Here is a 113,988-nt window from a genome sequence, read left to right as displayed (position 1 = left end):
GATGATTTAGTGCTTCCTGAGGAGTCACATTCTCTATTTCTGAGGCTTTCTTCCCCCTGAAAGGTCCACCAGAGGCAGTAAGCCAAATTTTTTTTATGTAAGCCCTATTGCATCCGTTGATACACTGAAAAACAGCACTGTGTTCACTATCAACAGGAATTATCTGAGCTTTGCTGAGGTTTGCCTGTTTTTTTATTAAATCTCCAGCCATTACAAGGCTTTCTTTATTTGCAAGTGCAATAACTTTACCAGCCTTTACTGCTTCAAAAGTAGGCAAAAGTCCTTCAGCACCAACGATGGCTGAAAGAACGATATCTGCTTCTTCAAGCCTTGCAATTTCGCATACTCCTTCAACTCCGCAGAGTATGTTTAGTGAGTTTGTTTCTCTCTTTAACTTTTCATAGGCTTTTTTATCATAAACTGCAACATACTCTGGTTTAAACTCTTCAATCTGCTCTTTAAGAAGATTGATGCTACTTTTGACAGCCAGTCCCAGAACTTTAAATTTTTCAGGGAATTGCTTTATTACCTGAAGAGCATTCTTTCCTATGGAACCGGTACTACCAAGTATTACAACTTTTTTCAATGAATCCTCCTACAAAAAATTCATAAGAAAATAAAGTAAAACTCCTGCAAAAAGCATACTATCTATTTTATCAAGAACTCCGCCGTGCTCTGGAAATAGAAAGCTTGAATCTTTTACTTGAGCATCTCTTTTAAACATTGATTCAACTAAGTCACCAAATATACTGATAAAGCCAATTAAAAAGCCATTTAATAAGAGTGTAACAGGACTCTTTGATAATAACAGATACCCAACAAAAAAAGAAGCAACCACTCCACCTATTAAAGAACCATAAGCACCAGCCCATGTTTTTTTAGGGCTTACTTCTGGGTAAAGTTTTCTTTTACCAAATCCCTTTCCAATATAATATGCAAAAGAGTCTGCTACCCATACAATAGCATAAAGATATATGACCCACTGCCAGCCCTGGATTCTTAAAAACCAATGAAAGGCAAGTAAAGCAGGAATATAAAGAAGTCCGACAACAATAGGGGAAATTTCATTTAGTGCATACTGAGGATTCTTTTTTATGAATAAACGTATAGTGGTCAATGCCATAAAAGTTAAAGCATAGTAGTACAATGCAAATTGGTGGTAAAAACAGTTGAGTAAAAAGAGAATAACAGAGCATAAAATTCCAGAAAATATCCAGAAATTATTTGTTTTATACATCCTTAAAAACTCCCACATTGAAACAGCACACACTAATGTAAGCAGTCCTAAAAAGAAATAAGGCGGTAGTTTTACAATAATAAGGATTAAAAGAGGCAAAGCAATAAGTGCAACAAGAACTCTTTTTTTATGACCTTGTAAACTCACTGACTTTTCCGAATCTCCTCTGTCTTTTTTGAAAGTCGAGAATTGCTTCTGTAAACTCATCTTCTGTGAAATCTGGCCACAGGGTCTGGGTAAAATAAAACTCAGAGTAGGCAGACTGCCAGATTAGAAAGTTACTGAGTCTTTGTTCTCCAGAGGTTCTTATTATAAGGTCAGGCTCTGGAGTTTCAGCGGTATCAAGCATTGATGCAAATAAACTTTCATTAACTTCATCGGGTTTTATTTTGTTTTCAATTATTTTTTTTACTGCTCTCAAGATTTCATCTCTTCCGCCATAACTGATAGCAAACTGTGCAATAAGGTTGTTGCAGTCTTTTGTTTTTTGTTCTGTTTCTTCAATTATTTTAAGTATATGGGATGGAATCATCTGACGATTTCCTATCATTTTAAATCTGACTCCCTGAGAGACAAACAAAGAAGTTTCTTTTTTTAGATGATTTTGTAATAACTCCATAATTATATCAACTTCTTTCTTTGGTCTCTGCCAGTTTTCTATTGAAAAGGCATAAAATGTAAGAACATCAATGTCTAATTTAAGTGCAGCATTGATAATTTCTCTTACCTTATCCACTCCTCTTTTATGTCCTTCATAACGGGGTAGTCCTCTTATCTGAGCCCACCGTCCATTTCCATCCATTATTATTCCAACGTGTTTTAAGAATCTGCCCATTTTTTAATATTTTAATGACAGTATGTGCAAAATTGTCTCAAAAGGACTTTCTCCTTGAAGGATTCTCTTTGGATTAAAGCCAAAAGGAGGTTTTACAAGAACAATTAATTTATCTGACGAAACAGCATAGTCAAGAATTTCTCCAGACATCTCCTCTGTAATAGCAATATCCTCAATCCCGATTCCTGTCCACTGAAGAAGATGCAATCTTGAACTTCTATATCCCAATGTTGACAGATTTACAAGTCCCAAAAGAGGTTTCTTTTCTATGATTATTATTCCATTACTTAGTGGTTTTATTCTACTTTGAACTGTCCATTTGCCGAGACTTAACATGGCAATTCCAGTTTGTTTTTCATACTGTACTCCGTATCCAAGCGGTTCCTGTGATCGCCAAAGAGAGACACCTTTAGAGTTATATACTGAAATGGAACCGTCATCTTCCCATTTAAACATGACATCGCCAAAAAGATAAAAATCATAAATATTTGCTTTAACTGGAAGTTTGAAGATATCCAGAGTTTTGTAATCTGTTTTTTCAGGTTTTACGTAAAAGATTTCTCCATCAAAACCAGCAGAAAGAGAATAGCTCTGACCTATTAATTTTCCATCATAAATTCTTAAGAATACACTATTAAGTCTTGCCGCTTCATTAAATCCGTCACCAACCCACTTGATTATTGAGGAAATTACTCTCTCATCTTTTTTCAAAGTTATCACTATTTCATCCTTGCCATCTCTGTCAATATCACCTGTGTCAAACCAGATTACATCACCACCGACTGGAATTGAATAACTGCTCTTAAGTTTTAAATCAACATCTATATTGTAAAGGCTTATTTCACTATCTGAGGCAATTAAAATTTGATTTGGACTCATGCCATCAAAATTACCAACAGCAACCCTGTTAATACTTCTTGAAAGTCTAAAGGAAAGAAGAGTATGTCCTTCGGGTACTATTAGTGAAGCATATTTCCTTCTTAGCTCATTTAAAGCTAAGGCTTGTAACTCAATTTCTGATTGAGAAAAAAGTTTTTTATCCTTGAACCAGTAAAGTTCTTGAGAAATCTTAAGATTTCCATTTTGCTTTGATTGTTTGAGTAATAGTAACACATCAGCATTAGTTGGCTGTTTTAAGAGCTTTTCTACTTCAGTTATATTTACAGGAGCATCGATAAGTTCAAATCTATCTGTATTTTTCAACTCTCGGTAATATCCTTCACCGACTGCCCATTCAGTGTTTCCCTGAGCATATAAAATTTTAATTTTTGATTTTGGTATCTTAAACAGAAGAGAGTCTTTAAATAAAACATCACCTTCTAAAAGTGTAGCTATAGAGGAATTTTCTTCAACGCTTACAACTTCAGCAGTACCAACTATTTTTTCTGACTTACCTATAATCTGTCTTGTTACAGGATGAATTAAGGGAACAGTTTCTTCAAATATTATCAATCTTTGCCCCTTTTTTATTCCCTCTCTGGAACCTTTGTCAAGAATAAGTTTATTGTTTTCAAGCTTTAAAACCTTGCCTGAGACAGTAGGAAAGTATGATAAAAGAGTTTCTTTTAAATTTTGGAAATAGCTAACTTCTCCATAACATGGTTGTAAGTAAAACAAAAACAGACTAAAAAAAAGTATTAACCCATTTTTTACAAAATGCATTCTAAAGTTTATACTAAATTGTTTTTACATGTCAAAATTTTTTAAAAATCGCAACCTGAGGGTTTTTTATGGTATATTTAAGACAAGGATGAAAAAACTTTTATTAGTCGTTGCGAGTTTGATTGCTGTGATAACTTTAGTTTCAGTTCTTGATTATTTGGACAGAGAGTCTCCTGTTAAAGTAAAGGTTTCAATGGAAGGTTCTTTTTTCAAGGATGCTCAGTTTATTCAGAAAAAAGATGGACAGCTGAAGTTACAACTATTTTCACAACAGGCATTCATGAGTGAAGATGGTAAATTAATGGAGTTACAGGGGCTTACAATGTTTTTCCCTGAAAAAAATTTTACTGTGAAAGCCAGAAAAGGATTTTACTGGACTGAATCCGGTGATCTTATTTTAAGTGAAGGTATTGAAGGAATTTCAAAGGATTATAAAATCTATGGCTCTGAGGCATATTGGATTGCGAAAGATAAGACTCTATATTCTGATAATCCACTCAAAATAGAGGGAAGTAGATTTATCATAGAAGGTAACTCTGGTAAAGCTAGTGAGAATTTGATAGAATTAAAGAAAGGGGTGAAGGCAATTGTATATTCTAAGAAGTAGTATTATATTTCTAACATTTTTCCTGCTTCTTATCAATTCAGTTTTTGCGGAAGAAAAAAAGGAGATGGCCGAACCTATAGTGATAACTTCAAAAACCCTCATAAATGATAGTAAAACAAAAACAGCTACTTTTGAGGGAAATGTGGTTGCTAAAAGAGGAGAGGTTACTCTTTATGCCAACAAAATGATCGTTTATTATGAAGATGAACAAAAGGGTGGGAATATTAAAATGATAGAGGCAATCGGAGATGTAAGGCTTGTAAAGGCAGACAGAGTAATTACCTCACATAAGGCAACATATCTTCCTGAGCCAGAAGAAAGGGTGATTTTCACAGGGGAGCCAAGGGCAACAGAAGGTAAAAATCTTGTAACAGGAGAAAAAATAACATATTTTGTGAAAGATGATAGATCACTGGTCGAAAAAAGCAAAGTTTATTTAAAAGAGAAAAAAGCAGGGAAATGAGTATACTGAGGATAGATAATCTTAAAAAGAGTTTTGGTAAAAAAGAAGCTGTTAAAGGTATTAATTTTAGAGTAGAAAGTGGAGAAGTTGTGGGTTTATTGGGACCCAATGGAGCAGGTAAAACAACAACTTTTTATATGATAATAGGCATCATAAGACCAGATAGTGGTAGTATTTTTCTTGACGAACAAGATATTTCATCAATGGCAGTTTATGAAAGGGCAAGACTTGGATTGGGATACCTGCCTCAGGAACCTTCTATCTTTAGAAAGTTAACAGTCAGGGATAATCTTAAAGCTGTTCTTGAAATTAAGTATGAAAATGATAGAGATGCATTAGAGAAAATTGATGAAGAGGTTGATTCAATTCTTAAAGAGTTTAATTTAACAGAGTTTGCCGATAGAGAAGGATATAAGCTTTCTGGTGGAGAGAGAAGAAGAGCTGAAATTGCAAGAGCAATTGCTCTAAAGCCGATTTTTATGCTTTTTGACGAGCCTTTTGCAGGGATTGACCCTTTGGCTGTGGTTGAATTGAAAAAGACCATAAAAAATCTGAAGGACAAAGGGATAGGGGTAATAATAACAGATCATAATGTTAGAGAGACTCTCTCAATAACTGATAGGGCATTTATAATACATAGTGGAAAGTTGCTTGCCGAGGGCTCACCAGAGACTCTCATTAATGATCCGTTAGTAAGAGAAGCCTATTTAGGAGAGGAGTTTAGACTATAATGGCACTGGAACAAAGAGCTGAACTTAGACTTACTCAAAAACTGGCACTTACACCACAGCTGCAACTTCAACTTAAACTTTTACAGTTGCCACAGCTTGAACTTGCTGAATTTATTGAGCTTCAGTTGATGGAAAATCCTATGCTTGAACTTGATGATGAAAGTGAATCTGACCGTGAGACAGAGCTTTCATCAGAAGATATGGTAGAAGAACCCGTAGTAGTTGATAAATTAGAAAAAATAATAGTAGATGATTATTTTGCTGAAAGAGCTGATGATGGTAGAGATCTCGGCTATTTTAACCCCGGAGTGGAAGAGAAACCTTCCTTTGAACTTTTTTATTCAACATCTTCTGATCTGTGTGACCATCTTTTATGGCAATTAAGATTAAGCAGAGCTTCAGATAAAATAAGAGCAGTGGCAGAGGTAATTATTGGTAACATTGATGAAGACGGATACCTAAGAGCAACAGAGGAAGAAATTGCAAAAATTTCAGATGTAGATATGGAAACTGTAAAAAAAGCAATTGAACTTGTTCAAAGTTTTGATCCTGCAGGAGTTGGAGCAAGAGATATTAAAGAATGCCTTTTTTTACAAATTAGAGAGCTTGATCTGGAAAATACCTTGGTTCAGTCTATTATTGAAGAACACCTTGAAGATATAAGAAAGAAAAAATATGAAAATATAGCAAAGAAATTCAATGTTTCTGTTGACGAGGTTATCAAAGCTGTAAAAATAATAGAAAAACTTGAACCAAGACCAGGTAGAAACTTTTCTAAAACACAGGTAACTATTCCTGTCCCTGATGTTTATGTAAACAAAATTGAAGGTGAGTATCAGATTGTATTGAATGACGAAGGAATTCCAAAACTCAGATTAAGTAAACTTTATAAAGAACTTTTTACAGAAAAGGATTTATCTGCCGATGAGAGAAAATATTTGAAAGAAAAGTTTAAAAATGCTGTAGAACTTTTAAAAAGTATAGAGCAAAGAAATAAGACGATTTACAGGGTAACTGAGAGTTTAATTAAGTTTCAGAGAGATTTTTTTGATAAAGGTATAAGTTATTTAAAACCTCTCAATCTGAGAGATGTGGCAGTTGATCTTGGACTTCATGAAAGCACAATAAGCCGAGTAACCTCAAATAAGTATCTTGCCTGCGATCATGGTGTTTTTAGTTTCAGATTTTTCTTCAGCAATGCTTTGCCATCAAATGAGGGAAATGTCTCTACCACCTTTGTTAAGGATTTAATTCAAAAAATTATAAGCGAGGAAAATCCAGAAAGTCCCTTATCTGACAAGGAAATTTCAGAAATGCTGAAAAGACAGGGTATAGATATTGCACGAAGAACTGTTGCAAAATATAGAGAGGAACTTAAAATACCACCAAAATCTTTAAGAAAATTAAAAATTATCAAGGAGGACGAGGGATGAAGATAACAATCAGAGGAAAAAACATCGATGTTACAGAAGCATTGAGACAGTATATTGAAAAGAGAGTAAGTAAATTTGAAAGATTTTTAAATGATCCTGCAGAGGCAATAGTGACAATAAGCACTGAAAAATTTACTCACAAAATAGATGTTTTGCTAAAGGTCAATGGACATCTGATTCAGGCTGAAGGCAAAACACAGGATCTCTATTCAGCAGTTGATCAGGTTGTAGAAAAGCTTGAAAAACAGGTTTTGAAATATAAAGAAAAAATTCAAAACAAAAATAAAAGAGACACTATTAAGTATCCATCAGCATCTCCTGAAGAGATAGAAAGTCCGAAGAGAATAGTAAAATATAAAAAATTTGATTTAAGGCCCATGTCTCCAGAAGAAGCGGTTGATCAGATGGAACTGTTAGATAAAGATTTTTTTATTTTCCTAAATTCAATGACCGGAGATGTTAATGTGGTATACAGAAGAAAAGATGGTAATTTTGGCTTGATTGAACCTGCAAGATAAGTTGAGCTCTGATAAATTTATAGTAATAGTTACTGGACTTTCTGGTGCAGGTAAAACTGTAACTCTAAGAACTCTTGAGGATATAGGCTTTTTTTGTGTAGATAATCTTCCACCTCCAGTTATACTTGAATTTTTGAAACTGTTAGAGGAATACACAAATGTAAAAAATATTGCAATTGGAATTGATATCAGAGTTCAGCAATTTCTTGAAGAAGCAACAAAAGTAATTGAAAAAATAAAAAATACATACAAAGCGGAAATTTTGTTCCTTGAAGCTGATGAGGATACAATTCTTTTACGATACAAAGAAACAAGACGACCTCATCCGCTTTCAACTTATTCCAGTAATTTAATTGAGGCAATCAAGAGAGAAAGAACTCTGCTTTATTGTTTAAGAAGTCTTTCTGATAGAATCATAGATACATCAAGTTTCAATCCTCATCAGTTAAGAGCTTTAGTTCGCTCAATTTATGCATCTGAAGAAATATTACCTTCAGTAACTATCATTTCCTTTGGTTATAAAAAAGGTATTCCAACCAATGCTGATCTTGTCTTTGATGCAAGATTTCTACCAAATCCTTATTTTATACCTTCATTGATGGATCTTAATGGAACAGATCAATCAGTAAAAAATTTTGTATTATCACAGAAAGAAACCGTTGAATTTTTGAGTCATGTTAAAAATTTTTTAACTTTTGCAGTTTCCGGTTATAAAAAGGAAGGCAGAGCTTATATAACAATAGCAATTGGATGTACAGGAGGCAAACACAGGTCAGTGGTTTTAGCAGAAGAAATAGCACAGCATCTAAAAAGCCTTTCTTTTAATCCTGTGGTGATTCACAGGGATTTATAAGTAAATTTTAATAAAACCATAAAAATTTAAAATTAACAATTTCTTGACAAAATAAAGTTTCTATGGTATTCTTTTTTGCAGTTGTTTTTTAATAGCCAAAAAAATCTAATAAAAGAAGGTGGGGTATGTTAGAGTTCAACAATTGGTTTTTTGTTCTAATGATTCAATTTTTTATCTTAATGTTTATTCTTAACGCTATTCTGTTTAAACCTATGATGGAGCTGTTCAGGCAGAGAGAGCAGACAATCAAGGGAGCTCTGGAAGAAGCCCAGATAATGAATGAGAAAAAGGAAAAGGCAATTGCTCAGATGAATGCAGAGTTAGCACAAGCAAAGGCTCAGGCAAAGCAGATTATTAATTCACTAAGAGAGGAAGGGCTTGCCTATCAGAGAGAGGTTGTTTCCAGTGCCGAGAAAGAGGCTGTTCAGATGATTGAAAAAGCACGGGCAGAGATTAAAGCAGAAACAGAAAAAATAAGAGCAGCTCTGAGACAGGAAGTTGAGAGAATCTCAGAAGAGATTGTTAGTAAACTGGTCAAAGTTTAAATGGATGGAGGGAATATGAAAGCCATAACACTTTTAGTATGCATAATGATAATGAGTATTGCATCCTCAGTTTTTGCTGCAGAAGCAGAACATGTAGGTGGTGATTTTAAAGATTGGGCATTTAAGATAATAAATTTTGCCATCTTGGTTTTTATAATTGTAAAATTTTTAGGTAAACCTATAAAAAACTATTTTGCTCAGAGAAAAGAGTTAATTGAAAAAAGCATTCGTGAGTCCCAGGAAGCAAAAGAACTTGCTCAGAAAGCACTTCAAGAAGTAGAGGAAAAGCTTAAGTTAAAAGATCAGGAAGTTCAGGAGATTTTGAATACAGCTAAGAAAATTGGTGAGCAAGAAAAAATGCAGATTATTCAGGAAAGTGAAAAGATGAAGGAGAAAATTCTGGAGCAAGCAAAGACAAATATAGAGTTTGAGGTAAAAATGGCTAAGGATGCTTTAAGGCTTGAAGCTGCAGAGCTTGCAATTCAACTGAGCGAGCAAAAACTAAAAGAGAAGATAACACCTGAAGAGCAGGAAAAGCTTCTTCAGGAATCAATAAAAATAATTGAGGGGCGGAAAAATTGAGAAAGGTAAGAGGAGCTAAAGCAAAAAAATATGCAAAACAATTTTTAAGCCTGGTAAGTCTTGACCAGGTTCCAGAAATTGTAGCCAAATTAGAAACAATGGCAACGGTTATGCAGAAAGAAAAGCAGTTTAGAAACATGCTTACTTCTCCTTCTTTTAGTGATGAGGAAAGAGCAGGAGTAATTAGCTATCTCTGTGAAAAGCTCTCACTGCCAGAAGAAGCGAAAAAGTTTCTTACCTTCCTCAGCTTTGAAGGAGTTCTTGTAGGATTAGGAGAAATTGTCAGGTACATTAATTTACTTTATTTAGAAGCAAAGAAAAAGGTTAAAGGAGTTGTAACATCTGCAGTAGAACTTCCTGACAGTATTAAAGAAAAGATCGTTGAGGTTTTAAAGTCAATCACTGGAAAAGATGTTGAATTGCAGTATGAGGTTGATCCTTCTTTAATAGGTGGAATTAGTGTTAAGATAGGTAGCACAATGTATGATTTGAGCATAAAAGGCCAGTTAGGTCTTTTAAGAGATAAGCTTATAAAGGGGTGAAAAACTATGGAACTTAAGATGGAAGAAATTAGCGAGTACCTTAAAAAGCAGATTTCTGACTTTGAGAAGAAAGCTGATGTAAGTGAAGTTGGAATTGTTACTTATGTTGGTGACGGTGTTGCAAGAATTTATGGATTGGACAACTGCATGGCTGCTGAGATGCTCGAGTTTCCAAATGGTGTTGTTGGAATGGCTCTCAATCTTGAAGAGGACAACGTAGGTGCAATTCTGTTTGGCGATGACAGGCTAATAAAAGAAGGTGACATTGTTAAGAGAACCGGAAGAGTTATGGAAACTCCAGTTGGAGAAGAGCTAATTGGAAGAGTTGTTAATGCAGTTGGAATGCCAATTGATGGTAAAGGGCCAATTAATGCAAAAAACTTTAGAAAAGTTGATGTCATAGCCCCTGGAATTATTAAAAGACAACCTGTTAAGGAACCTCTTCAGACAGGTATTAAAGCAATAGATGCAATGATTCCAATTGGAAGAGGACAGAGAGAGCTTGTTATTGGTGACCGTCAGACAGGTAAAACAGCAATATTGCTTGATACAATAATTAATCAAAAGGGACAAAATTGTATATGTATATATGTAGCATGTGGACAGAGACGTCAAAGCGTTGTTCAGGTTGTTGAAACCTTGAAAAAATACGGTGCGATGGAGCACACAATTGTTGTTGCGGCTACTGCTTCAGAACCTGCTGCTATGCAGTACATAGCTCCATATGTTGGATGTGCAATGGGTGAATACTTTAGAGATAAAGGAATGCATGCACTTGTATGTTATGATGACCTTACAAAACAGGCATATGCATACAGACAGATTTCATTGATTCTCAGAAGACCACCTGGAAGAGAGGCTTATCCAGGTGACGTATTTTATCTCCATTCAAGACTTCTTGAGAGAGCAGCTAAACTTTCAGATGCAGAAGGTGGAGGTTCACTTACAGCGCTTCCTGTTATTGAAACACAGGCAGGTGACGTTTCAGGATATATTCCAACAAACGTTATTTCCATTACAGATGGTCAGATATATCTTGAACCAGAGCTTTTCTATGCAGGTGTGCGTCCTGCTATTAACGTTGGTCTATCAGTTAGCCGTGTCGGTGGTGCAGCTCAGATCAAGGCAATGAAACAGGTTGCAGGTATGTTAAGACTTGACCTTGCTCAGTACAGAGAGCTTGCAGCATTTGCTCAGTTTGCTTCAGATCTTGATAAGGCAACAAGAGCATTACTGGAAAGAGGTCAGAGAATGGTTGAGCTACTGAAGCAGGATCAGTATGTTCCAATGCCTGTTGAAGATCAGATAATGCTTATATTTGCTGGAACTCAGGGCCATCTTGATGATTTACCTGTTTCTGCTATTAAAGCTTTTGAGCAGGGCTTTTTAAGCTTTATCAGAAGTCAGAAAGAAGATCTGAGAAAAGAAATTAGAGAAAAGAAAGAGCTTGATGATACATTGAAACAGAAGATTACAGATGCGATTTTAGAATTTAAAAAGACTTTTCAGCCTTAATGAGTAAAAACTAACGGTAGGAGCAGGTAAATGCCATCACTAAGGGATATTAGGAAAAAAATAAAAGCAATACAAGGAACAAAAAAGATTACCTCTGCCATGAAGATGGTGGCAGCAGCCAAACTCCGCAAAGTTCAGGATAGTATGCTCAGATACAGACCCTATGCTTCAAAAATGCAACAGGTTCTGGCAGATTTGGCTGGTGCAGTTGAAACAAGAGGTGATCTTCCTCCATTACTCATAAGAAGACCAATAAAAACAGTAGAAGTGCTGGTTATTACTTCTGATAAAGGACTTTGTGGAGCTTTTAATACAAATATTTTAAGGGTTGCTGCAAAAGAGATAGACAGGATAAAAAAAGAAGGATTAAATGTTTCAATATCAGTAGTTGGCAGAAAAGCAAGAGACTACTTTAAACGTAGAGATATTCCAGTTAAAAATGTGTGGACAGGTATCTCTGGAAAACTTCAGTACACTCATGCTCAAATGATTGCTCAGGAGCTGATTAACTCCTATGTTAGCGAAGCGGTTGATGAAGTTTTAGTTATATATAATGAGTTTAAATCAGTGATATCTCAACGAGTTGTGATTAATAGAATTCTACCAATCGGTAGAATATCATCTGAATCTTCAGAACAGCCAACATTTATCCCATTTACCTATGAGCCAAGAGCTCCTGAGTTGTTTGCCATGCTTCTTCCTATTTACATAGAAATTCAGATTTATAGAGCTCTATTAGAATCTCAGGCAGCTGAGGAAGCAGCAAGAATGACAGCTATGGATAATGCAACAAAGAACTGTGATGAACTCATCAAGAAAACTACTCTCATAGCAAACAAGGTAAGACAAGCATCAATCACAAAAGAACTTATGGATATTGTTGGTGGCGTTGAAGCTTTAAAACAAAGTGAAGGATAAAATTTTAAAAAAGAATAAAAGGAGGTTTAAAAATTATGAACGTAGGTAAAGTAGTACAGGTAATTGGAACAGTTGTTGACTGCGAGTTTGAAGAAAAGTTGCCAGAAGTTTTGAATGCATTAAGAATAGATGAGCCTGGTGATCCTCAGAAAGGTATTCCAGAGATTCATCTAACCCTTGAAGTTGCTATGCACCTTGGGGAAAAAAGAGTTAGAACAATTGCCATGGGTTCAACAGATGGACTTGTCAGAGGAATGAAGGTTGTAGATACAGGTGCTCCAATTATGGTACCTGTTGGCAAGCCTGTTCTTGGAAGAATTATAAATGTTATTGGTGAGCCTGTTGATGAAATGGGTCCTATTCAGGCTCAAGAAAAATATCCAATTCATATCCCAGCTCCAGAGTTTACAGCCCAGTCACCAACAACTCAGCAGTTTGAGACAGGTGTTAAAGTTTTTGACCTGCTTGTCCCATTCGTCAGAGGCGGTAAAATGGGAATGTTCGGTGGTGCAGGAGTTGGTAAGACAGTTATCATTATGGAAATGATTCATAACATAGCTATGAAACACGGTGGTGTTTCAGTTTTTGCAGGTGTCGGTGAAAGAACCCGTGAAGGAAATGACCTTTATCTTGAAATGAAACATTCTGGAGTTTTACCGCAGGTTGCTCTTGTTTATGGTCAGATGAATGAGCCTCCTGGAGTTAGAGCAAGAATTGCTTTAACAGCACTTACAGTTGCTGAATACTTCAGAGATCAGGGTCAGGATGTTCTTATATTTATAGATAATATTTTCAGATACACACTTGCAGGTTCAGAGGTTTCCGCACTTCTTGGAAGAATGCCATCAGCAGTTGGATATCAGCCAACACTTTCAACAGAGATGGGTGCACTTCAGGAAAGAATTACCACAACAGCAAAGGGTTCAATTACTTCCATGCAGGCAATTTACGTTCCTGCAGACGACTTAACAGACCCAGCAGTTGCAGCAGTCTTTGCTCACCTAGATGGAACAGTTGTTCTTTCCCGTCAGATTGCAGAGCTTGGAATTTATCCAGCTGTTGACCCACTTGACTCAACAAGCCGAATTCTTGATCCAAGAATAATTGGTGAAGAACATTATCAGGTTGCAAGAGGTGTTCAGTCAGTATTGCAGAGATATAAAGAATTGCAGGATATTATCGCAATTCTCGGTATAGAAGAACTTTCAGAAGATGACAAACTTATAGTTGCAAGAGCAAGAAAACTTCAGAGATTCCTTAGTCAGCCATTCCATGTTGCAGAAACATTCACAGGAACACCTGGAAAATATGTAAAGCTTGAAGACACGATTAAAGGCTTCAAGGCAATTCTTGAAGGTAAATATGATGATCTGCCAGAGCAGGCATTCTACATGGTTGGTCCAATAGAAGAGGTGGAGGAAAAGGCTAAGAAGTTGGGGTATACAAGACAGATATAAAATAAAGAGGAGTGAAGGATGGCAGATAAGCTGAAGTTAGAAGTTATAACTCCCTATGGGGAAGTAATAAACGAAGAAGTTGATGAGGTCTACACAACCGGTGCAGAAGGAGATTTTGGAGTATTTCCAGGACATTGTGCGTTTATGACAGCAATAAGAATTGGTTCTCTCTCATACAAAAAAGATGGACAGATGCATTATCTCTTTGTGAACAAGGGATACTGTGAAGTTCTCAATGATAGGGTTCTTGTACTGGTTGGAAGTGCCGAAAGAATTGAAGAGATTGATGTAGAAAGAGCAAAAGCAGCTATGGCTCGTGCTGAGGAGAGAATTCGCAGAGCTCAGGCTGGTGAAACAGACATTGATCTGGCAAGAGCTCAAGCAGCTCTTGAGAGAGCAACTATAAGAATTCAGCTCGCCACAAAACTCATACCAAGATAAAATCTTTAGGTAAAAGGGATTTTCTCAATCCCTTTTACCTAAATTTATAAAATTTTCAAAATTTACGTTTTAACTGTTCCTAATTATTAATTTGTGGAGTGGAATTCTATTTAAAAATTTCCAATTTTTTTGATAAAAAGAGATGATATTGCTTAATTTTTATAATGATTGAGAAAAAAATAGATTTTTACATAAAATCAAACGATTAACATTTACAAATAATAGTGTATAAAAATACGATAAGATAATTTTTATAATCTCATTAACACTTTGAGGCTTTAAGAGAAAGTATTTAGAAGCGGGAGGAAACCCTCCCGCTATTATTGTTTATCCGTGAGATGCCGGGAAGAAAGTATAGCTGACCCAAACGAGAATGAACAGTAAAGCTATACCAAGCCCTATGCTCCATACAATGAGCTTTTTTTCAATAGGAAGTAAAGGTTCATATTCAGCTTCCATTTTTTTAAGCTCTTCAGTAAGTTTTGGCTCTTCTGCCATTTTAACACCTCCCTTAACCAGTTATTACCGGAGGTTTTACTCCGTGGAAGAATATATAGGATATTAACAATCCGATCCAGAGAATGAATCCAAATAGACAGATGAGATAAACCACAGCAAGTCTTCCAATTCCCTCTTCCCAGAGCTTTCTGAAATCAGACATTACTCCGATCGTAAAGAATGTGATTAAGAAGAATAGCACTCTTAAAGCATTTGTTCCAGCTGTAGCAGTGCTTGTCTGAGATATTATTTTCTTTGAATCTTTTATGCTTGCCTCAAGGTCTTTGATCTGTTTCTTTTTCTCATCAATCTTTGCTACAAGCTGAGTTTTCTGAGTTTCATCTGTAACTGTTGCAAGCTGTTTTTCGATTGATGTTATTTCCTTATTAATCTTCTTAATTTGTGCATCTACGGGCTCAATTTTAGGAGCATGTGGAGCAGAAATAAGAAGAATTACTATGAATGTAATAGCATATGCCATTACGAACTTTGGAAATCTTCTCCATATCTCTACAGCTGAAACTCTTTCACCAGGTTTACATTCAATCTTTGCACACCAGATATAGGCAAGAATGAATGCCCAGATACTGATGAATATGTCAATAAATAGCTTTGTTGTAGATGCTGCCATTAGCATCCATCCGGGTTCATACTTAATACCAGCAGCAGTTTCAGCCTTAGCTCTTATAAGTGCATCAACAACTGCACCGGATGCAAAGGCTGCACCGTCTGTTTTAACTGCCAAACCCATCCATGCACCAGCAACCATTGGCTCTTTCCACAGGAAAGCTTGAGCAAAGAATGGAAGAATAATCAGCTCAACAACAGCAAATATAACTACAAGGGAGCTAACCATTATTGGGACAACAGGTCTTGCCTTTATTGCTCCACCAGTTGCAATGGCAGCAGAAACACCGCATATGGAGATTCCAGATGCCAGAGGAGCTGCCCATTCTTTGCTGAATTTAAACCACTTTCTTGCGATAAAGTAAACAAGTGCCCAGTAAATAAGATATGCTTCAATTATAGCGCAGAGTCCTCTGAAAAGAACTGCTGAAGCAAGTCCAAACGCTTGAGCTGATTTCAGACCAAGTAATGCACCCATCAAACCAATGGCTGTTTTAATATAAAACTCAGGTTTTAATGCCTCACCTATAAATTTTGCGAACCCTCTGAAGAAGTTACCAACTATCAAGCCAAGTAATAGGGCAAAAATAAAACCACCTTCACCTGTGAGTTTCAATGACCATGGAATATTGAATTTTTTGGGATCTGTTGCAGCAAAGTAGGCATAGTGACCAATAAACCAGCAGAGATAACTTAACCAGAAGATGAAGAAGAATCCTATGTTAAATTTGACTACGTTTGCCCGCATGAGTGCTGCACCTATTGAGAATACAACAGCCATAAAGATATAGGTAAGCACCAGTGAAGTAAAACCTGAAAGACCTTTCTTTTCGTAAGTATCACCAACTTTATATTTCGTTGGATCAGATACAGTTACAGTTTCCTCTTTGCCATCGGCTTTCTTGATAGTGAGCTTGTTTCCATCAATCTTTGTAATCTCACCTTTAACAGATTGATACATCTTTCCTGTTGGCGCTATTGCTTTGCTTGAATCTGTCCATTCCTTTGTTGAGACAACCCAGCCAAGCGGGTCCGTACCTGTGTAAGCAAGTAGTGAAATTAAGAAGATAACAATTGCCAGCCAGAACGCCAGCCAGTCCTCACTAACACCCTTTTTTTGTTCTACCATACTTCAACCTCCTTTCTTGAAATTTTTTAGAGTTAATAGAAGAAATTATTTTATCACCTCCTTTTTTGAAAGGATTTACTAATTAAATTGCAATATGCGTGCCAAATAAAAAAACAAGAAAAATCTGAAGTTTTTTTAAAATATTGTTACCTTTTGGTAACATTTTAGTATAATTTTTGTTACTTTATGGTAACTAATTTGTAGAGAAAAAAATTGAGTTTTAATTTATAATAGGTTTATGAACAAAACCGGGATTGCAAATCTACCTCTTCATAGTGGAAGAGCTCCCTATTGGTTATTTAAGAGAATGGTTGCTCTATCAAGAGCAATAATCGAGCTAATGATAATAGAGTTTGGAAGAGAAGAGTTTTTAAGAAGGCTTTCTGATCCTTACTGGTTCCAATCTCTTGGCTGTGTGCTCGGTTTTGATTGGCATAGCAGTGGAGTTACTACAACTGTTACAGGAGCTCTAAAAGAGGCCTTAAAGGGAATGGAAAATGAGTTCGGATTATTTATTGCAGGAGGTAAGGCACAAAGAGCTATACAAACTCCGCAGGAGATAATCAATTATGCTGAAAGTGGAGGATTTGATTCAGAACCACTTGTCTATGCAAGTAGACTTACCGCAAAAGTTGATAATGTGGCAGTTCAGGACGGTTTTAATCTTTATCATCATACAATATTTTTTACTTCTGATGGACATTGGTGTGTTATTCAGCAAGGAATGAATGAAAGTCTTTCAATTGCAAGAAGATATCACTGGCTTAGTTTTACACTAAAAAGTTTTGTAGAAGAACCTCACGAGGCAGTATGCTGTGATGTAAAAACTGAAACTTTGAATTTTACAGCAAAAGAATCTTCAGATTTAAGAAGAGCTTCGGTAATTGTCTCAAAGGAAAAACCTGAAAAAATAATAAAAGAAATACAAAAAATAAGTGAACTAAAACTGCCAAAAAGACATTTAATAACCCTAAATGATATAAATCCACAACATCTCTATAAAATTTTTCTAAAAACCTATGAAAAACAACCTGAAAATTTTGAATCTCTTCTTGAGATTAAAGGACTGGGACCAAAGGCATTGAGAGCAATTGCATTAACTTCAGAAATTATATATGGAACTCCAATTGTTTTTAAAGATCCAGCGAAGTTTAGTTTTGCCCATGGTGGTAAAGACAGAACTCCTTATCCTGTTGATAGAAGAATTTATGACAAAACTATTGAGGTTATGAAAAAAGCTATTTCATATGCAAAAATTGGAAGAATGGAAAAAATCTCGGCATTGAGAAGGATTTCAAAAATTATTGAATCTCCATATTGATAATTTTATATTCAAGTTGATATACTGCATACATGCTTTTTTAAAAAGGCAAAATATAAAAGAAAGGAAGACAAAAAAATGTTTAAGAAGAGTTTAATTGCGCTTTGGGTTTCTTTATTTTTAATTTCATGCAGTTCAAATACCTCTAAAACTTCAGGACCGAATTTAAAAGAGGGAAAATGGGAGATAACTATTACCATGGAAGCAAAAGGTCAGATGCCTTTTAAAATGCCACCACAAACTTTTACTCAATGTATAACAAAAGAAAAAGTTATTCCTGTGAGTGCTGAGAATGAGACTAACCAGAACTGTAAATTTATAAGAAATACCATAACAGGTGATACTGTCTCCTGGACAATGGAATGTAAAACTCCTGATGGTTCAGTAATTAATGAAGGAACAATTACCTATAAAGGAGACAATTTTGAGGGATTTTCCAAGGTAAAACACTCTTCAACAGAGTTTACTCAAAAAATGATTGGAAAGTGGGTTGGAGAGTGTAAATAAATTTTATACAAGTATAACAAGATTGTCTCTGTGAATTACTTCATCTGAGTATTTATATCCAAGAATCTTCTCAATTTCAGAAGATTTTTTACCTTTTATCATTTTTATTTCACAGGATGAGTAATTAACAAGCCCTTTTGCAATTTTTTCGCCCTTTTCGTCAATGCAGTATACTGCATCTCCTGTATCAAAATCTCCTTCAACCTTTTTAATTCCTGATGGTAGAAGACTTTTTCCATCATTAAGCAAAGCTTTTACTGCACCTTCGTCTATATAGAGATTACCCTTGGCTCTTGTTGCATAGGCTATCCAGCCTTTTCGAGAGGTTACTCTTTGAGATACAGGTTCAAAGTATGTGCCAACCTGTTTGCCTTCAATTACTGCTTTAATATTTCCATATTTTCTTCCACTAACAATATGAACAGGAATACCAAATGATGTTGCCTTTTTTGCAGCAATCACTTTTGAATACATACCTCCAGTTCCATATCCTGTGCTTGTTGGTTTTGCTATTTCAATGAGGTCTTTTGAGACTTCTTTTACATGTTTTATCAATTTAGCATTTGGGTCTTTTTTAGGATCAGAAGTATATAGACCTGGAACGTCTGATAGAATTATCAGGTGATTTGCCTCAATAAGTCCTGATACAAGAGCTGCAAGCTGGTCATTATCACCAAATTTTATTTCATCGGTTGCTACTGTATCATTTTCGTTAATAATTGGAATTACACCCATCTCAAGAAGTGTGAGAATTGTATTTTTAGCGTTTACATATCTAACTCTATCACTGAGATCATCTCTGGTAAGAAGAATTTGAGCTATGTGTTTTTTAAACTTTAAAAAATACTTCTCATACATCCACATTAATAGAGGCTGGCCAACTGCAGCAGTTGCCTGTTTTTTGCGTATTTCTTTTGGTTTTGTTTTAAGTCCAAGTTTTTTCAATCCTGATGCAATTGCTCCAGAGGATACAACTACAATTTCCACCTTTTTATTGTGCAGTTCAGAGATCTCACGGGCGAGAGAGTGTATTCTTTTTTGATTAATTCGTCCTGTTTTGTCAGTTAAAAGATTACTTCCTACTTTTACAACAATCCTCATTTTTTCAACCTTTCAGCAAGATATTTAAGAAGTTTATAAATACCTTCTTTTTTTACAGCACTTATTGGGAAAAAATCAATTCCTTTTTTTTCACAGTAATTTTTAAGCTTATTTAGTCTTTCTCCTCTATGGGCAATATCAATTTTTGTTCCAACTACTGCAAAAGGCTTTTGTGTGAGAGACTGGTTGTAAAGTTCAAGTTCTCTCTGAATTTTCTCAAAATCTTCCACAGGATCAGATTCTAAAAAATCTGATACATCAACAAGATGTAAGAGCATATAAGTTCTCTCTACATGTCTTAAAAATTGATGTCCCAGTCCTGCGCCCTTATGAGCTCCTTCTATTAAACCTGGAATATCGGCTATGACAAAACTCTTGTATTCACCGTATTTTACAACTCCAAGAACTGGAGCAAGTGTAGTAAAAGGATAGTCAGCAATTTTTGGACGGGCAGAGCTTATTACAGAAATTAATGTTGATTTTCCCGCATTTGGAAGGCCGATAAGTCCTACATCCGCTAAAAGCTTAAGTTCAAGAATTATCCATCTTTCTTCACCTTTTTGCCCTGGCTGAGCATATCTTGGAGCCTGATTTGTCGGAGTTGCAAAATGAGCATTACCAAGTCCTCCTTTACCACCTTTTGCTACAACCACTTGTTTACCTTCTTCGTCAAGATCAGCAATTATTTCTTCTGTATCAGCATCTTTAATAACTGTTCCAACAGGGACTTTTATTACTAAATCTTCTCCATCTTTACCTTTCATATTACTTCCTTTACCGTGTTGTCCCCGCTGTGCCTTATATGTTTTTTGATATTTATGATCAATGAGAGTGTGGAGTTCACTGGAAGCTCTAATTATTACATCTCCTCCTTTGCCACCATCTCCACCATCTGGTCCTCCTCTTGGAACATACTTTTCTCTCCGGAAGCTGACACAGCCTCTTCCACCATCACCAGCTTTTACATAGATTTTAACATAATCAACGAATTGCATAAGATTGAAAAGGGTGGCATCAGCCACCCGAGGTTTTACTGGACAGGTTCTGTTACTGGATAAACGCTTACTTTAAGTCTTTGTTTGTCTTTTCTTTCAAATTTCACAATTCCATCAATTAATGCAAAGAGAGTATAGTCAGAGCCAACACCTACATTAGCTCCGGGATGAAACTTTGTTCCTCTTTGCCGAACAAGAATATTTCCGGCTTTTACAAACTGTCCACCAAATCTTTTTACGCCAAGCCTTTTAGCATGGCTATCTCTTCCATTTCTTGAACTTCCAACCCCTTTTTTATGTGCCATTTTATCCTCCTATGATTTCTTTTATCTTTACTTTAGTATACCACTGTCTATGACCTTTTAGTCTATGAATAGCCTTTTTTGAAGGTGGTCTATAAACAAGTACCTTTTTATCCTTCCCAGTTTCAACTACTTCACCTTTAATCTTTAATCCTTCCACATAAGGTGAACCTATCTTAAGACCCTCATTACCTTGAAAAAGTAACACTTTGTCAAACACTACTTCATTTCCTTGCTCAACATTAAGCTTTGCAATTTTTAATACATCTCCCACTTTAACCTTAAACTGTTTTCCACCTGTTTCTATAACAGCATACATGAAAAACACCTCCTTATGGAATTACTTTATTCAATGGATATTCAACAAATCCAGAAGCACCTGCTTCTTTGAGCTTTGGTAAAAGTTCTCTAACTCTCTTTTCATTTATTATAACTTCTACTGCATACCAGTTTTCATCATAAAGTTGAGATATTGTAGGAGAGTGTAAAGAGTTAAGAAGACTTAGCACTTTTTTGAGAGATTCTTTTGGCACATTCATCTTAAGTCCAACTTTTTCTTCAGCTAACAGAGCTCCTTGAAGAAGCATTGCTATATCCTGCATTTTTCTCTTTTTCCATGCATTTTTCCATGCATTTTTATTGGCAATAAAGCGAGTTGTTGACTCAAGAATTGTTTCAATAACGCGTAATTTATTTGCTTTTAATGAAGTTCCTGTTTCAGTTAAATCAACTATTGCATCGGCAAGATAAGGAGGTTTAACTTCTGTTGCACCCCAAGAAAAATAAACTTCAGCTTTGATTCCTTTTGATTTTAAATATCTCTTTGTATATCCAACAAGCTCTGTAGCAATTCTTTTGTTTTGCAGATCTTCTATTGTTTTAATTGGAGAATCTTCGGGAACTGCTATAACCCAGCGAACCGGTCTGAATCCCTCTTTTGCATACCTGAGTTCAGCCACCTCTACTACATCTACATCTTGCTCAAGAATCCAGTCATATCCAGTAAGTCCACAGTCAAGATATCCCTTTTCAACATAAACAGGTATTTCCTGAGCCCTTAAAAGCATGGCAGAGATCTCTTCATCATCAATTACTGGATAGTAGGATCTATGGGATACATGTATGTTATATCCTGCTTTCTTGAAAAGTTTTAAAGTTGTCTCCTGAAGACTTCCCTTAGGCAATCCGATTTTTAAGATTTTATCTTCCATATTTCTTAAGACCTCCGAATTAAACTTAGAAATTTTAGTTTAAAATTTTTAAGAATATTCAGTCAACTTTTTAAAAAATTGACATACATATAAAAAATTTTTTATACTTTTGCATGAAGAATTTGAAACTTTCTGAGATGGCAAAAGTTTTTCATGCCCTATCTGATGAAACAAGGTTGAAGATTATCAAAATCCTTGAAAAAGGAGAGCTTTGTGTATGCGAGATAGTTGCTGCACTTGATATGATTCAACCTAAGGTTTCTTTTCATCTTGGAGTATTGAAGGAATCTGGATTAGTAAAAATAAAAAGAAAAGGCAAATGGATTCTTTACAGCCTTGATGATTCAGATTTATTTAAAAGATTTTTAATCTTTTCTGTGCTTGAAAAAATTTCAGATGATGAAATCAAAAAAGAGTTAGAGAATTTAGAAAATTTTAAAACTAATCAGGACCCCCGCTATTGTAAAACTTAACTAAAAATTAGGGAGGATAAAGTTGAAGGAAAGAACTAAATTTGGATTAATTTTGCTCATGTTTCTCATCTTTTATTTTCTACCTATTGAAAATCAAAGATTTATAAATGCGATTTTCGAATCCCTTGCCCTTGCAAAGTGGTATGCTCAGGAACATGTTCTTTTATGTCTCATTCCAGCCTTTTTCATTGCAGGAGCAATTGCGGTTTTCGTAAACAAAGCTGCTGTGATGAAATACTTCGGTGCAAAGACAAATAAGTTAATTTCCTACGGAGTAGCTTCAGTATCCGGTTCAATTCTCGCTGTATGCTCATGCACAATTTTACCCCTATTTATGAGCATCTATCAAAGAGGCGCAGGTCTTGGTCCTGCGATTGCTTTTCTTTATTCAGGTCCTGCCATAAATGTGCTTGCTATAATTCTGACTGCAAGAATTCTTGGCTGGGACATAGGAGTTGCAAGAGCAGTTGGTGCAGTTCTTTTCAGTATAATTATTGGTTTACTCATGCATCTAATTTTTATTAAGGAAGAAAAAAATAGGCAGGCAGATGAGGAGTTTGAAGTTGCAGGAATTCAGTCTAAACCTCTATATCAGACAGCACTGCATCTATTTTTTATGATAGGGTTTTTAATTTTTGCAAATTGGGGAAAGCCTCAGGAAGGTTCAGTTGCTTTCTGGTGGACAGTATATAACATCAAGTGGATACTTGCAATAATATTTTTTACATTAGTAATTTTATCCAGTCTTAAATGGTTCAGTAAGGATGAACTTACTCAATGGGTTTATCAGACATGGTATTATGCTTATTTAATTATTCCTCTTCTTTTTGTTGGTGTTCTTGTAGCTGGATTCTTTTTCGGAAGAGTTGGGCATGAAGGTATTGTTCCTTCAAAGTGGGTTTATTCTTTGGTAGGTGGAAATTCTTTTCAGGCTAATTTTATTGCAAGTGTTGTAGGTGCCTTTATGTATTTCGCAACTCTTACCGAGGTTCCAATAATTCAGGGATTACTTGGTGCAGGAATGGGGAAAGGACCTGCACTTGCACTTTTGCTTGCTGGACCAGCCTTGAGCCTTCCGAGTATGCTTATAATTATGAGAACAATTGGTTTTAAGAAAACAGCCGTTTATGTAAGCCTTGTTATAATAATGGCAACTCTATCAGGTATGATTTTCGGTTCTATTGTTGATTGAGTTTAGCATAGATTAAATATTCTATATTCCCCTTCTGTCCAGGAATTGGAGACTCTATTAGTCCGGCTACTTCTAAATTCACTGATTTAAAAAATTCCTGAATCTCCTCTACTATTTTCAATCTCTTTTGCGGATCTCTTATTACTCCTCCTTTTGGCACTTCACCTTTTCCTGCTTCAAATTGAGGCTTTATTAATGCAACTATTTCTCCTTGAGGTCTAAGAAACTCAATTACTTTTGGAATTACAAGTTTGAGAGAAATAAAAGATACATCAACTGTTGCTATATCAACTTTTTCAGGAATTTTTTCTTCTGACATGTATCTTATATTTGTTCTCTCAATTGGAATTACTCTCGGGTCTGTTCTCAGTTTCCATGCAAGCTGTCCATATCCAACATCTATTGCATAAACACGCTTTGCACCATGCTGCAAAAGACAGTCACTAAAACCTCCTGTGCTTGCACCAACATCCATTGCTACTTTGTCTTTGACATCAATAGAGAAAGCTTTCAGCGCTGCTTCAAGCTTTAATCCACCTCTGCTTACATAGGGAAGAGTCTCACCGCAGAGTTCTATTTTTACATTTTCATCAACCTGTGTTCCGGGTTTTTCAATTTTTTTGCCATTTACAAGAACCTTTCCTTCAATTATAAGAGCACGGGCTTTCTCTCTGCTTTCTGTGATTCCTTTTTTAAAAAGTAGCTGGTCTAAACGAAACTTCACGATGAGCGTTTTATTATGTATTTTGCAATTTCTCTTAAAGGCTCTGCTTTTTGATCAAAGTTTTCAATGGCTCTCAGAGCAATATCAATCAGTTCCTTTGCCTTTTTCTTTGATGCTTCAATACCAAATACTTTTGGATAGGTCATCTTGCCTTTTTTCTCATCTGAACCCTTTGGTTTACCAAGTTTTTCTGTTGTGCCTTCTATATCAAGGATGTCATCAACTATCTGAAAGGCAAGGCCTATGCTTAGCCCGTACTTTTCAATCTTTTTTATTTGTTCACTGTCAGCATTGGCAAGTATTGCTCCAGATTTAACCGATGCAGAGATTAATTTTGCCGTTTTATTCAAATGAATGAATTCAACTATTTCTCTGTCAGGCTCTTTCCCTTCTGATATTAAATCCAGTGCCTGTCCTCCTACCATTCCGTAAACACCTGTTGAACTACTTAATTCTTGGATCACTTTTATAAGATTTGATGGATCAACGTTTGCATATGAAGTATTGGAAAGAATTCTGAAAGCTTCTGTTAATAAACCGTCACCGGCAAGTATGGCAATACCCTCTCCAAATACTTTATGATTTGTTGGTTTACCACGTCTTAGGTCATCATTGTCCATTGCTGGAAGGTCATCATGGATAAGAGAGTAGGTGTGAATAAATTCTATTGCAGAGGCATAGGGAGTTATATCCTGAAGCCCTCCACATGCTTCATAGGAGGCAATACAGAGAATTGGTCTCAGTCTTTTCCCACCAGCAGTAAGTGAATAAAGAACAGATTCATGAAGTATGGAAGGTATTATTGATGGATTAAAATATGATTTTATAAATTCGTCAACTTTTGCTTTTTTTTCAGAAATGTATTCTTTTAGGTCAAACATCTCATTCCCACTCAATTGTCCCCGGAGGCTTTGATGTTATGTCATAAACAACTCTGTTAACTCCTTTTACTTCGTTAATGATTCTATTTGAAAGCCTCTCAAGCAGTTCATATGGAAGCCTTACCCAGTCTGCTGTCATTCCATCAATACTGTGGACTACCCTAATGGCAATTACATGCTCATAAGTTCTTTCATCTCCCATAACTCCCACTGTTTTTATAGGAAGAAGCACCGCGAAAGATTGCCACACTTTGTTATACCATCCAGATTTTTTTATCTCCTCAAGTACAATTTTATCTGCCTCTCTTAGTATTTCAAGTCTCTCACGGGTAACTTCTCCAATGCATCTTATTGCAAGTCCAGGTCCTGGGAAAGGATGCCTTTGTAATATTTCATCGGGAATTCCAAGTTCCCGTCCAAGCTGTCTTACTTCATCCTTGAAGAGTTCTCTTAAAGGTTCAATCAACTTGAGTCTCATTCTCTTAAGAAGACCACCCACATTATGATGGCTCTTTATAGTTGCAGAAGGACCTTTAAATGAGACACTTTCAATAACATCAGGATAAAGAGTACCCTGTGCTAAAAATTTCACTCCTTCAATTTTTCTAGCTTCCTCTTCAAATATTTTTATGAACTCTCTACCGATTATCTTTCTTTTCTGTTCCGGATCACGAACTTTTCTGAGTTTTCTAAGGAACCTTTCCGATGCATCAACCACTTTAAGATTTATATGAAAATTATTCCGTAACATTTGTTCTACTTTTTCACGTTCTCCGGCTCTTAAAAGTCCGTTATCAACAAAAATGCAGGTTAAAGCATCTCCTATGGCTTTATGAATCAAAACTGCTGTAACAGTTGAGTCAACTCCTCCACTGATAGCACAGACAACTTTTTTGGAACCAACTTTTTTTCTTATTTCCTCTATCTGTTTTTCAATAAAAGAATGCATATTCCATGAGGGACTGCATTTACAAACTTTAAATACAAAATTACTGAGTATTTTTTCCCCTTCCTCAGTATGTACAACCTCAGGATGAAACTGTAATGCGTAAATTTTCTTTTCTTTATGAGCCATTGCTGCATAAGGAGAGTTTTCAGTGTAGGCAAGCCTTACAAAACCTTGAGGCATCTCTGTGATTTTGTCAGCATGGCTCATCCAAACAACTGTTTCCTGAGAAACCCCATTGAAAATGTCGGATAAATCTTCGATTTTTAAAATAGCTTTACCATATTCTCTTTTTTCAGCACGGGATACCTTGCCACCGAGCAGATGGGTAATAAGTTGCATGCCATAGCAGATTCCAAGAATTGGTATGCCAAGATTAAATATTTCTTTATCAATAGAGGGAGCACCTTCTTCATAAACACTTGAAGGTCCGCCTGAGAGAACTATGCCAGAAGGTTTTCTCTTTTTTATCTCAGAAAATGGCACATTGCATGGAATTATTTCGGAGTAAACATTAAGCTCCCTTATTCTTCTTGCAATAAGCTGAGTATACTGAGAACCAAAATCTATAATCAAAATCTCTTCTTTATGCATATTAATCCTCAACCCAGTAATTTGGAGCTTCTCTTGTAATTGTTACATCATGAACATGGCTTTCTCTTAATCCAGCAAGAGTAATCTTTATAAATCTTGCTTTAGTTCTTAATTCCTCAAGATTTCTACAGCCACAGTATCCCATTCCTGATTTAAGACCACCGACGAGTTGATGAATACTTTTAGCGAGAGGTCCTCTATAGGGAACTCTTCCTTCAACACCCTCCGGAACAAGTTTTTCAGGAGCAACCATTTCCTGTGCGTATCGGTCACGGGAGCCTTCCTGCATGGCACCAATTGAGCCCATGCCTCTGTATGTTTTATAACTTCTTCCCTGATAAAGTATTATCTCACCAGGAGCTTCGTCTGTTCCAGCAAAAAGGCTTCCTATCATCACACAATGAGCACCTGCTGCAAGTGCTTTTGTTATATCTCCTGAGTACTTAATTCCTCCATCAGCAATCAAAGGAATATTATACTTTGAAGTTACTGAATAACAGTTCATGATTGCTGTAATCTGCGGCACTCCTGCTCCAGCAACAATTCTGGTTGTGCATATTGATCCAGGTCCTATGCCAACTTTTACTGCATCAGCACCTGCCTGAATTAACTCTTCTGCAGCCTCAGCAGTTGCTATGTTTCCTGCAACTACATCTATGTCAAATCTTCTTTTAAGTTCTTTCAATGTTTCAATAACAGCCTTGCTATGTCCATGGGCTGTATCAATAACAATTGCATCTACACCAGCTTTTATAAGCAATTCTGCCCTATAGATCGCAGGTTCTCCAACTCCAACAGCTGCTGCAACGCGGAGTCTTCCAAGATGGTCCTTACATGCATTTGGATACTTTCTTCTTTTTTCAATATCTTTTATCGTTATCAATCCTTTAAGATTAAAATTGTCATCTACAATTGGTAGCTTTTCAATTCTGTATTTATGAAGAATTTCCTGAGCTTCTTCAAGAGTGATTCCAACAGGAGCTGTAATAAGTTTCTCTTTTGTCATTACTTCTTCAACTTTTTTAGTAAAATCTCTCTCAAATTTAAGGTCTCTGTTTGTGATTATACCTACAAGCTTTCCGTTAACTGTAACTGGAACACCTGAGATTTTATATCTTTCCATTAAAGCTAATGCTTCTGATATAGGAGCATCCGGTCCAATTGTAATCGGATCAACAATCATCCCACTTTCTGATTTTTTTACTTTATCTACTTCCATTGCCTGCTTTTCAGGAGGCATATTTCTGTGAATTACTCCAATTCCTCCTTCCCTTGCAATAGCTATTGCAAGATTTGCATCAGTAACAGTGTCCATTGCTGCACTTACAATGGGAATGTTTAGTTTTATATTAGGTGTAAAATAGGTTGTAACATCTACTTGGGAAGGAATAACATCTGAATAAGCAGGAACAAGCAATACATCATCAAAGGTTAAACCTAAAGGGATTTCATTTTCTCTCATTTGACCACTCCTTTTTTGTTATAATTATTTATTAAAAATGCGCCTGTAGCTCAGGGGAAAGAGCGTGGGGCTCCGGACCCCAAGGTCAGAGGTTCAAATCCTCTCAGGCGCATTATACTTTTGTCAATATGTGTCCAAGTTTTTCTTTTTTTGTTTTTAAATAACATCTATTATTTTCATTAGGTTTGATTTCAATTGGAACTCTCTCAATTACTTTAAGTCCATAACCTTCCAATCCTACGATTTTACGTGGGTTGTTCGTCATAAGTCTCATTTTTCTTACACCGAGGTCAACTAAAATCTGGGCTCCTATTCCATAATCTCTAAGGTCTGGTTTAAAGCCTAACTTTATATTAGCTTCCACTGTATCATAGCCCTTTTCCTGAAGTTCATAGGCTTTTAGTTTATTAAGAAGTCCTATGCCTCTTCCTTCCTGTCTCATATAAAGCAGAACTCCTTTACCTGCCTCTTCTATCATCTGAAGAGCTCTATGGAGTTGTGAGCCACAGTCACATCTTTTTGAAAGAAAAACATCGCCGGTTAAACACTCTGAATGGACCCTCACAAGAACTTCATCGTTTGATTTGATCTCTCCTTTTACAAGGGCAAGATGAACTTTGTCATCAATTAATGTAGTATATGCTATTGCCTTAAACTCACCATAGTCTGTTGGAAGTTGAACTATAGCAGCTCTTCGTACCAGGGTTTCATTTCTCATACGATATCTAATGAGGTCTTTAATTGTTGTAATTTTTAAACCATGTTTTTTAGCAAATTCCATTAACTGTGGTACTCTTGCCATTGTTCCATCTTCGTTCATTATCTCACATATGACACCTGCTGGATATAATCCTGCAAGCCGGGCAAGATCAACAGCTCCTTCAGTGTGTCCTGCTCTTTTTAAAACTCCACCTTTTTGAGCTTTTAATGGAAATACATGCCCTGGTTTTACGAGATCTTCAGGTTTTGTTTTTGGATTAATAGCTGTCAAAATTGTATGAGCCCTGTCATATGCTGAAATTCCTGTAGTTACGCCTTTTCTTGCTTCAATTGACACAGTAAATGCTGTTTGATGGGGTGTTTCATTAATATCAACCATCATGGGAAGCTTGAGCTCTTCAACTCTTTCAGGTGTTAAAGCCAAACATATAAGTCCTCTTGCATATTTTGCCATGAAGTTTATTGCCTCAGGTGTAACTTTCTCAGCAGCAATGAAAAGGTCTCCCTCATTTTCTCTATCCTCATCATCAACAAGGATAATCATCTTTCCCTGAGCTACATCTTCAAGAACTTCCTCTATTGTATTAAACTTAAATGTTTCTTTTGTCATGAGTTTCATCCCTCCTTTTAAAGATTAATTTTTAATATATCAAAATTTGAAAAGTTTTTGCGACTTTTAAGCAAAAATTCAACAGTAGAAGACCTTTTGCCCTTTATCAGATTATGTTATAATTTTTATCATGGAAAAAACATATTTTAGTATTGAAGGGGATATTGTAAAGGCTTTTATACCTAAAAAGAATATAGAAGATTCCAAATTTTTTGAATTTTCCCGTGATGAACTTATGGATTTTATTAAAGAAAATTCAATAAAAGAGCTTTATATTTCAGCTTTTTTCCCTGATTTATATACATTTAGATTTTCACTACCTTTTCAGATTCCAAATAAGAAAAAAATTCTTGAAAGGTTGATATTTAACGAGATTCAAAAAAGATATCCCTCTTTGCAACAATTTTCATTTATCTATGAAACTCAAATGGCAGAAAAGAGAAACTGGATAAGATGTTATGTTGTCCCTGACTTTTCATATAGTTTTATTGAGGAAATTTTGAAAGAAAAGATTAATATAAAAGCTCTTTATCCAATGCATATTCCATTGATTTCTCTTGTAGATGCTAACTCAGAGCTCAAAGAAAAAAATAAATTAGTATGTTTTCTTTCTGGAAAGTCAAGATTTTTATTCATTTTTGAAAAATCTGAGATGCTTCTTGCAAGGGAGTTTGAAGGAAGTGATGATATAACAGAGGAAGATGTATTAAATATAAATATGACTGTCAACTACGCAGTGCAAAATCTTAGAGTAAATCTACAGGAGATTGTTTTTGTAGGAGCAGAGGATAGAGAGATATCAGGACTTATAGTCCCATACAGATTTTTGTCAGTATTGCCGCAAAAAGAAAAATATGCTGTTTTACTGAGCATGTTGACTTTTGATGAAAAATTAAAAAATTCAAATATGCTACCTCGGGAATACAAAAAATTTAAACAAATAACCAAATATTTAAACTATGCAGGGTTTACTCTAATAATAGCTGGTGTAATGTTATTAGGTTACAATATAAACTCCCTGTATAAATTAAAATCTCAGTATGAGACATTGACTGCTCAAAGACAGTATATCTTGAAACATGAGCAGGAGTTTGTCAATTTTCAGAGAACTATCCAGAAATTTGAAACAGATTTAAAACCTTTTGTTGAATTACAAAATAGAAGAAATTCAATGACTGATACAAGACAAATTATTACAAATATTGCTCAAGCTAAACCAGATTTAATTCAGCTTGATTCATTGGAGATATCTAACTCTGAAAAGTTACAGATAAGAATAAAAGGAAAAAGTAGTGGAAAAAGTTTTTCTGAAAGACAGATTTCTTATTTAAAATTTAAATCATCTTTGACAGAAAAAGGATTTAAGATTACTAATGAAAACTGGGATATTTCAAAGGGAGATCTAAGCATAGATGCAGTTTATGAGCATTAAAGAATTTTATAATAGGGAAATTGGAAGGAAAGTATTTTTTGTTGCTATTGTCTTTGCTTTTGTAGTTTTTCTCCTTTCTGCTATGATCTATCTCAATAAAGCAGAAAAATCCATTAAAAAGGATTATGTTACATTAAATAATTTAGAGCAGAAGATAAATCAGAGCATAAAATTGAAAAAAACAATAGAGAGTATAACCTTACCTGAAGGTAAGAATTCTGAGATTTTTTTAGCACAATTTATTGACGATTTAAAATTAAAATTCCCTGAAGTTAATGTAGAAGTATCAAAAATGAAAAAGGAGGACAGGCAGCTTACTCTTGATATGACACTTAAATCTGAAACATCTTGGAGCAGATTTTCTGAGTTGATAAACTTTCTTGAGGGGACAAATTACCCATTTATCTTTCTCAAATCAATAATGCTTTCTAAAAAGGATAAGGCAATAGCTATTGAGCTTAAGAGCGAATTAAGGTTAATTTATCGAGAAAATGACAAAGGAATTTAAAATATCTATTGTCATAGTTATATTTTCCCTTTTATTTTTGGTTATTTCTCTGAAAATCAATCCACCATCTTTTATTACTCCATTTGAGAAAACTCTTTCAAATTATAGTGTTCCAGAGATAAACATCAAAGAGAGATTCCAAATTGCCTCTTATAGATTAAACGATCCTTTTGAGACATCTATAGTGTTAGAGACTGAAAAAAAGTCTAAAGAATCAACTCCTCCATTTACTTCTCTCCCAGTACTGTCATTCATATATGAAGGTAAAAATAAGTATGCTGTCATAGGAGACTCAATTGTGAGAGAAGGTGATTTTATAAATGGATACCAAATTAAGGTTATACTTAAAAATAAAGTTTTAATTAAAGACAAAAAGGGAGAGACAAAATGGTTAAACTTGGAAAATTATTAGTTTTCCTTTTTTTATTTCTCTATGCTTGCAGTAGTATGGAGATGAAAGGAGATATAAAAATTCCCCAGATTGATTTTCCTAAAAAAGAGGAGGTAGTAACAAAGGAATCTCCAGCAGATTTTAGAATAGCTACAGAAGATATAACTCCTCTTAAGTTGAAAAGAGTCTCTGTAAATGCAAGACAGACACCACTCAGGGATATTTTACTTGTTTTATGTAGAGATGCTGGATTAAACCTCATTATTGAAAAAGATGTTGACCCAAATGTTCCTGTAACACTGGTTTTGAGTAATGTAACACTGAAGGATGCTCTTGACGCAGTTTTTTCCTCAACTGATTACTTTTATAAAATTGAAAGAAACATGCTTATTGTAAAAGATACGGATACAAAAATATTTCATCTTAGTGCAATACCAATTCAGCAGAATTACGCAACAGATGTTGGTGGAGATATTCTTGGAGGAGTAACAGGTCAGCTAACAGGAGGGACAACTTCAGGAACAACATCTACCACTTCAGGTACGACCATTCTTAAAGGAAATGTCTCAAAATCTGAAAAAGCAGATGATGCGGCATACAAATTCTGGGATTCAATAGAAAAAGCACTTTCTACACTTCTTAGCATTTCTCCATCTCAAACAGTAACAACTGCAGGACAACCCGGTCAGGCAGCTGTAAAGAGTTCTCGTGAGAGTTATTTGATCAACAGAATGACCGGAACAATTATGGTTACGGCAACAAAGAAAAATATGCAGAAAGTAGAGGAATATCTTCAAACAGTAAAGAAGGTTATGTCAAGACAGGTTCTTATAGAGGCCAAAGTTATAGAAGTAGCACTTTCAAAATCTTTAAAATACGGAATCGACTGGTCCTTTTTAAGAGAGTGGAGTCATGGAACACATAACTGGAGCATAGGTGGTGCAACTTCAGGTTTTACGAGAGTTATACCATCTGATTCCCCCTATTCTGAATTGAAATTTTCTCTAACAACCACAGCTATTAAAGATTTTTCATTCATAATAAAAGCTCTTGGACAGTTCGGAGATGTAAGAACTTTATCAAATCCCCGTGTAAGTATAATGAATGGACAGACTTCTCTTTTTACAGTTGGAAGAAATTACTCCTTTATTTCAAAAGTTGAAAGCAATGTAACCACCTCTGGAACAGGTTCCCCCATAATAACTTATACAGTAGATACAGGCAATCTTCTTTCAGGGTTAATAATTGGAATAGTTCCTTATATTGATGATAAGGGAGAAATTTCTCTCACAATTACCCCAATAGTTTCAAATCTGATAGAGATGAGAGAGGTAAGTTTTGGTTCTCAAGAGGCAACAACAAAAATTCAGCTTCCAAGTGTTGATTTGAGAGAACTTAGCACAACAGTCAAAGTCAAGGATGGAGATGTTGTAGTAATTGGTGGAATGATTAAAAAGGAAGAGAGTTTATCGGAAAATAAAATGCCACTTTTAGGAGATATTCCTCTGTTGGGTGAGCTTTTTAAAAGTAAAGATAAAGAAGACAAAAATACAGAGCTTGTGATACTTCTTCAGCCAAGGATTATAACACAATGAGACTTGGAGACCTTTTATTAGAAAAAAAATTGCTTACTGAACAGGAACTTAGTATAGCTCTTAGTGTGCAAAAAATCACTGGTCAGGTTCTTGGAAAGTGTTTGATATCACTTGGATTTATTACATCTTCAGAGCTTGCAGAGATTCTTGCAATTCAGCATGGACTTGAATATATAGATATAAGGCAATATCCTATTGACACTGAACTCCTTAAGCTCTTTCCCAAAAATGTCACAGAGTCAGCAAAATTTCTTCCAATTGAACAAACCGATGCAGTTTTAAAGATAGTAGTTACTGATCCAAGCAATATCGTTGCTCTTGATAAAGTAAAAGCAATAACAGGAAAGAGAGCAAAGCCCTATCTTACAGATGAAGAAGGTTTTATGGACACCCTTGAGAAAGCTTACTACTTTTTAGAAAATCCAACAGAAAAAATTATAGAAGATTCAATAAATGTAACTTTAACAACAGGAGTAACTCCTCCCGATAGTTTTCCACGGATTGTTGATGCTATTTTAGCGGAAGGAATAAGAAGAGGAGCAACAGATATCCATATAAACATTAATGCTGGCGTTGTAACTATCTTATACAGGGTTGATGGAATTTTGACTGAAGGATATTTTCTTCCAAGACAACTTCATACTGGAATAGTATCGAGAATAAAGATTTTAGCAAGGCTTGACATAGCAGAGCAGAGACTTCCGCAAGATGGCTCATTTATCTTTCCTTTTGTAGGTAAAAGATATGAAGTGAGAGTCTCAACAATTCCAACAATAGATGGAGAAAGTGTTGTCCTTAGATTACTATTTGGCGGTTCAGATGAGTTTTTCAGTCTCAATAAACTTGGCTTTAGTGAGACTCTTGCTATGAAGTTAAGGGAAATTATAAGAAAACCAAATGGAATTATTCTTGTTGTTGGACCAACAGGAAGTGGTAAGAGCACAACACTCTATGCTTTGTTAAGAGAAACGAACAGACTTCAAAGAAGTGTTATCACAATTGAAGACCCTGTGGAGTATAGAATAAGTTTTGCAAAGCAGAGTGAAGTTAATGAAAAAATTGGCTATGACTTTGCTCTTGCAGGAAGAAGCTTTATGAGACATGACCCTGATATAATTTTGCTTGGTGAGATTCGTGATGAAGAAACTGCAAAGATTGCAATAAGAGCATCAGTCACAGGACATCTGGTTCTAAGCACACTTCATACTTCTGATGCAGTAAGTGCTGTTCCGAGACTTTTTGATCTTGGTGCCGATAGATTTCTTCTCAGCTCTTCTTTGCTTGCTGTGCTGAGTCAGAGACTTATAAGGAAGATATGTCCATTCTGTAAAACTTCAAGAGATTTAACAGAAAGGGAGAGGGAAATTTTTAAAAATGCCAATATGGAAGTTGAAACAGTTTATTATGGTGCTGGATGTAAAGTATGTAAAAAAACTGGATATTTAGGTAGAGTGGCAATAGGAGAACTCATGATAGTAAGTGATAAAATGAGGGATATGATTTATGAAGGAGTTTCATTTAATGCTCTTAAAGGGGCAGCAAAAGACAGTGGCATGATCCCGCTCAAAATTGATGGTTTAAAAAAGGTTGCAGAGGGAGTTTCAACTATTGAAGAAGTTGAAAGAGTCGCAGGATGAATATCTTTTTATACAAAGCAGTAACTGAAGAAGGTAAAGTTTTCAGAGGTTTTATTAAAGCAAACAGTTACACAGATGCTATAAATATTCTTACTATGAAAAATATTTATGTGCTCTCTGTTTCAGAAATTCCAAAGATTTTTTTACCATTTATAACTCTTCTATCTGGCAGGGTAAAAAATGTTCAGCTAATTGAGTTTGCAAAAAATCTTTCTCTAATGCTTAAAGCTGGAGTACCTCTTACTGTAGCTCTTGCTGATATTGCTGAAAATATAACAAAAGAGAAATTTAAAAGAGTAGTATTAGATTTGAAAGATTTGATTGAAAAAGGAATGTCTTTCAATGAAGCAATATCAATGCACAAAGATATTTTTCCTCCGGTAGTTCAGTATCTCATAAAAATCGGTGAAGAAACAGGTCGGCTTGACGGTAGCCTTAGTGAGATAGCAGATTACTTTCAAAGAATTGAAGATTTAAGAACAGCTATAAAGAGAGCACTTATATATCCAATATTTGCAACAGTTGTCTCTTTTGGTGCTGTATGTTTCTGGCTTGTATATGTTTTACCAAAGATTGTAAATGCAATGGAGGGAATGGGAGTTAAAATTCCATTTATTACGCAGATTCTTGTACAGGCAGGAAATTTGCTGTCCAGGTTTTTTTATCTTTTACCTCTTTTTCCTTTAGTTATCTTTATTTCAATGCCTATGATAAAAAAAAATTTAAGGGTCAAATTGATGATTGACTTTTTGTCTTTTAAGTTGCCGATTATAAAACAAATAGTCTATAACAGAGCCGTTGCATTGTTTGCAGAACAGTTACGCATTCTTACAGTAGCTGGTGTTCCAATAGACAGTGCATTGGATATGACAGCAGAGGTTGTTAATAATGAAATAATGAAAAAGGCAATAAAAAATGCCAAAGAAAAAATTATTACAGGAGAAAGGATGTCTCATTCTTTAAAAGAACAGAATATTTTTCCTCCAATGGTAATAAGACTCATAGATATTGGTGAAACTTCAGGAAATCTTGATGAGCAACTTGAATTTTTGAACAACTACTACACATCAAAACTTCATGAATACTCTGTAAGACTTGGTAAAATTATTGAACCTGTAATGATTTTATTTATTGGTTTGTTTTTTGCAATAATTTTCATTAGTCTTTTAAGTCCACTTTATGATTTAATTTCCAAGCTCGGGAGATAGTAATGGAATATTTTGAGTTTTATAAATTTAAGGAAGACCCTTTTGGTATAACACCTGATCCCGATTTCTTTTATCCATCAAAAAGTCATATGGAAGCCCTTGAATCTATAAGATATCTTATTCAAAAGGGTGAAGGTTTTATGCTAATTACAGGAAATCCAGGGACAGGGAAAACAACATTGATAAGAAAAGTTTTAACAAACTTTAAAAATGAAAATATAATTCCTATTGTAATATACAACTCCTCTCTTACTCCTGATGAACTACTTAGGGGAATAATTTATAAATTAAGCACTCAGGACAGCAGCATTGATATAAATAGATTTCATAACAAATTATCAACAGTAGAATTCCTTACAGATTATCTTAAAAATAGAAAGCTTTCAGGCTATAAAAATCTTTTGATAATTGATGAAGCACAGGATATGCCTGAGGAAACCCTCACAGAGATAAAACATCTTTCAAATATTGAAACAGAAAAGGAAAAGCTTCTTCAGATTATTCTCTTTGCTCAGCCCTATTTTGAGAATATTCTCTCACAACCAAAGTATTCTCAGATAAATCAGAGAATTAGTATTAAAGTTAGACTCTATCCTTTGACAAAGGAGGAGGTTGGTGAGTATATAAATTTCAGGCTTCATAGGGCAGTAGAAACTCCAGTTTATTTCAAAAAATCAGCAATAAGGCGTATATATAAAGCATCAAAAGGAATTCCAAGAATTATAAATCTTATATGTTCAAGGGCTTTGATGGTTGGGTATCTCAAGAATTCATATAAAATAAAAAAATCATATGTTAAAATAGCCTTGAAACATCTTCGGCTGTAAAAATGGAGAAATTTTCTTTCAGTAATAAAATAGAGCTTTTGTGGGATAATATCGAAGAGTTAAGAAAACTTGTAGAAGAACTTGAGTATTATTTCAAAAACTTTCCTGAAATTTTTAAAGAAACAATGTCTCTGGCTACTGAGGTCAAGAATCTTATTTTAAAAATTGATCCTTTTATTGATATTTATGCTAAGAAAGTTTGTTCTCAATGTATTAATATTTGCTGTTTGAACAAAAACAGCCGGTATGAATATGATGATCTAATTTATATTTTGGCATTGAGAGAAAAATTCCCTATCCCTGAAAGAAATCTTAAGGAAAAAGAGCCTTGCTATCTTCTTACAGAAAAAGGATGTAAAATACCTCGCTATCTTAGACCTCTTAGATGTAACTGGTATTTTTGTAAAGAACTCTTGCAGGAGATGGAAAACTCTCCTGCCCGTGCTTTCAGAGAATTTTCAAACACCTTTAATAAAATGCTCTATTTAAGACAGCAGATGCTGAACTCCTTCTTTAGTTCACTTCCCTATACTGAGCGTAATGTATGAAACTCTTCCATTTCTGTAAAACCAGACAATAGCTTCAGTTTGAGCTTTTTTTGCTATTTTTAGAAAATCCTTAACATTGTTTATTTTCTCATTGTTAATCTCTATTATCACATCTCCTTTTTGTAGAAGTCCTTCAGCAGGACTACCCGGCTCTAAAGATGTTATGACCACACCTTTGATTTTCTTAGGAATATTGAGTTGATTTCTCAGTTTATCTGTCAGTTCATCAACATAAATACCTGCCAGAACAGATTCTGCCTGAGAAAGTTGTTGTGTTGCTGGAAGTTCACCGATAGTGACAGTAACTGTATAATATTTTCCGTTTCTTATTATTTCAAGAGTTACGGTTTTACCTGGAGAAGTGTTTACTACCATATTTCTAAGATGGGCAGAATCCTCCACTTCTTTACCGTCAAAACTGATTATGATGTCCTTTCTCATAAGTCCTGCTTTTTCTGCCGGAGAGCCTTCCACAACATCTGTAACAACAGCACCTTTTAATTCTTTAAGTTTAGCCATCTTTGCCATTTCAGTATCCAGATCCTGAACTGTTACACCAAGCCATCCACGAATTACTTTTTTGTGCTTGATAAGGCTATCCATAACTGTTTTTGCCATATTGCTTGGAATGGCAAATCCGATTCCCTGATATCCTCCTGTTGTACTGAATATGGCAGTATTTATACCAACGAGCTCGCCTCTAACATTAACAAGAGGTCCACCTGAGTTTCCGGGATTGATTGCAGCATCTGTTTGAATAAAGTCTTCATAATCTGATATTCCAACATTTGCTCTACCTGTGGCACTTACAATTCCGCTTGTTACAGTAAGATTTAGTCCATAGGGATTTCCAATTGCGATTACTGTTTCGCCAACTTTGAGCTTATCCGAGTCTCCCCATTTTATAGCACGCAATCCATCTGCTTTTATTTTTATTACTGCAATATCAGTTTTTGCGTCATAGCCAATTACTGTTCCATCAAAAACTCTCTTATCATAAAGTTTTACCTTAATTTCGTCAGCTCCTTTAATAACATGATAGTTCGTAAGAATGTACCCTGAAGGATCAACAATTACTCCTGAACCAAGTGCGGTTTGAGTGTATTCTCTTGGTCTTTCAAATATATCGCCAAATTCTTCACCAAAGAATCTTCTGAAAAAAGGATCATCAAAGGGAAAAGGCATTCCAGGTCTTTTAATTTTCTTAGTGGTATAAATATTCACTACTGAGGGTCTTACAGCCTGAATAACCTCTGCCATTGCACTGCTAATTTTTGATAAAAGTTCCTGAGATTCCTTAGAAATCTGATAATCCTCTGTAAAGCCTTTGCTTTGCAGATCAAACTTTGAGGCAATTACAAGTCCAATGGTTATACCTATCAGGAGAAAAAGTACGGCAGGAACAAGAATTTTTTTATTTTTAATCATTTTTCCCTTCCTCCTTTCATTTTTTTATTTTTTCCCAATCACTAAGGAATTTTTCAATGCCAATATCTGTTAAAGGATGCTTAATAAGCTGTTTTATTACAGAATAAGGAATTGTTGCTATATCTGCACCTATTCTTGCTGCTTCAAGAACATGAATGGGATTGCGAATACTTGCTACTATAACTTCGGTTTCAAAGGCGTAGTTTTCAAAAATTATCTGTATGTCTCTTATAAGTTCCATACCAAAATGACTTATGTCATCAAGTCTCCCAACAAATGGGCTTACATAGGTAGCACCAGCCTTTGCTGCCAAAAGAGCCTGCATTGGTGAAAAAACAAGGGTTACATTGGTCTTTATCCCTTCCTGAGAAAGCTTTTTAACTGCTTTAAGTCCATCCTCTGTCATTGGAATTTTAATTACAATGTTTGGATGAATTTTACTTAGTTCATATGCTTCTTTCACCATGTCTTCAAATTTAAGAGAAACTGCCTCAGCACTGACAGGTCCATCTACAATCTCACATATTTCTTTAAGAAGAGATATTGGCTCACGCTTTTCTTTTGCAATAAGTGAAGGATTTGTTGTAACTCCATCGATAACTCCAGTTTCCCATGCTTTTTTGATCTCTTCAACATTTGCGGTGTCAATAAAAAATTTCATCTATCTGCCTCCTTCATAGCTTTAATTATAAAATTTTCTCCTTCTTTTTCTATTAAAATGCCATAAAGTGGAGCAATTTCCATGAGGGATCTGCCAAAAAGCAGAGGCAAAACACTATCCTCAATCTCCAGTTTTTCTTTTATCCATTCCCTTAATGCATTATCATATACAATCATCTCAACAATCTTTTCAAAGTTTTCTTCTTTGCCAGAGGCAAATTCTTCTACGAAGTCATTAAATTTGTTGAGAGAGCATTTTTCTTCATGTTTATCTATAGCTTCTTTAATAATATCAATGCTTCCAAAAAGATCATATCTTGTCAGTCTTCTTGCTTCAAGCCCTGTAATTGTTATGTTTTGGCTCCAGCATTCAAATTCTCTGCATACAGTAGGTCTCATCTCATAAATTGTGCATCCAACCTCAGGATCATAAAAAAGGCAGGTAGAACTTCCAAAGATAGGGCGAATTTTTATTAATTCCATTGATGAGTAATATGTATCACCATCAATAAAAGAACGAATTTTTTCATCTTCTCTTATTGTATATATATCTTTTTCAGAGATAACACCTCTTCTGAGAAGTTCCATATCATCTTTAAGAATTACAGGTGTGTCTCGTCTACAACACTCTCCACACCTTTCACACTCTGTTCTTGGTGAGAATTTCATTCTCTTGGGTTTTCCATCAGAATCATACCCCTGCACTACAGATTCTTTTTTGGGTTTATAAACTGTTCCATCTGGTAAGATTATTTCAAAAGGCTCTTCCATTCTTTGCTCCTTTTAAAATTTTTTCTATAGCTTCTGCATAGTGAACTATTTTTTTATTTTTCATAGCTAACTTAAATTGAATTATACAGTTTGGACAAGAGCTTATTATCATATCTGCTTTCTCATATTCTAAAACTTTTTTTCTTAGAATATCCATAGATTGTTTTTCAAATAAAAAAGAGAAAAGACCACCAAATCCGCAACAACCTGTTTTTTTCTGAGCATTGTAACCAAATTTTTGAAGTAAACTTAATATATCGTCCGAATCTTTAACATAGTTAGAGGTGTGGCAGGAGATGTGAAAAAAAGCATTACCTTTGTATTGCCCGCTAATCTCTCTATCTTTTTCTCTAAATAAATCTGCAAGTTTTAATACTTTTAGTTTTTCTCCTATTAGCTCTTTATATACATCCCCAATAAAGTGAGCACAGGTGGGGCAGGGAGTTAGTATTCCGTCTATATTAAAGGATTTATATACTTCAAGATTTTTTATGGCAAGATTTTTTGCCTCTTTTTCAAAACCTGCACTCAAAAGAGGAGCTCCACAGCAGTGTTGTTTCGGTACAATTACTTCATAGTTTAACCAGTTTAATATGTAGATTAGAGCTTCAGTAATTGAAGGAATTAGATATTTTGATGTGCATCCTAAAAAAATGGCAATTCTTCCCGCAGGTTTTACTTTACTATGGACTTGAAGAGAATTAGATTGAGGTTTAATTTCCAGTGAGGAAATTCTATTGAAATATGGCAAATTTATGATACTCATAAATTTATCAAAGCGATTTAAAATAGACAAAATTGAGAAAAAAATATGGGGATAAAGTGAAAAATATTTAAAAAGATATTGTAATAACGTTTTTTTTGATTCTGTCCTTGCTCTGTATAAGATGCTGGTTATATTTATATTCAATGGACAAGAGGTTTCGCATGATCCACAGAGAAGGCAGCTAAAAAATCTTTTTTTTAAAGATTCATCATAGAGTATTTCTTTTTCCTGCAAAGCTTTCGCCAGTCTCAGTCTTCCTCTTGGACTAAAGGACTCTTTTAAAAAAGCCTGATAACCTGGACAGGTTTCCTTACATTTTCCACATTTATTGCACTCTGTAAGAAATTCCATTTTAGGATAGATTTTTATGAATTGAGTAGTTTTCCTGATGTAACATTGTGTCTTTTTTTATCGTAATTCTTATTTTTTTAGAGTTTTCAATTTCCTCTATCGAGTCTCTCTCTTCGTCACTTAGTAGATCAGCTACAGATGGATTTGTAACTACTGTTAGCTCTGTTCCCTGAGGGACTGTCATAAATTTTAGTTTTCTCAGGATTTCATAGGCTACAGTTCTTATACTTTTTACTCTTCCTTTGCCTTCACAGTAGGGGCAACTGTCACATAGAGTATGTTCAAGGCTTTCTCTTGTTCTTTTTCTCGTCATCTGAACTATCCCGAGTTCAGTAATGTTGTATATTGTTGTTTTTGCTCGATCTTTTTTCATTGCTTCAGTCATTGCGTTGATTACTTTCTGTTTATTTTCATCCTTTTCCATATCAATAAAATCTATTAGAATGATACCACCAAGATTTCTAAGCCTTATCTGATAGGCAATTTCTTTGACTGCTTCAAGGTTTGTTCTCAAGATTGTGTCTTCAAGATTTTCTTTGCCGACAAATTTACCTGTATTTACATCTATTACTGTCATTGCCTCTGTCTGATCAATCACAATGTATCCTCCAGATTTAAGCCATACTTTACGGTGAAGTGCCCTCTCAAGGTCAACTTCTATTCCAAAGGCATCAAATATTGGTTCTTCACCTTCGTATAGTTCAATTTTATCGGCAATTCTTGGAAAATAAACCTGAGCAAACTCTTTCAATCTCTGCCATTCAATGTAGTTGTCAATAATCATTCGGTCTACATTTTGACTCATAAAATCTCTGAGGCTTCTTAGCACCAGGTCAAACTCACTATGAATAAGAAAGGGTGCATGAGCTTTTTCTTTCTTCTTCTGAATATTATCCCAGAGAAGAAGTAGAAAATCTATATCCCTTTGAATCTCCTCTTCGGTGGCATCCTCACTTACAGTTCTCATAATTAATCCAAATCCTGCGGGCTTAATTTTTGCAGCAAGCTCTTTTAGATGTTTTCTTTTTGTCTCATCTTCAATCTTTCTTGACACTCCAATGTGTTCCATCCCTGGCATAAGTACAACATATCTGCCGGGTAGGGTAATTCTTGATGTAACCCTTGCTCCTTTTGTTCCTATGGGGTCTTTTGCAACCTGAACGAGGATTTCCTGTCCTTCCTGAACAAGTTCTTCTATTGATACATCTTTATAGTCAATCTTCGGAATAATCTCAGTTTCTTCTTCTCCCTCAAGAAAAGGATAGAGCTCTTTAATTCCACCTTTTATGTCGTCTACATAGAGAAATGCAGCTTTATCAAGTCCTATATCCACAAAACAAGCCTGCATGCCTTTAAGCACCTTTACAACTTTGCCTTTGTAAATGTTTCCAACATAACTTGAATCACCTTTTCTTTCGATATAAAACTCAACAACCTGACCACCCTCAAGAAGAGCAACCCTGCATTCCTGTTTTGTTATGTTTATTAAAAGTTCATTGCTCAAGGCTCTAACCATCCTCCCTTAAAGCCATACATGGCTATTCTTTTTATGTTTAAATCTTTGAGAGCTTTTCCAAAAATAGCCTCTACTATCTCAGAGATTCTTGCTTTGTCAGTAGAATCTTTTACTATTATACATACTTGCTTGCCATTTATCTTAATCTCCTCTAAAAAATCTTTGAGTAAAAGCAGTTTTTCCTGCCTTTTTAATGTGAGACTTTCTATCTTATTTTGGTCAAGCTGAAAATCATAGTTGAGCTGTACAATGTATTTGTATCTCTGAATAAATGAAGAAAGAGAAGGACTTTCTGGTGGGACTGTCTTTGCCTCAACTATTTTTAAGCCTTCAGGTAAAACTCTATTTAATCTTTCAACGTATTCTTCCCTGAATTCATCATAAATTTTCAGGTCAAAATACTCTCTTTCGCTTTCAACTCCCACAGGCAGAGAAGGTCCAAAAGAAATCTCAGGCTTTGGATGAAATCCCTTTGATATGACAAAGGGAACATCAGCTATTCTTAATGCTCTTGTAAGAAGGTTTCCCAATTCAAGCTGAGAAAGATACTTCATCAATCCTGTTTTTCTATGACAAAATCTTACTGTGGTGATAGAAATCTCTTTATTATTCGGTTTTTTTGCCCCTACTGATAGATGTAAAACCTTATCCTTATTAGAATCATTGCTACATTTCAATCCGCATCCTTCACATCTAATGGTGCATTCCTTTGAGGATTCAAGATTAACTGCTTTTTCAAGCTCTCTCTTAAGAAACTCTTTTTTAACGCCCGTATCAATGAAGTCCCAAGGGAGCGGTTTTTCATAAGAAAACTCTCTTTTAGCATAGTGAAATAGATCAACTCCTGTTTCATCCATTGCTTTGAGCCATCTACTAAAATCAAATAAATCTGACCATGCACTTAGCCTCTCTCCGTTAATCCATGCTCTGTATAAAACATCTCCAATTTTTTCATCACCCCTTGAAAGAGCAGCTTCAAGAACACTCATTCGGGGATTGTGTCCTTTGTAGTGGATTTTACTTTTATTAAAGGATTGTCTTATAAAATCAAGTTTTTTAGCCATTTCATCAAAATTAATCTGTCCAAGCCATTGAAATGGAGTATGAGGTTTTGGCACAAAGGGAGACACAGTGACATTTATCTCAACAAATCTGTTTGTGTGTCTCTTTGCAATTTTTATTATTTTCCTTGAAAAGTTAACAATTTCTTCTATATCCTGTTCTGTCTCAGTTGGAAGTCCTATCATGAAGTAAAGCTTTATATTCTGCCAGCCTTCCTCAAAAAGAAAGGTGCATGCTTTCTCAATATCTTCATCGGAAATATTTTTATTAATTACACAGCGAAGCCTCTGAGTGGCAGCTTCAGGTGCAATTGTAAATCCTGTTTTTCTTGCAGACTTAATTGCCTGAAGCAAATCCTTTGTTACTTTATCCGCTCTTATTGAAGGAAGGGAGACAGCAACTGCCTTTTCTGAAAAGCGTTGATTTAGAGCGCTAACAAGCTCAGTTAAATAGGGGTAATGTCCTATGCTGAATGAAAGAAGGGAAAGTTCTTCGTATCCTGTATTCTTTATTAGATTTTCTGCAATTTCAAAAACTCTACCGGGACTTCTGAATCTTAGAGGTCTATATATAAACCCTGCCTGACAGAACCTACATCCCGAAGGACATCCACGGGATACTTCAATTGAGACTCTATCATGAACAACTTTTGCATAGGGCACAACTGGTGCATATGGAAAAGGTGCATTTTCTAAGTCATTTATAAATCTCCTTTTAACAGTTCTTTTCCCACTATAGGGAACATAAAATCCCTCTATTTCTGATATTGCCTTCAGTAAAGACTCTTTAGAAGAATTTGACTCTTTCCACTCATCAAACACTTTTATAAATTCCAGAATTGCTTCCTCTGCCTCTCCAATCAGGAAAGCATCTATGAAATCATTGAGAGGCAAAGGATTAACAGTACAGGGACCACCGGCAATAACGAGAGGATATTTACCCTCAATTCTATCCTGCCACCTTAAAGGAATTCTGCCAAGTTCAAGCATGTTTAAAACAGCAGTGTATGAAAGTTCATACTGAAGCGAAAATCCTACAATATCAAAATCTCTGAGAGGTGTTTTTGTTTCAAGGGAACTGAGTGCAATATCATTTTTTTGCATATATTCCTGCATGTCAATCCATGGTGAAAATACTCTTTCAGCATACACATTCGGAAGACTGTTTAAAAGGGAATAAAGAATTTTTAAGCCAAGATGTGACATGCCTATTTCATAAATATCAGGAAAACAGAGGGCAAATCTGATGAGTTTCTCCCTGTCTTTGTAAATTGCATTAATTTCGTGGTTTATGTATCTTGTGGGTTTTTCAAAATAAAGAAGGTTCATTAATTTATTATGACACTTTTCATTTCTTTTTCGGGAAGAGGTTTTGAAAAGAGAAATCCCTGAACCATATCACATTTTAAAGATTTTAAAATTTCAAGCTGTTCTCTGGTTTCAACACCTTCAGCAAGGGTGAGTTTGTCAAGCCTTTTTGCGAGCTCAATTATTGTCTGAACAATTGCAAGAGCCTTTTTGTCATAGACCATCTGTTTTGTAAAAGCCATATCTATCTTTATGATGTCAATTGGTAAATCTTTCAGATAAACAAAAGAGGAATATCCTGTACCAAAGTCATCCATTGCAATTTTCGGTGGATTTTTAATCTTTTTTATCATTGAGATAAGAACCATCGCATCTTCAGGATTTTCAATAAACACTCTCTCTGTAATCTCTATGGTAATTTTATCTCTTATTTCTTCAGGAATCTGAGCTAATTTCTTAACAAATTCTGGATTATTAAAAGTCTTACCTGAGATATTTACAGATATGTTTAAGTTGCACTTTTTTATCTTTTGCACGATTTCATTAATTGCCCAGTCTTCAAACATTCTCAGGTATGAACTGTTTTCAATGTAATCAATAAAAACTTTTGGATAATAAACTTCACCACTTTTATCAACTATTCTAACAAGAGCTTCATAGCCGGCAAGTTTTAAACTGTCAGTGTAAAAGTATGGTTGATAATAAAAAACAAACAGATTTTCATCAAAGGCTTTTTTAACTAAACTTATTACATCCCATTGTTTTTCCACATCTTTTTCAATTGCTGGATCAAAGAATTTTATTGCTCCTTCTCCTTCAGCTTTTGCTTTTGTAAGGGCTATGTCAGCCTTTTCATATAGAGTTTTAAATGTTTCCCCATCCTTTGGGAATAGTGATATGGCAGCATTGATATTTATAGAAATTGATTTATCATCAAGCTGAAACTCTGTATTATTAAGTTCCACAAGCCTGGAATAAACATTTGATATCTCAGGAGCCATATCTACACTCAGGTATATTCCGAAAGTATCTGCTCCAATTCTTGCGATTGTATATGTTTCTTTAAAAAGTTCCTTTAATCTTTGAGCAAAAAGCCTGAGTACAAGGTCACCTCCTGAAAAACCTAAAATTTTGTTTATATAGGTCATGTTAACAATATCAATAAGTATGAATACTCCCAAGCCTCCCTTAGTATGAGTTTCCCTTAATTTTAAAGTTACCTCTACAGAGAATCCATTGAGATTCAAAAGCTCTGTTAATGCATCATAGTTTTGCAATTTATTGATTCTCTCAGAGAGCATTATGTTTTCCGTAACATCTTTTGCAACAGCGACAAATCTTAAAACATTTCCCGGGAGCTTCAATGGAATAATTTTCAGGTCAGCATGGAAAATTTCGCCATTCTTTTTTCTGTTGGGAGTTATCGCATTGAATATTTTTCCAGAAAGAATTGTATCCCACATTTGCTTGTAAAATTCTGGAGGATTGAGTCCTGATTTAAATATTCTCGGATTTTTACCAATAAGTTCATCTCTTGTGTATCCGCTTATTTTCTCTACTGCTTCATTTACATAGAGGATATGACCATTTTCATCTGTAACAAGCACCCAAGTATCGGAGTGTTTAAGTGCTTCAGAAATAATCATATCGTGTTTTATCCTATCTACTCTCTCAAGAGCAAAAGAGAGGTCATTCTGAATCTCTTCGAGTATGTTTACTATGTTTTTGTTAAAAAATTTAGGGAATTGAGAGTATATTTTAAGTAGAGAAACGACTTTGCCGTATTTTTTTAAAGGTATGGTGCAGGAAGACATAAAATTTCTATTTATGAGTTCTACTGCACAGGGCTCTTTTTTAAGATATTCTCTTGAGTCTTCATTTATCTGAATTTCACCTGTTTTGAATGCTATTTGAGAAAGCCCATATCCTTCTTCAATTTTTATGTCAAGAATATCAAAAAATCCCTGTTCCTCACCATAGTGATAAAGGGGTACAATTTTACCTTTTTCAGGAATTCCAATCCACACAAACTTAAAACCTAAATTTTCAACAAGAGACCTGCATATTCCTTCGTAAATCTCCTCTTCAGTGATGGATTGAGTGATAATTTTATTGACATCTCTGAGAATTTTTAAAATTTCTTCATTCTGTTTTCTCTCAGTAATATCGTGAAATAGAATTAAACCTGAGTATCTGCCCTGATAAAGTATTGTATTCGTGAGACACTGAACCCATGAAATACTACCATCTTTCTTTATGAACTTTAATTCATAAACTGATGAAAATTTTTCTCCTCTAAGCCTTCTATGATGGTTCTCTATAATTTTGCTCTTTTCTTCGCCGTAAACTAAGTCAAAGCTACTCATGTTGTATAGTTCTTCTTTTTCATATCCAAGAAATCTTAAAGCATAATCGTTTGCATAGACAATCCTTTCCTGATAAATTATTATTCCAAGATTGGGTGAATTTAAAAGAGCTTCTATTATGTTGCTATTAGCCCATTCTTCAAGCATTTTTTCAAGTTGTGCAAACATCAGCTTTAAATTTTCCACTTCTTTTTGAGTTACTCTCTCAATTTCTGGCAGGGAAAGAATATCTTCTTTGAAATTACTGATAGAAGGATGAATTAAGATATAGTGGGGTAGATTAAAACAAAAGTTTTCATCAAATTTTATATTGTATTCATCTTTCAACCTTCTTAGCATTTTTGTGTAGATAAAACCTACATCTGCCTCTTTTTTTTGCAAAAGTTCAATGATTTCCTCATAGCTATTTGCAAATACTAATTGAAACTTTCTAAATTCTTTTTTATGGAAAAGAATAGGTAGGAAAAAATACTTTCTTTTGATAACTGCAAGCTTGATTATGTCCTTATCGGATGAATAATCTTTCCTGCTGATACTGCAGAGTTGGTTATTTTCATCTTTTAGCTTTCCGATGATTTCATAGCCTTTTTGCATGAGATAAATTGCTGTGTCAGGATTAGCATAATATATATGAAAATTTTCTTTCCTCAGGGATTCTTCCTCTTTCATAAAATCGCTAAATGTAATTAAATCAATTTTCCTATTAAGAGTTTTACTGAGATTTTCAGATATTTTTCCCCATAAATAAAGTTCCTCTTCATTAATGCAGTGAGGACAAATGGCAAGTTTTAAAATATTATTTTGCATGTCTCAGAATTTTGTCATCTTTGAGATTTCGTCATTGACTTTTACTACAGTTGAGAAAACTTTGTATGTTTCATTGAGCATTGATGCCGTATTGGTAATTCTCTTTGAAACATCAGTTAATACCTGACTTTGTTCTTCTATTGCTGTTGAAAGAGTATTTACTGCATCTCCAACAGTATCTGACATTGCTTTAGTTTTTTCAAAGGACATTCTTATTGTTTTCATATCTTGCTCAATTCCTGAAAATAGCTCCTTTATTTTTTCAACCTCTTTAACAGCAACTATCACCCTTTCGCTCAAATTACCAAGTATTTTGCTGATATCCTTTGTTAAAGCCTCTGTTTTCTGAGATAGTTTCCTTATCTCATCTGCCACAACTGCAAATCCTCTTCCCGCTTCTCCAACTCTTGCTGCTTCAATTGATGCATTAAGAGCAAGAAGATTTGTCTGATCCGCCACATCAGAGATAGCGGTAACGATGTTACCAATGTTCTGGGTAGCCTGTCCGAGGTCTTTTATGTTTGAGACAACCTCTATTATTTTTTCATTATGTGATTCAATATCTTTTACTCTTTTTTCAAGTTCATTATCCATCATTTCATTCTGTTTAACCATCTGCTGAACTTCCTCGTTTATGGAGGCAACACTTCTTGACATATCCCTTATGGTGGTGTCAATCTCTTCCATAGCTGTTGCAATGGATGAAACTTCATCTCTTATCCTTGAAAAGTTAGAGTCAATCAATCCCATCGTATTTGAAATCGTTGAACCGACAATATTTGATTTTATAATACCAGATGATAGAGTCTTGATAAGGGCAAGATTTGTATCAATATCTTTTTTTGTGAGATTTGTCCTTTTTTTTCTTCTGAAAAACATAGTTTCCCCCAATTTGTTTTTATTTGAGTTTATCTGTAGAACTCATCTGCAATGTCAACACCGCATTTCAAATTTTCAAGCCAGTTAAAGAATCTATGAATGTGTTCTTTTTTATAGATTATTGCTCCATGCTGGGGAGCTATTCTTTCAATCTCAAGCCTTCTTACTTTTTCAATGTATTTTCTAACTACACTGTTTGAGGCAAGATATCTTCTATGAAATCCTTCCATAAGTTTCAAGTGACTATCAAAATCCTCCACATAGGCATATCTCTGTCCCTTTGGAAATATGGCAGCGCCGAGATCGCCTGTAAATAAGGTTTTTGAACGGGGATCATAAACATGGAAATTGGCAACAGAGTGGAGAAAATGGGCAGGAATTATCTCAAGATAGTCTCCTGAAGGAAGTTGAATTCTGCCACCACCTTCCTCAAGTGGAACAATTCTTGCCATATCAAATATTCCATAATGGGGAAGAAACCTTACCCACCATTTTGAGATATATACTTTAGCAGGCGTTACGCTTAGCCATAGAGCAACTCCAGAGGATACATCAGGGTCCTGATGGGAAAAGAAAAGATGCTGAATTCTATCAAGGTCAACATACCTTGAGACATTTGCCACAACTCTTGGAAAAACATGAACACCTCCGGGATCAAGAATTACTCCTACATTTTTATTCTCAATGAGATACTGATTTACCTGAACCAGTCCTTCTTCTTCATGTTCTTCCCATCCAAGCCAGATAAATTTGTGAGTTCCATCATCATAGATTACATCACCTCTTACAATATCAACTTCTTTTGCCAAGCCTGCCATATTTTCCTCCAGTTTATAATTTTTCTTAAGTAAAATTTTACAAAAAAATTGAAAATCCTGCAAATTACTTCAAGATGTTTCTATTGCGAAACTCTCTCAACATATTGGTATGATGTGCTGAAGCTCTGTCCATTTTCTCAATGTGACAGACAGAGCACTTCATCTGAGCTCCAATTGGAAGAGGATTACCCTGATACTGCATTGGCTGAATGTTGTCTCTGTTTTTGCCATATTCATTAAATGCAGGATAGGTTGCATGAGGTGAGCTATGGCATGCTGTGCATGGCAGTCTTCCTGTTGAGTCATCTCTATTTCTGAAAAGCATTTTTCCATCTGATGTCCATTTATTAAAAGAGCTTGAGCTTTTATCAGGTTTCTGAAAACCTATATGACAGTTAAGGCAGTCAGGTTGGTTAACCCATGGTTTTCGAGGATTTATCTGAGCGAGGGGAGTTTCGGGATTTAAATTTTTAAGTAAAAGTTTTGCTGTTCTTGTTCCTTCCTGAGAGAGTAAAACAGATGCTGCATGGTCATCAAGCTTTCCATGACATTGGGTACAACCTATTCCAAGTTTTGAGTGAATATCCCTGTTACATCTTGTATTTCCCCTTGTATCATTGGGATGGCAGAAGTTACAGGCTCTTTCATCTTTGTAGGGAATGTAGTTTGCATGCCAGCCATGCATGGAAGCTGAAAAGCTATTATGACCCTTTATTCCCTTTGATTTAACTATGAAGTCTTCATGACAGCTCTGACACATCTGAGGTTTACCTTTTAGTGCACTCTCAAGAAGCTTTGTACCGTGTCTTCTATCATGAATTTGAAGTATATTTTTTGCGGTCTCATCGGAAATTCCAGAGATACCATTCCATCTCGGTGTCCCACCATGGCACAGGAAGCATCTTAACTCAGTTGATACAGGTGCAACAACTTTTGTCTGCTGTAGAATCCTATTTGTGCCTTTTTCAATTGCTTTAATATCAAAGACTGGATATGGATTGAATACTCCATCGTCTCTGTAAGGTATCACAGGGATACCTTCTGCTGAAAATATCTTCCTCTCTCCGTCATAATCAAAGACACCTTTGAGTCCCTTACCAGTTAAGCCTATATTCTCTTGTATTTTTTTGCTTTTCAGGCTCTGTGAGTATTTCCAAAAATCTACGTGTTTTGATGGATTTTCATAGCCTTTCTGAACTTCATAGTGAATCTCTATTCCATCAGAGATTATTTTAGGTTTTTTACCTCTTTTTATCAGTATAGCCTGTAGAGTGCTTCCTGGATAGAGGAATGAAAACCATCTGTCAGCATCGGTTATACATTTTTCTCCAAGGGTGCTCCATGCAAGCAGTACATATTTATCTTTGTCAGGATTAAAGGTCGGAATTTCTACATTTTCCTCTTTTACTGTAAAAGGCTGTATATTTGGGTCCTGCTTTTTATGTAAAGACTTTATAAATGCAGCAAGAGCTTCCATCTCCCTCTCATTTCCAATGAACTTTGGCATGTAATCAAGAATTTTACCCTGTCCATAAAGCTGAGAGATGATTCCAAAGTAGGTAAGTCCCTTTGTTTTCTCTATAATATCATTTTTTACTCCTCCTATTGTGTGACAGCTTAAGCACTGAAGATTGAAGAGCTCTCTTCCTGCGAGAACTCTGTTTTCTTCTGTTACTTCCTTAATAGCAGTCCATTTTGCATGTTTGAGAAATCCCTCTCTATTTAGTTTCTCTTCATCATGAACCAAAATAGAAGGCGAATACATATATCCATAGATAACATAGGGTTTTCTTGCATATTCCCTCATGTACTCAAATCCACCAATCCATGATAACCCAATAATGAGAAGCACAAAAACTGAAACACGCTGTAAAGCCTTTGAGGTTCTGAATACCATGACTAAAGCTAATAGATATAGCAGAACAGTAGATAAAATGAATACATTTACAGCATTGGCAGTTTGTTTATTTAAAACAAAGTTTGTAAGCCTTGCATTCTCAGGAATTGAGTAAAAATACCAGAAAGCTGACAGGATAAGAAAAGGAAGAGGAATGTAAAGCCATTTTGCACAGTATTTTAGGAGTGTCTGTCTCAGACTGTCATTCTTTTCAAACACCGCTGTAACAAAGCCAAAAAGCCCTGCGAACATTATGCATATAAATGTTCTGAAAAACAGTCCAGGAAGATTTGTGGGATTGAAAAATCCATGCCAGAAGTTGTTTGTCTGAAGCCACTGCCCTGGACTTAGCATGAAAGTTATAATTCCATTGATTATGAAAAGACTCAACCATGCTGAAGCAGCATAGATAAAGGCAACTCTAAGACGGTTTCTGTCTGAAAGTGACTCAAACTTGTAGTGATAGATAAGCAGTGACACAATCTCTACAATGAAGAAAACCCACTCAATTGCCCATGCAAAAACAAAGGTATGAATAAGTACTGAAGTAGCCCAGGGGCTTGAAAGAGCAATTATAAACCAGATTCCAACTCCTGAAACTCCACCAAAAACCATTGTAAGAAGAAGGAAGAACCATATGTGTCTCCGAACATATTGTCTTAAAGCAATGTTGCCTTCTTTTACACTTTTTAAGTCTGTAAGCCATAAAAATATGCCACCACCTACTGCAAAATGGGAGATAAATACATGAAGAACTGCTATAATTGCTATCAATGTTCCTGAGTTAAGCCAGTATAGTTCCCATACAGGATAGTTCATATCTTCCCTCTATTTTTTACTAAAACTCAGCCTGAGCATATAAATAATCGTTCCAGTTCCAATGAGCAGAATAACGACAAACACAGCAAATACATCCCACTGAGGTGTTACATTGAGCTGTGAAGGAGTAAAACTTCCTTCAAGCTGGAAAATTCTCAGATTGTATCGGTTTATTGCCATAAAAATCAGAGTTAAGGCAAGTAGTACTATGCTCTCCTTAAGCCTTCCCCTTAGAGATGTAAATATCGCTAATAGAGCTGTGACTATTCCAGAGACAAGTACAGATGTGGCAAATATATCTTTGCCCATATACTTTTGCATTATTTCCTGAGGAAGACTCAGAAGAAACCAGAATCCCACAACAACCTGAATCATAGTTGCGTAGGCAAAAATCTTAAGTCCTTCCCTAACTTTTTCTTCAGAGTTTTCCTTTTTACTGAAGTAAATTCCATAGGCAATTCCGCCTACTGCAAGGGATGCTACAACAAAATGGAGAAATCTCGGATAAATGCTTGGCACACTCCAGAGCAAAATAGTTCCAGTTCTGTCAGAAAAGTAGGCAGTCCATTTTGATGGCATCTCCATCATTGATAGATTGTTGACGAGCATGAAGGCGATATAAAGAGTTATTAAAATCATCAATACTAAAGCGGGTTTTGCGAGAGTTGAACTCTGAAATTTTCTGTAGTGAAAGTAGGAACTGTAATAGGCAATTATGAGAAAAGGTATAATTAAAATCCAGAAAGTTCCCATGAGAATTGAGCTTGTGTAAAAGAGATGTCCGAAGACAACCTGAAGAAAAAGAAGCGCCGGTATTGCCATATTTATTCCGAGTGCAAAAAGAATAGGTATCTTTTTGACTATAGGTTTGTTTGTTTCAAAAAAGCTGGCTTCTCTTTTCCACTTGTAGAGTGTTATTATTCCAAGTCCAACAATTGAGTTAATTATGACTATGTGTATCAGGAAAAAGAATTGTTCAAGCACAATAAAGATTTCATGAGGAGCAGGAATTGATTCAGTATAAGGTATCAGTGATGTAAAGTTCATTTTTTACAAATTTTATCAAAATATTTTTATAAATTCAACAAAAATTTCACATCTGCCTATTACTATGTAAACGCCTGAGGTTTGATGAAATGAAGTGAAAACGAAGTTTGCCGTCTCTTTTAATATTTATGTAAAAAAGTAGTGTAAAATTTTTTCTCTTTTTCAGATATCTCTAAAGACTTTACAACCGGTGAGAAAGCAATTCCTGTTTTTATCTCTTCTTCATTGAATATGATAAGTATGTTATCTAAATTCGCCTCTAACTCTTGAACCAAATGCTATTAAGTATATAAGTTCCTCTTCTAATGCTTTTAGAAGTTTATCTTTGATTCTTTTTACTGCCCTTTTTTCATCGGAAAACATAATTTATTTTAGATAATATCGCCATTTACAAGCTTTTCTTCTATGTGACTACAGAGTCCGTGAAGAAGTTTCAACTCCCAGAATGTAAGCCCTGTTCTTCCAAAGAGGTGTCTGAAGTTGTTCATTATTCTTTTCTCAAGATCAGGATCTTCAGGGATGTATCCAATTTTCTTAAGAACAGTGAATAGTCTTTCATAGAGCTTTTTAAGTTCCTCCTGATCCACATAAAACTGTCTTTGCATGTGAAAATCTTTTATCTCCTCGCATCTCATGAGTTCGTAGGCAACTATTAATACTGCCTGAGCAAGATTTAATGAAGGCTGTAGCTCTGATGTGGGAATTGTAATAAGAAATCCGCATTTTTCAACTTCTTCGTTGAAAAGCCCCTTGTCTTCTCTGCCAAAGAGTATGGCAACTTTGTTGTCCTGAGCTACTTCAAAAATTCTCTTAACTCCATCCCTTACATCCACTATTGCTCCTCTTTTTGAGCCTCTTCTACGGGTTGTTCCAACGACAACTGCTTTGTCTTTCAAGGCATCATCAAGGTTTTTATAGATTTCAGCATTCTCAAGAATATCCTGACTTGCCCATGCCATCCAGTAAGCTTCATCTGTAAGTGGTGCAGGATTTACGAGGATGAGTTTTTCAAAGCCCATGTTTTTTATTGCTCTCGCAGAAGCTCCGATGTTGCCGGGCTCTTTTGGTTCAACTAAAACAAAGTAAAGATTTTTTTTCCACGAAGTCATTTAAAAGGGCTCTATATCAGTAGAGTTTTGCTCTTCCAGGGAAATAAGAGTTTTGTGAAGTTCTTCCTCTGCCGACTTTAGTTTGCTTTTGCAAAAGCGAATAAGTTCTGTTGCTCTCTTTACCTTTTCAACGAGAACATCCACATCAACTTCCTGTGATTCTATGTATTTCAAAATCTCTTCAATCTCTTTCATAGCTTTAGAATAGCTTAAGTTCTCCATTGTCTTCCTCCTTTCTCGTTACTTCTGCGGTAAGCATTCCTCTATAAAGTTTAATCTCAACATTGGCACCTATTGGAACTTGCTGCGAGTTTTTTAACACCCTGCCATTTAAGTAAGTAATGCTGTATCCTCTCTTTAATATGTTTTCCGGACTGAGAAGTTGAAGTTTTTCACCAGCTCTTTCTATCTGAATTTTTTTCATTGCAAATATGTTTTTCAATTTTGTAAAGAGAGTTTCAGTGGAAGATTTTACTTTGAAGTTTTCCTTTGTAATTTTTTCGCTAAGCTTTATCTTAATCTTGTTGTTGATGTTTGTCATCTCTAAGTGTTTGGCTGTAATAATCATGTTTGTTTTTTTATAGAGCTGTTGTTTAACTTTGAAGATAAGTTCCCTCTCACTGTGAACTCTTTTAAGGACATTGTTGTGAACTTCGCTTACTATGAGATTCATTTTCTGTAAAAGTCTTTCCCTTGAGTTTTTTAAAGCCAGTTTAAATCTATCCTCCAGAGTTTTACTTTTTGATGTTTCAACACTGAGAAATTTTTCAACTTTATGACGGATTCTCTGGCTGAGAGCATCAATTTTTGAGTCAAAATCTAGAGCTCTGTCAAGTATGAACTTTGCCACTTCAGAGGGTGTTTTAAATGAAATGGATGCAACAAAGTCTGCAACAGTCTCATCTCTTGTGTGTCCTATTCCTGTAAATACCGGTATTGGCATCAGAGCCATTGTTTTTGCAAGTTCATACTCGTTAAAAATAGCAAGATCAGAAACAGAACCACCACCACGAATTAAGACAACCACATCAAAAGCTTTACATTCAGAGGAACATCTTTGAAAGGCTTCAATCAAAGAGTTTACAGCATACTCACCTTGAACAAAAGCATCAAAGAGTTTTGTGTGGAATTTAAATCCAAATTTATTTCCCTTTAGGATTTTCAAAAAATCCTCATATCCTGCTGCAGATTCACTTGATATAATTGCAATTCTCTGAATCACCGCAGGAATCTCAATGAGTTTATTTTTATCAATGAGTCCCTCTGCCCTGAGTCTCCTTATTGTTTCTTCCTTCTTTAAAGCCATCTCGCCGACAGTAAAGGAAGGATCAATCTGATAGATACTTATTTTAAAGCCATACTTTTCGTGAAAAATTGCTTTACCAAGAAATAGAATTTTTATGCCCCTGTTAAACTGTATTCCTGTTTTAATAAAAAAGTTAGCGATGGTGCTAGCATTTCTACTCCATACTACTGCATCACATTTTGCAACAATCTCATCGTCATTTCTCTCAATAAGCTCAATCCAGTAGTTTCCATTTTTGTCGCAGTCCACTTTTGCTATCTCTGCAACTATCCATCTATATTCAGATATACTCTGAATGTAGTCCCTGATTTCTGCTAAATACTCTGAAAGAGTTAGATTTGCAACGCTTACTTTAAGCATTAATGCAAGCCTCACGAATAAGATTTTTCATCTCCCTTACTGCCCTTTCAATTCCAACAAGAACAGCCCTTGCAATTATACTGTGTCCAATGTAAAGTCCTCTCAATCCTTTTATTGCTGCAATAGGTTTGACATTGTAGTAGTTTAATCCATGACCTGCATTTGTCTTAAGTCCGATGCTTAGGGAGTATGCAACAGCATCTTTAATTCTTTCAAGCTCCTTAAGCTGATTCAACCCTTTTGTATCAGAGTAGTATCCTGTGTGAATCTCAACCATGTCTGCTCCAATTTCCTTTGAACACTCAATTGACGCTCTATCAGGATTTATAAAGAGGCTTACAGGAATTCCACCATCTTTGATTCTTGCTACTGCTTCTTTCAATGATTGTTTATTGTCAATAACATTAAGCCCTCCTTCGGTTGTAAGTTCCTGTCTTTTTTCTGGAACAAGGGTAACCATATCAGGCTTAATGTTTAGTGCGATATTTATCATCTCTTCAGTTGCAGCCATCTCAAGATTAAGCTCACAGGGAACAACTTCTCTGAGAACTCTCAGATCTCTGTCCTGAATGTGTCTGCGGTCTTCTCTCAGGTGAACTGTGATTCCATCTGCTCCACCGAGTATGGCCAGAGAAGCTGCCATTACAGGGTCTGGTTCAAAAGTTCTTCTTGCCTGTCTTACAGTAGCAACATGGTCAACATTTACTCCAAGGATAACCATAACTGACCCCCTTCAAATGTTAATTGATTTGATTATATCAGTTTTTCTAACGAGTTGACAAAGCAGTTTGCGTTTGATAAGTCATCTCTTACGATAGATATATCTTAATGAGGATGTAATAGCGAATGCAACAGAGAGAAAATGTTAGGATTGTCCTATCCTATCATAACTAAAGAGGCATCTCGTAGGAGAAGTAGAGCCTTACGCCTTTTTCCTGTGCATACTTTCTCACAGGCGGTGATGCCTGATAAGTTACTGTCACAAATATTTTTTCACCTTTTAGAATTTTCTCTATTCTTTTGATTTTATTCAGAAAACTGTCTATGTCTGTCTTCTTAAGTTGTGTTTTGCATTCTCCAAGTATCCATATTTCTCTTCCATCAATTCTGCCTTTACCATAGATATTTATCTCTTCATATCTGTTTGGTTCGATTTCAATAAAATCTCTTTTGATAAAATCTATTGCCTCAACTGCAAAGTCTCTCTTAAGAAGTTCAGGCAGTCCTTTGTATGCTCTGTCTTCAAGAATGTAACCTACAGTGTGGGCAAGTCCACCAAGTTGTTCTCTTGTTTTTTTGTGTTCACCTATGAGCTTTCTGAGTTCTTCCTCAGTTTTTTTCTGAGCTTCAGCAAGCTCATTCAGTCTTTGCTCTGTACGTATCTGAGCCTCAGCGAGCTCTGCGACAGTTTGTTCAAGTCTAGTAAGTCTTTCTTCAGCTTTTTTCTGAGCCTCAGCGAGCTCAGCAACAGTTTGTTCAAGTCTTGTAAGTCTCTCTTCAGCTTTTTTCTGAGCTTCAGCGAGCTCTGCAACTGTCTGTTCAAGTCTTGTAAGTCTCTCTTCAAATTTCTTCTGTGCCTCAACTAGCTCTGCAACAGTTTGTTCAAGTTTAGTAAGTCTTTCTTCAGCTTTTTTCTGAGCCTCAGCGAGCTCTGCAACAGTTTGTTCAAGTCTTGTAAGTCTTTCTTCAGCTTTTTTCTGAGCCTCAGCGAGCTCTGCAACAGTTTGTTCAAGTCTAGTAAGTCTCTCTTCAGCTTTTTTCTGAGCTTCAGCGAGTTCAGCAACTACTTTTTGAAGACTTCTTATTTCTTCCTTTGTTGCGATATTTGCAAGTTCTTCATAGGTTTTTCCCAGATAAAAGGCTATTTTTCTTGCTGCTGCCTCTGAAAGTTCTTCTTTGAGATCTTCAAAGATTTTCAGTGTGTTAAGCATAAAAAATTATAACACTTTTATTTTAGTTTGAACAATTTGATGGGAGATAGAGTGATGTATACAGTAATGGGTGAAAAAAGTTATGCTATAATGTCTTTATGAAAGTGGTTACATCCAAAGAAATGGCAGAAATTGATCGACTAACGATTGAACACTATGGAATTCCATCACTGGTTCTTATGGAAAGGGCTGCCTTAGCAGTTGCAAAATATGTGCTTGAATTCAATCCTCAGAATGTTATTGCCATTGCTGGACCTGGTAACAATGGTGGTGATGGTATTGCCTGTGCAAGAATACTTAAAAATAAAGTCAAAAACATAAAAATTTTCAAGCTTTTCTCTGACGAAAAACTCTCAAATGACTGCAAAGTCCAGCTTGACATAGCAAAAAAGTTTGGAGTTCCTGTAATTGAAGGATATCCAGAAAAAGAGGATATATCAAAGGCAGATTTAATTATTGATGCAATATTCGGTACAGGACTTAAAAGAGCCATTGAAGGTGAACTTGCTAATTTTATTGAAATTCTTAATTCTCTTAAGAAACAGGTTGTGGCTGTTGATATACCTTCAGGTGTCTCTTCAGATACAGGAGAGATTTTAGGAGTTGCTGTCAGAGCAGATGTGACAGTAACTTTTGGGCTTCCAAAAATAGGTCATCTCATTTATCCTGGCAGGGAATATACAGGTAAACTCTTCGTTGAAGATATAGGATTTCCAGAGGAGTTAACTGACTCTGAAGATTTAAAAATCTCAACAATTGAGAAATCTTTTGCCCGCTCTCTTATCCCCCCAAGACCTGCCTATTCCCATAAAACAAAATACGGACATGTTCTTGTAGTTGCAGGCTCTACGGGGAAAACAGGTGCAGCATTGATGACAGCAAAAGCAGCACTGAGGACAGGTTCAGGACTTGTAACAATGGCAGTTCCTGCAGCACTTAAAGTGGTTTTTCAAAGTAAAGTTCTTGAAGAGATGCTTCTTCCACTTCCCTGCACAACGAATACTCTTTCAAAACAGGCTTTACCTGAAATTATGGAATTTATTAAAGAAAGGGCAAACTCTGTTGCCTTTGGTCCCGGAGTTGGAGTTAATGAGGACATAGAGTTTCTCCTGAAAGAACTCATTTTAAACTGTCCATGTCCAATTGTAATTGATGCCGATGGAATAACAGTTCTTGCCAGATTGCTGGATGTTCTAAAAAATGCCCGGTCTCAGATTGTTCTCACCCCTCATCCCGGTGAGTTAAGCAGGCTTATAAACATCTCAGTGAAGGATATTGAGAGACAGCGAATTAACATTGCCCAAAAGGTGGCAAAAGACTTCGGGGTAGTGCTTGTCTTAAAGGGAGTTCCCACAGTTGTTGCAGAACCTCAGGGTAAAGCATATCTAAACACAACAGGAAATCCTGGAATGGCTACTGCTGGCTCAGGAGATGTGCTTACAGGTATAATCGCCTCGCTCATTGGACAGGGACTGAGTCCTTTTCATGCCTCTTTGCTTGGTTGTTTTATACATGGACTAAGTGGAGACATAGCTTCTAAGAAAAAAGGATATCATGGACTTATTGCAGGAGACATCATTGAAAGCATTCCTGAATCCTTTATTGAGCTTAGACAATGAAATGGATTCAAAGCTCAGAAAATCCTCTGATAAAGGAGATAAAGAAAATCATTAAGCAACCTGAAGAAAGAGTCTTTATTGAAGGAATAAATCTTATTGAGACAGCGATTAATTCAACTAATGTTCAGCTTGAGAAAATACTCGTCACTGATAGTTTTATTGAAAGACATAGTGAGTTTTTCAAAACTCTTCAGGATAAATTTTCAGTTATAGGTATATCTCAAAAGATTGCAAAAGAGATTTCAGATACTGTAACTCCACAGGGTATTTTTGCAATGGCAAAATTTAAATTCAGCAATATCAATGAAATAAAAAATCCCACACTTATTGTTATTGCAGACAGAATTCAGGACCCCGGAAATCTTGGCACAATCATTCGTGCCTCTGAAGCTCTTGGTGCAGAGGCAATATTACTTACTTCTGGAACATGCAATCCTCTTTCAGGCAAGGTTTTAAGAGCTTCTGCGGGAAGCATATTTTTTATTCCTTTGATAGAGGTTTCCTATGAGGAAATTAATGAGTTCATCTCAAAGAATAAAATAACTCTTGTAGTCACAGAGCTGAAGGCAAAACAGCCCTGTTTTAACTTAGACCTTACACTGCCCGTAGCAGTTGCCTTCGGAAATGAATCTCATGGAGTAAGTGAAGAACTAAAAAAGATAAAACACATAAGTTGTAGAATTCCTCATAGAGGTAAAACAGAAAGCCTCAATGTTGCCATGAGCGCTGCTGTGTTACTCTATGAAATTCTTCGTCAACGCTCTTTATGATTTTTGCGAATCCTCTTTTCATGGCAGGTGCTCGTTGAATTAATAGAATAGAAAAGCCCAACAGCTAATTACTATGCCGTTGTACTGATTATGTTAAAAGGAGCCTGTTGCTGGTTGAGTAACCTTCAAAGTCACAGTAAAGAGACCAGTCAAAATAAGCAGGCTTACTATACCTTTCTTAATATGGTATGATATATTTAAATGAAAAAATTTGTGAGGGGGCAGTAATGAAAGTAATTCTCAAAGAGGATGTTCATGGATTGGGTAAGGCTGGTCAAATTATTAATGTAAAAGATGGATATGCAAGAAACTTTCTTTTACCAAGAGGTCTTGCCCTGATTGCCGATGAGAAAAACTTGAAAGCTCTTGAGTATCAGAAGAAAAAATTTGAAGAAGAAGCTAAGAAAAAGCGTCAGGATGCAGAGTCAATTGCAGAAAGACTTGGTGCTCTTAATCTTGTAATTAAAGCAAAAGCTGGTGAAGATCAAAAACTTTTTGGTTCTATTACAGCAAAAGACATAGCAGAGGCTTTACAAAATCAGGGTTTTTCAATTGACAAAAAACAAATCAATATACTAGAGCCTATCAAAAGATTAGGAGAGTATGAAGTAGAGGTTAAACTTCACTCAAATGTAACTGCAAAGTTAAAAGTTAATGTCGTAGGAGAATAATGGCTTATTTACAGGAAATAGAAAGTACTGCTCTCAGGCTTCCTCCGCAAAGCCTTGAAGCTGAACAGGCTGTTCTTGGTGCAATAATTCTTGAGGGAGAAGCAATAACAAAAGCAATTGAAATACTCTCTCCTGAAGACTTCTACAGTGAAAGACATAGAAAGATCTATCAGGCAATGCTTGAGCTTTTTGACAGAAATGAGCCGATCGATCTCATTACTCTGACAGAACATCTAAGGGATAAGGGAGAACTTGAAGATGTTGGAGGAGTTAGTTATCTCGGAACTCTCACTACAGTTGTCCCTACTGCAGCGAATATAAGATATCATGCCAAGCTGGTAAGAGAAAAAGCCTTACTGAGATCACTTATCCGTGCCTGCACAGAGATTGTTACAAAGGTTTATGAAGAACCCGAAGACGCTGAAGAAATGATTGATTTTGCTGAAAGATTGATTTTTGAAATCTCAGAGAAACGAACAAATACGAGTTTTTATCATATGAAAGATGTCGTTAAAAACACATTTAAGATAATAGAAAGCATGTATGAGAAAAAGGCAGTAATAACTGGAATTCCTTCAGGTTTCAAAGATCTTGATGCATTGACATCAGGTTTTCAGCCGGGTGACCTCATAATTATTGGTGGAAGACCGGGAATGGGAAAAACTGCTTTTTCGTTGAATATTGCCCAGCATGTTGGAGTTGAACTTGGAGAACCGGTTGCCTTCTTCAGCCTTGAAATGTCAAAAGAACAGATTGCAATGAGACTTCTCAGTAGCATAGCAATGGTTAACTCATCAGCACTGAGAAAGGGATTTATAACCAAGAGAGACTGGGAGCGTATAACAGACGCAGCAGTTAAGCTCAGTGAAGCTCCTATTTATATTGACGATTCATCTCAGATGAGCGTTCTTGAAATTAGAGCAAAGGCAAGAAGACTTAAGATGGAAAAAGGTCGACTCGGATTGGTTATCATAGACTATCTTCAGCTTATGAGAAGCAGAAATACATATGATGTAAGAGAACAGGAAATAGCCGACATATCCCGTTCACTTAAAGCTATGGCAAAGGAACTTAAAGTACCTGTAATTGCACTAAGTCAGCTAAATCGTTCAGTAGAAAAAAGCTCTGACAAAAGACCAACCCTTGCTAACTTAAGGGAATCAGGCGCAATTGAGCAGGATGCAGATGTAATAATCTTTCTTTACAGAGACGAAGTATACAACAGGAAAAATGCTGCTAATAAAGGAAGGGCTGAGGTAATTGTAGCCAAACAAAGAAATGGTCCCACTGACACGGTTCTTCTTACTTTTCTACAGGATTATACGAGATTCCTTGATTATACTGATATGTACACAGGTACAGAAATAGAAGAGGAAGTGTAAGATGTTAAGGAGAAAGCCAGCAGTAGCAGGATATTTTTATCCATCTAATCCTAAAGAGCTTATCTATGAAATTGAAGAATACATACCCGCTCAGGAAAGAATCAACTGCTATGGTGCAATATGTCCTCATGCAGGATATGTTTACTCTGGCCATGTAGCAGGTTTAGTATATTCAAAAATGATACCAAAAGAAATATTCATTCTTCTTGGACCAAATCATACCGGTTATGGAGCAGATATTTCTTTGATGAGAGAGGGAGAGTGGGAAATACCCTTAGGAAGTTTAAAGATTAATGAAGAACTTGCAAGTAAAATCCTGAGTTACTCTTCTGCAAAAGAAGACTTTCAGGCTCATGTTTACGAGCATTCCTTAGAGGTTCAGCTCCCGTTTATTTATAAGCTAAATCCTAAAGCTCAGATTGTACCAATAACATTGAAGATGCTTTCTCTTGAGGAATGTTTCAATCTATCACAGGGAATTGCCAGGGCAGTTAAAGAACTTGGACTTGAAAGTAGAGTTGTTATCATTTCAAGCACAGATATGAGTCACTATTTACCCGATGATCTGGCGAGAAAGGTGGATGCACTGGCTATTGAAAAAATAAAAGCCTTTGATCCTCAGGGACTTTACAATACTGTAATGGAGCATAAGATATCAATGTGCGGAATAATTCCAACAACAGTTATGCTTCAGACAACAAAGCTTCTTGGTGCAAAGGAAGTTCAGATCATTAAATACACTACCTCTGCTGAGGTAAGCAGAGACTATAACAGAGTTGTAGGATATCTTGGTGCAGTGGTCATCTAAAATAGCTCTTACAGGTGTAATACTCGCAGGTGGAAAATCATCACGGATGAAGATCAATAAATGTTTGCTCTCTTTAGATAATAAAAAGCTCGTTGATATTCTTCTTACCAATTTAAAGGAAGTATTTGAAGAAGTTTTCATTGTTACAAACTCTCCAGAGTTTTACTTTTATACAGGAATCCCTGTGCTTGGAGACATTTATCCTTTCAAAGGACCAATGGCAGGAATTCATGTGGCATTGAAAAATTCCAGATACGATGTATTTGCCTTTGCATGCGATATGCCTTTTGTTAAAAAAGAAATTGTTTATTTCCTGAGCGAAAAACATGCTAATAGGAAAACTCCTATTACTGTTGCTCGCTATAGAGAGAAAATTTATCCTTTACCAGGAATTTACTCTAAGGATATATTGAATGAATTGGAAAATCTGCTCAAACAGGACAAACTCAGCATGATGAAACTCATTGAGGATGTTAAAGCTCAGGTAGTTGATGTTGCAAATTTGGATGAAGAAGGGTTATCTTTTATTAACATAAATACAGAGGAAGACTTAAAAATTCTTACAGAGGAGGGCAAAAAATGTTTGGCTTAGGAACACAGGAGTTAATGATAATTCTTGTAATAGTCATAATTCTTTTTGGAGCAACAAGACTACCACAGATTGGAAGAGGAATTGGAGAAGCCATAAGAAACTTTAAAAAAGCCACATCTGAAAAGGATGAGATTGATGTAACTCCAAAAAAGGAAGATGAGAGCAAAAAATAGATGTGAGATTTCTTGAAGCAGAGATAGATTTAAAAGCCTTAAACCACAACTTTCAAAGGATAAAAAACATCGTAAAATCAGTGGATCCAGCCTGCAGGATAATACCGATTGTAAAAGCTGATGCCTATGGACACGGAGCAGTAGAGGTTGCCCAATTTTTTGAAAAACAGGACATCTTTGCCTTTGGAGTAGCTTTTTTTGAAGAAGCAGTTGCGCTGAGACAGGCAGGAATAAAGTCTAAAATCATCGTTCTTTTTGACAGAGAAGTTGAAGGAATATTTGAATACAATCTTACTCCTGTAATATTTGACTTTAAACAGGTTGAGGCTCTCTCAAAAGAAGCAGTAAGAAGAAATACCTCCTTATCGGTTCATATCAAAGTGGAAACAGGCATGGGAAGACTTGGAATTTATGATGCACCCTGTGAGACAATAAGGAAAATAGCTCAGTTACCAAATATAAAAATTGAAGGTATTATGAGTCATCTTTCGGAAGCAAAAAACAGAGAGTGGACTGCTGAGCAGATAAACAGATTTAAGGAAATTCAGAGATGCGTTAAAGCTTTGGGAATTAATCCGGTATTCCACATCACAAACTCTGATGGAATAGCTTATCCAGAGGCTTTGTTTGATGCAGTAAGACCAGGTCTGATGCTCTATGGATACTGTCAAAACTTTGATAGTGATTTAAGACCCTGCATGACAGTTAAAACCAAGATGGTTGATATAAGAAAACTTCCAGCAGGTTCACCAATAAGCTATGGAAGAACTTTTATAACAAAGAGAGATAGTCTAATTGGAGTTATTCCTGTAGGATATGCTGATGGATACTTTAGAAAGTTAAGTAACCGTGCATGGGTTATTGTTAGGGGCAAAAAAGCGCCTGTTATAGGCAAAGTCTGTATGGATCTTACAATGATAGACCTAACAGATATTCCTGAGGCAAAAGTTGATGATGAAGTTATCGTGCTTGGAGAATCAGGTAATGAAAAAGTTACAGCCTATGATATTGCCGAATGGGCAGAAACAATCCCTTATGAAGTATTAACTTCCTTAGGAAGTAGAGCAAAAAGAAAATATATCAAAGAGGAGGAAACATGATAGCGGAAAGGGCCAAAAAGGTTAAACCTTCACCTACACTTGCAGTTGATTCAAAAGCAAAGGAACTTAAAGCAAAAGGCTTTGATGTGGTAAATTTCGGAGTAGGAGAGCCAGACTTTGATACTCCTGAGCATATTAAGGAAGCTGCAATAAAGGCAATCAGAGATGGATTTACAAAATACACTCCTGTTGGTGGAATTGATGAACTTAAAGAGGCGATAATTGAAAAACTTGAAAGAGACAACGGATTAAAATACGGAAAAGAAAATATTCTTGTATCCTGTGGAGCAAAGCACTCTCTCTATAACATTGCTCAGGCATTGTTTGGTCCGGGAGATGAGGTAATTATTCCTTCACCTTACTGGGTATCCTATCCTGATCAGGTACTCATAAATGATGCTCAACCAGTAATTGTAGAGACAAAAGAAGAAAATGATTTTATGGTTGAGCCAGATGCTCTAAAGGAAAAAATTACTCCACGAACCAAAGCAATTATAATTAACTCACCGTCAAATCCAACGGGATTTATCTACACCAAAAAAGCCCTTGAAGAAATTGCAGAGATCGCTTTAAAGAACAATATTTACATCATCTCCGATGAAATATATGAGAAACTCATCTACGATGGTGAAAAACACATAAGTATTGCATCCTTAAGTGAAGAAGTTAAGGAAAGAACCATTGTTGTAAATGGTTTAAGTAAATCCCATGCAATGACCGGCTGGAGAATTGGATATGCAGCAGGACCCGTAGAGATAATCAAAACCATGACAAAAATTCAGAGCCAGTCAACCTCAAATCCAACATCAATTGCTCAAAAAGCAGCTGTGGCAGCATTGAAAGGACCTCAGGACTGTGTGGAAAAGATGCGTCAGGAGTTTGAAAAAAGAAGAGACTATCTTGTGAAAGAGTTAAACAATATCGCAGGAGTTTCCTGCAGGATGCCTAAAGGTGCTTTCTATGTTTTTCCTAACGTAAACAAAGTACTTGGGAAAAATGGAATAAATTCATCTATGGACCTAAGCATCTACCTTCTTGAAAAAGCTTTTGTAGCTCTGGTTCCTGGCTCTGCCTTTGGGACTGAAGGATATATAAGAATATCTTATGCAACAAGTATGGAAAATTTAGCAAAGGGCATTGAAAGAATTCGTAAATCACTGGAAGAACTCAGATGAAGTGTGGATATGTGGCATTAATTGGGAAACCAAATGTAGGCAAATCAACACTTCTTAATTCAGTAATTGGAGAGAAAATCGCCATTGTAACTGAAAAGCCTCAAACAACAAGAAATAGAATTATTGGCATAAAAAATTTGCCTGATGCTCAGATTATTTTTGTTGATACACCAGGGATTCATAAACCAAGACATAAACTTGGTGAATTCATGGTTAAAGAAGCTCATCAGGCAATGGATATGGTTGACTTAATAGTTTTCATGGTAGAGCCTCAATCTCCATCAGAGGGTGAATTTTCAATTATTGAAAAACTAAAAAAAATCAACAAACCTGTTATTCTTGCCATTAATAAAATTGACACAGTTTCAAAACAAAGTCTTCTTCCATTAATAGACAGTTATAAAGATTTATATTCCTTCAAGGAGATAATTCCAATTTCTGCCCTTAAAAATGACGGAGTTGAACGACTGATTGAAAGAGTCATCTATTATATTCCGGAATCTCCAAAGCTTTATCCAGAGGATATGCTCACAGATCAGGCAGAAAGATTTTTGGTGAGCGAGTTTATAAGGGAAAAAGTTATGAAATACACCTATGATGAGATTCCCTATTCTGTAGCTGTAGAAATAGAAAATTGGGAAGAGAGTGAAAAACTGCTTAGAATCGGGGCAAATATTTATGTTGAAAGAGAAGGTCAGAAAATTATTATAATAGGAAAAAAGGGCGAAAGACTGAAAAAGATAGCACAAGAGGCAAGGCTTGAGATTGAAAGATTTCTTCAGACAAAAGTTTTCCTTGAGGTATGGGTAAAGGTTAGAAAAAAGTGGAGACAAAGAGATATGTTATTAAAATCATTGGGGTATTAAAATGTTAATTGAGATGAAAGTAGAAGGACTGCTTTTTGATCCAAGAAGTGGAATGTATATTCTGCTACTTCAACAGATAGATGGAGATGAGACACTTCCCATATGGATTGGTAAACCAGAGGCTGACTCAATTGCACTGGCACTTGGCAAAGTGCTTACTCCAAGACCATTAACCCACGATCTTATAAAAAACATTCTTGAAGAGCTTGAAGTTCGTATTACAAAGGTTGTCATAACTGACTTGATTGACAACACCTACTATGCTCTTATTTATGCCCATGATGGAGTAAGAGAAAGAGCAATTGACTCCAGACCTTCCGATGCTGTAGCAATTGCCTTAAGAGTCCAGGCACCAATATTTGTTGAAGAAGGAATCTTTGAGCTGAGAAAAGCCGATGAGCTTGAAGAGTGGCTCAAGAATCTAAAACCTGAAGACTTTGGCAACATAATGTAGTGATCTATAGCACTGAAGGAATAGTCATCAACAACACAGACTATGCAGAGGCAGACTTAATTGTCACCTATTTAAGCAAAGACTTTGGTTTAATAAATCTTTTTGCCAAAAGTCCCCGAAAGATAAAAAGTCGGTGGGGAAGTTCTTTTGAGCCTTTAACCTACTCGAGAATTTCTTTCATCGGAAGAGAAGACAGACTGCAGAGAGTGATCCAGTCGGACATATTGGAGTCTTTTCAAACAATAAGGGAAAATTACAAGCTTTTTCTGAAACTCTCTGAAGTTTTAAAGCTTTTTCTCGATATCCTACCAAAAAGAGAGCCAAATATTGAACTTTTCTCTCTCTTTTTAAACAGTCTTTTTTCTATAAAGAAAACTCAGAAAGTAGAAAACTACACTATTTTTCTCAAAATAAAAACATTGAAAATTCTCGGGTTTCTACCTGATTTTCAGCACTGTGGAGTCTGCCATAACCGATTAAATGGCGAAACTCACTACTCACAGGGTTTTGTAATCTGTAAAAACTGTGCTTCAGGCAGAGAATCATCACAGTTGTCTCAGGGAGTGGTTAAAATCCTCAGTGAGATGTCAAACTGGAGTTTGTCTTATCTTGAAAGAGTTAGAATATCAGAAAAATTGCTCATGGAAATTGAGGACTTTTTAAAGAATCATATTTTAAGCAGTATTAGGGTATAATAAAACATGGGATACAGACAAAAATACTACGATTTAGTTGAAAAGCTTTCAAAAGAAATAGTCAATTTTTACAGTGACAGACTTGTAAGCCTCGTAATCTTTGGCTCTCTGGCTTCTGATACTTTCAGACCTGACAGTGATATTGATATATTAATCGTTGCAAAGGATTTACCAAAGGGAAGAGTGAAAAGAGTTGAAGAATTTATTAAAAACATTGAGGTTAAGTTTGAGGAAGACATAATGAGACTGTTAAAACAAGGCATCTATATAACGCTTTCTCCTGTTTTTAAAACTCCTGAAGAAGTTCAGATTGGTAGCCCTCTTTTTCTTGACATGACAGAAAATGTCAAAATTCTGTTTGATAGAAATGACTTTTTCAAGAAATATCTGGAGACACTAAAGGAAAAACTTAAAAGTCTCGGTGCAAGAAAGGTTTACTCTAAAGGTGGATACTACTGGGAACTAAAACCTGATTATAAATTTGGAGACACAATAGAGCTATGACAGCTCACAAACTTGCTGTAGAATACATGAAAAAAGCCATAACAAGATTAGAGGTACTGGAATTTTTCCTAAAAAAAGAAGACTACTCTGATGTTATAAGAGAGGCACAGGAGGTGGTTGAACTTGCTCAGAAGGCAATGCTAAGACAGATAGGCATAGATCCTCCAAAATGGCATGATGTTGGAGGCATAATTCTTGAACACATGGAAAAATTTCCTGAGGAAGTTCATAAGGATTTACCTGAAATTGCGGAAGTATCAAAATGGCTCAGAAAGGAAAGAGAACTCTCCTTTTATGGTGATATAGACTTTATCCCCTCTGAAGAATACACTCATGCTGATGCATTGAAAGCTATAGAGGGTGCAAAGAAGGTAGTTGAAGTTGCAAGAAAATTAATAAAAATTTAGGAGGAACGAATGGCAGAGCAGAAACCAATGTGTGTTATCTGTGCATGGAGAGCAACATGCCAGAAACAGTTTTCCCTCAAAGCAGGACAGAAATGTCCTGATTTTGTAAAAGATGTAACAGTGAAGACTGAAGAGGAAGAAGATAAAGAAGCGGAAGAAGAAAAAAAATAAGTGGAGACATTACAGACATTTCTACTTACATTCATACCTCTTTTTGTTGCAATTGATGCTCCTGGAATTTTACCTTTGTATATTTCACTTGTGGAAGGCATTCCTGATCAGGAAAGAAAACATATTGCTCGACAATCGGTAATAACAGCATTTTTAGTGGCAATCTCCTTTCTTTTTCTCGGAAATTTTATATTTTCCTTACTTGGAATAAAGCTTGAAGATTTTATGATTGCAGGAGGAATTCTTCTTTTAATACTCTCAATCTCTGACATTTTAAGAGTAAAAGAAAAAGAGCTTACAATGAGTGATACCCTCGGAGTTGTTCCAATTGGAACACCACTTCTTGCAGGACCTGCAACTCTTACGACTTTAATTATTCTTTCGGGAAACTACGGATATCCAATGGTAATTTTTTCGCTTTCTCTCAATCTATTGATTGCATGGATAATGCTTGAAAAAGCAGATTTTGTAATAAAAATAATGGGGGTTCACGGAATAAAGGCTTTTGCAAAAGTGATGGCACTTCTTTTGAGTGCTATTGCAGTGAGTCTTATTAAAAAGGGATTTACAAAGATTTTAGGAGTCAGTTAATGATTCATGTTTATACAGGTGATGGAAAAGGTAAAACAACAGCAGCGGTTGGAACTGCTGTAAGGGCAATTGGAAATGGTTTAAAAGTCCTGTTTGTTCAGTTTATAAAGGGTGCACATACTGGAGAGCTTGAGATATTTCAGAAATTTCCAGATTTGATCAGGATTTACCGCTGTAGCACAGGCTTTATTTACGGAAAGCCAGAGCCTTCTCAATTAGAAGTTGCGATGGACTGCATTAAAGAAATTGAAAACCTTATCAAAAATGAACATTATGATCTAATTGTTTTTGATGAACTGATTATAGCATTAAACCTGGGGTTAATCTCAAAAGAGCAAACACAAAACCTTATTGACCTTGCCTCAGACTCTGAGCTTATAATCACAGGAAGAAATGCACCGGATTGGCTCATTGAGAAAGCAGACCTTGTTACAGAGATGAAAAAAATCAAACACTACTTTGACAGAGGAATAAATGCAAGGAGGGGGATTGAATACTGATGGAGCCAACAGTTGTAATTTATCTATTAAGACATGGACAGACCGAAGGACCAAAAAAAGTTTACAAAGGTCACATTGATGTTCCTTTAAGCAGAGAAGGACAGACTCAGATTGAAAAAACTGCCATTTTTTTAAAAGATTATGTCAGGAAATACAGCCTTAAACCTGAACTCATCTACTCATCACCCCTTAAAAGAGCTCTTGCATCAGCAGAAATTTTAGGTAAAACACTTTCGCTTGAGGTAAAACCTGAGGAGACTCTAAAAGAGCGAAGCTTTGGAAAGTGGGAAGGATTAAGCATAAATGAGATTGTATCTCTCTATCCTGATGATTTTGAAAGATGGAGGCTTAATCCTGCAAAGTTTTCACCTCCAGATGGAGAATCTACAATAGAGGTAAGTAAAAGAGCCTCTGAAGCATTAAAAAAAATCATCAAAAACCATAAAAACAGCCAGATTTTTATTACAGCCCACGGAGGAATAAACAGGGTAATCTTATGCAATATTCTTGGAATGCCCCTTGAAAACATCTTCAGAATTGAGCAGGATTTTGCCTGTGTAAACATAATTGAGTTTTATGAAAAGACTCCTGTTGTCAAACTCATAAACGGTGTTTTCTGGAAAGATGAATATTTTTGAGAGAATTTATCTATTTTTCTATCTCCGTAAAAAAAACAACGCTCTGAAACAACAGAGAAAACTTCCATTTCCAGTAATAAGTGTTGGAAATCTGACAGTTGGAGGAACAGGAAAAACTCCTTTTACAGTGGCTCTTTCAAAGGAATTAAAAAAAAGAGGATACTTACCTGTTATTCTTACACGGGGATACAGGGGTAGGCTTAAAGGTCCTTTCATAGTCTCTCAAGAGATGAATGCAGAGGATGCTGGAGATGAGCCATTGATGATGGCTATGGAAGGACTCATAGTAGTAAAGAGTGCTGATAGATTTGCTGGAGGAGTTTATGCAATTGAAAAACTTGGATTTGATGAGCATGACAGAGTCATATTCATTCTTGATGATGGATTTCAGCACTGGAAGCTTTACAGAGATTTAAATATTCTGCTTGTTGACGGATACAGAGGATTTGGTAACTGCCGTCTTGTTCCATTCGGACCTCTCAGGTCTCCTCTCAGTGAAATCTCTGAGGCAGACATGGTTTTCATTACTAAAAAGGAAAATGAAAAGCTGAAAGAAAAACTTAATACCTTCGGCATTAAAAAAATATATTTTGCACCTCTCACAGTTGAGGGGATAAAAGATAGGCATGATAGACAAGTTAATCCATATGGCAAAAAAGTTTTTGCCTTTGCAGGAATTGGTAATTTTCAGAGCTTTATAGATTGCCTTAAATCGCTCAATCTCAATATCATCGGACAGAAAAAATTCATCGATCACAAAAAATACGATGAGAGAGTTATCAAAAAAATTGAAAAACTCGCACGGAATGCAGACCTCCTAATCACAACAAAAAAAGACTTTGTAAAGTTAAAGGAAAAAGCATTTAAGCCTGAGCTGTGCTATCTTGAAATATCCTTAAGAATCAATGAAAAACTCATTGACACTCTCGTTAGTATTTGTTAGAATTGAACATGAAACACAGATACGGAATTAAAAAATTTCGGGATAAAAACATTTAAAGAAAAGGCAAAATAAGGGGGGATTGAATATGAAAACTTTATATAAACTTACTGTTATTGCTCTGGTTATTGTATTTGTATTTTTAACATCCATATCAATAGCCCGAGCAAGTGAGTTTTCTCAGGAGGATAGAGAAAGACTTATAGGAGTTGAAACAACTCTAAAGGAGTTTAAAGACTCTGTTGACAGGCGTCTTGAGTTCATGCAAAATCTTATGATAGCCATGCTTGCTGTTTTTGGTGGACTCTGTGGAGTATTTGTTGGACTTCTTCTCTGGGATAGAAAAACATTTAAAGAAAAGGCAAAGGAGGAAGCACTAAGAGAGCTTGAGGCAAAATACAGACTTGGAGACTGGATTAATGCCTTGCGGGAATATGCTAAAGAGAGAGATGAACTTGCAGAGATTCTAAGGAAATTAAATTTATTGTGAGAAAGGACTTGATAGGACTTAAAAAATGGAGGAAGGATGTCATAACTGCCAAAATGGGCGCCATGGTGGTTATGGCAGACTCCGAGTGGCGCAACCGACCTCCTGTAAGTTGACAGTTGACTAAAGAGAAACCTTTAAAATCAATCTCAACAGACAAACAGGAGAGAAAAACCATTGAAATTCCACTGCATCATTTTAATACAGAAACTCTCCAAACAGCTGATTATCTATACAGGGCTCAGGATTTTGAATTAAAAGGAAATTACTCTGATGCGATCTCTGAATATAAAGAATATCTCAGAGTTACCGGGAAACAGGACCCAAAAATTCTTGATAAAATAGCTACTCTTTATCTTTTGATTGGTAACTTAAAGGAAGCATCTCATTATTCACAGATAGCTTTAGATCAAGCTCCTGATAATGTTTCAATAATCATCAACTACGGCGTAATTCACGCAAAAATGGGAAATCTCTCAGTGGCTGAAGAATGCTTCAGAAAGGTTCTTTCCATGAATCCTGAAAATAAGACAGCTCTCTATAACCTTGCCCTACTTAAGGAAAGAAAAAAACAATACGAAGAAGCATTGAAACTATATGAGAAACTCTATCAGCTCGGTGATCCACAGGCAGCAGAGGCAATTCAGCGTATAAGGTCATACAAGTAAGCCAAATGCATCTGGAATGAATTTTATGATTTCCCAAATCTGGGTTGATGGCTCTGGTTTTGAGAGTTTTCCTGCAACTCTGTTAATTTTAGCTGCCAGGCTGCATGCCCTCTCTGTTTCATATCCTGAGTCAATCAAAGCTGAAACTATGCCTGTAAGACTGTCTCCAGTTCCACCAATTGGCTCAAGAGCTTCAATGCACGGCTCTGATACGATGTCTAAGATTTTACCATCTTTTGCAATGTAGTCTCTTCTGCCTTTGACAAGCAGATATTTTGCTGCGTTTTCGTGTTTATAGGCTCTTTTAATGAGTTCTTCCACCTTGCTTTCATCTTGAAGAAGAAAACCTCTTGTGTAAAAAGGATGTGGTGCCTCTTCATCAGCTAAAAATGCAAGCTCTCCGGGGTCTGGTGTAAAAAGGTCAAAATACTTTGCATTTCCGCTCATCTTTGCTGCATACATAAAACCTGCATCTGCTATTAAAAAGGGTCGTCTGTTTAGCTCATCAATAGAAAGAAGAATCTTATTACACCAATCAGCATCAGGCATGAGGTAGTGAAATGTAAGTGTGTCAAAAGTTTGATTTTTTACATCTTGAGCAAAGTATTCATATAGCTTTTTACTTCCATAACCCTTTCCAGTATCTCCAACAAGATAAACATATGGCATGTCTTTTCCAAGTATTTCAAAAATTTTACAGGCTGAGGCAATCAATGCAGGTGTTCCTCTATTTATGGGAATTTTTCTATTATTGAGAATTAAATAGTTACCATCCAGATGAACTCTGTCAGAAGTAATTGGGAAGTCCTCTTCAGGAACAGTTCCTATTATTGCAAGCATAATTCTTTTATTTTATCATAGGCTAACTGAAGGGCATATCCACAAAGAGTATGTCCGAGCTGTCTTGGCTCGGCTGCTTCATCAAGTCTTTTACCTACAAGGCAGGCTGCCAGATACGGAACATCAGGGCATCCTCCTCCTGATACATTAACAATTGTGAGGGTACTTTTATGCACTGTTATCTTCATGTTGGCTGCCCTGACCATAATGAATCTTCCGTAGTCTTTGATATGAAAGAGGTCAACGGGTTTCAGATTGCCATCATTTGATGGCAGAAAATCAATTGGCATAAGTCCTTGATTTTCAAGAGTATTGAGAATTCCCATTGCTTCAACAACTGGAAACTCAATAGCGAGGTCACATCCCTTTCTTACATGGGCAGGTGGTCCTACGACTTTGACTTTGTATCCATGCTGTTTGAGAATATTTTCTGCTTTTATGACTTCTGATGTATTTTCAAAGATAAGGATACCCCTGTCAGAAGACAGGGGCTTTTCTTTAAATAGTTTTTTAAAGAATTTCATGATTAATCCTTTTTTATCCTTATCCTGTAACCAGAGCCTTCTTCGCTGACATTTTCAATCTGCCATCCCATTGAGGTAGCAGCACGGGATACATTTTCACGGGATGTATCAGTATCCACTAAAATCTCTATTTCACCTTTCCCAAGTTTTTTTATTGTTTCAAGAGTTAAAAGAACAGGCTCAGGGCAGGAAAGCCCTCTTGCATCAACAATCTCAGCCATTTTTTACCTCCTTCTCATCGTTAATCCTATTATTACGCAAACTACTAATCCAACTATTGTTGCCACTGCTCCATTTGGACCAATTCCAGCCGGTGAGCTTGCAAGTCCAAAGTTGTGGGCTACTGCTGCACCAACAATCATACCAGAGGCAAATATTGCTGCATCAGCATCTCCCTCTCCGGACATGAAAAGCTGTCTTCCCGGACATCCACCTGCAAGGGTAAATGCAAGTCCTGCAAGTGTCATTCCGAGAAAGTTCCATAGTTGCATTGTATGGGCAATGGGCTGTTTTTCAAACCCCGGATTAAACTGTCCGAGTATGAGATTTGTTATAACTGCTGCTACAAAAAGAGCAGCCACGCCTGAGAAAAGATGTCCCTGCTTGAATAGTATCAAGTCTCTGAATGCTCCCATTGTGCAGAATCTACTTCTCTGAGCAAGAACTCCTATTAACAAACCAACTCCGAGAGATATAAATAAAGGAGCATGCTGTGAACCAGGTCCTTTTAAGCTGTAAAAAAGCAGCATTCCTCTTGCTTCGCCCTGCGGCTGAGGGTCAATGAGTAAAAGTAAGAGAAAACCAAACATCAGAGCAGGGAAAGCAATACCTGCTGCCTTAGATGGTGCTGTCTGTGTTCTTCCAAGAGAGTATCCTGCTTTTAAAAATCTTGTTCCAAGCCATATTCCAAAAATCAGACCAAGTAAACCAAAGATAGCGTTTCCATCTCCACCTGCAAGCCTGAGAAGTGTTCTCCAGGGGCAACCAAGAAAAACCAGTGCACCAATCATTGCAAAAACACCAAGAATGAATCTTATAAACGGTGCAGAACCTCCACGAGGTCTGTACTCTCTGAAGGCAATTGCAGAAAGGAAAGCTCCAAGAACAAAGCCAATAATCTCAGGTCTCATATACTGAACAACTGCTGCCCTGTGTAGTCCCAAAGCACCAGCCATATCCCTTTCCATGCAGGCAACACAGATACCCATGTTTGGAGGATTTCCAAGATTTTGAAGAACTGGAGCCAAAACTCCGATAACCAAACCAACAAAAATAATTCCCCACCGCGTTGCAAATAAGTTTTTAAAGCCCTCCATACACCCTCCTTCACGTTTTTGAATATTTTAATTTTTCAAAACCAATATGTAAAATTGTTTTTATCTATGGATTATCACACATTAATAGATTTCTTCTTTTGAATTTGACAGTTTTTTCAATGTATTGTAGAATTAAAATTTATGCGAAAGAGAATTCTGAAAAATACGAAATGCAAATACTGTAAAAGCACTGTTTTAATATACTTCTACTGAACGAGAATAGAGCTCCGCTGTAGTGAGTGCGGAGCAGAGTTTAAAGTTTCCGAATATCTTAATGAAATTGATGAAGAGACATGGGATATGATATCGAGACGCTCCTGTGACAGAGCATGATGCTTTTATTCTAAATATTCCTTGCTTGCCTGAATCATCCTGAGTTTTTCAACTATGCCCAATTTTTTTTCTTCGGCAAGCTCTTTTAAATATATGATAAGTTTTCCAATTGCATGAAGTTCTTCATAGTGAAGTTTTCTCATGTCTTCAATCTCTATCTCACTCAAAGCTTGCAGAGCTTCGTCATAACGGTCTTCTTTGAGAGCAAATTGGGCTTTATTTAAAATTACCCTTATTTTAGATTGATCCAGCAACGGCTTTTGTTGGCTCATTTTGGTTCTCTCTTATTTGTTTTTTTACATCTTCCCATGCTGACTTAAGGTTTTCTAAAATCTCTATGCACTTTGAGATTGTTTCAACATCGTTAAAAAGATTTGCCCTTACCAGTTCTTCTGCGAGTATGTTATAGATTGTGCTTAAATTCTCCGCAATCTGCCCACCTCTCTGTCTGTCAAGAATATCATTGAGATAATACACTATGTCTGTTGCCCTGCTTAGCTCAGTAACCTTTTTCTTCACAAGTTCCGGGTCATCAACTCCTTTAATTATTGCATCTTTGGCAATATTAAGAGAAACAATTGCTTTATCATAAAGCATTGTTATGAGCTCAAGAGCATCAGCTCCCATCACTTTGCTCTGCAGATATGCATCTACATAGGTCATTTGTTACCTCCCTTGGTCATTTCTGAAAGTGTTGTCATAAAGTCCTGTATTCTTGAACTTATTTGATTCGTCTGGGATATGAAAGACTCAAGCTGGGCATACTCTCTTCTTAGTCTTTCTTCATACTTTGCAAGATACTCCTGCATTGATGAAATTTTCTGATTGATCAAATTAATCTGTGAATCACCTGTATTACTATATAGCTTTATGGTAGATGTCCAGTTGTTTAGTGAGTTACTGAAAGAGTCTTTGAGTGTTGTAAGAATTTCCTTCAACTTATCAGGATTTGATGATTGTAAAGACTGAAGTGCATCGTTGTTTATTGAAATTGTTCCGTCTTTATCAGAGTAGTTGATTAAACCAGCGTTAACAAGCGGATTTAGAAGCCTTATAAAACCTGTTTTTATCGTAGTGATGGTGCTATCACCCTGAAACTGAGCTCCCTTACCTGACATTGAGTTTACTAAGGATATGACATTGTTATAGTTTGATACAAAGTTGTTAAGAGTACTTGAGACCTTTGAGTTGTCTTCACTAACTGTTAATGTGGTAGAACCTGTTTTTTTAACTGTTACATTGAGTCCTGTAAGCAATTCTGAAAATGTGTTTGTCGGACTTGTCACAGGTGTTGTGGAATTTCCTATTGTTATTGAAGCATTCTGTGCATTCTGAATTGGCGTATCAAGTTCTCCAAGTTCTGCAGGCATACCGCTTGCCTCAATAACATAAGAGGAAGTTGCTGTATCTGTTTCTTTTGATGAGTTTGCTGTATCTGATTCGGTTAGGAGCAATCTATAGTCTGTTCCTGTATAGTAAACAGATGCTTTGATTTTGTTCTGGCTTGAATTTATGTTATTCACAAGATCATTTAGAGTTTGCCCTGCTGAGTAGTTTATGTTAAAGGTTTCAAAATCTGAGTTGTTTTTCCAGTATTTGAGAGTTAAAGTGCCTGATGATGAAAATGTACTTGTCAATGAGCTTAAACCAGACGAGGTAGCTCTCATCTCTGTCTGTGAAAGTTTGTTTACTGTTATGTTCATTGAGAGATTTGGAGTATCTGATGTGGCAGTTGCCTCTAATACTGATGTATCTGAAGATGTTGCTTTCTTGGTTGAAAAAATGCTATTTATGTCAAGGTCGTTGAAAAAACTCTGTAAGCTACTGAGTGCACCATAAAGATTGTTAAGGCTTGTTACCTTTGCCTGAAGTAATGCTTTTTTCTGAGTTAGTACTGTAATGGGTTGCTGTTTTACCTGTAAAAGTTTATCTATCATTTGACCTGAATCAAATGTTCCTGTAAGACCTGAAATATAAAGGTCTGCCATTTAAACCTCCTTGGAGTATAAAACTCCTCTTAGTTCTTCCATCCTTCTGAGGATTTCAACAATCCAATCAGGCGGAATCTGTCTTATCACCTCTTCTGTTCTCATATCAATAATTTTTGAAATTGGTATTTGAAGTTGCTGGTCTATATCTATCTGCAAATACTTTTCAAGCATGCTGAACTTGTGCCTTAGTTCTTCCATGAGTTTGTTAAGTTCTTCCTGAGATATTGTATTTTTCTGAGCATTTTGAATTAGGTTTGAGTCATTGAGTTGTTCCTTTCTGTTAACACCCGTCTGGATTTGAATATTATCCTGTGAATTTGTGAAGTTCACCTCTAATTTTCTGTATGGATTTATGATTATCTGTTCTCTTTCAATTCCATCCAGTTTCATCAGTTAACTCCTTACTAAGAGTTAAAATGGGGAGGATTTCTCCTCCCCGAATTCATTATCTCAAAAGCTGAAGCACAAGCTGTGGTAAAGCATTTGCCTGAGCAAGCATTGCCACACCAGACTGCATTCTTATCTGCATTGTTATAAATGTGCTCATCTCAGCTGCAAAGTCTGTGTTACGAATGACGTTTTCAGCTTCTTTTGTGTTGTCATAGGATGTCTTCTGCCCATCCCATATTGCCTGAAGGTTGTTGATAACAGAACCAATCTGGGTACGGATTTTATCAACACGCTGTATGGCTGTCTTTACAATATCAAGAGCAAGCTCAGCATTTTCATTTGTTGTAACATCAAGGGAATAAAGGTTTTTAAATTCTGAAGTTCCTGTGGCATTTGATATTCCGAGTCCACTTCCTGAGCCCGTAATCCCTGTAAAGTCATAGTTATATGAATCTGTGCCCATTATTACGAGTTTGCCGACCTGAATTGCAGAACCTGTAGCTGATGCAGTTGCTGTTCCGGCAGTGGTATTTGTTGCAGAGACAGTTTTGCCAGTTGCATTAAGACCAAGGAATTGAGCCATATCAACTGAGATAATACTGGTACCCGAACTTGGTACGTCGGCTGAGACAGATACTTCCAATCCAATTGTTTGACCCTCTGTTGTAAGAACCAGCCTATTGTTTTCTGCCCTTGCTGTAATCTTTGTGTTGTTTGCTGAAGCCTGACTATTTATCTTTGATACAAGTTGTGAGAGTGTAAGAGTTTCTCCCGCAGAAACATTGACTGTAATAGGAGCAGAGGAGGCTGAGCCTACAAAAAATTTAATTGTAACGCTCTGACCTGTTCCAGCTTGTATATCTGTCCAACCTGCTGCTGCTATACTTTGATTAACTGCTCTTGCTGAGATTCCTGCATTCTGAAGGGTTGTGGAACTGTTTATATTGTCTGCAATTGTTTTTGCATCAACTGCAAAAGATAAACCATTTGAGACATCAATGCCAGCAACTTTTGCAGTATCACCAGTACTCCAGAGGAAAGCTCCTGTTACAGCACCAGAAGTGGCTGTATATCCGTTATTAACAGTTGTTTGGCTAGCACTAGCAGTAGCTGAATTAGTTGTATATGTTCCTGTAACCATATATGCGCCAAGAGAATCGGCTTTTACAGAGTTTATTCCAACTGTAATTGTCTGGTCTGCTCTTGCTCCATAATGGATTACCTTGTTTGCAAATGTTCCATCAAGAAGTTTGATTCCGTTGTACTCAGTATCAGTTCCTATCTTCTGAATAGCATCGACAAGATTCGAAATATCTCTCTGTAATGCTGCACGGGCATTCGGGTCATTGATGTCATTTGCTGCAGACTGTGCTTTTGTGTAAATTGTCTGAAGTTTCTCAAAAATCTGACCAACATTTGACTCGGCAATCTGAAGAGCACTTATACCAGTCTGAATGTTTCTGTTACCCTGGTCAAGAGCTGCTGCAACAACAGCAAGCTGGTCTGCAATAAAGAGACCTGCTGCATCATCTGCTGCTGAGAGAATTCTCTGACCTGTAGAGATTCTTAAGAGGGATTTGTTCATTGCCCTTTCGTTTCTTAAAAGGGCTGTGTGTGTCACTGTTGCTTCTGCATTGAAGTTAATTCTTAATGCCATGGTTCAAACCTCCATGTTTTTTGTTTTGGATGCCTCCTGCATCCCGACAGTCAAGGGTGAATTTTTCTTCTTCACCTCCTTTCCACCCTGCTGTCTTAATTTAATATATCGGGGGATCTAAAAAAAAGTTTAGTAGATGATTAAACTTCTTTCACTTCCTCAAAATTCAAGATATCCATGTACTCCCACTCTCTCCATCCCATAACATATATGCCCTGTTTGCTTGAGTATTTGATTATATTTTCAGGGAAAGTTATGCTACCCAGGATTATGTGAAGTTTCTTTCCTTTGAATTCAGGAAAGAACTCAAAAAATCTCTGAGCCTTCTCTTTTATTTCATCAACATAGTTGATGCGAGGAGTTGCTCTAACCTCTATCATAAATACCTTATCTTCACAGGCAGCTATGGCATCTACCTCATAGTCCTCTCCATCTTTCCTTCTGAACATTCTCTGTCCTTCAAGAATAACCTCACAGTTAAAGTATTTTTTGAGCACCGGTCTTATTGCAGGTGCTATGAGGTCTTCATATAGAGTTCCCATTTTTTTTGCAAGCTCGCTCCACTCTTTGTTTTTACGTTTATTTTCTTCTTCCTGTCTTCTCTTAAATTCTTTCATTTCTTCTTTGAATTCTCTCATCTCTTCTTTAAACTCCCTCATTTCCTCATGTAGAGCTTTTCTATCCCTTTCAGATTCCTCCCTAAATTTTCTCATCTCTTCTTTAAACTCCCTCATTTCCTCATGTAGAGCTTTTCTGTCCCTCTCAGATTCCTCCCTGAATTTTCTCATCTCTTCTTTAAACTCCCTCATTTCCTCATGTAGAGCTTTTCTGTCCCTCTCAGATTCCTCCCTGAATTTTCTCATCTCTTCCTTAAATTCTCGAAGCTCAGCCTCTGTTCTCATCTGAGAGTTGTATAGCTTGTTAAACTCTATTCCCACACTAATTATGAAGTCTTCAAGAAGCTTTTCAAGTCTGGAGACTCTCTCTTCAACGGTTTGCATGACTCCCTCCCGCTTTTTATTAATCTTAGATTATCAAAATAAAATGCAGATGTCAACTGATGTAATATCTATTAAAAAATACAAACCGATTGAGAAAATGTTGCTCAAATAATGTATAATTATTTTAAAAAATATAAGAGGAGGATGGCATGATTGACAGAGCAAAGGTTGAACAGGTTCTTGGCAAAATAAGAGTAGGTCTTATGGCAGACGGTGGTAATATTGATCTTGTTGATATTAAAGATGATGTAATTTATGTAAAGTTAAAAGGGGCCTGCGGAACATGTCCTATGGCAACTCTTACTCTAAAAAACTGGGTTGAAAAGACACTGAAAAGCGAAATCCCTGAGGTTAAAGAAGTTGTAGCTGTCTAATGTAATGTTAAGATTTTTGCTATTTTTATTTAATTTTTTGGTTATACTGAATCTGATTACCTCTTCTGCTATAGCAGAAGAAAAAGCTCAGGTTAAAGACATCAGATATTACGAAGTTTCTGAAAGCTTCAGGGTAGTAGTTGAAACAACAGGATTTGTTGAGTTTGTAAAAGGTGAGCTTAAAAATCCTGAAAGACTTTTTTTTGACATAAAGAACGCTTTTTTAAACAGAGAGCTAAAAAAGGAGTATTTAGTAAACAACCCTATTGTAAGCAGAATACGCATTGGTCAGTTTGATGCAAATACTGTAAGAGTTGTTTTTGACCTAAAAGGAACTGACTATGAATTTAAAGTTATTCAACTTGAAGACCCGTTCAGAATTGTTATTGACATTTATCAAAAGGGAAGCAGTAAGTCATCAAAAATACTGAATGATAGAGAGTCAAAGATCACTCTAAAGAGAAAGATTGTTATTGATCCAGGACATGGAGGGAAAGACCCCGGTGCAGTCGGACCATCAGGTTTAATGGAAAAAGATGTTGTCCTTGATATCGCCCTGAAAGTTAAAGACCTCCTGAAAAAAGACCCTTCCTTTGAGATAATTCTTACCCGAGACAAAGATATTTTCATCCCGCTTAATGAAAGAACTGAGATTGCAAACAAAGTTCAGGCTGACCTTTTCATCTCTATTCATGCAAACGCTGCTCCTAACCTTTATGCTCGTGGGATAGAAACATATATTTTAAACTGGACTGATGACGAAGAAGCTATAAGAGTTGCAGCAAGAGAAAACGCAATTTCTGTAAAAAAAATGAAACAGTTAAAGGGTGAACTTGGATTTATGCTTGCATCATTAGAAAGAGAGGCAAAGAGAGACAGTTCAGTCAAACTTGCAGGATATGTACATAATTCAATGACTGAAAGTTTAAAATCTGCCTTTTCAAGACATGACAATGGAGTAAAGGGAGCTCTTTTCTATGTTCTGGTAGGAGCTCAGATGCCTTCATGCCTTCTTGAAGTATCATATATCAGCAATCCAGAGGAAGAAAGACTCCTGAGTACTGACTCTTACAGAATGGAGATAGCTAAGGCAGTTGTTGAAGGAATAAAAAACTACTTTTTGCATACAGACAACATTAAAAAAGTAAAATACACAAAGCATACCTCTTCAAAATCAAGGTTAAGTGGACAGAATAAAAAAAGGACATTTTAGATGGATCTATTCATAGAAAAGGCTTTAATTTTCAATGGAGTTGGAAACCCTCCGTTTGAAGCCAACATTGGAATAAAAAAAGACAAAATAGTCTATATTGGCAGGGAAAAGTACTCTGCCAGGAGAGTAATAAAAGCCAATGGATTAATTCTTACCCCAGGTTTTATTGATACCCACTCACACTCGGATTTTACAACTCTTGCAGACCCTAAAGCAGAGGGAAAGATTACTCAGGGTATCACTACTGAAATAAATGGTAACTGCGGAGTATCAGCTTTTCCAATACTTGGTGAGGTTTTTGAAAGAAGACTTCCTGAAATAAATCAGCTTGGACTTAAGCCGTGGAGTAGTTTTAAGGAATATGTTGAGCTATTGAAAAAAGTCAAGCCTGCTATTAACTTTGCCACACTTCTGGGTCATGGAAATCTTAGAGGTTCTATTATTGGCTATAAAAATGTGAAAGCAGAAAAAGATGATATAAAGAAGATGAAAGAACTACTTAAGGAGCATCTTGCCTTCGGCGTAAAGGGTCTTTCAACAGGATTGATATATCCGCCAGGAATTTTTGCTGATACAGAGGAAATCATTGAACTTGCAAGGACTTTAAAACCCTTTAAAGGAATTTATGCTACTCACATGCGAAGTGAAGGTGAAAGGCTTTTAAGTGCAGTGGAAGAAACAATTTTAATTGGAATGAAAGCAGGAATTCCTGTTCACATATCTCATCTGAAGACATCAGGCAGGGAAAACTGGTGGAAGCTCAGCTCAGTTTTTGAAGCTATAGAGGAAGCACAAAATCAGGGAATAAAGATAACAGCGGACAGGTATCCATACATAGCTTCCCAGACAGACCTTGATGCTTTTCTTCCTTCATGGATAGTTGAAGGAAGCAGAGAGGATATCACAGAAAGGCTGAAAGACAGAGGCGTAAGGCTTGCAATCAAGAGATATCTAAAACAAAGAGGAATAGAGTTTTTAAATAGCATCGTAATTTCTGATGTGGTTTTTGAAGGCGATAAAAAACTTGAAGGCAAAAGAGTTGGAGAATTTGTCAGCCTTGAGAATGCTTCTGATTTTATATGTGATTTATTGATTCGTTCAAATCTTCAGGTTGGAGCAATATACTTTGGAATGACCGAGGAAAACCTTGAAAAAATTCTTTCCAAGCCCTATGTGATGATAGGAACAGATTCCTCTGCAAGATGCTCATCAGGAATTACTGCAAAGGGCAAACCCCATCCACGAGGCTTTGGAAGTTTTCCGAGGTTCATAAGAAGATATGTGCTTGAAAGAAAGATAATAAGCCTTGAAGAGGCAATAAGAAAAATTACTTCCTTACCTGCAAAGACTTTCAGAATAGAAAAAAGAGGAGTTATAAAAGAGGGATACTTTGCAGATATTGTTATTTTTGATCCTGCCGAGATTGAAGATAAAGCTTCATTTGAAAATCCTTTCATACCCTCAAAAGGAATTAAATATGTTATTGTAAATGGAGAAGTTACTGTCTCTGAGGGCTCACTTACAGGAAAAAGAAATGGAAGAGTTCTGTTATGAAGTTCATTGGAATTACATGTAGCGTTGAAAATAAAAAGATTTTTTTAAACAGGGATTATATAGAGAGCATTGCCAAACTCGGATTTTTTCCTCTTATTATCTCACCTGATATTACAGAAAAAGTTATTGAAAGTATTGATGAAATTTCGGGACTGATAATTTCTGGTGGCGGAGATATAAATCCTGAGTTTTATGGAGAGAGAAACACTGCCTGTAAAAAACTTGTGCCTGATGAAAGGGTTCTGGCAGAGATGAAACTTATTGAGATTTTTATCCAAAAAGAAAAGCCTGTTTTAGGAATATGCTATGGAATGCAACTTATGAATGTCTTTTTTCAGGGAACGCTTTATCAAAACATAGAAACAGAAATTGATCACACAAAGGGAAGTCATGAAATAAAGGTAGTTGATGATTTTTTAATTAAAAAAGATGTTTATGTGGTGAACAGTTCCCATCATCAGGCAGTTAAAAGTCTCGGAAGAGGGCTTGAGATATTCTGTATGGCAGGTGATGGAGTTGTTGAAGGATTTTATCTTAAAGGACATCCATTTTTTGTTGGAGTTCAGTGGCATCCTGAAAGAGATTTCTCTGAAGCATCCCTGAGCATTTGGCAGAGTTTTGCAAAAAAGATAAAATAGAATATGAGCCCTTCAAGAAAATACAGACTCACACTTGAAAGAAACTTTTATGTTTGGATTTTGTTACTTTTTATCGGTATTCTTGGCTATCTTAATTTTCAGATACTTAAATCTTTTTTTGCTTCAATTGGCTGGGCTATAGTTATTGCATTGGTTTTTTATCCTGTTTTTGAGTATTTAAAGAGATTTTTTAAATACAGAGGATTAACAGCTTTAGTAACGATAATTTTGGTGATAATACTCTTTCTTTTGCCATTCATATATATTTCCTATCAGATTATTCTTGAGGCAGGAGAACTTATAAAAGGAGTTAATCTTCCAGAGCTGATAGAGGAATTATTAACAAATTCAGTAACCATAAAGATTCTTGAAAAGCTGAGTTTTATTACAGGAGGAGACATCAAATCACTTGAAGACATGATCAAAAATGAAATAAGTGGACTACTTAAAGAGGGAGCTCTAAAAGTTGCTCATGGATTTAGTAATGTTATGGGTTTCTTTATAAATTTGATACTTACCTTTTTTATTGCTTTCTTCTTCTTGAAGGACGGAGATCAATTTGTAAAAAAAATTGGTGAGTTTTTACCTTTTGCAGAGGCAGATAAGGTTTCCATAAGAAAGCAGATTAAAAACATAATTTATACGACCTTTTACGGTGGTATCCTGATAGCAATGCTTCAGGGAACAATCCTTGGAATAACTTTTTACTTTCTTGATATTCCATCGGCAACACTGTGGGGATTTGCAACTGCTGTTGCATCATTTATTCCTGTTTTAGGAGCATTTGCTGTTTGGGGACCTGCTTCTATTTATCTGCTGGCAAAGGGTTTTATTTTGAAAGGAATAATCCTTGCTTTGGTGGGAACATTGATAATAAGCATGATTGACAATATTCTGAAACCGTTAATAATAAAAGGTAGAGTAAACTTGCCTCTTATCTTCATATTTCTCTCTGTTCTTGGAGGGATTAAACTTTTTGGACTTATTGGATTCATAATTGGTCCTCTTGTTTTCAGCCTTTTTGTCTCATTTCTCGAGATTCTTAAAAACTTTATAGGAGGTGCAGAACATGTTTGAAAGAAAGGATTTAGAGAGTCTTGAAAAAGTTAAATTTGATGATGCTTTTGTTTTGAGTCTTTTTCTTAATGTTTCTCCACAGGAAAGAAAAAAGCAAGCTTATCTTTCAAAGTTTAAAAATCTTGTAAAAGCCTTACCAGAGAAAGATCAGAATGCCTGCAAAGAAGATATTGAAAAAATAGAAAAATTCCTTCAAAGTGAAAGAGAGTCCTTTAAAAAGTCTCTTGTTATCTATAGCTGTAGCAAAAAAGATTTGTGGGTAAGATATGATTTAAATGTGGAACTTAAAGACAATTTAGTTGTAGATAAAACCCCTTATACAAATCCACTCTTTGATTTACTTGATAATTATCAGAAATATGGAGTTCTTCTTGTTGATAAACGGACAGCAAGAGTATTCATGGTGTTTCTCGGTGATATTGAAGAGTACGGAATGATTGAACATGAAGATGTTCCCGGAAAACATAAAAAAGGTGGCTGGTTTGCACTTGCAGAAAAAAGATATGAAAGACATATTGATTATCATGTAAAAATGCACTTAAAGGATGTAATTGACAAATTCGGAGATTTTCTAAAAGACAGAGACATAAGAAGACTTATTGTTGCCGGTCCTGATGAGGCTATTTCCCATTTGATGGATATGTTTCCTGAGGAAATAAAGATGAAGATAATAGGAAGGACAAATATTGAAAAACATGCTTCAAAAGAAGAGGTTTTAGAAAAGGTTCTTCCAATCATTGAAGGGTACGAAAAATCTAAGGAAAAAGAAACTGTTTCTGAACTTATTAATAGGGCTTTAAAAAATGAAAACTCTGTAACAGGCATTGATGATACTTTGAAGTATTTAAGAGACAAAAGAGTTATGAAACTTGTTATAGCGAAGGATTATACCATAGATGGTTTTGTCTGTGAAAGCTGCGGATTTGCCACGACTCAACCAGTAGAATGCTGTATGGAGTGTGGAAGTTGTGTAATGAAGGCTAATAATCTAATGGAGAAGGCAACGGAGATGGCAATTGAGCAGTCTGCTTTAGTTGAGGTAGTAAAGGATGAGAAAGACAGACAGAGACTTATCGAATATGGCGGTATTGGTGCTTTTTTAAGATTTTAAGTATTCTTTTAGATATTTTGCCGTATAGGATTTATTGATTTTAAGAAAATCGAGGAGGTTACCTTCATAGACAAGGTAGCCTCCTTCATCACCACCTTCTGGACCAAGATCAATGATCCATTGAGCCTCTGCTATTACCTGAAGATTGTGTTCAATTATGATTACTGTTGCTGATTTATCAATTAGTTTCTTAACAATATTAAGAAATTTTTTTACATCTTCATAGTGAAGTCCCACAGTAGGTTCATCAAGAATGTAAATAAAGCCCTTAAGATTTGATTTTTTGGCTGTAACTGAATTGAGAATCTCTTCGCAGATTTTGATTCTCTGTGCTTCGCCACCAGAAAGAGTTGTTGCTGGTTGACCCAATCTTAGATAACCAAGTCCCAATTCTCTTACAATATTAATTTTTTCTCTTAATGCAAATTCATCGTAAAAAAAATCATATGCTTCATCAAAGCTCATTGATAATACTTCATGGATGTTTTTATCCTTGTATTTTACTTCCAGAACTTCTTTTTTAAATCTCTTCCCTTCACAGTCTTCACAGGGCAAGAATAGATCTTCAAAAAAATACATCTGAACTCTTATAAAACCTTCACCTTTACAGGTCGGGCATTGACCTTCTGGACTGTTTACAGAAAAAGCACCTGCTGACAATCCTCTTACTTTGGCATCCTTTTGAGCGGCAAAGATATCTCTAATTTTACCATAAAGACCGAGATAGGTAACAGGCATGGATTTTGGTGTTTTACCAATTGGAGACTGATCAATAAGCTTTATTGTTTTAATATTTTTTACTCCTTCAATCTCATCATAGGGTAGAGGTTCTTCATTGGACATACCGAGCTGATTTGCTACTGCTCTGTAAAATGTATCAACAACAAGAGAACTTTTACCTGAACCTGAAATACCTGTTACCACTGTGAGAGCATTCATTGGAAAATGGACTGTGATGTTTTTAAGATTATGCCCCCTTGCATTTTTTAATGTTATGAATTCTTTGTAAATTCGGGAAGGTTTGCTTACTGAATGCTCATTTTTTTCTTTAAGATAGTTTGAAGTAGGCGTATTCATCTGTAAAAAATTTTTCATCTCACCTGAATAAATAATTCTTCCACCTGAGATACCACCTCCAGGACCGAGTTCTACTATCCAGTCTGCCTGTTTAATTACATCCCTGTCATGTTCTACAACTACAACAGTGTTTCCATAATCTGTGAGCTCTTTCATAACTTTGACAATTCTGTCTGTATCTCTTGGATGAAGTCCAACTGTTGGTTCATCAAGAACATAAAGAGTGGCTGTAAGCTTATTGGCAAGCTGATTTGATATATTAAGTCTTTGATACTCTCCACCAGAGAGAGTTTTAATCTGTCTGTCAAGAGTTAAATAACCAAGTCCTACTCTTTGAAGAAAACTAAGTTTTTCAGAGATTTGTTTTAGAGGTTCTTCGGCAATTTTGGCTTGTTCCTCGGAAAGTTTCAGTGAATCAATCCATTTTTGAAGTTCCTTTACTGACATAAAGTTTAAATCACCAATATCCAAGCCATTTATTTTGAACATCAATGCTTCTTGTCTTAATCGTTTTCCTTTACACAAAGGACACAAAGAAGGCTTTCTTATCTTTGAGAGGAAAACTCTCACATGGACTTTGTATCTTTTTCTCTCAAGTTCTTCAAGAAAATCATTAATTCCATAGAAATACTGATTTCCTGTAAATATGAGTTTTTTATGCTCTTCAGGTAATTTTTTGTAAGGAATATTTACATTTATTCCTGAAAGCTTTGCTCCTTTAAGAAGTTGCTGTTTCCACCATCTTAGTGATGGTCTTTCCCATATTTCAATGGCTCCTTCTGAAAGAGAGAGTTCTTTATCAGGAATAATAAAACTTTCATCATACTTAAGTATATAACCAAATCCCTTACATTCTGGACATGCTCCCTGTGGATGATTGAAAGAAAAAAGCATTGGAGAAGATTCGGGAGTTTTTATCCCACAAATCTGACATACTGGCTCAGCAGGAAAATTAAGCAAAATATTGTCTTCAACAATATAAACTTTGACATTACCCATTTTGAAAGCTATCTCTACTGAATCATTAACTCTTGAAATATCTCCAATACGAAGCCTGTCAGCTATTACCAATTTTTCTTTTTCCTTAAACTCTGAAAGTTCTTTTACTACTGCATTACTGTTTTCGTATGTTAAAACTCTTGAAAAACCTAATTGAATAAGTTTTTCTGAAGGTTCTTCACTTTCAAAAACTATGAAAGCTCTTTTACCAGAATATTTTTCTAAAAGTTCCTGAGCAATCTTGGAAGGATTCCATTCTTTTATCTCTAAGTTGCATTTTGGACATATGGGTTTTGCAATCTTTGAGAAAATTATTCTCAGGTAATCATAAATTTCAGTATGAGTTCCGACAGTTGCTCTTGAACCTTTAACAGGATTCCTCTGTTCAAGAGCTATTGTCGGTCTGAGATTGTCAATTAAATCTACATCAGGTCTTGGAAGTTTTTCAATGAATACTCTTGCATAACTTGACATACACTCAATGAAGCGCCACTGTCCTTCAGCATAAATTGTGTCAAAGGCAAGAGATGATTTTCCTGAACCTGAGATCCCGGTGATTACTGTTAACTTATTGTGAGGAATAATCAGGTCTATGTTTTGTAAATTATTCTGCCTTGCTCCTTTTATTATTAGAAAGTCCTGTTCTGGCTTATTGTGCATCCTTTATTCTAACTGTATGATAAAATATTAAATCAATCTTTTTAAGGAGGTTTATCGATGGAGCTTAATCCAGAGAAAGAAGTAATTGAAATAGTGGCAAAGCTTATGCTCATCTCAGCAAGAACAGCACCTAAAGCAAAGGGAGAAGATGAAATTGTTACTGGAATTGTTACTCCTGAAGAAAAGGAAGCAATTGCCAGAGAGATGGAAAAGCTTGGCGAAAAGGAAACTCATAAATTCTTTAAAAGAGATGCTCAGAATGTGCGGGATGCTGAAGGACTAATACTTATTGGCTTGAACTTTAAAAAACCTGTTGGAGTAAATTGTGGTACCTGCGGTTATGACTGTAATACGATTCTTAAGCAGAAGACCCATGAAATTGAGTATGCAGGACCTGTCTGTACAATTAGGGCAATTGATCTGGGTATTGCAGTGGGTTCTCTTGTTTCAGTTGCTAAAGAACTGGGAGTTGACAACAGAGTAATGTACTCAGTAGGTGTTGCTGCAAGAAAACTTGGACTTATGGATGCCCAGATTATACTTGGCATTCCCTTAAGTGTAAAGGGAAAAAATATTTTCTTTGACAGAAAACCCATCTAAGCTTTTAGGCAAGTAGTAAGGAACTTGAAATTCTCTCTTGGATATTTTTTCTTAAATTGATATAATTTAGTTAGAGCATGAAGCTCTAATAAACCTCATGAAGAGGTTTAAATCCCTATGAAAGGGAGGTGCTCAGATGATTAAGAAAGTATCAGGAAAGGCAATGCCTACCTGCAAATGCAAAGGTTCCTGCTAAGTCTTTTAAAAGGGGGAGGACTTCTCCCCCTTTTTTTATTCTCTCCTGTTATGCCATAATATTTTATGCGTTACATTTTAGTTTTTGCTTTCATCTTTCTTTTTTTTATACCTTTTTCAGCAACTGCTGATGATGAGCAGTCATACTTTAATTTCATAGCTGGATACTATTCCAGCATAAATGGAGATCTAAACAGAGCGATTACATTTTACAAAGAAGCATTGCAGGATGATCCTTCATCAAAATTTATTAAAGTGCTTTTAGCTGATACATACTTGAAAATTGACGATATTGAAACAGCAAAAAGCTATATCAATGATGTATTAAAGGAAGAACCTGAAAATAGAGATGCCCTACAGGTTCTTGCTTTAATTTATGTAAAAGAGCAGAAAATTAATGAAGCTATTGAAGTATATGAAAAGGTTCTCAAACAATCACCTAAAAAAGTTGAAATACTCTCAAAAATAGGAAATCTATACCTTCGCACTGGCATGTATGACAAAGCCATTGAAACATTTAAAAAGATATTAGAAGAAGACCCTGAAAATATCATGGCTTTACATTTTATTGGTGTAATTTATATTGAAAAGAAGGATCTTCAATCAGCACGAAATAGTTTTAAGGCAATTGTCGGGATTAATCCTGATTATGAGCCAGCGTATACAAATTTAGGAGCAGTTGAAGAGCTTGCAGGAAACTTTAAAGAAGCTGAGAAATATTTTAAAAAAGCATTGGAACTTAATCCTGAAAATCTCTTTGCAAGAGAGCGTTTGATAAATTTATATCTTTCACAGAAATCATACGGAGAGGCAATAAAAGAGCTTGAAACCCTGAAAGAGCAGAAATCAGAGGTTGAACAGATTCATGAAAAGCTTGCTCTTCTTTATTTTCAGACCAAACAGTATGATAAAGCTATTGAGGAGCTTGAATACCTATTAAGAAAAAATCCAAAGGACATGAATCTCATGTATTATCTATCCTTAATCTACATTGAAACAGGAAAGTTTAATGAGGCAGAACAGATATTAAAGCAGATTATTTCAATAAATCCAAAACAGGTCAATGCTTTTTTAAATCTTGCTACGGTTTATTTAAAACAGAAAAAACTCACTGAAGCATTAAATATTTATGATGAAATTCTGCAGTTTGCCGAAGATATAGCTGAGATTTACATTTATGCTACAGAAACTGCTATGGATTTAAAAGATTATCAGAAGGCAAAGGACTATATTGAAAAAGCTCTCACAAAGTTTCCTGATAATCCTGATGTGAATTTTGTAGCAGGAGTAGTTTTTGATAAGCTTGGTAAATTTGATGAAACTGAGAAATTGATGAGAAAAACTATCTCTTTAAAACCTGACCATGCAGAAGCTCTTAACTATCTTGGTTATAGCTGGGCTGATAGAGGCATTAATCTTGAAGAAGCAAAGTCTCTAATAGAAAAGGCAGTGCAGCTTAAACCAACTAATGGTTATTATCTTGACAGTCTTGGATGGGTTTATTTTAAGCTGGGTGATAAGAAAAATGCTTTAAAGTATCTTCTTGATGCGACAAAATATGTAAAAGATGACCCTGTAATTCTTGAACATCTTGGAGATGTCTATAAAGAACTCGGAGATTTTAAGAAAGCTTTTGAGAGTTGGCAGGAGTCTTTGAAATATCATGAAAAAGAACCAGGTCTAAAAGAAAGGGTAGAGAAAAAGATAAAAGAAATTGAACCTCTGATTAAATAATGTTCACCTATAAAGCCTTTGCTAAAATAAACTGGACACTTTCAGTTTTAAAAAAAAGAGATGATGGCTACCATGATATTATCACATTGATGCATGCCATAGATTTGTATGATACCCTGAGTTTTGAACCATCAGAAAAAGTTGAAATTGAAATTAACATGCCCATAAAAAAAGAAAAAAACTTAGTATACAAAGCAATCAAAGCTTTGCAAAAATATACGGGAATTAAAAAAGGTGTGCGTGTTGTTATTAAAAAAGAAATACCTATTGGTGCTGGTCTTGGTGGTGGAAGCTCTGATGCTGCTACTACTTTAAGAGCTCTAAATGAACTGTGGCAACTTAATCTTGATACAAAAACCATGCATGAAATAGGAAGTTCAATTGGCAGTGATATACCCTTTTTCTTCTATCTTCCAATAGCTATTGTTGAAGGTAGAGGTGATATAATTAAACCCTTACAGATTCAAAAATCTTATACTTTGTTAATTGTCAAACCAGATTTCAGCATTTCAACAAAGTGGGCTTATGAATCCTTAAATCTACAAACTCAATTGACAACAGAGTATGAAAAAATAAATAATAATATTTGGCAGTTATACAATCAGCTCTGTTGTGGGAATGTTAGCAGTTTAAATTTATGGAACGATCTGGAAAAGAGTGTTTTAGAAAAGTATCCTGAAATAGATAAGATTAAAAGAAGATTAATTGAATCTGGTGCTAAAAAAACTCTGATGAGTGGAAGTGGCTCTACTGTATTTGGAGTATTTGAAGATAAAGAGGATGCTGATAGGGCTTTGAAAAACTTTGAAAAATACTGGGCGAGGGTGGTTCAGACCCTTTGTTGATTAATTTTGGGGAGTCGCCAAGCGGCAAGGCAGCGGATTTTGGATCCGCCATTCGCAGGTTCGAATCCTGCCTCCCCAGTAAAACAACCCTCAGAAAGAGGGTAATTTTATTTTTAAGGAGTTTGGAATGCCTGATGGTATCAAGTTGATAACAGGAAATGCAAATCCTGAACTTGCAAAAAAAGTTAGCGATTATTTACAAATTCCTTTAACTGAAACAGTTGTTAGCACATTCAGTGATGGCGAAATAATGGTTCAAATCAAAGAAAATGTTAGAGGCTCTGACGCCTTTGTTATTCAGCCTACCTGCACACCTGTAAATCATAATCTCATGGAGTTACTTTTAATCATTGATGCATTGAAAAGAGCTTCTGCTGGAAGAATTACTGCAGTGATTCCCTACTATGGATATGCAAGGCAGGACAGAAAAGTTCAGCCAAGAGTTCCCATATCAGCAAAGCTTGTTGCAAACCTTATTACAGTTGCAGGAGCAAATAGAGTGCTCTCAATTGATTTACACGCAGGTCAGATTCAGGGATTTTTTGATATTCCTGTTGATCATCTTTTAGCTACTCCAGTAATTCTTGATTATTTAAGGAAAAGCAATCTTTTAGATAACATTACTGTTGTCTCTCCTGATGCAGGTGGCACAGAGAGAGCAAGGGCATTTGCTAAAAAAATAGATGCACCTTTAGCAATAATAGATAAAAGGCGGGACGCACCAAATGTTTCAAAGGTAATGCATGTTATAGGAGATGTTAGAGATAGAGATGTTCTGATAATTGATGACATGATTGACACTGGTGGAACACTTGTTCAGGCTGCAGATGCATTAAAGGAAAAAGGAGCAAAAAGGGTTTTTGCTGCATGCACTCATGCTGTTCTTTCAGGTCCTGCTATTGAGAGAATTAATAACTCAGTGCTTGAAGAGGTTATAGTTACAGATACTATTCCACTTCATGATAAAAAGGAAAAATGTCCTAAAATAAAAGTTCTTACTGTTGCATATCTTTTAGGTGAAGCAATTAAAAGAATACATGAAGAAACTTCTATAAGTTCATTATTCATATAAAAAGGAGGAAGAGCTATGGAAAAGTTCGTTCTAAATGCAGAAAAAAGAGAAAAAACAGGAAAGGGAGTAGCAAGACAACTGAGGAATAAAGGTATAATCCCCTGTGTTATGTACAGAGGGGGGTATTCTATTCCAATCCAGATAACAGCAAAGGAACTTCTCCCTTTTATGAATATTGCCACGAAGGAAAAACTATTTGTAACTCTTAAACTGAATGGAGAAGAAAAACAGGCAGTGCTTCAGGATTATCAGGTTGATCCGGTAAGTGGAAAGCTTTTGCATGTAGATTTTCTTGAAGTAAGTGCTACTGAAAAAATCAGAGTTACTGTTCCTGTCATTCTTATTGGTGAGCCAATAGGAGTTAAGCAGGACAATGGAGTGCTACAGCATGGAATTTCAGAAATTGAAATTGAGGCAATCCCTGAAAAGATTCCAGGTCATATTGAAGTAGATGTTTCTCAATTAGAAGTTGGAGATTCAATCCATGTTAGAGATATAAAGTTTGAGGAAGGAATAAAAGTTATATCAGATCCAGATGAAGTTATTGCTACAGTTACTGTTGAAGAGGAAGAAGTAGAGGCAGCACCTGTAGAAGAAACACCTGAACCTGAGGTAATAAAGAAAGGCAAGAAGGCTGAAAAAGAGGAAGAAGAATAGACAGTTGAATGATTATAGTTGTTGGACTCGGGAATCCTGGTAAAAAATATGCAAATACACGACATAATGTAGGTTTCATGATAGTTGATGAAGTTGCAAGAAAGCTTAATGTAGATTTTAAAGAAAAAGAAGATTATTTTATAGCAGAGGCAAAGATTAATGATGAGGATATAGCAATTATAAAACCAACCACCTATATGAATTTAAGTGGAAGAGCTGTAAAAAAATTTATCAATGAAAAAATTTTACAGTCTCTTCCCATGTCTTTAATTGTGGTTCACGATGATCTTGATTTACCTTTAGGAAAAATAAAAATAAAAAGAAATGGTTCTTCAGGTGGACATAGAGGGGTTCAGTCAATTATTGAAAGCATAGGAACAAAGGACTTTATTAGAGTAAAATTGGGTATTGGTAAAGATCCTGCAGAGGAGATATCAGATTATGTTCTGAGTCCTTTTAAAAGGGAAGAAAAAGCTATAATAAGAGAAAAGTTGACTGTTGCAGCTGATGCAATCATTACTTTGATTACTGAAGGGCTTGATAAAGCAATGAATATTTACAATAGGGATGATCTATGAGCTGGCTCTTATTAATCACTATTTTTGTATTTTTACCAGAAACTTCTTATGCATGGGGTCCTCTTACACATACTTATCTCGGAAGTCAAATACTTTCTTTTTCAGGACTTGTGACTATGGATATTTTTAGATTGATAAAACACTATAAAGAGTATTTTATCTATGGCAATATTATTCCTGATATAGTAATTGGCAAAAAATATCTGCCTGATGAGAAGAATCCTCACTCATGGAAAACAGGTTTTATGCTTTTAAATAATGCAGAGAGACCTGAAGAAAAGTCATTTGCCTACGGATTTCTAACCCACCTGGCAGCAGATGCTATCCTTCATAATGAAATAAGAGAATTTAATTCTTTTAAGCACATGATTTTTGAGATAAAAGCAGATAGAGTTGTTGATAGATTTTACTGGTTTCAGATAATGAGCATAAACAAAAGAGTTAGAAAGATGAGTGAGAGATTTTTTGAACAAATCCTGTTAAATCCAGTGTCTATAAGAACTTCAAAGAAAATATATAGATCATTGATTTTTCTCTCAGGATTCAATAAGAGTGACCTAAAAAATTCCGAAATGTTTAACAGTTTTCATTTAAAGTCATTAACTGCTATGCTTGATATTCTTAACAATAGAGAGAATTCAAAAATAATAACCCTTCCACCTCATCACTAATTCTTTAGCTTTTGACAAAAGAATTAAATCTTTGTAGTCGTTTATTGAAGAGAGTTTGATCTAAGTTTACGGAAGGAATTTTATCTTTGATGTTTTCTATTCTATCATTTGGATCAGGATGGGTTTTAAAAAAGCCTTTGTTGTTAACATTAGCGTATTTTCCCATTCTTTCAAGGACATTTATCAAAGAATAAGGATTGTATCCTGCTTTTGCAAGATATGATAGGGCAGTTTCATCTGCTGCATATTCCTGTGATCTGCTATAGCCATTGACAACAAGAGTTTTCACTATGTCATCAACTGAACCTTCAAAGATATTTACAAGTTTGGTTAAATCTTCAGAACCAAACTGTCTTGCTGCTTTTGTACCAATGATTGTAAGTGCTTCTGTCCATCTTGCCTGCTTAATTGAGTTTATCCCATCACGATGATTAATGTGGGCTATTTCATGGGCAAGTATTGCAGCAAGCTCATCTTCATTCTGTGCAAGCTGAATCATCCCTTTTGTTATTAATATTATACCTCCCGGGCAGGCAAAGGCATTTACTTCATTGCTGTTTAGTACAGCAAAATGGTAGCCTCCAAATGTGAAAGGTTTTTCAGAATGAAGTGCTATTGTTGTGCCAACTAAATTTATATATCTGGTTAATGCAGAGTTTTCATATAAAGGATAGTATTGTAAAAGCCTTGCTGCAACAGCTCTCCCTACATAGTATTCTTCTTCATCTGATATAGGTCTTGCTGCCTTTTCAGTTGCTTGAATGGTAGTAAAGGTTAAGTCTACTGCTTTGTCTATATCAACATTTTTACAAGAAAGCAGGCAAATCAATAAAATTGGAATAAATATAAATTTCCTTATCATTGTGGCTCTGAAAGCCCTCCACTTTTTATAAAGGATATTATTTCATTTTCAGAAATACGGTAACTTTCAATTCTGTCAACAACTTTATATGGAATCATAGGATTTTTGGTTCTGTATTCTTTTTCAACCTGTGGGTTAAAACCTTTTCCAGCAAGAGTTATCTCACCCTCTGATGGAGTTTGAGAAGAGGTGGATACTCCATAGGTTGATAAAGTTCTTTTTTCCACTGCAGTTTTATGAATGTATCCTGAGGTATTTTTAAACTTCACTCTGTACCAATCTTTTTCTTTGTTAATCACATTTAGAATGTCTCCATATTTTACATAGGCTTTTACCGGTGAAAAAAATCTTGGTGATTCCCTGATAGCATTTTCCTTTGTGATTACAGTAACCGTCTCAGCCCATGACAGGTTAGAAAATATAAAAATCAAAACTGCGATTTTGAATATCAACTTGATCATCATTTTTCTTTAATTTTAATAATAAACCAATCTTCTGTCAACTGTTGTGAATTTTGTAGCTCATCTATTTGAGTCAGATAAAATCTTGACGGAAAATCTTCTGGGAACTTTTTCAGAATGGACAGAAAAATCTCTTTTGCCTCATTCCATTTTTGTTGCCTGAAAAGTAAATATCCTGCATTATAGTTTTCAACAAGTAATATTTTTTCATCCTTTAATCTATCCTTTTCACCCAAAATTTCAAATATTTTTAATGGTTTAACTCTCCCTTTAACTGTTATAACACCGAGCTCTCTTGCAAGGAAAATATCTGATGTTTTTGAGTATGTTTCTTCACTGATTATAATATTTGTTTTAAAAAATTTATTTACTGACTCAAGTCTTGATGCTATGTTTACTGTATCACCAATTACAGTATAGTTAAAAAGTCTATCGCTACCAATATTACCTGCAATTACATCTCCTGTATGGATTCCAATTCGGATTTTAACTGGCGGCATTCCTTCTTTTAAAAACTCTTTGTTCAATTCTTCAATAGAGTGAATGCATTCTAATGCAGCTCTGCAGGCATTAATCTCATCTGAATCTGTTTTTAGAGGAACTCCCCAGAAAGCCATAATACAGTCACCAATATATTTATCTACAACTCCTCCATATTTGATAACCACAGATGTTAATGAATTAAGTACTCTATGAAGCATCATGGCAGTATCTTCTGGTGATAGTTTTTCCGATATAGAAGTGAATCCTGCTATATCTGCAAAAAATACAGTTGCAGTTTTTTTCTGCCCACCTGGAGTTATGGATTCAGGATGTTCGAGAAGATAATCAACTATTTTTTTATCCATATACTGACTAAATGTTCTTTTAATAAATTTTCTCTCTTTCCCCTCTGTGGCATAACTATAAAGAAGTGTTATTATTGAGCTGAATATTAGAGATAAAAAGGGTGGTAAAAGTTGCAGGTATAAAGAAAATCTAAATAATATTACAGATGCTGAAATTAAAAAAATCAATAGACATAAAAAAACAAGAAGATTTATTTTCATGGAATGCTGTTTTAAAAAAGTATAAGGGATAGTTAAAGAGATTAAGAAAAGCAATACAAAGATAAAAAAATCAGGGATAATTTTAATAAAATTTTTGTTAATCAAATTTTCAAAGGCAGTGGCGTGAATAAATACACCTGGTGTTTTTGATGACACAGGAGTAGATTTAAGATCAAAAAGTCCAGCTGCTGTGAGTCCGATAAATACAGTTTTTCCTTTGAAGAAATCTTTTAATTTTTTATCCCCTGAAGTTGATGCTCCGAGAATTTCTACAAATGAAAAAACAGTAAAGGGATTTTTATCACTTGAGTATTTTAAAAGCAGACTTCCATTGTTTAAAGGAATAGGCGAGTTATTTATCAAAATTTCGTTATTTTTTACCAAAATCTGATTTTTATCAATAAAGTAACTGACCACAAATGCTGGAATTACATATTCCTTTACTTTGAAAAATAAAGGCATATGTCTGTAAATTCCATCTTCATCTGGAAGGATGCTTACATTTCCAAGATTTTTAGCAGAGAGTTTGAGTTCTTCTATTGGAAAAATTATAGAGTTGTATTCATATTTTAGTGGTATTTGAGTTTGATAAGAGATTTTTTGAGCATATTTTTCATCAAAATCTCTTTTTTCTCGTGATAGAACAACAGGCAGATAAACATTACCTGATTTTTCAACTGCCTCGGCAAGAATTTTATCGTCTTCAACTCCGTAAGAAGACTGTTCAGTTAAGAGAATATCAATAAAAACTGCATCAGCTTCTGAAAGATATTCAATAACAGGAGCATAGATCTGTCTTGGCCAGGGCCATGTTATTTTTTCCTTGCTTAGTTCATCAATGCTTAGTTGGTCTATGTAGATAAGGCAGATATTGTCTGATTTTTTAGCAGGATTTAAATATTTTGTAAACAGATCGTAGACTTTGAACTCAAAAGGCTTTAAAATTTCTGTAAGATATACAAACGAAGAAAACAGTATTGAAAGAATTGAAAGTATAGCAACCTTTTTAGATAAATTTTTTTTATTCATACATAGTTCTTAAATAAAAGAGGAGGAGCAAACGCTCCTCCTTCTCTGAAAAATAAATAAAAAATTACTTTACAAAAGGATTTGCATAGAAGGTAATAAGAACAAATACGAGAACATAAATAACCAGAGACTCAATCAATGCAAGACCTACGATAAAGAGTGTCATGAGTTTACCAGTGACTCCAGGATTTCTTGCAGAACCTTCAAGAATACCTCTAAGACCCTGTCCCATTCCAGCTCCACCACCACCTGCTGCTGCACCAAGTCCAATTAAAGCACCGGCTGTGGCATATCCGTAATAGTTGAGCTTTGCAGGATCAGATTCAGCTGCAAATACTACGGAGGCTGTCAATACTACTAAAAGAGCTGCAAAGAAGATTACGAAAAACTTTCTCATTACTTCTTCCCTCCTTTCTTTTTTTATTTAGTGAGATTCTTCAACTGCACCTGCTATATAAACAGCTGTTAATAACATAAAGACATATGCCTGAAGTACACTAACCAATGTTCCTAAGCAAAGAAATGCTACTGGAACAATTAATGGAGCAAGTATTCCAAGAACCATTAACAAAAGATGTTTTCCAAACATGTTACCGAAAAGTCGGACACCCAGTGTAAGAGGTCTTGCTAAATGGGTAATCCATTCAACAACGAACATGAAAAGCATAAATGGAATAGCATAAATACTTCTTATAGGACCAAAGAAGTGCTCTAAATAACGAATGCCGTGCACTTTAAATCCCATAAACTGATAGATAAAGAATACAGGTATTGCCATTGAGAAAGTAACATTCACATTGGAAGTTGGAGATTCAAAGCCTGGAATAAGACCAAAAAGATTTCCTACTAAAATATAAATAAAAAGAGTACCTAAAAGAGGCAGAAATTTATCTCCCCAGTGATGACCTATACTTGTTCGTGCCTGTCCTTGAAGAAATTCTATTAGTACTTCCATGACATTTTGAAGTCCTGCAGGAACCATTTTAAGATTGCTTTTGACAATTAAAGATACAACAATAATAAGAATCATTGCTAACCATGAATAACTAACAAAAGGTGGGACTGAAGGAATTAACATCCCTAAAATAGTTGGTGCTTCCACGCTATGCCTCCTTTCTTATTTTTTGATTAAGTTATAATACATAAAAATTTTTCAAATGTCAAGCAATAAAATAAACTTCTTTTATTTATTTAATTTCTGTTACAATTTTTTATGGATCCTGTTACTCATACCCTTTCTGGATTTGTAGTTGGAAAAACAATAAGTAAGAACAAAACAATCATTGCCATTATTCTTATTAGCTCGCTAATTCCTGATATTGATATTGTTTTAAGGCTTCACAGTAGAGAGCTTTTTTTAATGTATCACAGAGGAATTACTCATGGAATAGGAGCTTTATTTTTATTTCCTCTTTTGCCTGCAATAATCTTTCGGAAAAAATTAGGCTTTTTAAAGGTATATGCTTTTTCATTCATAGCTTATGGGCTCCATCTTTTTCTTGACCTCACAAATCAATATGGAACAAAAATTCTTTCTCCCTTTGATTGGAACTCCTACAATCTCTCCTTAACATTTATAATTGATCCCTATGTTTTACTGCCTCTTTTAGTTGTAGTTTTGTTGTCCTTAAAATTTAAAAAGCAGGCAAAGTTTTTATATATTTTGTCAATGGTTTTTATTGCTTTATACATTGGGACAAAGGCGTATTTTAAAGCAGAGGCAAGAGATTTTCTTAAACAAAAAATTGAGGCACATCAATACAGGGTTTATCCCCTTCCAAATGATTTTTTAAGATGGTGGTTTGTGGCAAAGCATTCAGATGAATACATAACAGGATTTGTTGACCTTTTTACAAAGCGGGTTTATATTGATGAAAAATACAGGATTAAAAATGACCCTGCAATTATAAAATCAAAAGAAGCTGAAGCAGTAAAATCACTGCTTTCACTTGCGAAACATCCTGTAGCAGAGCTGAAACAGGAAGGTGATGTAATTGTTGTGATTTGGAAAGAGCTTTCCTACGGATTTTTGCCAAATAACAGATTTACTGCAAAAGTATGGTTAAAGGAAACTTCGCAGGGTTATAAAATAGTAAATGCAAGCCTGAAAATATGAAAGTCTGTGAAATCTTTTCAAGTATTCAGGGAGAAAGCTCTCTTGCTGGTATTCCCATGATTTTTGTAAGACTTACAGGATGTAACCTCAGATGCGCCTACTGCGATACAAAGTACGCTTACTATGAAGGTGAGGAACTCTCAATTGATGAAATTTTGAAAAAGGTTCGTTCTTTTCCATTTAAGTATGTTGAAATAACAGGTGGAGAACCTCTACTGCAGGATGAAGTGCATGAGCTTATGAATGAGCTTGTAAAAACCCATAGAGTGCTTATTGAAACAAACGGTTCAATTTCTATTGAAAAGGTTAACCCTGAAGTAAAAGTAATAATGGACATAAAAACTCCTGGAAGTGGAATGAGCGAAAGAAACTACATTGAAAATTTAAGATTTTTAAAGGAAACTGACGAGGTTAAATTTGTTTTAACAAGTAGAACTGATTATGAATGGGCAAAGGATTTTATAAAAAAGCACGAAATAAAGACTTCAGAAATTCTTTTTTCCCCTGCCTATGGGATTCTTGAACCTAAAGAACTTGCTAAATGGATAATTAATGATGCTCTGCCTGTGCGTCTTAATCTTCAGATTCATAAATACATTTTTGGTGATATAAGAGGAGCTTAGGGTTTATAGTACTTTTTCTTCAGAGGAAGATAGTCCTGCTCTACGTATCCTCCGTAGTCATGGGGATATTTATATCCTTTTCCGTGCCCGAGTCTTTTAGCACCCTTGTAATGGGCATCTTTAAGATGCTCGGGAACCTGAAAAGTCCGTTCTTTTTCAATATCTTTTAGAGCTTCCTCTATTGCCCTGTAACAGGCATTACTTTTTGGAGCATTGGCTACATAAATTGCAGCCTGAGCAAGAATTATTCTTGCCTCTGGCATTCCTATAAACTCAACTGCCTGAGCTGCATTTGTGGCAACAACCAAAGCCATTGGATCAGCATTTCCCACATCCTCACTTGCTGCAATTACTATTCTTCGTGCTATAAAACGAGGATCTTCACCGGCGTAAATCATTTTGGCAAGCCAGTAAACTGTTGCATCTGGATCACTTCCGCGCATGCTTTTAATAAAAGCTGAAGCTGTATCATAGTGTTCATCTCCAGCTCTGTCATAGACAATGTGCTTTTTCTGAATACTTTCTTCAGCAACTTTAACATCAATTCTAATAACGCCATCTTTATCCATTTCAGTAGTTAAAACAGCAATCTCAAGGGCTGATAGAGCCTTTCTGGCATCTCCATCTGAGGATTTTGCCAGATGAAGAAGTGCTTCAGAGGTAATTTCAATTTTTAAGTCTCCAAATCCCCTTTCCCTATCATTTAAAGCTCTTTTAAGAATTGTTATAATCTCTTCTTCACTCAAAGGTTTTAGTTCAAAAACATGACTTCTGGAAAGCAAAGCCGAATTGAGATAAAAAAAGGGATTTTCAGTAGTGGCTCCAATAAGGATTATGTTTCCCTCCTCAATATCAGGAAGCAGGGCATCCTGAGAGACTCTGTTGAGTCTGTGAATTTCATCTATAAAAAGAATCGTTTTTACACCTTTACTGAGTCTTTGCTTTGCCGAATAGAGTTGCTTTCTTATTTCCTCAATATTCAGCGTTGTTGCATTCAGCCACTGAAAATGAGCCTTTGTTTTATTTGCGATAATTCTTGCAAGAGCTGTTTTCCCAGTGCCTGGAGGTCCGTATAAAATAAGAGAAGTTATTCTGTCTGAATCTATTGCTCTTCTTAGAAGTTTTCCCTCTGAAAGAATATGACTCTGTCCAACATATTCTTCAAGATTTCTTGGCATCATTCTGTAGGCAAGAGGTTGAATTTTTGATGTTTCTGAGGGTTTATCAAACAGATCACTCATTTTATCTTACCGAGCATCTTTATAAAAGCCTTTAAGAGTTCAGGATCATAATCTCCCTTTTCTTTAACAATTATGGAAAGAGCAAAATAAGAGGTTAATGGCGGTTTATAGGGCCTCCGAGTTGTTAAAGCATCATAACAGTCAGCTATTGCTGTAATTCTTCCAAAAAGTTTTATTTCATCTGCTTTCAATCCAAATGGATAACCTTTTCCTGAAAGCTTTTCATGATGCTGAAGCACTGCTGTCAAAGAATCTTTTGGAAACTCCTTCTGATTTTCAAGAAGTTCATAGCCAAATAAAACATGTTGTTTTATAATGTTGTATTCTGTATCATTAAGTTTTCCCTGTTTATTGAGTATTTCATGGGGAATCTGCGACTTTCCAAGATCATGAAGCATTGCACCAATCCCCAATTGTACAGTTTATCTTTATCCATGCCTATCTGTATCCCAAGCCCTGTTGATAGAATTCCTACATTAACAGAGTGAGTATATGTATAGTAATCATAACTTTTGAGATTTAGAAGGCTATAAATTGAGTCAGGATTATCAAGCATGGTTTCTACAATATTCTGGATCATCTCACCTACTTTTTTTATCTTTTCTCCGCTTCTTGGTTCATTCAAAATCTCAGTCATCAGGACTTTTGCAGATTCTTTTATTATTAAATTTTTAAGCTCTTTATTCCCTTCTGATAGCTTATCAACTCTTTGATTTAAAAATTCAATGTATTCTTTGAATAGAGGTAAGTCTTTTTTTTCAATTAATATATCACCATCTCTGGGAATTGTATAGTCAGAGATCATAGCTGGATTTTTCTCTGAAGCTTCAATAACTTTTTTGAAGTTAAAATCTCTTAGATGATAGATGGGAAACTCCACCTCAACTCCTGGTATCAAGAGGTGTCTGTCTATCTGAACGAAATTTTCTTTAAAAAAAGAGTAGTTTTTAAAAGCTACAGGAGAGTCTAAAATTGATTCAGAGATTAAACTTGATTTGGAAATCTCTATTTCAGATTTTTCAACATAAACATGACTTATCCCTTTTTCCTTTAAAACATCAATAAAGCTGTTTGAAAGTATTGTGCCTTTATTGAAAACTTTTTTATTTATTCCAGCGTCACGAACATAAACATCATATGGTAAAGGTTTGTTTATCTTTAAATCGTTAAGATCAATTTTAATGAGTTCTATTTCCTGAATTTTTTTTGTTTTTGTTGTATAGCTCATTAATTAATTATCACAAAAAATCAAGATAAAATGGAACATGATTTTTAATGGAATAACGGATTGCTATTTACTCAGTGATTAAGTTTAATTAACCATACAGGTAATTAATAGAGTGGTTTTTCAGATGCTTGCAATTGTTCTTCCAATTTTGTTTGCGAGAGTATAAGGCATTTTTTACCAGAACAGACGCTCTCGTCTTACACTCTCGCAGGAATTTAGAGGGTGATGAAAAAGTTAGACATCTCCGTAGCGAAGATTATATTATCCATAGTTAATATATATCGCCAAATTAGATGTTTAACAGGTATAATAAAAAATGTTCATTTATCCAGAAATATTCAAAGATCACCAGATTCAGGCATTTTTTACAAGAAAGGTAGAAGATTTTGAAGATTTTAAAAATTCACTTCCTTTTAAGCTTTATCTACCTATTCAAAGGCATACAGACGGCATAACAGTTCTACATCTTTGCTCAGAGCCATCAATAGCAGATGCTGTGATTACAGCTCAAAAAAATTTATTCATAGGAGTAAAAACCGCAGATTGCCTACCTGTGCTTATATTTGATCCAGAAAATAAAGTAGTAGCGGCAGTTCATGCTGGATGGCGTGGAACAGCAAAGGGAATTTTGAAAAAAACAATACTAAAAATGAATGAAATTTATGGAAGTGATCCTAAAAATCTTCTTATCGCCTTCGGACCATACATTAAAGGATGCTGTTATGAGGTGGGTGAGGAAGTTATTGAAGCATTGAAACAGCAGACTCCAGAAGATGATTACATTCTTAGAGTAAATGGCAAAATACATATTGATATTGGAGTGGCAAATTTCATTCAAGCTATTTCAGCAGGTGTAAAGAGACAAAACATATGGATTTCAGAGGATTGCACATACTGTAAAAACAATGAATACGCATCTTACAGATTTCATGGTAAAAAGGCAGAAAGGCAATACGGAATAATCGGGATGTTATAATAATAAAAAACGGGGTGTAGCGCAGTCTGGCAGCGCGCACGGTTCGGGACCGTGGTGTCGGAGGTTCAAATCCTCTCACCCCGATAAAAAGGAGAGAAAATGATAAAAACGTTTTATTTCTGGTTTGGTTTTTATTTTAGATAATCTGCCTCTGGCAGTTTAAGTCTGGCAAGAAATTTCAAGGCAGACAGGTCAGGGGCAGAAAGGTGCTCCTGATTTGTCTGCCTTTTTTATTTATTAAAAAACTTTCATGGAGGTTTAAAAATGGTAATTGTAATGAAGCCTGAGGCAACTGAAGAGCAACTTAAACAGGTGATATCAAAAATTGAGGAACTTGGATACAAGCCTCATGTAATCTACGGTGCTACAAGAAATGTAATTGGAGCTGTTGGAGACGAAAGGGGCAAATTTATACTTCAAACTCTTGAGAGTCTTGATGGAGTAGAGGCTGTTATACCGATTCTTAAGCCCTATAAGCTTGCCTCAAAGGAAGTAAAAAAGGAAAAGACTGTTATCAAAGTGGGTGATGTTTCAATTGGAGGCAAAGAAATTGTTATAATCGCTGGTCCCTGTGCTGTTGAAAATGAAGAACAGATTATCAGTACTGCAAAGGCTGTAAAATCAATTGGTGCTCATATTTTAAGAGGAGGTGCTTACAAGCCGAGAACCTCTCCTTACTCCTTTCAGGGACTTGGCAAAGAAGGACTTGAATTACTTAAAAAGGCTGGTGAGATTGCCCGAATGCCTGTGGTAACAGAAGTGGTCAATCCTGAACATGTTGACCTTGTCTCAGAATATGTTGATATTCTCCAGATTGGAACGAGGAATGCCCAGAATTTTGAACTTTTAAAAAGAGTGGGACAGGTTCAGAAACCTGTAATACTTAAAAGAGGAATGTCAATGACAATCAAAGAATGGCTCATGAGTGCTGAATACATTCTGAGCGAAGGCAATAGAAATGTTATTTTATGCGAACGAGGAATCAGAACTTTTGAGACTGCTACAAGAAACACCCTTGACCTTTCAGCTATTGCGGTGCTTAAGGAGGAAACCCATCTTCCGGTAATTGTTGATCCAAGCCATGCAACAGGATATGCAAAATATGTTCCTTCAATGGCTTATGCTGCAGTTGCTGCAGGTGCAGACGGTCTTATGATAGAAGTTCATCCTCAGCCTGAAAAAGCATTTTCAGATGGACCGCAATCGTTGAATTTCAGTTCCTTTGGTAAAATGGTTGAAAAATTGAGACTCTTTACATCAATTATAGAAAGAGGTCAGCCGTAACGGATTTTCATAAAGATAATTGTAAAGATTAGAATTAAAGAAATAAAGTTTGCTAAAATTACGGGAATTTCTTTGATTAAAATTCCGTAAATAAACCAGAGTGCTATTCCTATTGCCAGAAAAATAAACATCATGAGTGAGACATCTCGGGCAGATTTGGTTTTATATATTTTTAATGCCTGCGGAATAAGAGCAGATGTTGTTATTGCTCCTGCAATTATTCCGATGATGTTGTTCAAATCTATTGAAAACTTCATAATCTATATTGTATTATTTAGAATAATTTTAAAACAAGGGATAAGAATGAATTCAAAAGTTAATGATATAAGAATTGATATCCAGAAACTAAAAAAACTTCCTACTCTCTCTTATACGGCTGAAAAGATACTCAACTTAACATCAAAAGAACTAACTCATCTTGACGAACTTGTCAGTATTATTGAAAGAGACCCTCCAATTATGTCAAAGGTTCTTGGTGTTGCTAATATAGTTTATCTTGGTGTTTATAAGCCGATTACAACTATTAAAGACGCACTTCTTAAAATAGGATTTAAGACTTTAAGAAACATTGCACTGGGAATAGCGATATTTAGCCTGTTTAAATCATCTCCTGAAAAAGAAAAAACTTATGCAAGGCTTTTTAAGCATTCTATTGCTACAGGCTCAATAGCTCAGATTATTGCAGATAAGTTTTTAGAAGAAACTTCAGACGAAAACTTTACAGCAGGAGTTCTTCACGATATTGGACTTTTTGCGCTTTATTATGCTTTTAATAATCATTTTAAGAAAATAGAAGAAACTGTCTCAGAGGAGATTACTCTAATTAAAGCAGAAGAAGAAATTATCGGAACAAATCATGCACAGGTGGGAAAATGGCTTGCTGAGATGTGGGGACTGCCAGAGGTAGTTCAGGAGGTTATTCTTTATCATCACGATTTTCCTGATAAATCATTGAAATATGCAAAGCAAGTTGCGCTGGTTCAACTTTCCAACTATATAGCTGAAAAGCTTGATTATTATCCTCTGGGTAAAAAGAGTGAAACAGAATTTCACAAAGAAAGAGTTTATAAAATTTTAAATCTTCCACAACCAGAAGAACTCATCTTTGAACTAAAAGAAATGGTTAAGGATATAGAAGACTTATGAGAGAGTTTTTATTAGAGATTGGTAACCTGCTGAAAATTAAAGATCTCCAAAGTTACTGTGATGAAGAACTGAAGCAAAAAATTTTAGAGTATTTAAAAAGAGAACAGATTATAGAAAAATCTCTCTTTGAATTAACTGAAGATTTTGCATGTAGTGCTGAACTCTCTGTAAGAGTGATCTCTTCCATTAATCGGATTCTTGATCGGATTTATAGCGAGAGAGATTTCTATAAATTCATATCATACTGTTTTGATGAATTTATTAAATTGCTTCCTGTTGAAAACATATCATTTCTTGAAAAACATCCTGAATTAGAATGCCTTGTTTTAAAGGTTGCAACAGGAAAAATTAAACTAAAAGATTTCAAAACAAAATTATTTAACATTGCCAAAACACTGGCAGGTGCGGCATTTAAACAGGACAATTTTATTTATAGTCCTGATGTCAAAAAAGATGAAAGATTTGACCCGAAACTTTCAACACTTCCGATAAGATCAGTTTTATCAGTGCCAGTAAAAATTCAAAATAAAACAATTGGTGTGATTAATTTTTCCCATCCTGAAGCAAATGCTTTTGATGAAGCCTGTATTTTCTTTCTTGTTTCAATGGTGCAGCTTTTCTCTGCAGTAATAACACTTTTTAAGTTTTACAATGAAAGTTTACAGTTTAATGAGACTTTACAAAAAGAGGTTAATAAGAAAACATTAGAACTTCAAAAAATAAATAAAAAGCTTTACAAAGCATCTATAACAGATTCTTTAACAGGAATATACAACAGAAAGTATTTCTTTCAGCGACTTGAAGAAGAGTATGCAAGAGCCTTAAGGTATGGAAACAACTTTTGTTTTATTCTTTTTGACCTTGATGGATTAAAAAAAGTCAATGACATGTTTGGACATCCTGAAGGGGATAGACTTATAAAGCTTTTTGCAAGAATTTTAAAGGCTGTTAAAAGAAAAGAAGATATTGTCGCAAGAATAGGTGGAGACGAATTTGGATGTATTCTTATAGGGAGTTCTACTGAGGGTGGTAAAAAATTTGCCGAAAGAATAAGAGAAGAATTTAAGAATAAATATAAAAAAATTAAAGTTTCTGTAAGTGGTGCTGTAGGCTGTATCGGAAAAGGTGAGAGTTTCAGATTTTACAAAGATTATAAAGACTTTTTTAAGCAAGTTGATAAAGCTCTTCTTGAAGCTAAAAAAATAAAGGATAAAATAGAGGTAATTGAAACAGATTGAAAAAATATGATAAATTTTAAACTTAATGTAAAAGAGTCTTTGACTCTTTAAAACACACGCTCTTAGAATTCTCCGATGGTCCCGAAAGGGTTAAGGAGAAAGAGCGGAGGTAAAACCATTTTAGGAGGTCTTTATGTCAGTAATCACAATGAAAGAACTTCTTGAAGCAGGCGCTCACTTTGGTCATCAGGTCAAAAGATGGAACCCAAAAATGAAAAAGTACATTTTTGCAGAGCGTAACGGAATCCATATCATTGATCTTCAGAAAACAGTTAAAGGTATTGAAGAGGCTTATGAGTTTTTAAAAACAGTTGCTTCTCAGGGAGGTGGCATTCTCTTTGTCGGCACCAAAAAGCAGGCTCAGGAAGCAATAGCTGAAGAAGCAAAAAGAGCAGGAGTTTTTTATGTAAACCATCGCTGGCTTGGAGGTATGCTTACAAACTTTTCCACTGTTAGGAAAAGTGTGGAAAAATGGCAAAGAATTGAGCAGATGAAAGAAGATGGAACACTTTATTTACACACTAAAAAGGAGATTTCAAAATTAGAAAAAGAAAGACAGAAGCTTGAAATAAACCTGATTGGAATTAAAGATATGATGGAACTTCCAAAAGCAATTTATATTGTTGATATTAAAAAAGAAAAAATAGCTGTTGAGGAAGCAATAAAGCTTGGAATTCCTATCGTTGCAATTGTTGATACAAATTGTGATCCTGACCTCGTTGATTATGTAATTCCTGGCAATGATGATGCAATTAGAGCAATAAAGCTTATTACATCAAAGATGGCTGACGCGGTGCTTGAAGGTAAGGAAATTTTAATGAAACGTTTTGAAGAAGAAGCTGAAAAGGCGGCAATAAAGGAAAAGATACTTCAGGAAGAAGAGTATCAAAAATCAATGGATGAATACATTGAACAGTAAAGGAGGAGACAAATGGCAATAACTGCTCAGATGGTAAAAGAACTCAGAGAAAAAACAGGTGCTGGAATGATGGAATGTAAAAAGGCACTTGAAGCTTCAGGTGGAGATTTTGATAAAGCAATTGAGTATTTAAGACAGAAAGGGCTTGCAACTGCTCAGAAAAAAGCATCCCGTGAAGCCAGAGAAGGAATCATAACTGCCTACATTCACATGGACAAAATCGGAGTAATGCTTGAACTAAATTGTGAAACTGATTTTGTCGCAAGAAATGAAGAATTCCGTCAGCTTGCAAAGGACATTGCAATGCACATAGCTGCATCAAACCCTCAGTACATAAGGAGAGAGGATGTGCCTGAGGATGTAATAAACAAAGAAAAAGAGATTTACAAAGCACAAATACCTGGTAATAAACCACCTCAGGTTATTGAAAAAATTATTGAAGGCAAGCTTGAAAAGTTTTTTGAAGATATGTGCCTTCTTGATCAACCTTTTATCAAAGAACCGGAAAGAAAAATAAAAGATATTATCAATGAAAAGATTGCAAAATTTGGTGAAAATATTGTAGTAAAAAGATTTGTAAGATTTCAGGTAGGACAGAGTGAATAAACCTATTTATAAAAGAATTCTACTTAAGCTTAGTGGCGAATCCCTTATGGGAGATAAAGGTTATGGTATTGATCCTTTTACTGTAAACTATATGGCAGATGAAATTAAAAAAGCCTATAAGCTTGGAGTAGAAATTGCTGTTGTAATTGGTGGGGGTAACATCTGGCGTGGCAGCGAGGCTCAGGCACAGGGAATTGAAAGAGCAACAGCAGACTACATGGGAATGCTTGCAACAGTAATCAATGCACTGGCTCTTCAAAATGCTCTTGAAAAACAGGATGTTGACACCCGCGTTCAATCTGCAATAGAGATGAGAGAGCTTGCTGAGCCTTACATAAGGAGAAAAGCCATAAGACATCTTGAAAAAGGTCGCGTGGTGATATTTGCTGCAGGCACTGGTAATCCATATTTTACCACTGATACAGCAGCAGCTCTCAGGGCAATTGAGATCGGTGCAGATGTTATCTTAAAAGGAACAAAGGTAGATGGTATCTACTCATCAGACCCTGTAAAAGACTCTAAGGCTAAGAAGTTTGATATACTTACTTATATGGATGTTATAAGGAATTCACTCAGAGTGATGGATTCTACTGCAATAACGCTTTGCATGGATAATAATCTTCCTATTATTGTTTTCAATATTCGCAAACCAGATAACTTAAAGAAAATAATTTTAGGTGAGAAAATAGGAAGTATTGTTTTAAAAGAGGTGAAAAATGATGCAGGAGTTCAAGAAGAAAGCTAATGAAAAAATGAATCAAACAGTGGAAGTGTTTAAAAAAGACCTTGCTTCATTTAGAACAGGTAGAGCTTCTCTTGCTCTTCTTGACAACATTAAAGTTGAGTACTATGGAAACATGGTCCCACTTAATCAGGTAGCAACACTTGGAGTCCCTGAACCAAGAATGATAACAATCCAGCCCTGGGAACAAAGAATGATAGGTGAGATAGAGAGAGCCATAATGAAATCTGATCTTGGACTTACACCAATCAATGATGGAAAAATGATTAAAATAGTCATCCCTCCTTTAACAGAAGAAAGGAGAAAGCAGCTTGTGAAAGTTGTTCGTAAGAGAGCTGAAGAAGCAAGGGTTGCCATCAGAAACATACGCAGGGATATAATTGAAGAGATTAAAAAAGCAGAAAAAGAAAAGAAATTAAGTGAAGATGACTCCCGCAGACTTCAGGAAGAAATACAGAAAATAACCAATTCCTTTATTGAAAAGGTTGACAAGGCTCTTGAACAGAAAGAGAAAGAAATCATGGAGGTTTAAATGAAAATTGATCAGGAAAGAAAAGATAGATTAAAAAAAATGCTCAACAAGATGAAGGAGCAGATTCTAAAGGAAGCTCGTGAAGAGATGAAAAAATTTCAAACTGGAGAAAAACGCCAGATTGTTGAGGCAGTAATGGATGATGCTGATTTAAGTGCCATTGATCTTTCAGAAGACATAAGCTTGAAACAGTTAAGCACACACAGAGATATTCTTAAAAAAATTGAGGAAGCTCTAAGAAAAATTGAAGAAGGTACTTATGGAATATGCGAGATGTGCGGAGATGAAATTCCTGAGGAAAGACTCAAAATTCTTCCATTTGCCATATACTGCAGAGACTGTCAGGAAAAAATTGAAATGATGGAAAAATTTGAAGGTGAGGAATCTCAGTAATATATTTCCTCCAAAAAAAGTCCATGGGGAGGGGCTGTCTGCATAGAAGATGGTCTTTCCCCTGAATTAAAAGCTTTTCGAATTGCATCAATACTCAGTTTTTCTCTGCCAACTTCTACAATGCATCCAACTATGTTTCTCACCATGTATCTTAAAAAACCATCTGCTTCTATCCTGAATTTGATAAAACTTCCATTTATTTGCATATCCATAAAACTTAGACTGTCAAGTTTTTGCATTGTAAAAT

The 113,988-nt window shown here is 35.6% G+C and carries 124 protein-coding genes, 3 tRNA genes and 1 pseudogene (2 of these 128 only partly in view); 74 read left to right on the top strand and 54 right to left on the bottom strand.

Annotated elements, in window-relative coordinates; genetic code table 11:
• The 4 genes in view from TAGGR_RS07660 to TAGGR_RS07645 are tightly spaced (at most 9 nt apart) and all read right to left on the bottom strand, a layout consistent with a single transcriptional unit that may run on beyond the window.
• Nucleotides 1–586, bottom strand: partial view of a 1-deoxy-D-xylulose-5-phosphate reductoisomerase gene (locus TAGGR_RS07660; RefSeq protein WP_059176780.1) — the 5' portion only. 560 nt of this gene lie to the left of the window's left edge; only the first 586 of its 1,146 coding nucleotides appear in the window; its start codon is at nt 584–586; the stop codon falls past the left edge of the window.
• 9 nt (nt 587–595) lie between these two features.
• A complete protein-coding gene (locus TAGGR_RS07655) occupies nt 596–1,384 on the bottom strand; it encodes a phosphatidate cytidylyltransferase (protein WP_059176779.1) in 789 nt (262 codons plus the stop codon).
• Nucleotides 1,365–2,072, bottom strand: a complete 708-nt coding sequence (uppS, locus tag TAGGR_RS07650; RefSeq protein ID WP_059176778.1) for an undecaprenyl pyrophosphate synthase — start codon at nt 2,070–2,072, stop codon at nt 1,365–1,367. The genes TAGGR_RS07655 and uppS overlap by 20 nt, the downstream gene beginning before the upstream one ends.
• A gap of 3 nt (nt 2,073–2,075) precedes the next feature.
• Nucleotides 2,076–3,689: an FG-GAP repeat domain-containing protein gene (locus TAGGR_RS07645; protein WP_161936199.1), complete on the bottom strand. Its 1,614-nt coding sequence runs from the start codon at nt 3,687–3,689 to the stop codon at nt 2,076–2,078.
• 133 nt (nt 3,690–3,822) lie between these two features.
• Between TAGGR_RS07645 and lptC the strand changes: the two genes are divergently transcribed.
• The 13 genes from lptC to TAGGR_RS07580 all read left to right on the top strand — a co-directional run bounded on the left by lptC (nt 3,823) and on the right by TAGGR_RS07580 (nt 14,339).
• Complete coding sequence (gene lptC, locus TAGGR_RS07640; protein WP_059176776.1) at nt 3,823–4,341, top strand: LPS export ABC transporter periplasmic protein LptC; 519 nt, start codon at nt 3,823–3,825, stop codon at nt 4,339–4,341.
• 79 nt (nt 4,342–4,420) lie between these two features.
• Nucleotides 4,421–4,804 carry an LptA/OstA family protein gene (locus TAGGR_RS07635; protein ID WP_161936198.1) on the top strand — a complete coding sequence of 128 codons (384 nt, stop codon included), beginning with the start codon at nt 4,421–4,423 and terminating at the stop codon, nt 4,802–4,804.
• A complete protein-coding gene (lptB, locus tag TAGGR_RS07630; RefSeq protein ID WP_059176774.1) occupies nt 4,801–5,535 on the top strand; it encodes an LPS export ABC transporter ATP-binding protein in 735 nt (244 codons plus the stop codon). Before TAGGR_RS07635 ends, lptB begins: the two co-directional genes overlap by 4 nt.
• Nucleotides 5,535–6,968: an RNA polymerase factor sigma-54 gene (gene rpoN, locus TAGGR_RS07625; protein WP_059176773.1), complete on the top strand. Its 1,434-nt coding sequence runs from the start codon at nt 5,535–5,537 to the stop codon at nt 6,966–6,968. The genes lptB and rpoN overlap by 1 nt, the downstream gene beginning before the upstream one ends.
• Complete coding sequence (gene hpf / locus TAGGR_RS07620) at nt 6,965–7,486, top strand: ribosome hibernation-promoting factor, HPF/YfiA family (protein WP_059176772.1); 522 nt, start codon at nt 6,965–6,967, stop codon at nt 7,484–7,486. The genes rpoN and hpf overlap by 4 nt, the downstream gene beginning before the upstream one ends.
• A complete protein-coding gene (rapZ, locus tag TAGGR_RS07615) occupies nt 7,470–8,339 on the top strand; it encodes an RNase adapter RapZ (RefSeq protein ID WP_082673615.1) in 870 nt (289 codons plus the stop codon). Before hpf ends, rapZ begins: the two co-directional genes overlap by 17 nt.
• Nucleotides 8,340–8,464: 125 nt before the next feature.
• A complete protein-coding gene (gene atpF / locus TAGGR_RS07610; RefSeq protein WP_059176771.1) occupies nt 8,465–8,884 on the top strand; it encodes a F0F1 ATP synthase subunit B in 420 nt (139 codons plus the stop codon).
• 15 nt (nt 8,885–8,899) lie between these two features.
• A complete protein-coding gene (atpF, locus tag TAGGR_RS07605) occupies nt 8,900–9,466 on the top strand; it encodes a F0F1 ATP synthase subunit B (RefSeq protein WP_059176770.1) in 567 nt (188 codons plus the stop codon).
• Nucleotides 9,463–10,008 carry an ATP synthase F1 subunit delta gene (gene atpH / locus TAGGR_RS07600; RefSeq protein WP_059176769.1) on the top strand — a complete coding sequence of 182 codons (546 nt, stop codon included), beginning with the start codon at nt 9,463–9,465 and terminating at the stop codon, nt 10,006–10,008. Before atpF (TAGGR_RS07605) ends, atpH begins: the two co-directional genes overlap by 4 nt.
• A 6-nt stretch (nt 10,009–10,014) precedes the next feature.
• On the top strand, nt 10,015–11,523 hold the full coding sequence (gene atpA, locus TAGGR_RS07595) for a F0F1 ATP synthase subunit alpha (protein ID WP_059176768.1): 1,509 nt from the start codon (nt 10,015–10,017) through the stop codon (nt 11,521–11,523).
• A gap of 30 nt (nt 11,524–11,553) precedes the next feature.
• Nucleotides 11,554–12,441: an ATP synthase F1 subunit gamma gene (gene atpG / locus TAGGR_RS07590; protein WP_059176767.1), complete on the top strand. Its 888-nt coding sequence runs from the start codon at nt 11,554–11,556 to the stop codon at nt 12,439–12,441.
• A gap of 35 nt (nt 12,442–12,476) precedes the next feature.
• On the top strand, nt 12,477–13,898 hold the full coding sequence (gene atpD / locus TAGGR_RS07585) for a F0F1 ATP synthase subunit beta (RefSeq protein ID WP_059176766.1): 1,422 nt from the start codon (nt 12,477–12,479) through the stop codon (nt 13,896–13,898).
• A gap of 18 nt (nt 13,899–13,916) precedes the next feature.
• Complete coding sequence (locus TAGGR_RS07580; protein WP_059176765.1) at nt 13,917–14,339, top strand: F0F1 ATP synthase subunit epsilon; 423 nt, start codon at nt 13,917–13,919, stop codon at nt 14,337–14,339.
• Nucleotides 14,340–14,666: 327 nt separating this feature from the next.
• On the opposite strand, the gene TAGGR_RS10760 is transcribed toward TAGGR_RS07580, so the two are convergent.
• On the bottom strand, nt 14,667–14,837 hold the full coding sequence (locus tag TAGGR_RS10760) for a hypothetical protein (RefSeq protein ID WP_153000499.1): 171 nt from the start codon (nt 14,835–14,837) through the stop codon (nt 14,667–14,669).
• Between the two features lie 13 nt (nt 14,838–14,850).
• Nucleotides 14,851–16,593: a putative sulfate exporter family transporter gene (locus tag TAGGR_RS07575; RefSeq protein WP_059176764.1), complete on the bottom strand. Its 1,743-nt coding sequence runs from the start codon at nt 16,591–16,593 to the stop codon at nt 14,851–14,853.
• Between the two features lie 238 nt (nt 16,594–16,831).
• Here TAGGR_RS07575 and TAGGR_RS07570 point away from each other — a divergent pair, with 238 nt between their 5' ends.
• Complete coding sequence (locus tag TAGGR_RS07570; protein WP_059176763.1) at nt 16,832–17,914, top strand: DUF763 domain-containing protein; 1,083 nt, start codon at nt 16,832–16,834, stop codon at nt 17,912–17,914.
• 78 nt (nt 17,915–17,992) lie between these two features.
• On the top strand, nt 17,993–18,421 hold the full coding sequence (locus TAGGR_RS07560) for a DUF3617 domain-containing protein (protein ID WP_082673613.1): 429 nt from the start codon (nt 17,993–17,995) through the stop codon (nt 18,419–18,421).
• A gap of 3 nt (nt 18,422–18,424) precedes the next feature.
• Here TAGGR_RS07560 and proB read toward each other — a convergent pair whose 3' ends face one another.
• From proB to hisG, 5 genes are read right to left on the bottom strand one after another with little or no spacing between them, the layout of a single operon-like run.
• A complete protein-coding gene (gene proB / locus TAGGR_RS07555) occupies nt 18,425–19,522 on the bottom strand; it encodes a glutamate 5-kinase (protein ID WP_059176760.1) in 1,098 nt (365 codons plus the stop codon).
• On the bottom strand, nt 19,519–20,517 hold the full coding sequence (gene obgE / locus TAGGR_RS07550) for a GTPase ObgE (RefSeq protein ID WP_059176759.1): 999 nt from the start codon (nt 20,515–20,517) through the stop codon (nt 19,519–19,521). The genes proB and obgE overlap by 4 nt, the downstream gene beginning before the upstream one ends.
• 35 nt (nt 20,518–20,552) lie before the next feature.
• Nucleotides 20,553–20,822 carry a 50S ribosomal protein L27 gene (rpmA, locus tag TAGGR_RS07545; protein ID WP_059176758.1) on the bottom strand — a complete coding sequence of 90 codons (270 nt, stop codon included), beginning with the start codon at nt 20,820–20,822 and terminating at the stop codon, nt 20,553–20,555.
• Nucleotide 20,823: 1 nt separating this feature from the next.
• The gene (gene rplU, locus TAGGR_RS07540) at nt 20,824–21,138 is read right to left on the bottom strand and encodes a 50S ribosomal protein L21 (RefSeq protein WP_059176757.1); all 315 of its coding nucleotides are present in this window, start codon (nt 21,136–21,138) and stop codon (nt 20,824–20,826) included.
• A gap of 13 nt (nt 21,139–21,151) precedes the next feature.
• Entirely contained in the window at nt 21,152–22,030 is an 879-nt protein-coding gene (hisG, locus tag TAGGR_RS07535) for an ATP phosphoribosyltransferase (protein WP_059176756.1), read from the bottom strand.
• Between the two features lie 113 nt (nt 22,031–22,143).
• Between hisG and TAGGR_RS07530 the strand changes: the two genes are divergently transcribed.
• Nucleotides 22,144–22,503: an ArsR/SmtB family transcription factor gene (locus tag TAGGR_RS07530; RefSeq protein WP_059176755.1), complete on the top strand. Its 360-nt coding sequence runs from the start codon at nt 22,144–22,146 to the stop codon at nt 22,501–22,503.
• Nucleotides 22,504–22,525: 22 nt separating this feature from the next.
• Nucleotides 22,526–23,695, top strand: coding sequence for a permease (locus tag TAGGR_RS07525; protein ID WP_059176754.1), 1,170 nt, complete (start codon nt 22,526–22,528; stop codon nt 23,693–23,695).
• Here TAGGR_RS07525 and TAGGR_RS07520 read toward each other — a convergent pair.
• The 4 genes from TAGGR_RS07520 to guaB are packed head-to-tail and all read right to left on the bottom strand — an operon-like array spanning nt 23,682 to nt 28,302.
• On the bottom strand, nt 23,682–24,419 hold the full coding sequence (locus tag TAGGR_RS07520) for a TlyA family RNA methyltransferase (RefSeq protein ID WP_059176753.1): 738 nt from the start codon (nt 24,417–24,419) through the stop codon (nt 23,682–23,684). The two genes, TAGGR_RS07525 and TAGGR_RS07520, sit on opposite strands and share 14 nt — an antisense overlap.
• Nucleotides 24,416–25,300, bottom strand: coding sequence for a polyprenyl synthetase family protein (locus TAGGR_RS07515; RefSeq protein ID WP_059176752.1), 885 nt, complete (start codon nt 25,298–25,300; stop codon nt 24,416–24,418). The genes TAGGR_RS07520 and TAGGR_RS07515 overlap by 4 nt, the downstream gene beginning before the upstream one ends.
• 1 nt (nt 25,301) lies before the next feature.
• Nucleotides 25,302–26,840 carry a glutamine-hydrolyzing GMP synthase gene (gene guaA / locus TAGGR_RS07510; protein ID WP_059176751.1) on the bottom strand — a complete coding sequence of 513 codons (1,539 nt, stop codon included), beginning with the start codon at nt 26,838–26,840 and terminating at the stop codon, nt 25,302–25,304.
• A 1-nt stretch (nt 26,841) separates the two neighbouring features.
• Nucleotides 26,842–28,302: an IMP dehydrogenase gene (gene guaB, locus TAGGR_RS07505; RefSeq protein WP_059176750.1), complete on the bottom strand. Its 1,461-nt coding sequence runs from the start codon at nt 28,300–28,302 to the stop codon at nt 26,842–26,844.
• Between the two features lie 39 nt (nt 28,303–28,341).
• Here guaB and TAGGR_RS07500 point away from each other — a divergent pair.
• Nucleotides 28,342–28,414 (top strand) — tRNA-Arg (locus tag TAGGR_RS07500).
• Here the strand turns inward: TAGGR_RS07500 and TAGGR_RS07495 are convergent.
• Entirely contained in the window at nt 28,415–29,632 is a 1,218-nt protein-coding gene (locus TAGGR_RS07495; protein ID WP_059176749.1) for a bifunctional 3,4-dihydroxy-2-butanone-4-phosphate synthase/GTP cyclohydrolase II, read from the bottom strand.
• A 130-nt stretch (nt 29,633–29,762) separates the two neighbouring features.
• Between TAGGR_RS07495 and TAGGR_RS07490 the strand changes: the two genes are divergently transcribed.
• From TAGGR_RS07490 to TAGGR_RS07455, 8 genes are read left to right on the top strand one after another with little or no spacing between them, the layout of a single operon-like run.
• Nucleotides 29,763–31,064, top strand: a complete 1,302-nt coding sequence (locus TAGGR_RS07490; RefSeq protein ID WP_059176748.1) for a hypothetical protein — start codon at nt 29,763–29,765, stop codon at nt 31,062–31,064.
• Nucleotides 31,054–31,572, top strand: coding sequence for a hypothetical protein (locus TAGGR_RS07485; protein ID WP_161936197.1), 519 nt, complete (start codon nt 31,054–31,056; stop codon nt 31,570–31,572). Before TAGGR_RS07490 ends, TAGGR_RS07485 begins: the two co-directional genes overlap by 11 nt.
• Nucleotides 31,556–31,984, top strand: a complete 429-nt coding sequence (locus tag TAGGR_RS07480; RefSeq protein ID WP_059176746.1) for a hypothetical protein — start codon at nt 31,556–31,558, stop codon at nt 31,982–31,984. The genes TAGGR_RS07485 and TAGGR_RS07480 overlap by 17 nt, the downstream gene beginning before the upstream one ends.
• Complete coding sequence (gene mshL / locus TAGGR_RS07475) at nt 31,960–33,558, top strand: pilus (MSHA type) biogenesis protein MshL (RefSeq protein ID WP_059176745.1); 1,599 nt, start codon at nt 31,960–31,962, stop codon at nt 33,556–33,558. The genes TAGGR_RS07480 and mshL overlap by 25 nt, the downstream gene beginning before the upstream one ends.
• On the top strand, nt 33,555–35,195 hold the full coding sequence (locus tag TAGGR_RS07470; RefSeq protein WP_059176744.1) for a GspE/PulE family protein: 1,641 nt from the start codon (nt 33,555–33,557) through the stop codon (nt 35,193–35,195). Before mshL ends, TAGGR_RS07470 begins: the two co-directional genes overlap by 4 nt.
• Nucleotides 35,192–36,403 carry a type II secretion system F family protein gene (locus TAGGR_RS07465; protein WP_059176743.1) on the top strand — a complete coding sequence of 404 codons (1,212 nt, stop codon included), beginning with the start codon at nt 35,192–35,194 and terminating at the stop codon, nt 36,401–36,403. Before TAGGR_RS07470 ends, TAGGR_RS07465 begins: the two co-directional genes overlap by 4 nt.
• A gap of 2 nt (nt 36,404–36,405) precedes the next feature.
• Nucleotides 36,406–37,230, top strand: a complete 825-nt coding sequence (locus TAGGR_RS07460; protein ID WP_059176742.1) for an ExeA family protein — start codon at nt 36,406–36,408, stop codon at nt 37,228–37,230.
• 2 nt (nt 37,231–37,232) lie between these two features.
• Nucleotides 37,233–37,778: a hypothetical protein gene (locus TAGGR_RS07455; RefSeq protein WP_059176741.1), complete on the top strand. Its 546-nt coding sequence runs from the start codon at nt 37,233–37,235 to the stop codon at nt 37,776–37,778.
• On the opposite strand, the gene TAGGR_RS07450 is transcribed toward TAGGR_RS07455, so the two are convergent.
• The 17 genes and pseudogenes from TAGGR_RS07450 to TAGGR_RS07375 all read right to left on the bottom strand — a co-directional run bounded on the left by TAGGR_RS07450 (nt 37,749) and on the right by TAGGR_RS07375 (nt 58,978).
• Nucleotides 37,749–39,206 (bottom strand): DegQ family serine endoprotease, encoded by a 1,458-nt coding sequence (locus TAGGR_RS07450; protein WP_059176740.1) that lies wholly within the window; start codon nt 39,204–39,206, stop codon nt 37,749–37,751. The genes TAGGR_RS07455 and TAGGR_RS07450 overlap by 30 nt on opposite strands.
• A gap of 16 nt (nt 39,207–39,222) precedes the next feature.
• Nucleotides 39,223–39,867 (bottom strand): fructose-6-phosphate aldolase, encoded by a 645-nt coding sequence (gene fsa / locus TAGGR_RS07445; RefSeq protein WP_059176739.1) that lies wholly within the window; start codon nt 39,865–39,867, stop codon nt 39,223–39,225.
• Complete coding sequence (locus TAGGR_RS07440; protein ID WP_059176738.1) at nt 39,864–40,637, bottom strand: YkgJ family cysteine cluster protein; 774 nt, start codon at nt 40,635–40,637, stop codon at nt 39,864–39,866. The genes fsa and TAGGR_RS07440 overlap by 4 nt, the downstream gene beginning before the upstream one ends.
• Entirely contained in the window at nt 40,621–41,403 is a 783-nt protein-coding gene (locus tag TAGGR_RS07435; RefSeq protein WP_236698925.1) for a (Fe-S)-binding protein, read from the bottom strand. Before TAGGR_RS07435 ends, TAGGR_RS07440 begins: the two co-directional genes overlap by 17 nt.
• Nucleotides 41,404–41,547: 144 nt before the next feature.
• Nucleotides 41,548–41,754: pseudogene (locus tag TAGGR_RS11175) on the bottom strand (4Fe-4S dicluster domain-containing protein); the annotation flags it as partial.
• A gap of 1 nt (nt 41,755) precedes the next feature.
• A complete protein-coding gene (locus TAGGR_RS07430) occupies nt 41,756–43,258 on the bottom strand; it encodes an Rne/Rng family ribonuclease (RefSeq protein WP_059176964.1) in 1,503 nt (500 codons plus the stop codon).
• Complete coding sequence (locus tag TAGGR_RS07425) at nt 43,255–45,660, bottom strand: TIGR03960 family B12-binding radical SAM protein (RefSeq protein WP_059176736.1); 2,406 nt, start codon at nt 45,658–45,660, stop codon at nt 43,255–43,257. Before TAGGR_RS07425 ends, TAGGR_RS07430 begins: the two co-directional genes overlap by 4 nt.
• Nucleotides 45,660–48,812 (bottom strand): EAL domain-containing protein, encoded by a 3,153-nt coding sequence (locus TAGGR_RS07420; RefSeq protein ID WP_059176735.1) that lies wholly within the window; start codon nt 48,810–48,812, stop codon nt 45,660–45,662. Before TAGGR_RS07420 ends, TAGGR_RS07425 begins: the two co-directional genes overlap by 1 nt.
• Before the next feature lie 3 nt (nt 48,813–48,815).
• Nucleotides 48,816–49,691: a methyl-accepting chemotaxis protein gene (locus TAGGR_RS07415; protein WP_059176734.1), complete on the bottom strand. Its 876-nt coding sequence runs from the start codon at nt 49,689–49,691 to the stop codon at nt 48,816–48,818.
• 29 nt (nt 49,692–49,720) lie between these two features.
• Nucleotides 49,721–50,509 (bottom strand): oxygen-binding di-iron domain-containing protein, encoded by a 789-nt coding sequence (locus TAGGR_RS07410; protein ID WP_059176733.1) that lies wholly within the window; start codon nt 50,507–50,509, stop codon nt 49,721–49,723.
• A gap of 64 nt (nt 50,510–50,573) precedes the next feature.
• Nucleotides 50,574–53,225: a hypothetical protein gene (locus tag TAGGR_RS07405; RefSeq protein ID WP_059176732.1), complete on the bottom strand. Its 2,652-nt coding sequence runs from the start codon at nt 53,223–53,225 to the stop codon at nt 50,574–50,576.
• Between the two features lie 9 nt (nt 53,226–53,234).
• Nucleotides 53,235–54,272: a hypothetical protein gene (locus tag TAGGR_RS07400; protein WP_059176731.1), complete on the bottom strand. Its 1,038-nt coding sequence runs from the start codon at nt 54,270–54,272 to the stop codon at nt 53,235–53,237.
• Nucleotides 54,273–54,643: 371 nt separating this feature from the next.
• Nucleotides 54,644–55,381, bottom strand: coding sequence for an RNA methyltransferase (locus TAGGR_RS07395; protein WP_059176730.1), 738 nt, complete (start codon nt 55,379–55,381; stop codon nt 54,644–54,646).
• Nucleotides 55,382–55,603: an exodeoxyribonuclease VII small subunit gene (gene xseB / locus TAGGR_RS07390; RefSeq protein ID WP_059176729.1), complete on the bottom strand. Its 222-nt coding sequence runs from the start codon at nt 55,601–55,603 to the stop codon at nt 55,382–55,384.
• Complete coding sequence (gene xseA / locus TAGGR_RS07385) at nt 55,581–57,047, bottom strand: exodeoxyribonuclease VII large subunit (protein WP_059176728.1); 1,467 nt, start codon at nt 57,045–57,047, stop codon at nt 55,581–55,583. Before xseA ends, xseB begins: the two co-directional genes overlap by 23 nt.
• Nucleotides 57,040–57,768: a pyridoxine 5'-phosphate synthase gene (locus tag TAGGR_RS07380; RefSeq protein ID WP_059176727.1), complete on the bottom strand. Its 729-nt coding sequence runs from the start codon at nt 57,766–57,768 to the stop codon at nt 57,040–57,042. Before TAGGR_RS07380 ends, xseA begins: the two co-directional genes overlap by 8 nt.
• A 169-nt stretch (nt 57,769–57,937) precedes the next feature.
• The gene (locus TAGGR_RS07375) at nt 57,938–58,978 is read right to left on the bottom strand and encodes a coiled-coil domain-containing protein (RefSeq protein ID WP_059176726.1); all 1,041 of its coding nucleotides are present in this window, start codon (nt 58,976–58,978) and stop codon (nt 57,938–57,940) included.
• A 98-nt stretch (nt 58,979–59,076) separates the two neighbouring features.
• On the opposite strand from TAGGR_RS07375, the gene TAGGR_RS07370 reads away from it, so the two are divergent.
• The 21 genes from TAGGR_RS07370 to TAGGR_RS07275 all read left to right on the top strand — a co-directional run bounded on the left by TAGGR_RS07370 (nt 59,077) and on the right by TAGGR_RS07275 (nt 74,189).
• The gene (locus TAGGR_RS07370; protein WP_082673612.1) at nt 59,077–60,597 is read left to right on the top strand and encodes an NAD(P)H-hydrate dehydratase; all 1,521 of its coding nucleotides are present in this window, start codon (nt 59,077–59,079) and stop codon (nt 60,595–60,597) included.
• A complete protein-coding gene (locus TAGGR_RS07365; RefSeq protein ID WP_059176724.1) occupies nt 60,594–61,367 on the top strand; it encodes a TrmH family RNA methyltransferase in 774 nt (257 codons plus the stop codon). The genes TAGGR_RS07370 and TAGGR_RS07365 overlap by 4 nt, the downstream gene beginning before the upstream one ends.
• A gap of 227 nt (nt 61,368–61,594) precedes the next feature.
• A complete protein-coding gene (gene rplI / locus TAGGR_RS07360) occupies nt 61,595–62,038 on the top strand; it encodes a 50S ribosomal protein L9 (RefSeq protein WP_059176963.1) in 444 nt (147 codons plus the stop codon).
• Entirely contained in the window at nt 62,038–63,420 is a 1,383-nt protein-coding gene (gene dnaB / locus TAGGR_RS07355; protein WP_059176723.1) for a replicative DNA helicase, read from the top strand. The genes rplI and dnaB overlap by 1 nt, the downstream gene beginning before the upstream one ends.
• A 1-nt stretch (nt 63,421) precedes the next feature.
• Entirely contained in the window at nt 63,422–64,228 is an 807-nt protein-coding gene (gene amrB / locus TAGGR_RS07350; protein WP_059176722.1) for an AmmeMemoRadiSam system protein B, read from the top strand.
• Nucleotides 64,212–64,820: a molybdenum cofactor guanylyltransferase gene (mobA, locus tag TAGGR_RS07345; RefSeq protein ID WP_161936196.1), complete on the top strand. Its 609-nt coding sequence runs from the start codon at nt 64,212–64,214 to the stop codon at nt 64,818–64,820. The genes amrB and mobA overlap by 17 nt, the downstream gene beginning before the upstream one ends.
• Nucleotides 64,808–64,993, top strand: coding sequence for a twin-arginine translocase TatA/TatE family subunit (locus TAGGR_RS07340; protein ID WP_059176720.1), 186 nt, complete (start codon nt 64,808–64,810; stop codon nt 64,991–64,993). Before mobA ends, TAGGR_RS07340 begins: the two co-directional genes overlap by 13 nt.
• Before the next feature lie 2 nt (nt 64,994–64,995).
• A complete protein-coding gene (gene alr, locus TAGGR_RS07335; protein ID WP_059176719.1) occupies nt 64,996–66,093 on the top strand; it encodes an alanine racemase in 1,098 nt (365 codons plus the stop codon).
• Nucleotides 66,090–67,268: a pyridoxal phosphate-dependent aminotransferase gene (locus TAGGR_RS07330; protein WP_059176718.1), complete on the top strand. Its 1,179-nt coding sequence runs from the start codon at nt 66,090–66,092 to the stop codon at nt 67,266–67,268. The genes alr and TAGGR_RS07330 overlap by 4 nt, the downstream gene beginning before the upstream one ends.
• Nucleotides 67,265–68,134 carry a GTPase Era gene (gene era, locus TAGGR_RS07325; RefSeq protein WP_059176717.1) on the top strand — a complete coding sequence of 290 codons (870 nt, stop codon included), beginning with the start codon at nt 67,265–67,267 and terminating at the stop codon, nt 68,132–68,134. The genes TAGGR_RS07330 and era overlap by 4 nt, the downstream gene beginning before the upstream one ends.
• Before the next feature lies 1 nt (nt 68,135).
• The gene (locus tag TAGGR_RS07320; RefSeq protein ID WP_059176716.1) at nt 68,136–68,588 is read left to right on the top strand and encodes a bifunctional nuclease family protein; all 453 of its coding nucleotides are present in this window, start codon (nt 68,136–68,138) and stop codon (nt 68,586–68,588) included.
• Nucleotides 68,588–69,283 (top strand): DNA repair protein RecO, encoded by a 696-nt coding sequence (gene recO, locus TAGGR_RS07315; protein ID WP_059176715.1) that lies wholly within the window; start codon nt 68,588–68,590, stop codon nt 69,281–69,283. The genes TAGGR_RS07320 and recO overlap by 1 nt, the downstream gene beginning before the upstream one ends.
• A 6-nt stretch (nt 69,284–69,289) precedes the next feature.
• The gene (locus TAGGR_RS07310) at nt 69,290–69,787 is read left to right on the top strand and encodes a nucleotidyltransferase domain-containing protein (RefSeq protein ID WP_059176714.1); all 498 of its coding nucleotides are present in this window, start codon (nt 69,290–69,292) and stop codon (nt 69,785–69,787) included.
• Nucleotides 69,784–70,194: a HEPN domain-containing protein gene (locus tag TAGGR_RS07305; protein WP_059176713.1), complete on the top strand. Its 411-nt coding sequence runs from the start codon at nt 69,784–69,786 to the stop codon at nt 70,192–70,194. The genes TAGGR_RS07310 and TAGGR_RS07305 overlap by 4 nt, the downstream gene beginning before the upstream one ends.
• A gap of 9 nt (nt 70,195–70,203) precedes the next feature.
• Entirely contained in the window at nt 70,204–70,365 is a 162-nt protein-coding gene (locus TAGGR_RS10755; RefSeq protein ID WP_153000497.1) for a hypothetical protein, read from the top strand.
• A complete protein-coding gene (locus tag TAGGR_RS07300) occupies nt 70,366–70,956 on the top strand; it encodes a MarC family protein (protein ID WP_059176712.1) in 591 nt (196 codons plus the stop codon).
• Entirely contained in the window at nt 70,956–71,456 is a 501-nt protein-coding gene (locus tag TAGGR_RS07295) for a cob(I)yrinic acid a,c-diamide adenosyltransferase (RefSeq protein WP_059176711.1), read from the top strand. Before TAGGR_RS07300 ends, TAGGR_RS07295 begins: the two co-directional genes overlap by 1 nt.
• A complete protein-coding gene (locus tag TAGGR_RS07290) occupies nt 71,456–72,094 on the top strand; it encodes a histidine phosphatase family protein (protein WP_059176710.1) in 639 nt (212 codons plus the stop codon). Before TAGGR_RS07295 ends, TAGGR_RS07290 begins: the two co-directional genes overlap by 1 nt.
• The gene (gene lpxK, locus TAGGR_RS07285; protein WP_059176709.1) at nt 72,081–73,037 is read left to right on the top strand and encodes a tetraacyldisaccharide 4'-kinase; all 957 of its coding nucleotides are present in this window, start codon (nt 72,081–72,083) and stop codon (nt 73,035–73,037) included. The genes TAGGR_RS07290 and lpxK overlap by 14 nt, the downstream gene beginning before the upstream one ends.
• Before the next feature lie 85 nt (nt 73,038–73,122).
• The gene (locus TAGGR_RS07280; protein ID WP_059176708.1) at nt 73,123–73,524 is read left to right on the top strand and encodes a hypothetical protein; all 402 of its coding nucleotides are present in this window, start codon (nt 73,123–73,125) and stop codon (nt 73,522–73,524) included.
• A gap of 116 nt (nt 73,525–73,640) precedes the next feature.
• Nucleotides 73,641–74,189: a tetratricopeptide repeat protein gene (locus tag TAGGR_RS07275; RefSeq protein ID WP_059176707.1), complete on the top strand. Its 549-nt coding sequence runs from the start codon at nt 73,641–73,643 to the stop codon at nt 74,187–74,189.
• Here TAGGR_RS07275 and TAGGR_RS07270 read toward each other — a convergent pair.
• From TAGGR_RS07270 to yedE, 4 genes are read right to left on the bottom strand one after another with little or no spacing between them, the layout of a single operon-like run.
• Nucleotides 74,178–75,029 carry an NAD(P)H-hydrate dehydratase gene (locus TAGGR_RS07270; protein WP_059176706.1) on the bottom strand — a complete coding sequence of 284 codons (852 nt, stop codon included), beginning with the start codon at nt 75,027–75,029 and terminating at the stop codon, nt 74,178–74,180. The two genes, TAGGR_RS07275 and TAGGR_RS07270, sit on opposite strands and share 12 nt — an antisense overlap.
• Entirely contained in the window at nt 75,017–75,553 is a 537-nt protein-coding gene (locus TAGGR_RS07265; RefSeq protein ID WP_059176705.1) for a putative Se/S carrier protein, read from the bottom strand. The genes TAGGR_RS07270 and TAGGR_RS07265 overlap by 13 nt, the downstream gene beginning before the upstream one ends.
• Before the next feature lie 2 nt (nt 75,554–75,555).
• Nucleotides 75,556–75,774: a sulfurtransferase TusA family protein gene (locus TAGGR_RS07260; protein ID WP_059176704.1), complete on the bottom strand. Its 219-nt coding sequence runs from the start codon at nt 75,772–75,774 to the stop codon at nt 75,556–75,558.
• Nucleotides 75,775–75,777: 3 nt separating this feature from the next.
• A complete protein-coding gene (yedE, locus tag TAGGR_RS07255; RefSeq protein WP_059176703.1) occupies nt 75,778–76,869 on the bottom strand; it encodes a YedE family putative selenium transporter in 1,092 nt (363 codons plus the stop codon).
• A 219-nt stretch (nt 76,870–77,088) separates the two neighbouring features.
• Here yedE and TAGGR_RS11230 point away from each other — a divergent pair, with 219 nt between their 5' ends.
• Nucleotides 77,089–77,202, top strand: coding sequence for a hypothetical protein (locus TAGGR_RS11230; protein ID WP_439950936.1), 114 nt, complete (start codon nt 77,089–77,091; stop codon nt 77,200–77,202).
• A 5-nt stretch (nt 77,203–77,207) separates the two neighbouring features.
• Here TAGGR_RS11230 and TAGGR_RS07250 read toward each other — a convergent pair whose 3' ends face one another.
• The 6 genes from TAGGR_RS07250 to TAGGR_RS07225 form a co-directional block, all read right to left on the bottom strand.
• Nucleotides 77,208–77,474, bottom strand: coding sequence for a hypothetical protein (locus TAGGR_RS07250; protein ID WP_153000496.1), 267 nt, complete (start codon nt 77,472–77,474; stop codon nt 77,208–77,210).
• A complete protein-coding gene (gene fliS, locus TAGGR_RS07245; protein WP_059176701.1) occupies nt 77,440–77,865 on the bottom strand; it encodes a flagellar export chaperone FliS in 426 nt (141 codons plus the stop codon). The genes TAGGR_RS07250 and fliS overlap by 35 nt, the downstream gene beginning before the upstream one ends.
• Entirely contained in the window at nt 77,862–79,190 is a 1,329-nt protein-coding gene (fliD, locus tag TAGGR_RS07240; RefSeq protein WP_059176700.1) for a flagellar filament capping protein FliD, read from the bottom strand. The genes fliS and fliD overlap by 4 nt, the downstream gene beginning before the upstream one ends.
• On the bottom strand, nt 79,191–79,583 hold the full coding sequence (locus TAGGR_RS07235) for a flagellar protein FlaG (RefSeq protein ID WP_059176699.1): 393 nt from the start codon (nt 79,581–79,583) through the stop codon (nt 79,191–79,193).
• 55 nt (nt 79,584–79,638) lie between these two features.
• Nucleotides 79,639–81,240 (bottom strand): flagellin N-terminal helical domain-containing protein, encoded by a 1,602-nt coding sequence (locus tag TAGGR_RS07230; RefSeq protein ID WP_059176698.1) that lies wholly within the window; start codon nt 81,238–81,240, stop codon nt 79,639–79,641.
• A 140-nt stretch (nt 81,241–81,380) separates the two neighbouring features.
• Nucleotides 81,381–82,241, bottom strand: a complete 861-nt coding sequence (locus tag TAGGR_RS07225; RefSeq protein WP_059176697.1) for a hypothetical protein — start codon at nt 82,239–82,241, stop codon at nt 81,381–81,383.
• A gap of 149 nt (nt 82,242–82,390) precedes the next feature.
• On the opposite strand from TAGGR_RS07225, the gene TAGGR_RS07220 reads away from it, so the two are divergent.
• The 6 genes from TAGGR_RS07220 to TAGGR_RS07195 are packed head-to-tail and all read left to right on the top strand — an operon-like array spanning nt 82,391 to nt 88,208.
• Complete coding sequence (locus TAGGR_RS07220) at nt 82,391–82,615, top strand: NifU family protein (RefSeq protein ID WP_059176696.1); 225 nt, start codon at nt 82,391–82,393, stop codon at nt 82,613–82,615.
• A gap of 4 nt (nt 82,616–82,619) precedes the next feature.
• Nucleotides 82,620–83,828, top strand: a complete 1,209-nt coding sequence (locus tag TAGGR_RS07215; protein ID WP_059176695.1) for an N-acetylmuramoyl-L-alanine amidase — start codon at nt 82,620–82,622, stop codon at nt 83,826–83,828.
• Entirely contained in the window at nt 83,829–85,382 is a 1,554-nt protein-coding gene (locus TAGGR_RS07210; RefSeq protein WP_059176694.1) for an N-acyl-D-amino-acid deacylase family protein, read from the top strand.
• Nucleotides 85,379–86,020: a gamma-glutamyl-gamma-aminobutyrate hydrolase family protein gene (locus TAGGR_RS07205; protein ID WP_059176693.1), complete on the top strand. Its 642-nt coding sequence runs from the start codon at nt 85,379–85,381 to the stop codon at nt 86,018–86,020. The genes TAGGR_RS07210 and TAGGR_RS07205 overlap by 4 nt, the downstream gene beginning before the upstream one ends.
• Before the next feature lie 3 nt (nt 86,021–86,023).
• Nucleotides 86,024–87,097, top strand: coding sequence for an AI-2E family transporter (locus TAGGR_RS07200; protein ID WP_059176692.1), 1,074 nt, complete (start codon nt 86,024–86,026; stop codon nt 87,095–87,097).
• Nucleotides 87,090–88,208 (top strand): baeRF10 domain-containing protein, encoded by a 1,119-nt coding sequence (locus TAGGR_RS07195; RefSeq protein WP_059176691.1) that lies wholly within the window; start codon nt 87,090–87,092, stop codon nt 88,206–88,208. The genes TAGGR_RS07200 and TAGGR_RS07195 overlap by 8 nt, the downstream gene beginning before the upstream one ends.
• Here the strand turns inward: TAGGR_RS07195 and uvrA are convergent.
• Complete coding sequence (gene uvrA / locus TAGGR_RS07190; RefSeq protein WP_059176690.1) at nt 88,197–90,944, bottom strand: excinuclease ABC subunit UvrA; 2,748 nt, start codon at nt 90,942–90,944, stop codon at nt 88,197–88,199. The two genes, TAGGR_RS07195 and uvrA, sit on opposite strands and share 12 nt — an antisense overlap.
• Nucleotides 90,945–91,001: 57 nt before the next feature.
• On the opposite strand from uvrA, the gene TAGGR_RS07185 reads away from it, so the two are divergent.
• From TAGGR_RS07185 to TAGGR_RS07150, 8 genes are all read left to right on the top strand, one after another.
• The gene (locus tag TAGGR_RS07185) at nt 91,002–91,544 is read left to right on the top strand and encodes a ferredoxin domain-containing protein (RefSeq protein WP_059176689.1); all 543 of its coding nucleotides are present in this window, start codon (nt 91,002–91,004) and stop codon (nt 91,542–91,544) included.
• Nucleotides 91,545–91,805: 261 nt separating this feature from the next.
• Nucleotides 91,806–93,473 carry a tetratricopeptide repeat protein gene (locus TAGGR_RS07180; protein WP_059176688.1) on the top strand — a complete coding sequence of 556 codons (1,668 nt, stop codon included), beginning with the start codon at nt 91,806–91,808 and terminating at the stop codon, nt 93,471–93,473.
• Nucleotides 93,473–94,318, top strand: a complete 846-nt coding sequence (ispE, locus tag TAGGR_RS07175) for a 4-(cytidine 5'-diphospho)-2-C-methyl-D-erythritol kinase (protein ID WP_059176687.1) — start codon at nt 93,473–93,475, stop codon at nt 94,316–94,318. Before TAGGR_RS07180 ends, ispE begins: the two co-directional genes overlap by 1 nt.
• Nucleotides 94,319–94,325: 7 nt before the next feature.
• A tRNA-Gln gene (locus TAGGR_RS07170) sits at nt 94,326–94,397 on the top strand.
• Nucleotides 94,398–94,445: 48 nt separating this feature from the next.
• On the top strand, nt 94,446–95,390 hold the full coding sequence (locus TAGGR_RS07165; protein WP_059176686.1) for a ribose-phosphate pyrophosphokinase: 945 nt from the start codon (nt 94,446–94,448) through the stop codon (nt 95,388–95,390).
• A gap of 15 nt (nt 95,391–95,405) precedes the next feature.
• On the top strand, nt 95,406–96,047 hold the full coding sequence (locus TAGGR_RS07160) for a 50S ribosomal protein L25 (protein WP_059176685.1): 642 nt from the start codon (nt 95,406–95,408) through the stop codon (nt 96,045–96,047).
• Nucleotides 96,048–96,055: 8 nt separating this feature from the next.
• Nucleotides 96,056–96,625 (top strand): aminoacyl-tRNA hydrolase, encoded by a 570-nt coding sequence (gene pth / locus TAGGR_RS07155; protein ID WP_059176684.1) that lies wholly within the window; start codon nt 96,056–96,058, stop codon nt 96,623–96,625.
• Nucleotides 96,622–97,296, top strand: a complete 675-nt coding sequence (locus tag TAGGR_RS07150; protein WP_059176683.1) for a zinc dependent phospholipase C family protein — start codon at nt 96,622–96,624, stop codon at nt 97,294–97,296. Before pth ends, TAGGR_RS07150 begins: the two co-directional genes overlap by 4 nt.
• A 4-nt stretch (nt 97,297–97,300) precedes the next feature.
• Here the strand turns inward: TAGGR_RS07150 and TAGGR_RS07145 are convergent, their stop codons facing one another.
• The 5 genes from TAGGR_RS07145 to atpB form a co-directional block, all read right to left on the bottom strand.
• Nucleotides 97,301–98,158 carry a M48 family metalloprotease gene (locus TAGGR_RS07145; protein WP_059176682.1) on the bottom strand — a complete coding sequence of 286 codons (858 nt, stop codon included), beginning with the start codon at nt 98,156–98,158 and terminating at the stop codon, nt 97,301–97,303.
• The gene (locus TAGGR_RS07140; RefSeq protein ID WP_161936195.1) at nt 98,155–98,610 is read right to left on the bottom strand and encodes an SH3 domain-containing protein; all 456 of its coding nucleotides are present in this window, start codon (nt 98,608–98,610) and stop codon (nt 98,155–98,157) included. The genes TAGGR_RS07145 and TAGGR_RS07140 overlap by 4 nt, the downstream gene beginning before the upstream one ends.
• An 8-nt stretch (nt 98,611–98,618) precedes the next feature.
• The gene (locus TAGGR_RS07135; RefSeq protein ID WP_059176680.1) at nt 98,619–100,697 is read right to left on the bottom strand and encodes a CHASE2 domain-containing protein; all 2,079 of its coding nucleotides are present in this window, start codon (nt 100,695–100,697) and stop codon (nt 98,619–98,621) included.
• Between the two features lie 64 nt (nt 100,698–100,761).
• Nucleotides 100,762–101,094, bottom strand: coding sequence for an ATP synthase subunit C-like protein (locus TAGGR_RS07130; RefSeq protein ID WP_059176679.1), 333 nt, complete (start codon nt 101,092–101,094; stop codon nt 100,762–100,764).
• Nucleotides 101,095–101,121: 27 nt separating this feature from the next.
• Nucleotides 101,122–101,799 carry a F0F1 ATP synthase subunit A gene (gene atpB, locus TAGGR_RS07125; RefSeq protein ID WP_059176678.1) on the bottom strand — a complete coding sequence of 226 codons (678 nt, stop codon included), beginning with the start codon at nt 101,797–101,799 and terminating at the stop codon, nt 101,122–101,124.
• Nucleotides 101,800–101,910: 111 nt separating this feature from the next.
• On the opposite strand from atpB, the gene TAGGR_RS07120 reads away from it, so the two are divergent.
• Both TAGGR_RS07120 and TAGGR_RS07115 read left to right on the top strand, forming a co-directional pair.
• Nucleotides 101,911–102,813, top strand: a complete 903-nt coding sequence (locus tag TAGGR_RS07120) for a metal-dependent hydrolase (RefSeq protein ID WP_059176677.1) — start codon at nt 101,911–101,913, stop codon at nt 102,811–102,813.
• Complete coding sequence (locus tag TAGGR_RS07115) at nt 102,810–103,436, top strand: radical SAM protein (RefSeq protein ID WP_059176676.1); 627 nt, start codon at nt 102,810–102,812, stop codon at nt 103,434–103,436. Before TAGGR_RS07120 ends, TAGGR_RS07115 begins: the two co-directional genes overlap by 4 nt.
• On the opposite strand, the gene TAGGR_RS07110 is transcribed toward TAGGR_RS07115, so the two are convergent.
• The 3 genes from TAGGR_RS07110 to TAGGR_RS07100 are packed head-to-tail and all read right to left on the bottom strand — an operon-like array spanning nt 103,433 to nt 105,905.
• Nucleotides 103,433–104,677, bottom strand: coding sequence for a replication-associated recombination protein A (locus TAGGR_RS07110; RefSeq protein ID WP_059176675.1), 1,245 nt, complete (start codon nt 104,675–104,677; stop codon nt 103,433–103,435). The two genes, TAGGR_RS07115 and TAGGR_RS07110, sit on opposite strands and share 4 nt — an antisense overlap.
• Nucleotides 104,674–105,075 (bottom strand): HD-GYP domain-containing protein, encoded by a 402-nt coding sequence (locus TAGGR_RS10670; RefSeq protein ID WP_059176674.1) that lies wholly within the window; start codon nt 105,073–105,075, stop codon nt 104,674–104,676. The genes TAGGR_RS07110 and TAGGR_RS10670 overlap by 4 nt, the downstream gene beginning before the upstream one ends.
• Nucleotides 104,988–105,905: an HD-GYP domain-containing protein gene (locus tag TAGGR_RS07100; protein WP_059176673.1), complete on the bottom strand. Its 918-nt coding sequence runs from the start codon at nt 105,903–105,905 to the stop codon at nt 104,988–104,990. Before TAGGR_RS07100 ends, TAGGR_RS10670 begins: the two co-directional genes overlap by 88 nt.
• A gap of 316 nt (nt 105,906–106,221) precedes the next feature.
• Between TAGGR_RS07100 and pgeF the strand changes: the two genes are divergently transcribed.
• The 3 genes from pgeF to aroF all read left to right on the top strand — a co-directional run bounded on the left by pgeF (nt 106,222) and on the right by aroF (nt 108,165).
• Nucleotides 106,222–106,881, top strand: coding sequence for a peptidoglycan editing factor PgeF (pgeF, locus tag TAGGR_RS07095; RefSeq protein ID WP_059176672.1), 660 nt, complete (start codon nt 106,222–106,224; stop codon nt 106,879–106,881).
• Nucleotides 106,882–106,891: 10 nt separating this feature from the next.
• Nucleotides 106,892–106,965 (top strand) — tRNA-Pro (locus TAGGR_RS07090).
• 180 nt (nt 106,966–107,145) lie between these two features.
• On the top strand, nt 107,146–108,165 hold the full coding sequence (gene aroF / locus TAGGR_RS07085; protein ID WP_059176671.1) for a 3-deoxy-7-phosphoheptulonate synthase: 1,020 nt from the start codon (nt 107,146–107,148) through the stop codon (nt 108,163–108,165).
• On the opposite strand, the gene TAGGR_RS07080 is transcribed toward aroF, so the two are convergent.
• Nucleotides 108,156–108,422: a SemiSWEET transporter gene (locus tag TAGGR_RS07080; RefSeq protein WP_059176670.1), complete on the bottom strand. Its 267-nt coding sequence runs from the start codon at nt 108,420–108,422 to the stop codon at nt 108,156–108,158. The genes aroF and TAGGR_RS07080 overlap by 10 nt on opposite strands.
• Before the next feature lie 46 nt (nt 108,423–108,468).
• On the opposite strand from TAGGR_RS07080, the gene TAGGR_RS07075 reads away from it, so the two are divergent.
• The 7 genes from TAGGR_RS07075 (at nt 108,469) to TAGGR_RS11090 (ending at nt 113,741) form a co-directional block, all read left to right on the top strand.
• Nucleotides 108,469–109,311, top strand: coding sequence for an HDOD domain-containing protein (locus TAGGR_RS07075; protein WP_153000495.1), 843 nt, complete (start codon nt 108,469–108,471; stop codon nt 109,309–109,311).
• Nucleotides 109,308–110,549 carry a sensor domain-containing diguanylate cyclase gene (locus tag TAGGR_RS07070; protein ID WP_059176668.1) on the top strand — a complete coding sequence of 414 codons (1,242 nt, stop codon included), beginning with the start codon at nt 109,308–109,310 and terminating at the stop codon, nt 110,547–110,549. Before TAGGR_RS07075 ends, TAGGR_RS07070 begins: the two co-directional genes overlap by 4 nt.
• A 133-nt stretch (nt 110,550–110,682) precedes the next feature.
• Nucleotides 110,683–111,468, top strand: a complete 786-nt coding sequence (gene rpsB / locus TAGGR_RS07065; protein ID WP_059176667.1) for a 30S ribosomal protein S2 — start codon at nt 110,683–110,685, stop codon at nt 111,466–111,468.
• Between the two features lie 12 nt (nt 111,469–111,480).
• Nucleotides 111,481–112,074 carry a translation elongation factor Ts gene (gene tsf, locus TAGGR_RS07060; RefSeq protein ID WP_059176666.1) on the top strand — a complete coding sequence of 198 codons (594 nt, stop codon included), beginning with the start codon at nt 111,481–111,483 and terminating at the stop codon, nt 112,072–112,074.
• Nucleotides 112,067–112,819, top strand: a complete 753-nt coding sequence (gene pyrH, locus TAGGR_RS07055; RefSeq protein WP_082673609.1) for a UMP kinase — start codon at nt 112,067–112,069, stop codon at nt 112,817–112,819. The genes tsf and pyrH overlap by 8 nt, the downstream gene beginning before the upstream one ends.
• Complete coding sequence (gene frr / locus TAGGR_RS07050; RefSeq protein ID WP_059176665.1) at nt 112,791–113,348, top strand: ribosome recycling factor; 558 nt, start codon at nt 112,791–112,793, stop codon at nt 113,346–113,348. The genes pyrH and frr overlap by 29 nt, the downstream gene beginning before the upstream one ends.
• Nucleotides 113,349–113,741 (top strand): TraR/DksA family transcriptional regulator, encoded by a 393-nt coding sequence (locus tag TAGGR_RS11090; RefSeq protein ID WP_059176664.1) that lies wholly within the window; start codon nt 113,349–113,351, stop codon nt 113,739–113,741. It begins immediately after the preceding gene.
• Here the strand turns inward: TAGGR_RS11090 and truA are convergent.
• Nucleotides 113,735–113,988 carry the 3' portion of a tRNA pseudouridine(38-40) synthase TruA gene (gene truA, locus TAGGR_RS07040; protein ID WP_059176663.1) on the bottom strand. 511 nt of this gene lie beyond the right edge of the window, so only the last 254 of its 765 coding nucleotides appear in the window; the start codon falls outside the window, past its right edge; it ends in the stop codon at nt 113,735–113,737. The two genes, TAGGR_RS11090 and truA, sit on opposite strands and share 7 nt — an antisense overlap.

This window comes from Thermodesulfovibrio aggregans (assembly GCF_001514535.1).
Taxonomy (GTDB): Bacteria; Nitrospirota; Thermodesulfovibrionia; order Thermodesulfovibrionales; family Thermodesulfovibrionaceae; genus Thermodesulfovibrio; species Thermodesulfovibrio aggregans.
The sequence above is the reverse complement of the archived record's forward strand: the minus strand, read 5'-3'. Positions and strand labels throughout refer to the sequence as shown.

Bases quoted from the DNA above. Each gene is read 5' to 3' on its own strand.
- rplI (WP_059176963.1), top strand. From the start codon at position 61,595: ATGAAAGTAATTCTCAAAGAGGATGTTCATGGATTGGGTAAGGCTGGT.
- TAGGR_RS07100 (WP_059176673.1), bottom strand. From the start codon at position 105,905: ATGAGCTATACAACAAAAACAAAAAAAATTCAGGAAATAGAACTCATT.
- lptC (WP_059176776.1), top strand. From the start codon at position 3,823: ATGAAAAAACTTTTATTAGTCGTTGCGAGTTTGATTGCTGTGATAACT.
- TAGGR_RS07460 (WP_059176742.1), top strand. From the start codon at position 36,406: ATGGAATATTTTGAGTTTTATAAATTTAAGGAAGACCCTTTTGGTATA.
- TAGGR_RS07490 (WP_059176748.1), top strand. From the start codon at position 29,763: ATGGAAAAAACATATTTTAGTATTGAAGGGGATATTGTAAAGGCTTTT.
- TAGGR_RS07135 (WP_059176680.1), bottom strand. From the start codon at position 100,697: ATGAATAAAAAAAATTTATCTAAAAAGGTTGCTATACTTTCAATTCTT.
- TAGGR_RS07110 (WP_059176675.1), bottom strand. From the start codon at position 104,677: ATGAGTGATCTGTTTGATAAACCCTCAGAAACATCAAAAATTCAACCT.
- TAGGR_RS07280 (WP_059176708.1), top strand. From the start codon at position 73,123: ATGAAAACTTTATATAAACTTACTGTTATTGCTCTGGTTATTGTATTT.
- TAGGR_RS07410 (WP_059176733.1), bottom strand. From the start codon at position 50,509: ATGGCAGGCTTGGCAAAAGAAGTTGATATTGTAAGAGGTGATGTAATC.
- atpF (WP_059176770.1), top strand. From the start codon at position 8,900: ATGAAAGCCATAACACTTTTAGTATGCATAATGATAATGAGTATTGCA.
- TAGGR_RS07365 (WP_059176724.1), top strand. From the start codon at position 60,594: ATGAAATGGATTCAAAGCTCAGAAAATCCTCTGATAAAGGAGATAAAG.
- lptB (WP_059176774.1), top strand. From the start codon at position 4,801: ATGAGTATACTGAGGATAGATAATCTTAAAAAGAGTTTTGGTAAAAAA.
- TAGGR_RS07070 (WP_059176668.1), top strand. From the start codon at position 109,308: ATGAGAGAGTTTTTATTAGAGATTGGTAACCTGCTGAAAATTAAAGAT.
- TAGGR_RS07530 (WP_059176755.1), top strand. From the start codon at position 22,144: ATGAAGAATTTGAAACTTTCTGAGATGGCAAAAGTTTTTCATGCCCTA.
- TAGGR_RS07195 (WP_059176691.1), top strand. From the start codon at position 87,090: ATGTTTGAAAGAAAGGATTTAGAGAGTCTTGAAAAAGTTAAATTTGAT.
- hisG (WP_059176756.1), bottom strand. From the start codon at position 22,030: ATGGAAGATAAAATCTTAAAAATCGGATTGCCTAAGGGAAGTCTTCAG.
- TAGGR_RS07235 (WP_059176699.1), bottom strand. From the start codon at position 79,583: ATGAAACTGGATGGAATTGAAAGAGAACAGATAATCATAAATCCATAC.
- xseB (WP_059176729.1), bottom strand. From the start codon at position 55,603: ATGGAGAACTTAAGCTATTCTAAAGCTATGAAAGAGATTGAAGAGATT.
- guaB (WP_059176750.1), bottom strand. From the start codon at position 28,302: ATGAGAGAAAATGAAATCCCTTTAGGTTTAACCTTTGATGATGTATTG.
- TAGGR_RS07080 (WP_059176670.1), bottom strand. From the start codon at position 108,422: ATGAAGTTTTCAATAGATTTGAACAACATCATCGGAATAATTGCAGGA.
- TAGGR_RS07575 (WP_059176764.1), bottom strand. From the start codon at position 16,593: ATGGTAGAACAAAAAAAGGGTGTTAGTGAGGACTGGCTGGCGTTCTGG.
- mshL (WP_059176745.1), top strand. From the start codon at position 31,960: ATGGTTAAACTTGGAAAATTATTAGTTTTCCTTTTTTTATTTCTCTAT.
- rpoN (WP_059176773.1), top strand. From the start codon at position 5,535: ATGGCACTGGAACAAAGAGCTGAACTTAGACTTACTCAAAAACTGGCA.
- TAGGR_RS07375 (WP_059176726.1), bottom strand. From the start codon at position 58,978: ATGCTTAACACACTGAAAATCTTTGAAGATCTCAAAGAAGAACTTTCA.
- lpxK (WP_059176709.1), top strand. From the start codon at position 72,081: ATGAATATTTTTGAGAGAATTTATCTATTTTTCTATCTCCGTAAAAAA.
- TAGGR_RS07150 (WP_059176683.1), top strand. From the start codon at position 96,622: ATGAGCTGGCTCTTATTAATCACTATTTTTGTATTTTTACCAGAAACT.
- TAGGR_RS10755 (WP_153000497.1), top strand. From the start codon at position 70,204: ATGGCAGAGCAGAAACCAATGTGTGTTATCTGTGCATGGAGAGCAACA.
- atpG (WP_059176767.1), top strand. From the start codon at position 11,554: ATGCCATCACTAAGGGATATTAGGAAAAAAATAAAAGCAATACAAGGA.
- TAGGR_RS07215 (WP_059176695.1), top strand. From the start codon at position 82,620: ATGTTAAGATTTTTGCTATTTTTATTTAATTTTTTGGTTATACTGAAT.
- amrB (WP_059176722.1), top strand. From the start codon at position 63,422: ATGTTAAGGAGAAAGCCAGCAGTAGCAGGATATTTTTATCCATCTAAT.
- TAGGR_RS07220 (WP_059176696.1), top strand. From the start codon at position 82,391: ATGATTGACAGAGCAAAGGTTGAACAGGTTCTTGGCAAAATAAGAGTA.
- tsf (WP_059176666.1), top strand. From the start codon at position 111,481: ATGGCAATAACTGCTCAGATGGTAAAAGAACTCAGAGAAAAAACAGGT.
- proB (WP_059176760.1), bottom strand. From the start codon at position 19,522: ATGAGGATTGTTGTAAAAGTAGGAAGTAATCTTTTAACTGACAAAACA.
- uvrA (WP_059176690.1), bottom strand. From the start codon at position 90,944: ATGCACAATAAGCCAGAACAGGACTTTCTAATAATAAAAGGAGCAAGG.
- TAGGR_RS07380 (WP_059176727.1), bottom strand. From the start codon at position 57,768: ATGGTTATCCTTGGAGTAAATGTTGACCATGTTGCTACTGTAAGACAG.
- TAGGR_RS07570 (WP_059176763.1), top strand. From the start codon at position 16,832: ATGAACAAAACCGGGATTGCAAATCTACCTCTTCATAGTGGAAGAGCT.
- frr (WP_059176665.1), top strand. From the start codon at position 112,791: ATGATGCAGGAGTTCAAGAAGAAAGCTAATGAAAAAATGAATCAAACA.
- TAGGR_RS10670 (WP_059176674.1), bottom strand. From the start codon at position 105,075: ATGCTTCATGATCTTGGAAAGTCGCAGATTCCCCATGAAATACTCAAT.
- TAGGR_RS07160 (WP_059176685.1), top strand. From the start codon at position 95,406: ATGGAAAAGTTCGTTCTAAATGCAGAAAAAAGAGAAAAAACAGGAAAG.
- TAGGR_RS07305 (WP_059176713.1), top strand. From the start codon at position 69,784: ATGACAGCTCACAAACTTGCTGTAGAATACATGAAAAAAGCCATAACA.
- yedE (WP_059176703.1), bottom strand. From the start codon at position 76,869: ATGGAGGGCTTTAAAAACTTATTTGCAACGCGGTGGGGAATTATTTTT.
- TAGGR_RS07120 (WP_059176677.1), top strand. From the start codon at position 101,911: ATGGATCCTGTTACTCATACCCTTTCTGGATTTGTAGTTGGAAAAACA.
- atpD (WP_059176766.1), top strand. From the start codon at position 12,477: ATGAACGTAGGTAAAGTAGTACAGGTAATTGGAACAGTTGTTGACTGC.
- TAGGR_RS07485 (WP_161936197.1), top strand. From the start codon at position 31,054: ATGAGCATTAAAGAATTTTATAATAGGGAAATTGGAAGGAAAGTATTT.
- TAGGR_RS07400 (WP_059176731.1), bottom strand. From the start codon at position 54,272: ATGAACTTTACATCACTGATACCTTATACTGAATCAATTCCTGCTCCT.
- TAGGR_RS07165 (WP_059176686.1), top strand. From the start codon at position 94,446: ATGCCTGATGGTATCAAGTTGATAACAGGAAATGCAAATCCTGAACTT.
- era (WP_059176717.1), top strand. From the start codon at position 67,265: ATGAAGTGTGGATATGTGGCATTAATTGGGAAACCAAATGTAGGCAAA.
- TAGGR_RS07515 (WP_059176752.1), bottom strand. From the start codon at position 25,300: ATGTTTGACCTAAAAGAATACATTTCTGAAAAAAAAGCAAAAGTTGAC.
- fsa (WP_059176739.1), bottom strand. From the start codon at position 39,867: ATGAAATTTTTTATTGACACCGCAAATGTTGAAGAGATCAAAAAAGCA.
- TAGGR_RS07115 (WP_059176676.1), top strand. From the start codon at position 102,810: ATGAAAGTCTGTGAAATCTTTTCAAGTATTCAGGGAGAAAGCTCTCTT.
- aroF (WP_059176671.1), top strand. From the start codon at position 107,146: ATGGTAATTGTAATGAAGCCTGAGGCAACTGAAGAGCAACTTAAACAG.
- TAGGR_RS07250 (WP_153000496.1), bottom strand. From the start codon at position 77,474: ATGAGCCAACAAAAGCCGTTGCTGGATCAATCTAAAATAAGGGTAATT.
- TAGGR_RS10760 (WP_153000499.1), bottom strand. From the start codon at position 14,837: ATGGCAGAAGAGCCAAAACTTACTGAAGAGCTTAAAAAAATGGAAGCT.
- TAGGR_RS07260 (WP_059176704.1), bottom strand. From the start codon at position 75,774: ATGGCTGAGATTGTTGATGCAAGAGGGCTTTCCTGCCCTGAGCCTGTT.
- fliD (WP_059176700.1), bottom strand. From the start codon at position 79,190: ATGGCAGACCTTTATATTTCAGGTCTTACAGGAACATTTGATTCAGGT.
- TAGGR_RS07200 (WP_059176692.1), top strand. From the start codon at position 86,024: ATGAGCCCTTCAAGAAAATACAGACTCACACTTGAAAGAAACTTTTAT.
- atpF (WP_059176771.1), top strand. From the start codon at position 8,465: ATGTTAGAGTTCAACAATTGGTTTTTTGTTCTAATGATTCAATTTTTT.
- TAGGR_RS07185 (WP_059176689.1), top strand. From the start codon at position 91,002: ATGGAGCTTAATCCAGAGAAAGAAGTAATTGAAATAGTGGCAAAGCTT.
- rpsB (WP_059176667.1), top strand. From the start codon at position 110,683: ATGTCAGTAATCACAATGAAAGAACTTCTTGAAGCAGGCGCTCACTTT.
- TAGGR_RS07580 (WP_059176765.1), top strand. From the start codon at position 13,917: ATGGCAGATAAGCTGAAGTTAGAAGTTATAACTCCCTATGGGGAAGTA.
- rplU (WP_059176757.1), bottom strand. From the start codon at position 21,138: ATGTATGCTGTTATAGAAACAGGTGGAAAACAGTTTAAGGTTAAAGTG.
- TAGGR_RS07265 (WP_059176705.1), bottom strand. From the start codon at position 75,553: ATGAAATTCTTTAAAAAACTATTTAAAGAAAAGCCCCTGTCTTCTGAC.
- xseA (WP_059176728.1), bottom strand. From the start codon at position 57,047: ATGCTTAAAGTAAGCGTTGCAAATCTAACTCTTTCAGAGTATTTAGCA.
- fliS (WP_059176701.1), bottom strand. From the start codon at position 77,865: ATGACCTATGTAGATGCATATCTGCAGAGCAAAGTGATGGGAGCTGAT.
- TAGGR_RS07420 (WP_059176735.1), bottom strand. From the start codon at position 48,812: ATGCAAAATAATATTTTAAAACTTGCCATTTGTCCTCACTGCATTAAT.
- TAGGR_RS07180 (WP_059176688.1), top strand. From the start codon at position 91,806: ATGCGTTACATTTTAGTTTTTGCTTTCATCTTTCTTTTTTTTATACCT.
- TAGGR_RS07310 (WP_059176714.1), top strand. From the start codon at position 69,290: ATGGGATACAGACAAAAATACTACGATTTAGTTGAAAAGCTTTCAAAA.
- TAGGR_RS07465 (WP_059176743.1), top strand. From the start codon at position 35,192: ATGAATATCTTTTTATACAAAGCAGTAACTGAAGAAGGTAAAGTTTTC.
- TAGGR_RS07435 (WP_236698925.1), bottom strand. From the start codon at position 41,403: ATGAGTATCATAAATTTGCCATATTTCAATAGAATTTCCTCACTGGAA.
- hpf (WP_059176772.1), top strand. From the start codon at position 6,965: ATGAAGATAACAATCAGAGGAAAAAACATCGATGTTACAGAAGCATTG.
- pth (WP_059176684.1), top strand. From the start codon at position 96,056: ATGATTATAGTTGTTGGACTCGGGAATCCTGGTAAAAAATATGCAAAT.
- TAGGR_RS07210 (WP_059176694.1), top strand. From the start codon at position 83,829: ATGGATCTATTCATAGAAAAGGCTTTAATTTTCAATGGAGTTGGAAAC.
- TAGGR_RS07270 (WP_059176706.1), bottom strand. From the start codon at position 75,029: ATGCTTGCAATAATAGGAACTGTTCCTGAAGAGGACTTCCCAATTACT.
- obgE (WP_059176759.1), bottom strand. From the start codon at position 20,517: ATGCAATTCGTTGATTATGTTAAAATCTATGTAAAAGCTGGTGATGGT.
- TAGGR_RS07395 (WP_059176730.1), bottom strand. From the start codon at position 55,381: ATGACTTCGTGGAAAAAAAATCTTTACTTTGTTTTAGTTGAACCAAAA.
- TAGGR_RS07370 (WP_082673612.1), top strand. From the start codon at position 59,077: ATGAAAGTGGTTACATCCAAAGAAATGGCAGAAATTGATCGACTAACG.
- ispE (WP_059176687.1), top strand. From the start codon at position 93,473: ATGTTCACCTATAAAGCCTTTGCTAAAATAAACTGGACACTTTCAGTT.
- TAGGR_RS07290 (WP_059176710.1), top strand. From the start codon at position 71,456: ATGGAGCCAACAGTTGTAATTTATCTATTAAGACATGGACAGACCGAA.
- uppS (WP_059176778.1), bottom strand. From the start codon at position 2,072: ATGGGCAGATTCTTAAAACACGTTGGAATAATAATGGATGGAAATGGA.
- TAGGR_RS07450 (WP_059176740.1), bottom strand. From the start codon at position 39,206: ATGATTAAAAATAAAAAAATTCTTGTTCCTGCCGTACTTTTTCTCCTG.
- TAGGR_RS07145 (WP_059176682.1), bottom strand. From the start codon at position 98,158: ATGATAAGGAAATTTATATTTATTCCAATTTTATTGATTTGCCTGCTT.
- TAGGR_RS07425 (WP_059176736.1), bottom strand. From the start codon at position 45,660: ATGAACCTTCTTTATTTTGAAAAACCCACAAGATACATAAACCACGAA.
- TAGGR_RS07455 (WP_059176741.1), top strand. From the start codon at position 37,233: ATGGAGAAATTTTCTTTCAGTAATAAAATAGAGCTTTTGTGGGATAAT.
- TAGGR_RS07320 (WP_059176716.1), top strand. From the start codon at position 68,136: ATGTTAATTGAGATGAAAGTAGAAGGACTGCTTTTTGATCCAAGAAGT.
- TAGGR_RS07560 (WP_082673613.1), top strand. From the start codon at position 17,993: ATGTTTAAGAAGAGTTTAATTGCGCTTTGGGTTTCTTTATTTTTAATT.
- TAGGR_RS07075 (WP_153000495.1), top strand. From the start codon at position 108,469: ATGAATTCAAAAGTTAATGATATAAGAATTGATATCCAGAAACTAAAA.
- TAGGR_RS07230 (WP_059176698.1), bottom strand. From the start codon at position 81,240: ATGGCATTAAGAATTAACTTCAATGCAGAAGCAACAGTGACACACACA.
- TAGGR_RS07480 (WP_059176746.1), top strand. From the start codon at position 31,556: ATGACAAAGGAATTTAAAATATCTATTGTCATAGTTATATTTTCCCTT.
- TAGGR_RS07225 (WP_059176697.1), bottom strand. From the start codon at position 82,241: ATGCAAACCGTTGAAGAGAGAGTCTCCAGACTTGAAAAGCTTCTTGAA.
- rpmA (WP_059176758.1), bottom strand. From the start codon at position 20,822: ATGGCACATAAAAAAGGGGTTGGAAGTTCAAGAAATGGAAGAGATAGC.
- pgeF (WP_059176672.1), top strand. From the start codon at position 106,222: ATGTTCATTTATCCAGAAATATTCAAAGATCACCAGATTCAGGCATTT.
- TAGGR_RS07340 (WP_059176720.1), top strand. From the start codon at position 64,808: ATGTTTGGCTTAGGAACACAGGAGTTAATGATAATTCTTGTAATAGTC.
- TAGGR_RS07330 (WP_059176718.1), top strand. From the start codon at position 66,090: ATGATAGCGGAAAGGGCCAAAAAGGTTAAACCTTCACCTACACTTGCA.
- TAGGR_RS07470 (WP_059176744.1), top strand. From the start codon at position 33,555: ATGAGACTTGGAGACCTTTTATTAGAAAAAAAATTGCTTACTGAACAG.
- TAGGR_RS07440 (WP_059176738.1), bottom strand. From the start codon at position 40,637: ATGGAAGAGCCTTTTGAAATAATCTTACCAGATGGAACAGTTTATAAA.
- TAGGR_RS07295 (WP_059176711.1), top strand. From the start codon at position 70,956: ATGATTCATGTTTATACAGGTGATGGAAAAGGTAAAACAACAGCAGCG.
- atpA (WP_059176768.1), top strand. From the start codon at position 10,015: ATGGAACTTAAGATGGAAGAAATTAGCGAGTACCTTAAAAAGCAGATT.
- dnaB (WP_059176723.1), top strand. From the start codon at position 62,038: ATGGCTTATTTACAGGAAATAGAAAGTACTGCTCTCAGGCTTCCTCCG.
- TAGGR_RS07495 (WP_059176749.1), bottom strand. From the start codon at position 29,632: ATGACAAAAGAAACATTTAAGTTTAATACAATAGAGGAAGTTCTTGAA.
- TAGGR_RS11090 (WP_059176664.1), top strand. From the start codon at position 113,349: ATGAAAATTGATCAGGAAAGAAAAGATAGATTAAAAAAAATGCTCAAC.
- TAGGR_RS07405 (WP_059176732.1), bottom strand. From the start codon at position 53,225: ATGAACTATCCTGTATGGGAACTATACTGGCTTAACTCAGGAACATTG.
- TAGGR_RS07130 (WP_059176679.1), bottom strand. From the start codon at position 101,094: ATGAGAAAGTTTTTCGTAATCTTCTTTGCAGCTCTTTTAGTAGTATTG.
- TAGGR_RS07205 (WP_059176693.1), top strand. From the start codon at position 85,379: ATGAAGTTCATTGGAATTACATGTAGCGTTGAAAATAAAAAGATTTTT.
- guaA (WP_059176751.1), bottom strand. From the start codon at position 26,840: ATGCATAAAGAAGAGATTTTGATTATAGATTTTGGTTCTCAGTATACT.
- TAGGR_RS07415 (WP_059176734.1), bottom strand. From the start codon at position 49,691: ATGTTTTTCAGAAGAAAAAAAAGGACAAATCTCACAAAAAAAGATATT.